Origin of the sequence: Flavobacterium tibetense, from assembly GCF_003293845.1 — a bacterium.
GTDB classification, from domain to species: Bacteria; Bacteroidota; Bacteroidia; order Flavobacteriales; family Flavobacteriaceae; genus Flavobacterium; species Flavobacterium tibetense.
This window is the reverse complement of the sequence record NZ_QLST01000002.1, coordinates 1-115,343: the sequence shown is the minus strand read 5'-3', so window position 1 is coordinate 115,343 and position 115,343 is coordinate 1. Positions and strand designations below refer to the sequence as shown.

Genomic DNA, 115,343 nt, shown 5'->3' with positions numbered 1-115,343 from the left:
TATTTGATTGCGTCCGACCGATAAGCGAATATAAATATTTGAACTTTCGCTTTTGCTTTGAATTAAAAATTTAATAGTTGCCATTTTGAGTAGTTATTTTGAACACTCAAATATAATTAAAAAAAACAACTTACTAAACATTTACTAAACATTTGGTGTATTTGTGTGAATTTTAGCGAATTTATGCAAATTGCATTTTTTATAATTCCTTTGATAACAATACATTTAAGAGATTTTTTGATTATATTGAAATACACGGGTTCAGTTCCCTTCGCGGTCACTATTTCTATTCAAAATATATTTCAGGATTCTTAGTTAATCCTAAATCAACTATCATTTTCTTAACGGCATCTTTCTTTGCTTTTGGCCAAGATTTTCGTTCGGGTTTGCTTAATTCTTTTAGTAAAATACGTTCTAAAACTTCTTTTTCTGTTCCGGCTTTGGTTCCTGTTTCTAAACCTTTTAAGTCGTTTAAATTTCTTATCCAATGCAAGAAAAATCCGTTTTCAATAGAATTCACAACATTTTTCAAAACAATATAACTTTTTTGGGTACTCAAATCTGCTTTTGGAAAAACGTCATATAAAGCATCTGCTACTTCTTTTTGTTTTTCAAAATCTTGGTAGGTTAGTAACAAATCGGCATAAGCATATAAAGTTTTGATGGTTCGGTCGCCTTTTTGGTATTTTTCTGCTAATGCAGCGTTTCTTAAATTGGGCTGTAAACTTACTCTTCCTATTTCCATAAGGGTATTCGCATCGGCTTTTACACTAGAATGATGGAGATAGTTTTTATTGGCATCGAAAAACAAAAAAACGGGAACACCGTCCAAATGCAAACCAGAAGTTTTCATGAAGTTTTCTTCTTCTTTAGTCATGCCGTTGTCAATATTTAAAGCATAATTTACAAAATTCTTATTGTAATAATCGGCTACTTTTGGATCTTTCATCACAACAGCTACTTTTTTACAAACGGGACAACTCGGACTGTAATATTCTATAAAAACCGATTTGTTTTGTTGTTTGGCTTTGGCAAAGGCTTGTTGCAAGGTTTTTTCAAATTGGATTTCTTGTCCAAAAGAAAACAAACTAAAAGTGAAGAATAAAAAGGGGAATAGATTTTTCATGAATTTTGGCTTTATTTTTTAAAAATACACAAAAACCAGTCCAAAAGCAAAAAAGTATATTTTTTTCGAGATAATTGACTTACAAATATGTATTTTCGTAACGTCTCAAAATCGGCTTACCATTGGAATATTTTTTAATTTTTTTCGGTCTCGTTTTTCTACTTTTCTTTATGTATCATGTAATTGTAGAACCGCTTTATGCCTTTGTGTTTCGAAAGCCTATTTACGTTCATTTTTATTTGTTTCCAAAACATTTGACTTTGCCTCAGTTGCAAATTTTACATACCGAATTTGATTTCTACCAAAAATTATCACTCAAAGAAAAAAAGTATTTCGAACATCGCGTGGCTACTTTCATTGAACGCTACGAATTTCACGGAAGAGAAGGTTTAGTAGTAACTGATCAAATGCGCGTTTTAATTGCCGCAACAGCTATTATGCTTACTTTTGGTATGCGAAATTATTTATTTACTTTGATAGATAAAGTAATTATTTTTCCAGATATTTATTACTCTAGTGCTAACGATAATTACCACAAAGGAGAATTTAATCCGAGAATGCGGGCTATAGCATTTTCTTGGAAACATTTTATGGAAGGTTACGCCATTAGCAATGATAATTTGAATTTAGGTTTACACGAATTCGCCCATGTCATTCATTTTGAAGGTTTACGAAAAACAGATACGTCATCCACCATTTTTGCAGCCGCTTATGATGATATTATGGAACAAATTAAACGTCCGGCTAACTATAAACGTTTGATTGATTCCGATTACTTTCGAATTTATGCTTATACCAATCAATATGAGTTTATTGCCGTTATTTTAGAACATTTCTTTGAAACCCCAAAACAATTCAAGTTAGAGTTTCCCGAATTATTTGAACAAGTTAAGATTATGATTAATTTTAACGAAGTCATATAAAATACAAAAAAATAACTTCATATCCTATGATTTAGCACATTTTTATTCTTTTTTTTATTGTTAACTTTGTGTATATCAATAAATTAAACAAAAAGAGTATGAAAAATAAAGTGACTGTTGCTACTATAATGACTAAAAATGTAGTGAAATTAAATTTATCTGATGATTTGACCAAGGCGGAGATGTTGTTCAAGAAACACAAAATCAGACACATTCCTGTGGTTAGTAGCAATAAAATTTTGGGCATGCTAAGTTATACCGATTTACTTCGTATTTCTTTTGCGGATGCCGTTGATGAAGACGAAGATATTGTAGATACAACGGTTTATAATATGTTTACTGTAGAACAAGTAATGGCAAAAAAACTAGTTTCTATTACGCCAGAGACCACAATAAAAGAAGCAGCCGAAATTTTATCTAAAAAGGAATTTCATGCTTTACCGGTTTGCGAAGGCGATTTGCTAGTTGGTATTGTAACTACAACCGATTTGATTAAATATTTGATTGAGCAGTATTAATAAATCTGACAGGTTTTTGAAGCCTGTCAGGATTTCTTTTTAATATTATTTCGTAATCGCTTTTAAATCAGCAATTGTGGCAATTGGATTTTCTGCTCCAAAAACATAACTTCCTGCTACCAAAACATCAGCGCCAGCATCAACCAATTGTTTTGCATTTTTATTCGTAACGCCACCATCAATTTCAATTAGAGTTGAAGCGTTTTTTCTGTTGATTAATGCTTTCAGTTTTTCAACTTTGGAATACGTATTTTCTATAAAAGATTGTCCACCAAAACCAGGATTCACACTCATAATACAAACCAAATCAATATCTTGAATCACATCTTCCAATAAATCAACATTGGTATGTGGATTCAAAGCAACTCCAGCTTTCATGCCTTCTGCTTTAATCGCTTGAAGTGTTCGGTGTAAATGCGTGCAAGCTTCATAATGAACGGTTAAAATATCAGCTCCTAATTTTTTGAATGTTGCGATATATCGGTCAGGATCAACAATCATTAAATGTACATCGATTGTTTTTTTAGCGTGTTTGTTAATGGCATCTAAAACAGGCATTCCAAAGGAAATATTTGGAACAAAAACGCCATCCATAATATCAATATGAAACCAATCGGCTTCACTAGTATTAATCATTTCAATTTCGCGTTGTAAATTGGCAAAATCTGCTGCTAAAACCGAAGGAGCAATTAAAGTATTTTTCATTGTGTTAAGTGTGTTGTTGGCACAAAGATAGTTTTTAGTTTAAAAGTTTAAAAATTTAACTCTCGAAACTTCGGGATAAAAGTTGGGCTGCTAGTGTAAAAACCAAAACCTCCAATATTATTGGAGGTTTTATTCTAAATATTCATCTAAATTAGTCTTTCTGCTTGTCTATTTCTTTTTGGATTAAGTTCCAATCATAATAATGAAAGGTCATTCCATTGCTCATAGCAACTAACATTCCTTTTGAAAAATCTTTATTAAGATTTATAGATGTAGCATCGGCTCCATCGCATTCAATTGTAGATACTGGTATTTCTGCAATTTTTATATGTTTGTTTTTTTGGTTTGAATTTTCTTCTCTAGTATATACAACAAACGTATTGGCTTGTTGGTTGGAAACTAAAATATATCCAGTAGATTCAGTTTTTTTATAAATAGCTATTCCCTCGTTGTCGGATTTGAAATCATTTTGTCCAAAAATTGCTATTTCATTATTGTCATTCTTTGAAGGGTCAGCAAAATACTTACGAATTCCTATTTGTTCGTCTGAATAATAAACAAATCCTAATTCATTATCTACAGCTATTGCTTCTATTTCTTTTTTACCACTATAATTTCCAAACTTCCTAATGATTTTTGCTTGTACCACTCCGTTTTTAGATTCCAATTGGTATTGCCATAAATAACTTCCAGATGGGCCATTTTTTCTTCCTACTATTGCAAATATTTCACCATCAGAAGGTCTAGTATAAAGGGCAATTCCCATAGGGTTTCTTTCTGTTTCTCCTTCAAATACTTCAATTCCACCATTGTCAATTGGTTCTAAGTTTGGTAAAGAAAATATCCTGATTTTATTTGTTTCTCTTTCCGTAGTTACAGCAATATCAAGAGTTGTGTTACCTACTTTTAATTTATAAGCGACATCTACATTGTTTGGTCTTTTTAATGGAATCGATTTCTTTATGATTTTACCGTTTAAATCATACAAATAAAGACCACCGTTAGAATCTTTGTCAGTTCCAATAATTAAACTATTTGAAGCATTAGTTGGATGAATCCAAATAGCGGGATCATCAGTATCGTGCGGTGTTTTTTCAGTAATTATTTTTGGTTGTATGGCATTTTTAGCTATTGGTGCTAATTTATCTTTACAGCTAACTAAAATAACTATTGAAAATAGAACTACTTTTAATTTATTCATTATTTTTTATTAATTTCATGTGCGTATAAAACAGTTCCTGATTCATTAATCAGATGAACTAACATTTTTTCTGTGTTTACAGAAAAAGTCATAAATCCTGGAATTGAAATGGCATAAATTGTACCTTCTCTGTTCCCTGTTGGTCTAACTTCACTTCCAGCTCCTGATAGAAATTGAGTAGTGTAACAATTTTTCGATTTAATGATTTGCAAATCGTGTTCATGTCCACACAAATAGGCGTCTACTTTAAATTCATTAAATATCGGTGTTAACAAGTTTTCTATGTCTTTAGTATCTTGACTTTTAAGTCTTTTTCCACCTGAATACATAGGATGATGTCCTACAACTATCTTCCATGTTATAGCTTCGTCTTTTTTACTTAAAGTTTCTATAAGCCATTTCTTTTGGGCTATAGTGTCTTGTTTTTTTACGTTTTGTCCTTTTTCGTCATTATTTTCATAATAACTCTTTATAAAAGGATTTGTATCAATAAAAATTAACTGTATTTTTTTCCCTCCTTTTAATTCAATTATTTGTTCAAAATATTGACTCGGCATGTGCCATCTTCTACTAACATTAGAATAGTCAATTTGCGCTTGTATATTTCCTGAATAATCGTGATTTCCTAATCCTAAATACCAATCACATTGCAAATCAAAATGATGATATACATTCTCAAATGATTTTTCAAAATGCGGATCTTGAGTGCTTTGGACTCCGTATGGATAAAAATTATCTCCAACTGAAACTACAAAATCTAAATCTATTTCAATAGCGGTTTTAGCCATTTGGTTTGCAACTTCTTTTTGGTTGTATTCTCCAAACCTTCCAAAATCACCTAAGACAATAAAGTTTTCACTGTCCTTTAGTGTTTTTTGAGAGTTTTTTTGTGCATTTGTAATTTGTATGTTTAGTAATAGTACAAATAGGTATATGAAATGTTTCATGATTGAAAATTATTTTTTATATAAATATAAATTCGACAAACTTTTAAGCTTGTCGAATTTATTAAAAATTAGTTATAAATTAAAAATCAAATTTTAATCCAAGATTAAAGCGAGCTTGATAATACTCCATTTGCATTGTTCTTGCCGCAACCCCTTGATAATAGCGTAAAGGTTGGTTTGTTAAATTATTTGCTTCGGCAAACACTCTTAATTTAGAGGTGAATTTATAGGATGCATTTGCGTCTATAAAAGTTTGTTTGTCATAAAATCTATCATCAAAAGAATCACCACCAAGTTCATCTAAATAGTCTGCAGCATAATTTAATGAAATACGAGCAGAGAATTTTTTATTTTCCCACGAAAGCGAACTGTTAAACATGTGAGGAGCTGTTCCTGGTAAAGTTACATCTTTTCTTTCTTCTCCATCTGCATTTGTAATTCCTTTTGCTTCAGAATCTGTAAAAGTATAATTTAAGTATACACCTAATCCTTTAAAGAATTTTCCAGGTATAAAATCTAGTTGTCTTTGCACCGCAACTTCAAATCCATATACACTAACATTTTCTCCATTTCGTTCTTGTGTTAAAGACCAGTTACCTGGATTCACTGCAGGTATTGGATTCACTAAGTTAGGGAAATCTTGACTAAACTTTGCATTTGTATATTGATTGTCACGGTAAGTGTAAATGAAGTCATTCAATTTTTTATAAAACACACCACCAGATAATAAACCAACTGATTTATAATATTTTTCTAACATTAAATCAAAATTGTATGCATAAGTAGCTTTTAAGTTTGGATTACCAGCATCAATTGCAGAATCATCATCAGGAATAACACTTAAGAATGGAGATAAGGCATAGTAATTTGGTCTTGCTATAGATGTAGTAAATGCAGCTCTATATACCCAATCTTTTTCACTATTGTATTTAAATGCAATACTAGGTAAAACATTAGTGTAAGAGTTCGTGTTATTTATTTCTCCTACCAAGTCTTCTTCATCTTCAATATAATTAGCTGTGTAATCAATAAAAGTATTTTCTAATCTTAAACCTGCAATCATAGAAAGTTTATCATTAAAATCCTGATCAAATCTTACATATCCAGCATAAATATTTTCTTTTGCTTTGTAATTTAATGCTAAATATTCAGATGGAATATCCTCTTTATTAAAAAGTGCTGCGTTATTAAGATCTAAGTTGCCTAAAAAAGAATTACTTGCGAAAGTTCCTGGTACATATTGAGAACCTGCTTGCCAATTTTCTCCACCATAAAATGAAGTTTGTAACGTATTAAGATTTCCAAAATCTACAATTGGCTCATATTCGAAAAATTTATTGTTTCTAAATTTATCTTTTATTCTTAATCTTGCCCCAAAACGAATTCTACCTTTTTGATTTTCAATAATTGAAAAAGGAACTCTAAAATTAATTTTAGCACCCAATTCACTTTCTTCAGTATAATCATTGTTTTCGGATAATGTTCTAAATTCAAAGTCTTCTGCTGAATTATCTCCTATTCCAGTTATTAATGGAAATCTTGTATTGTTTAAATTCATGTCAAAATCAAGACCTCTATTTTGAAACTCAATGTAACGCTCATTTGGTCGATCTTCACTAGCTTGTGCATAGTTTATTGACCAATCCATATCTAATTTTGAACTAAGTAAATGCTCACCTCCAATAGAATAGTTTTGAACTATTTGTCTTTCTAAACGTGTTTTTTTGTTTTTATTATTATCAATACCACCTTTAGTTTGTCTTCTTACGTCTCCTTCAAATCCAATAATCTCATCATTTGCATCATAAATAGGGTCTATACCTCTATATCTTGCACGATAACGATTCTCTCTATCATCTCTAAGATTATACATTGCATTTAAGTAAATGCTATTGTTATTATTAAATTTGTAATCTGTAGCAAAGGCAAATGAATTTCGAACTCTTTGTACATCATATTTTCTAATATCGTATTCTTCGATATAAACATTTTCAAAATCATCTTTAACCCAAACTGCTTCTACATTGTCGGATCCAAAAACATTATTAAAGTAAGAAGCACTAAAAACAACTCCTAACTTGTTGTCTAAATATCGATTTCCGTATACAAAACCAGCTGTGTAATTTCCTTTTTCTCTTATAGGTCCGTATCCACCAGCGAGTGTAGCGGAAATTCTTTCACCATTTGGCGTTGCTCTTGTTATTAAATTCACAGATCCTCCAATTGCATCTGCATCCATATCTGAAGTTAAAGTTTTATTTACTTCAATTGTTGAAATCATATCAGCTGGAATTAAATCCATTTGAACATTTCTATTATCTCCTTCGGCAGATGGAATTCTGTCTCCATTTAAAGTGACAGAGTTTAAGTTAGGAGCTAGACCTCTTATTATTATATTTCTTGCTTCACCTTGGTCATTCTGCATTGTGATACCTTGAACTCTCTTCAATGCATCTCCAATATTTGCATCAGGAAAACGTCCTGTTTGGTCTGATGAAATAACGTTAGTTATGTTTTGATTGCTTTTTTGTTTGTTGATTGCTTTTGCTTGCCCTCTTAAACGGTCTCCAATAACTACTACAGTTTCAAGTTCATTAGTGGTTGTCGTTAACGCAAATGTGATATTTGTGTTTTTTCCTGCTTCAACTTTTACTTCTTGAGTTTGTTTTTCATAACCAATGTAAGTAATTTCAACTTGGTAGTTGCCTTCAGGGATGTTTAAAAATTCAAATTCACCATTTTGATTAGAGTAAGTGTATTTGTTTCCACCTTCTAATCTAATTGTGGCTCCAGGAAGAGAAAAGTTTGTTTCGGAATCAGTAATTTTTCCTGATATAATACCCGTCGTCTTTTGAGCAGTAGCGAACAAGTTAAAAGTTAACATAACAATTAACAATAAAAAATTTTTCATTTACTTTTGGATTTAGTTTTTTACACCGCAATATTAAGTGATTAACTTTTTTTACCTGTTAGCTGTAAATTATTAAATTTTGTATTTTATGTTATTGAATTATAATTAGTATTAATGAAATGTTAATAAAAAAGCATAAAACCCATGATAATATCAGAGGTTTTATGCTTTTTAGTAATGTAATAAGTTCGTCAAATTAACAAACTCATGATGTTTTGGAAATTATCCCAAATATGTTTTTAAAATCTTACTTCTAGAAGTATGTTTCAATCTACGAATAGCTTTTTCTTTAATCTGACGCACACGCTCACGAGTTAAATCGAAAGTTTCTCCAATTTCTTCCAAAGTCATTGGATGTTGGTCACCTAAACCAAAATACAAACGAACCACATCAGCTTCTCTAGGAGTTAGCGTTTCTAGGGCTCTTTCAATTTCCGTTTGCAATGATTCGTGAATCAATTCTCTATCTGGATTTGGAGATTCCCCTGAACGTAAAACGTCGTATAAGTTAGAATCTTCACCTTCAACAAGTGGTGCATCCATTGATAAATGACGACCAGAGTTTTTCATTGACTCTTTTACATCATTCACAGTCATGTCTAGTTCTTTTGCAATTTCTTCAGCAGAAGGTGCGCGCTCGCTAGATTGCTCTAATAACGCATACATTTTGTTGATTTTGTTGATAGAACCAATTTTGTTCAATGGTAAACGTACAATACGAGATTGTTCAGCCAAAGCTTGTAAAATCGATTGACGAATCCACCAAACGGCATACGAAATGAATTTAAAACCACGAGTTTCATCAAAACGTTGAGCCGCTTTAATTAAACCTAAGTTTCCTTCGTTAATTAAATCCGGTAATGTTAATCCTTGGTTTTGGTATTGTTTAGCTACAGATACTACGAAACGTAAGTTAGCTTTTGTTAGTTTTTCTAAAGCACGTTGGTCACCAGCTTTGATTCGTTGTGCTAACTCTACTTCTTCATCAGCAGTAATTAGATCAACTTTTCCAATTTCTTGTAGGTATTTGTCTAAGGAAGCAGTTTCACGATTGGTTACCTGCTTGGTAATTTTAAGCTGTCTCATTGATTTTTTTCTCCTTACTCTTTTAAAAGTTTCTGATAGTTATACGTATGGGCTTTTGAAAAAGTTACAAAAGTTTAAAAAATATTTTTATAAAACTCAAAAACCCCAAATCAAATGAATGAAATGGGGTTTTTTGTGAATTAATTCTATTACAAATTAACCTTGTGGCTTATCGTTTTTCTCGATTTTTTTCTCTTCTCTAGGAGGTCTTGGTATAAGTGCTTTTTTAGACACTTTTTCTTTACGTGTTTTAGGATCAACACCTAAATGTTTTACCATAAATACATCTCCCATCTTAACTACGTCAGCTACGTTTTCAGTTCTTTCCCAAGCTAATTCTGAAACGTGTAATAAAACTTCATTTCCTGGCGCTTGTGTGTATTCAACAACAGCTCCAAAATCTAACATTTTGATTACTTTTACTTCGTAAGACTCACCCATTTGAGGTTTGAACATTAAAGAGTCAATTTTAGCTAAAACAGCTGCAATTCCATCTGGGTTTGTTCCTAAAATTTCAACAACACCTTGTTCGTCTACTTCGTTGATTACAATAGTTGTTCCAGTAGCTTTTTGTAATTCTTGAATTACTTTTCCACCAGGACCAATTAAAGCTCCAATGAATGCTCCAGGAATTGTTCTTGTAATGATTTTTGGCGCATGTTTTTTAACATCTGCTCTTGGCGTTGCAATCGTTTCAGTTAGTTTTCCTAAAATATGCAAACGACCGTCACGAGCTTGGTTTAAAGCTTGCTCCATAATATCATAACGTAAACCATCAATCTTGATGTCCATTTGACAAGCTGTAATACCGTCAGCAGTTCCTGTTACTTTAAAGTCCATATCTCCTAAATGATCTTCATCACCTAAAATATCAGACAATACAGCAAATTTTTGACCGTCTGTAATTAATCCCATAGCAATACCAGAAACTGGTTTTACCATTTGAACTCCAGCATCCATTAATGCCATTGTTCCAGCACAAACGGTTGCCATTGAAGAAGAACCATTTGATTCTAATACTTCAGAAACAATACGAATGGTATAGGGACATTCTTCTGGAATCATATTTTTTAAAGCACGTTGTGCTAAATTTCCGTGACCAACTTCTCTTCTTGAAGTTCCTCTTAGCGGTTTTGCTTCACCAGTTGAAAAAGGAGGGAAGTTATAGTGTAAGTAGAATTTCTCTTCACCTTGTTCTGATGGAGAGTCAATTTGGTTAGCTTCTCTTGAAGTTCCTAAAGTTACTGTAGCTAAAGCTTGTGTTTCTCCACGAGTAAATAAAGCAGAACCATGAACAGAAGGCAAATAATCAATTTCACACCAAATTGGTCTGATTTCTGTTGTTTTTCTTCCGTCTAAACGAATGCCTAATTCTAAAATTACATTACGAACAGCTTCTTTGTTTGTTTTGTAAAAATATTTAGAAACTAATCCAGATAAATCTGAATTTTCAGCGTATTCTTCTTCAGTAAATAAAGCTTTAACTTCTTCTTTAACTTCAGCAAATGCTGCACTTCTTTCGTGTTTTGCAGAACCAACTTTAGCAATTGCATAGATTTTATCGTAAGCAAAGGCTTTTACTTTTGCATAAACTGCTTCATCTTCAATTTCACCTTCGTAAGTACGAATTTCTTTTTTACCAAAAGCTTCTTGTAAACGCAATTGCGCTTGAATTTGAACTTTGATAGCTTCGTGAGCAAATTTGATAGCTTCTACCATTTCAGCTTCTGAAATTTCTTTCATTTCTCCTTCAACCATAGCTACAGAATCCATAGAAGCTCCAATCATCATATCAATGTCTGATTTTGCTAATTCTTCTCTACTTGGATTGATAACAAATTTTCCATCGATACGTGCAACACGAACTTCAGAAATTAAGTTATAAAAAGGAATGTCTGAAACAGCTAACGCAGCTGATGTAGCTAAACCAGCTAATGCATCTGGCATTACGTTTTCGTCATGACTCATTAATTGAATCATTACTTGTGTTTCAGCATGGTAATCGTCTGGGAAAAGCGGACGCAATACACGGTCAACTAATCGCATGGTTAATACTTCGCTGTCGCTTGGACGTGCTTCTCTTTTGAAGAAACCTCCAGGAAAACGACCTGCTGCTGCAAATTTTTCGCGATAATCTACTGTTAAAGGTAGAAAATCAACACCAGGATTTGATGTTCTTGCAGAAACTGCTGTTGCTAATAACATGGCATCGCCCATACGAACAACAACAGATCCATCTGCTTGTTTGGCTAATTTTCCAGTTTCGATTGTGATGCTTCTTCCGTCACCTAAATCGATAACTTCTTGGAATACTTTTGGAATCATAAATTTTTTAATTCTAAATTAAACAAAGGGTCGTTGTGTTGTTGTTGTGTAGTTGCTTGTAACCCAATGAAAAACCAAACTTTTTCTGTCAAAATATATAAAACAAAAAGGGGCACAAAGCCCCTTTAGTTGATTATTTTCTAATTCCTAATTCTTTAATAATCTCACGATATCTGTTGATATCTTTTTTCTTCAAATAGTCAAGAAGACTTCTTCTCTTTCCTACTAAAAGTACTAATGAACGCTCTGTGTTGTAATCGTGACGATTCTTTTTCAAGTGCTCAGTTAAGTGTGTAATTCTGTGTGTGAACAATGCAATTTGTCCTTCAGCAGATCCTGTGTTTTCTGCTTTTCCTCCGTGTTTAGCGAAGATTTCTGCTTTAACTTCTTTAGTTAAGTACATGCTAATATTGTTTAAATAATTATTATGCGCGAATTAAGCTTGTCCTAATTCGTGTGCAAAGATAGGATTATTTTTTAAAATTCCAATTTAATATTTCAAATTCAAGAGCAAGTTCAAAAATCAAATTAAAATTAAATTCCAATTAAGAAACTCCAAATTCCAAATCCCAAATTCCAACATCCGAAAATCAGAATATCCGAACATCAAATCTCTAAAACAATTTCGCCACTTCTTGATTCACAAATTCTAAAAAGCGCTCATCAACTTCTGTGAATGGATCTAATACATGGGAATCAATATCAATTTGACCAATGTTTACACCATTTACAAATAACGGAACTACAATTTCTGATTTTACAGTAAAACTACAAGCAATATAGTTGTCTTGTGCTTTTACATCAGGAACTACAAAATTTTGGTTAGACATTGCCACTTGGCCACAAATTCCTTTTCCAAATGGAATTACGGTATGATCCGTTTCTGCCCCTACATAAGGACCTAAATGCAAAGTTTTGGTCTCGTGATTAGCAAAATAATAGCCAACCCAATCGTAATAGGGAACTGAATCACTTAATAATTGGCAAATTTCTTTTAATTTTTCATCTCGTGTAACATTCGTTTTATTTACAATAGCTAAAACTTGTGTTTGTAGGCCTTCAAAACTCATCTTTATTTTTTTTACAAAAGTATTTAATCTAAAGTATCAAAAAATATATATTTTTGTTAAAAAAATCACAATTGAAAACTCTTTTTTTCCAATATAAACCTTTTTTTACTTTTCTACTTAAGTTTTTGTTGTTCTATGTAGTTTTTACTTTCATTTACAAAAGCTATTTGAATACATATAATCCTTCAATGAATGAGGTAGACGGGATTTCGAAATTGGTTGCTAATCAAACTAAAGATTTGCTTGTTTTCTTTGGTCATGATGCTGCTATTCAACCGCATCCAACGGAACCATCCATAAAAATATTTTACAAAGAAAAATACGTTTCAAGAATTGTAGAAGGTTGTAATGCCATTAGTGTGATGATTTTGTTTGCGGCATTTATTTTTGCTTTTTCTAATCGCTTTTTGAAAACTTTCCTATTTATTCTGATTGGTTTATTTCTGATTTATTTATTAAACATTGTTAGAATTGCTTTATTGAGTTATGCGTTATACTATTATCCAGCTTATGAAGAATTGCTGCACGGAACTATTTTTCCTCTATTTATTTACGGAATAGTTTTCTTGCTTTGGATTGTTTGGGTAACCCAATTTTCAGGTTATGATAAAAAAGCTAATTAAAAATAAATTCCGTGTTTTAATCGCTATTGGAACACTTCTAGCTTTGGTAGCTGTGAGAGCTTTTGAGCAAAAATTGTTCTATGATCCTTTTTTGCCTTTTTTTAAAACCGAATTTCAAGGAAAATCATTACCCGATTATGAAGGCTTCAAGTTGTTTTTGAATACATTTTTACGCTATTTTTTGAATACTATTTTTTCAATCCTTTTAATCTATCAAATTTTTAAAGAGAAAAAATTAGTGGTTTTTGTTTCTTGGCTTTATCTGTTTTTATTTGTTGTGCTTGCGGCAATGTATTTTGGAATGTTGTATTTTGAGACTTCTGATTATTTGGTTTTGTTTTATGTTCGTCGCTTTTTAATTCAGCCTTTATTTTTGGTATTGTTTATTCCTGCCTTTTATTACCAAAGAAAATCAAAATAATTTCGTATCTTTATGGGTGAAGTAAACGCCTATGAAAATCAAAAAATATTCAGGAGAAATTGTTGAGTTTGATAAAGAGAAACTTATCAAGTCTTTAATGAATGCTGGTTCCGAAAGAGGAATCGCTGAGCAGATTTTATTTGAAATCACGCCACAATTACATGAAGGAATTACTTCGAAAAAAATCGCTAGGTTAGCCTTTCAAAAATTAAAATCACGTTCTAAAGCAATAGCAGCTAGATATAATTTAAAGTCAGGTTTGATTGCTTTAGGGCCAGCCGGATTTTACTTCGAAAAGTTTATCGCTCGTTTATTTGAATTACAAGGATTTCAAACACGTAGTAATGTTTTTGTAGATGGGAATTGTGTTTCTCATGAGTTGGATATTGTAGTTAAAAAAGACAATCACCTAGCCATGGTTGAATGCAAGTTTCATAGCGGACAAGAAATTAAATCAGATGTCAAAGTTCCAATGTATATACTTTCTCGTTTTAATGATGTAAATCAGAATCAGTATCGTTTTTTTGAAACGGATGAGCAATTGAGTAAATGTTGGATTGTGACTAATAATAAATTCACTTCAGAAGCAATAAAATTTGCAGAATGTTCGGGAATTCATTTATTGAGTTGGGATTATCCACAAGAAAAAAATTTAAAGAATTTGACTCAGGAATTCCGATTGTACCCCATCACTTGCTTAACAACGTTAACCATTGCAGAAAAAGAACTTTTGCTTTTACAAGATATTTTAACGGTTTATGATTTAACCCATCATCCAAAGAAATTTAAAAAATTACGAATAAGTCAATCGCGAATGAAAAACATATTAACAGAATGCCAGCAATTATTGCATAAAAATATTGAATAAAATTTCTCATTATGAAAGTACATTTTTTTGGTGGAGCAGGAACGGTCACAGGATCAAAATATTTAGTAGAAACAGCATCAACTTCTGTTTTAATAGACTGTGGTATGTTTCAAGGATTGAAATTTCTTCGTGAATTGAATCGGGAACCACTTCCGTATTTACCTGAAAATATTGACTTTGTAATCATCACACACGGTCATTTAGATCATTGTGGTTGGTTGCCAGTTTTAGTTCGTGATGGTTTTAAAGGAAAAATTTTCTGTACTGAACCAACAAAGGAAATCATAAAAATTATTCTTCTCGATAGTGCAAAAATCCAAGAGGAAGAAGCAGAAAGAGCGAATAAAGAGCATTTTTCAAAACACGATCAAGCCACAGCTTTGTACACAGTTGCCGATGCTGAAGCGGTTTTTCCTCATTTGCGAGTAATTGAACCAAATTTAGACGTTAAAATTTCGGATGAAGTGTATTTCAATTTCTTTTATGCTTCTCACATTTTAGGCGCTTGTTCAGTGAATCTAGTTGCAGAAGGAAAAACTTTAGTGTTTTCGGGTGACATTGGTCAAGATGATGATGTATTGTTATTTCCTCCCAAAAAACCCAAACAAGCCGATTATGTTTTTTTAGAAAGTACGTATGGCAATCGTTTACATCCTTCAAATAATACTTTACTTGAAATAGAAACCATCATCAACAATTCTTTTAACAGAGGTGGAAATGTAGTGATTCCAAGTTTTGCCGTAGAGCGCGTACAAACCGTAATGTATTTATTATGGCAATTGCAAAAAGAAGAACGATTACCCAAAATGCCTTTTATTATTGATACACCAATGGGAATTGACGTGATTCAATTGTTTCTTGAATTCGGGAAATGGCATAAATTGTCTCTCGAAGAATGTCAGGAAATGTGCCAAATGTTTACACTAATTTCGGATTATAAAGACACCATTGCAGCTATTTATGACGAAAGACCCAAAGTAGTAATTGCCGCTAGTGGAATGATAACCGGAGGAAGAGTGCTGTCTTATTTGGAACGCTATATTGGTAAACCCGAAACCACAGTTCTTTTGGTTGGTTATCAAGCGGAAGGAACTCGCGGAAGAAAATTATTGGAAGGCGCTAAAGAAATTAAAATGTATGGCAAATATTATCCTGTAGAAGCGAATGTCATTTTAGTAGAAGGATTATCGGCTCACGGCGATCAAAAGGATTTGCTAAATTGGCTCTCTGAACTAGAAAATACACCACAAAAAGTATTCTTAGTACATGGTGAAAATGAAGCTGCTGATGAGTTGCGCCACCAAATAAAAGAACACTATAACTTTGAATGTATGGTTCCGTATTTAGGACAAGTAGTTGAAATTTAGATAGATTTAACAATTTTTGAAAAATTCTTTATTACCTTTGCTGCATGTCAATTAGAAAAACTATAGCACTATTTTTAGCGTTTTTCATCCTAATGCCCAATTTAGGATTGGCTTTGAACGTGCATTATTGTCATAATGAAGTTGCATCCATTTCTATTAAAAATGAACTGGTTGAGCTATTAAATCCAATTGATATTTCTTGTTGCTCTTCTACTGAAAATTGCGGAAAATGTTGTTCCAATGAAGTAGTGGAATTGGAAAAAAATAAGGAAATTTTTTCTCAAGATTTTACTTCATTCAAGTCGTTTCCTGCGGTTATGATGACTACTGTTTCTATGAATTTCAATTTGAATTTCATTGGAAATATTAAAAAGCAAGTCATTGAAAACCTTTGTGAAGCCAATGCGCCACCGCTTTATAAATTATATTCTCAGTACATTTTCTACGCTTAATTTTAATGAAATTCTAGAGTTTACCAACTTTATTAATCATTAAAATTAAAATATCATGTTACAAAAAATAGCGTTTTTGCTGTTCCTTTTGCCGTTGATTTCTTTTTCTCAAGAAACCGTAAAAGGAATAGTTGTAGACGAAAATAACGAACCTTTTTTAGGTGCCAATGTCTTCTGGTTCGGGACTTCAGTGGGAACAACTACTGATGTAAATGGCGCATTTTCATTAGAAAAATCTTCAGAAACTACTTTTTTGGTAGTAAGTTACATTGGTTATGCCACTCAAAAAGTAGAAATAACTTCCAATGAGGTTAAAATCGTTTTGAAAGAAGTAACCAATTTAAAAGAAGTTGAGGTAATCAAAACCAAAAAAAGTACAGAACATTCCCTTTTTGCCGTTACTAATGTCCAAACGATGGGACAAAAAGAACTTTTGAAAGCGGCTTGTTGTAATCTTTCGGAAAGTTTCAGCACCAATCCATCCATTGATGTGAATTTTTCGGATGCCGTAACGGGGAATCGTCAAATTAAAATGTTGGGCTTAACAAGTCCGTATATTTTGATGACTGAAGAAAATATTCCGGCGGTTCGTGGAGCTTCTCAAGCTTATGGATTGTCTTTTGTGCCTGGAACTTGGGTCGAAAGTATCCAAATTACAAAAGGAGCAGGAAGTGTAATTAACGGCTACGAAAGTATTTCGGGACAAATCAATTACGAAGTTTTAAAACCAGCCGATGATATTCCGTTTTTCTTAAATGTATATGGTTCTAACGATAGTCGCTATGAGTTAAATGCGCATTTCAACCAAAAATATTCGGATAAATTAAGCAGTACGTTGTTCATTCATGGAAATACCCGAATTGGGAAAAATGATATGAATAACGATGGTTTTTTGGATAATCCTATTGGAAAACAGGTCAATATTTTGAACCGTTGGCAATATACAGATGCAGAAAAAGGTTTAGTTAGTTTTTTAAACCTGCGCTACATGAATGACGAAAAGCAAGCGGGTGAAGTGAATTTCAATCCAGATTTAGATAAGTTTACCACTAATGCTTGGGGAAGCGAAGTGAACACAGAGAAAATTGAAATTTCTAATAAAACAGGTTATGTTTTTCTAGAAATGCCTTATCAAAGTTTTGGTTTCCAAAATTCGTTCCAATCGCACAAGCAAGAATCGTATTTTGGGTTGAATCAATACAACATTCATCAGAAAAGTTATTACTCTAATTTGTTGTTCAATTCGATTATTTCCAATACCAAAAACAAATTCACCACTGGTTTGAATTTTAATTACGATGTGTATGACGAGCAAGTGGCGTTGAATTTCACGCAAGATTTTTCCCGTATTGATAATTCTATTGGTGCTTTTTTCGAATACACGTATGACAATTTAGATAATTTCAGTTTGGTTGCTGGTGCTCGAGTAGACAATCACAATCGCTTAGGAACTTTTGTTACACCAAGATTACATTTGCGTTACAATCCATGGGAAGATGCTGTGATTCGTGCTTCTGCTGGAAGAGGAAAACGTGCGGCAAATATTTTTGCTGAAAACCAACAATTGTTTGCGTCTTCTCGTCAATTTTCGATTTTAAATTCGGATGGGAAATTATACGGATTGAATCCAGAAATTGCATGGAATTATGGATTGAGTTTTATTCAAAAATTCAAATTTTTAGGTAAAGAAACCGAGTTAGTTTTAGATTATTACCAAACGGATTTCCAAAATCAAGCGGTTGTAGATATCGATTTTAGTCCGCAAGAAGTATTGTTTTATAATTTGGATGGGAAAAGTTTTGCTAAATCTTTTCAAGCAGAATTAAATGTAGAATTAATGATGCATTTAAACTTGAAAACCGCTTACAAATATTACGATGTGCAAACGCAATTTCAAACAGGTCAATTGGAAAGAGCTTTACAAGCCAAACACAGAGTTTTTGCTAATTTAGCTTATGAAACTCACATTAAAGAAAAAGGCCAACAATGGAAGTTTGATTTTACGTACAGTTGGTTAGGAAAACAACGTTTGCCATTTACAGCAACCAATCCTGAAGCATATCGTTTATCGGAATATGCACCAGCTTTTGCTGTGATGAATGCGCAGGTTACTCGAACATTTTCAAGTAAGTTTGAAGTGTATGTAGGTGGAGAAAATATTGGAAATTACAGACAAGATAACGCAATCGTTCAAAGTGAAAATCCTTTTGGCGCATATTTTGATAGTAGTATGATATATGGTCCGGTTTTTGGACAAATGTATTATGCGGGATTGCGATATAACATTAAATAATAGATTTCGGATTTTCTGAATATTGATTTTCCGAACATAAATAATTAAATTTTTAAAATCATGAAAAAAATAGTTGTATTAGTTTTAGTAAGTCTTTTTTCTTTAACCGCTATGGCGCAAGAGAAAAAAAGTAAAAACAAAAAAGTAGAGTTTACCGTTGCGGGCAACTGCGGAATGTGTCAAAAGCGTATCGAAAAAGCTGCATTTTCAGTAAAAGGAGTAAAAAATGCACAATGGCACGTGGATCACAATATGATTCACTTGGTAATTGATGAAACCAAATGTTCTAAAGAAGATGTAGCAAAAGCCATTGCAGCAATAGGTCACGATACAGCATTAGTAAAAGCTGAAGATGCCGTTTACGAAAAATTGCACGGTTGTTGTTTGTACGAAAGACTAGAATAAAAAACTAAACCCCGATTTTAAATTTAAAATCGGGGTTTTTATTAATGTTATTCTTTTGTTTTTACAATTACATTTTCATAATAAAGATTTCCTTCGCTATCGATTCCTTGAATATTTAGTAGTATTTTGTCTTGCTCTAGAAATGCGGTTTTAAATTCAAAATTACCATCTTTATCTGTGTAGATATTTGGTATCCAGTTAATTGTTCCGTGTGTTTTGTAGGCCTCTGAATTAAAATTGCTATCATAAGGATTTAAAAATGGTTTTTCAGCTTGAAAGCCATTTGTAATTGTATTCACTTTTAATCCTTTGGGTTTGATTTTATCAAGGTTCAATTCTCGTCTAAGATAAATTCTTATTGTTCCGAGCTCTCCTTTTATAGTTTGGTTTGAGTTGTCAAATTTATTAAAATATATTTCATCTACATCTGAACTGTTGTACTCTCTTAAGAAAGTTAAATCATTTATTGGGAAGTCGTCTATAAATATTACTGGCTCAGATGCATCACCGTTAGCTCTTCTCATTCCAACATTTTGGACTCGAACTAAGTTTGGTGTATTAGTAATGTTATAACCGTTTTTTTGTAAAAATTGTAAAAGGGATAAGTGTTCTTTTTCAGGATCAATTTTTAATCCTCTTGCAATTTTGTTTTGAGGAATTTTATTGAATTTGAGCTCATCCCTTTTTTTGCTTACCTCAATATTTTTTAGCATTATGGTTTTATTATTTTGGGGAAAATCTAAGTTTTGATAATCTCTTTTGATATAAGTTGAAGGAACGCAATGATTAGTTTCAGGTATTTTTACTCTGGTAAAACTATTAATTACTCTAGCAACACTATTAACTTGTTTATTGAAATTTTCATCGTTTGCGTTTAAGGAGAATAAAACATCTGTTGAATCCTTTACTATTACATTTTTGAAGTTAAAGGTATTCATGCTTTCTAATTTTTCTTGTAGAATGGTCTTTTCTTCAAGGATTATAAGATTCCCAGTATAATTAGTATTGCTTTTCTTTGGCAAATCTTGGTTTAAAGTTACTTTTACATTTAGCCCTTTTTGAAATTCATATTTGTCAATTAAATTTGAATTTAAGAAATTTTGCCATCTGTACTTTGATTCCTTTTGTGATAAAAGAAATATATCTAATTCATAGGCCTTAATTCTGTCGAAATTTTTAAAATAATAAGAATAATTTTTTAAGTCGTTTAATAAATAATTGTTGACTTTGAGTTGAGAGGTAATAGCATTATTTTCAAACGAGTTTATAGTTTCACTTGGTAATACGCTTACACTTAAGCTAGCAATTTTGTTTTCAATCTTACCTCCAAGGATAATAGAGTCGTTTTCAATTTTAAGTTTATTTAATTTTAAAGCTGTTTCATTTTTAGGATGATTATAAATAACTCTTTCACAAACAAGTTGATTTTTTTCATCAAGTAATTTGATAAAATTAATACCATCTTGAAGTTTTTCTTTTGCTATGGTAATTTTTTTTATTTTTTCATTCAGAATGATATCAGATTGACTAATCAAATGGTTTTTTTGAAAAATTAATTGATATTTTTTATTTTTAATTTTACTTAAAGTGTTTTTATTGGTTTTGATCTCAATTAAAAGTTGGTCTGCATTTATAGAATTTGAAGTACTAATTGTTACTCCTTCAATTTGAACTGGAGGTAGATTTTTTTCAATTTTAGCGTATTTGTTTTCAACTAGGATTTTATATGCTTCATTTTTTGTATTAAGAATGTAAAACGCACCGTATCCTTCGCTGTTTGTAGCAAATTGATTAATAATATTATTTTTACTATCTACAACTTTTATGTTTTCCTGTTTGATTCCTTTGCCATTACAATCTTTAATCGTAACCCCAATTCTGTTGTCGCATTCAAAAATAAAATTACCACCTTCTGCTGCTATTTCTATTGTTGCATTTGTTAATATGTCTATGTTTTCAATAACTTCATTTTCTTTAGGATTTAAAATTTTAATCTTAAAAAGAGAGGATTCGTTTTCTTTAAAATTATTCATGAAGTTTGTAAAAGCATGAATGTAATAGTAACCTGAAGTTAAATCTTTATCTAAGTCCCAGTGGCCACTAAATGTTCCAAAATTACATAATACTAACTTTGTGCCAATCACTTTTTTTTCTTTATCTAAAAGACTAACATAAACATTAGTGGTTTCAATGTTTAAAATGCCACTAGCTTTGTCAATCACATAACCTTTAAACCAAATAGTTTCATTATTTATATAGGTTTCTTTGTTGAAGTGTAAGTGTATGTTTTCACGAGTCAAATTGAAATAATCTTTCACTTTTTCATCTAGTATCACATTCTTTTCTACCGTTTGAGAAAAGGTATTTTGGATAAAGAATATAAATAACAGTAATTTAATTTTCGATAGGGAAATAGTTAGCTGTGTTTGCATATAAGAGTAGTTAGTTTACTAGATAAGTGATTTTAATTTTGAATGAAGTCAAAAATATTTAAAAAGCATCAATTTTCATACCAAAAAAACCCCGATTTGAAATTTCAAATCGGGGTTTTTATTATTTTGTACTTTTTACTTCGTACTTTTCACTTTGAATTACATCATTCCAGGCATTCCTCCGCCCATTGGTATTGCTGGACTATCTTCTTTGATGTCAATTAAAGCACATTCAGTAGTTAAAATCATACCAGCTACAGAAGCGGCGTTTTCTAAAGCTACACGCGTTACTTTTTTAGGATCGATAATTCCAGCTGCTAACATTTGAACATATTCTCCTGTTTTTGCATTGAATCCGAAGTCGTTTGTGCCTTCAGTAACTTTTGCAATTACTACAGAACCTTCACCTCCAGCATTTTCAACGATAGTACGTAGAGGCGCTTCAACGGCTTTATTGATAATTTGAATTCCAGTAGCTTCGTCAGCATTGATTGGATTGATAGTTGCTAAAGCAGCTTTTGCTCTAACTAAAGCAACACCTCCACCAGCAACAATTCCTTCTTCAACAGCAGCGCGAGTAGCGTGTAACGCATCGTCTACACGGTCTTTTTTCTCTTTCATTTCAACTTCAGAAGCTGCGCCAACATACAATACTGCAACACCGCCAGCTAATTTAGCTAAACGCTCTTGTAGTTTTTCTCTGTCGTAATCAGAAGTTGTGGTTTCGATTTGTGCTTTGATTTGGTTAACTCTAGCTTTGATGTTTTCAGCATCTCCAGAACCATTTACAATTGTTGTATTGTCTTTATCAATTGTAATTGTTTCAGCAGTTCCAAGCATATCTAAAGTAGCGTTTTCTAATGCGTATCCGCTTTCTTCAGCAATTACAGTTCCTCCAGTTAAGATAGCGATGTCTTCTAACATGGCTTTTCTTCTGTCTCCAAAACCTGGTGCTTTTACAGCGGCAATTTTTAATCCACCACGTAATTTGTTTACAACTAAAGTTGCTAACGCTTGTCCGTCAACATCTTCCGCAATAATTAATAAGGGTCTTCCAGATTGTGCTACTGGTTCTAAAACAGGTAATAATTCCTGTAAGTTAGAGATTTTTTTGTCGTATAATAAAACGTATGGATTACTTAATTCAGCAATCATTTTGTCTGCATCGGTTACAAAGTAAGGCGATAAATAACCTCTGTCGAATTGCATTCCTTCTACTACATCAACATAAGTGTCCGTTCCTTTTGCTTCTTCTACAGTGATTACACCTTCTTTACCTACTTTACCAAAAGCTACAGCAATTAAATCGCCAATAGTTTCATCGTTATTAGCCGAAATAGAAGCTACTTGTTTGATTTTATCCGAAGAATCATCAACTGCTACAGCTTGTTTTCCTAATTCTGCAACAATAGCTTCAACCGCTTTGTCAATTCCTCTTTTTAAATCCATTGGATTTGCACCAGCAGCTACGTTTTTCAAACCTTCTTTTACGATAGCTTGAGCTAAAACTGTTGCAGTTGTTGTTCCATCACCTGCTAAATCATTGGTTTTAGAAGCCACTTCTTTTACCATTTGAGCTCCCATATTTTCTAATGGATCTTGTAATTCGATTTCTTTTGCAACAGAAACACCATCTTTAGTTACTGTTGGACCTCCGAAAGATTTTGAAATAATCACATTTCTTCCTTTTGGACCTAAAGTTACTTTTACTGCATTTGCTAATGCGTCAACACCGCGTTTTAAACCATCGCGAGCTTCAATGTCGAATTTTATATCTTTTGCCATTTTGTTTTGTTTAAATGTTTAACGTTTAAATGTTTAAAAGTTCTTGTTTAACTATTGTTAAAGAATAGCGTAAATTTCTTCTTCTCTCATAATTAGGTAATCTTTACCTTCATATTTGAACTCTGTTCCTGAATATTTACCATATAAAACAGTGTCTCCAACTTTCACCGTCATGGTGTAATCTTTTTTGCCATTTCCTACGGCTACTACAGTACCTTTTTGTGGTTTTTCTTTTGCAGTATCTGGAATAATAATTCCTGAAGCAGTTGTAGTTTCAGCTGCTAATGGAGCAATCACTACGCGATCTGAAATAGGTTTAATGTTTAATGACATAGTTTTTATATTTTAATAATATTAGTAATTTGTTGTTTGGGTATTTTCAGAAATTGTGCCAAAGCAATTTTCTGACAATTTTTCGGTAAAAAAAATGCCAGCACTGACAGGCTGGCATTTTTTATTTTATGCTATGCAATTATTGTGCAGTTTCTTCTGTTGCTTGTTGCTGTGCTTCTGGTGTAGCTGGAATTTCAGTTGTAGGCATTGTGCTACCTTCGTCGTTTCCTAAAACTTTTGAACCACCAGACGACCCACCGTCAAATGCTAATGCAGAGAACAAAATTAAAGCAATTAGAATAGTACCTAATGTCCAAGTACTTTTATCTAAAAAATCACCAGTTTTTTGTACACCACCAATTTGCGCAGAACCACCAAATGAAGAAGATAAACCTCCACCTTTAGGGTTTTGAACCATGATAGCTAAAATTAGTAAAAAACAAACAATTGTTATTGCAATTAAAAATCCTGTGAATCCCATAATTAATTATTATTTTGTTGTAAATCTTTTATATCTTTTATTCGGTTTGCAAAGAAACTACTTTTTTCTGGATATTTCAAAATTAAAATTTCATAAGCTTGTATCGCACGTTGGTATTTTTTTTGTTCCAAATACACTTTGGCTAAAGTTTCAGTCATTAAATGACTGTTTTCTTCTTGCTTTTTCTCAATAATAGCAGGTGTTTTCACTGTTTCTTTGACGGCTGGAATCTTTGGGTTGCTTTCTATGAATTTGTCAATTAAAGCTAGTTTTTTTTGTTTTTCATCATCAATTTCTGGTTCGTTTGACTCATTTTTGCGTTCAATTGGACTAAATTTTGTCAACTGCAACCATTCTTGGAACGAGTGTTTTTCTTGTTGATTGAAGTGTAATGGTTTTCCAATTTCCAATTTTTCTTCAAATGTTGGGGTTTCTGCTTCCGAAGCTATCGATTCTGGACTTTCAGTTGTTATTGGTTCCAAAATTTCTGAAGTCATTGAATTTTCCGAAACGATTTCGCTATCAATTACATTTACTTCTTTGATAATTTCTTCTTGTGCGTCAATATTGCTTTTTTGAAGTGTAGTAAAATCGTCAGAAGTTATAAAATCAAATAAAATAGAACGATCTGTTGTATGGGCAGCCGTTTTTTTGAGTTCGTAGTTGTATCGAAAACTATCCTGATTGTACAAACCTTTCAAATGCAACGCACGAGCCGATTGAAAATACGGAAATTGCAATAGTATTGCTTCCAAAGCCATGGTTTGCGTTTCGTTGATGGCATTGGGTTTGTTCAATAAATATGTCAATTCGTTTTTATTCAATTGTTTTGGTTTTAATTACCATTTGGCTAGTGATTCATTGAAAACATCTTGTGTAATTCGTTCAAAAATTTCATCTAAAGCTGTTGTTAATCTACTTCCAGCCATTTGTTCGTTAGCAGGATAATCGTGGAAAAAAGAAAAACGTTTTTCAAAATTATCTTCTTCCTTTTTGTTGTTAGTAAAACGCACCATAATAGTGATTGTCAAACGGTTTTGAGCCGCTCTTTGATCAGCCGTAGCGGTCATTGGCGTAATTCTATAATCTACAATTTCTCCTTCATATAATAAGTCGCCACCTTGCGAAACCAAATTTAAATTGGTTTGTCCTTGAATAATTTCTTGTAATTCTAAGGTAAATGTTCGCTCAATTCCTGGCTCTACCAATGGTGCATTGTTTTGGAAATAATTGACTTGATAGGTATTCGCATCAATTTTTCCAGTTCCAGTGAAATTGTAGTATTTGCAGCTATTCGCCAAAAAGCAAAAAGCAAATATTAATATGTAAATTGTTTTTTTCATTTTATTCGTGAACCAATCGGTTAGTTTTTTTTAAGGCTGCTATGAACTCTTTTTCTTTAATTGTGTCTAAAGGTTTGAATTTTTTTCCTGAACTAATATATGGAGAATAACCACTTTCATAGTTGCTTTTATGCGTAAAATGGATTATGTAGTTTTTTGAATAATAACCAGACATAAATCCTTTAATAAAATATCCAAACATTACTGGTTTTTCGTTAATGCAAACTGCAAACTGAATTCCAATTTTGTTTTCATAATATTTAAGATTATCAAATTTTTCAATTACAGATTTTTCAAAATTTATTATTGAACTTTTTGAGTTAAAATTAATTATTTCAGAATCTTCAATAAACGGCTTTTCTTCTAATTGTTCTTTTGTTGCTGTAAAATCGCCACAATATATAAACTCTTTGTTTATCGTGTCGATTCTAACGTTATTTCTGATTAAATTATTTATTTTATTAATTGAACTTTCATTATTGTCTTTTATGAAATCGTCAGTAAAAAAATCTCTTACATGTATTCCTTCTGTAAATTCAATAGGTTCTTGAGTTAAATAAATTTCAATCTTATCCTCATTTTTTTGGCAAGAAATGAAGATGAAAAAAAAAGGAAATAATAAGAAAAATGCTTTCTTCATTAACTATAAATCGTATTGTTTAATTTTTCTGTATAAGGTTCTTTCGGAAATTCCTAGTTCGTCGGCAGCGGCTTTTCGTTTTCCTTTATTGCGCTCTAATGATTTTTTGATTAACTCTATTTCTTTGGCTTCTAAACTTAGTGTTTCCTCTTCTTCAACGGTTTCAGCGAAAAGATAATTTTGGTTATCAAATTCATCATCTTCAAACTCTTCTTGTTCCATGTCGTTTATTACTGGAACAATGGCTTTCGCTGGCTCTTTTTCAAAAATAGCGTTTTCTTCGCTTTGACCGTAAATGCGTTGGATTAAATTTTTATTGGTTTCTTGCACTTTAGAACTTCCATTTTGCATCAATTCCAAGGTCAGTTTTTTCAAATCATTCAAATCGGCTTTCATATCGAAAAGCACTTTGTACAAAATTTCACGTTCGTTACTAAAGTCCGATTCCGCTTTTTTGTTTGTTACCAGTGTTGGTAATTGTGAACCTTCGCTAGGCAAATAGCCTTGTAAAACAGCTAATGTAATATCGCGATTGGTTTCCAAAACTGAAATTTGTTCGGCTACATTTCGCAATTGTCTGATGTTTCCATTCCAACGGTAGCGTAATAAATATTGAATTGCTTCATCGGAAAGCTTAATTGCAGGCATTTTGTATTTGTGCGCGAAATCCGAAGCAAATTTTCTAAACAACAAATGAATGTCGTCTTTTCGTTCGCGAAGTGGCGGCAACATGATGTCAACCGTACTCAAACGATAATATAAATCTTCACGAAATTTGCCTTTTTCAATTGCATCAAACATATTTACATTGGTAGCCGCTACAATACGAACATTCGTTTTTTGTACTTGTGATGAACCCACTTTAATGAATTCGCCATTTTCTAAAACACGTAATAAACGCACTTGAGTAGTTAAAGGTAATTCGCCAACTTCATCCAAAAATATAGTTCCTCCATCAGCTACTTCAAAATAACCTTCACGAGTGTTAGTTGCTCCAGTAAACGAACCTTTTTCATGTCCAAAAAGTTCACTATCAATAGTTCCTTCTGGAATAGCGCCACAGTTTACTGCAATGTATTTTCCATGTTTTCTGTGTGAAAGTGCGTGAATAATTTTTGGAATACTTTCTTTTCCAACACCACTTTCACCTGTTACCAATACCGAAATATCCGTTGGAGCTACCTGAATGGCTTTCTCCACGGCACGATTGAGTTTTGGGTCGTTTCCAATAATTTCAAATCGTTGTTTTATAGCTTGTACTGATTCCATATATTTTGTTTCAGGTTCCAAGTTTCAGGTTTAGAAAGTTAACTTGGAACTTTTAAACTTGAAACTTGAAACAAAAAAATTAATTCATTATTTCAGAATATCCAACTGCTTCTCCAATCAATGTTGCAGCGGTACAATCGGTGATTTTTACCATTACGAATTCGCCCACTTTGTAATTTTCTTTAGGGAAAACCACTACGGTATTTTGTGAATTTCTACCGCTCCAATGCGCATCAGAACGTTTGGATTCTTTTTCGATTAATACTTCCACTTCTTTGCCAATGAAACGTTGCGTTCTTTCTAAACCAATTCTTTGTTGTAAATCAATGATTTCGTTTAAACGTCTTTTCTTTACTTCTTCTGGAACATCATCTTCCATTTTTCTGGCGGCTAAAGTTCCTGGACGTTCAGAATACGCAAACATAAATCCGAAATCATATTTTACATATTCCATCAAACTCAATGTATCTTGATGATCTTCTTCAGTTTCTGTTGGAAAGCCAGCAATCATATCTTGCGATAATGAAATATCTGGAATAATTGAGTATATTTTATCAATCAACGCCATGTATTCTTCACGCGTGTGTTGACGATTCATTTCTTTTAGAACTCTTGTGCTTCCACTTTGAACAGGTAAGTGAATGTAATTACAAATATTATGGTGTTTCGCCATGGTTTGAATCACTTCCACATGCATATCTTGCGGATTTGAAGTCGAGAATCTGAAACGCATTTTTGGGAATAGGGTGGCACATTTGTCTAACAATTGCGCAAAATCAACCGCTGTAGCTTTTTGCATTTCGGTAGCTTTATCGTAGTCTTTTTTCAATCCGCCACCATACCAAAGGTAACTGTCTACGTTTTGACCTAACAACGTAACTTCTTTATATTCTCTATCGTATAAATCTTGAATTTCGTCAATAATACTTTGCGGTTCACGGCTTCGCTCACGTCCACGTGTAAAAGGAACAACGCAAAACGTACACATGTTATCGCAACCTCTTGTAATGGATACAAAAGCATTAACTCCGTTACTATTTAAACGAACAGGAGAAATATCGCCATAGGTTTCTTCTTTCGAAAGAATTACGTTGATAGCATCTCTTCCTTCTTCAACTTCGGCTAATAAATTAGGTAAATCTTTGTATGCATCTGGTCCAACGACCATGTCAACAATTTTTTCTTCTTCTAGAAACTGACTTTTTAAACGCTCAGCCATACAACCTAAAACTCCAACTTTCATGGTTGGATTAATTTTCTTAACCGCGTTGTATTTTTCTAAACGTTTACGAATGGTTTGTTCCGCCTTATCACGAATAGAGCAAGTATTTACCAAAACCAAATCAGCATCTTCTAGATTTTGAGTGGTATTATATCCGTTTTCATAAAGAATAGATGCTACAATTTCGCTGTCCGAAAAGTTCATTTGGCAACCATAACTCTCTATAAAAAGTTTTTTTGTATTTCCTTCTTTTTGGTCAAGTACTAAACTCTGACCTTGTTTGTTTTCATCAATTACCTTTTCCATATCAAAGATTTCCATTAAATCATTCCGAATAATCGGATTGCAAAGATAATACTAAAATCTAAAATCTGACAAGATGGCAGAAAAGGTTTAACACTATTTTATTTTGGAACGAATCGCTCGGGTGTTTTTGTAGTCCATTTTCCTGCTATCCGCTTTACACGGTGTCGCTTCTATCAGGGTTAGGCAATATACTAAAGGTGTTTTTGTATACTATATATATAGGTGTAAATCATCCAATAAAATGGTTATTTATGGGTAAAAAAAGGAAAGAGCCGTTGGAATTTAAAAAAAATAGATACTTTTGCGATTCAAAAAAAAGTGAAATGGCAAAGAATTTAGTAATCGTTGAGTCACCAGCAAAGGCAAAAACCATCGAAAAATTTCTAGGAAGTGAGTATCAAGTTGAATCAAGTTACGGACATATTGCAGATTTACCTTCGAGAGAGATTGGAGTAGATGTAGAAAACGGATTTAAACCCAAATATGAGGTTTCGCCTGATAAAAAAGCTTTGGTTACTAAATTAAAAGGATTAGCTAAAAATGCCGATATGGTTTGGTTGGCTTCCGATGAGGACCGTGAGGGAGAAGCAATTTCTTGGCACTTAGCGGAAGAGTTAAAATTAAAACCAGAAAAAACAAAACGTATTGTTTTTCATGAGATTACAAAATCAGCGATTCAAAAAGCAATCGAAAATCCGAGAGGAATTGATTACAACTTAGTAAACGCACAACAAGCTCGTAGAGTTTTAGATAGATTAGTAGGATACGAATTATCTCCCGTACTTTGGAAAAAAGTTAAAGGTGGATTATCAGCTGGTCGTGTGCAATCGGTTTCGGTTCGTTTGATTGTAGAACGCGAACGTGAAATTCAAAACTTCAATCCAGAAGCTTCTTACAGCATTACAGCTGAATTTACAAACGAAGCTGGAAAATCTTTCAAAGCAAAATTGCCCAAGAATTTTGCAACTAAAAAAGAAGCAGAAGATTTCTTAAATAAAAATATGGGCTCCTCTTACAAAGTAGGAGATTTAGAAACAAAACCCACAAAAAAATCACCAGCAGCACCTTTTACAACTTCAACGTTGCAACAAGAAGCAGCCAGAAAATTGTATTTGCCTGTTGGAATTACGATGCAAATTGCGCAACGTTTGTACGAAGCTGGACTTATAACTTATATGAGAACCGATAGTGTAAACTTATCGCAAGAAGCAATGGCAGCCGCTCAAGCTGAAATTACAAGTTACTACGGAAAAGAATTTTCGAAGCCAAGAAATTTCAATACCAAATCAAAAGGAGCGCAAGAAGCACATGAGGCCATTCGTCCAACGGATATGTCGCGTCACACAGTTGATATTGATAGAGATCAAGCACGTTTATATGATTTAATTTGGAAAAGAACATTAGCTTCTCAAATGAGCGATGCTGAATTAGAAAGAACCAATGTAAAAATCGAAGCGAGTAATCATTCAGAAGCGTTTACAGCAACTGGAGAAGTAATCAAATTTGAAGGTTTCTTAAAAGTGTATTTAGAAGGCAATGACGACGACGATGAAGAACAAGAAGGAATGTTACCTGCTTTAAAAATAAATGAAAAGCTTACAAATAATTATATCACGGCTACGGAACGTTTCTCGCGTCCGCCAAGTCGCTACACGGAAGCTTCTTTGGTTAAAAAATTGGAAGAATTAGGAATTGGTCGTCCGTCTACGTATGCGCCAACGATTTCTACGATTATTGCCAGAACGTATGTTGAAAAAGGAAGTTTTGAAGGGCAAGAAAGAAAATACACGCAGATAGTTTTAAAAAATAGCGAAGTAAAAGCGCAAATTTTAACTGAAAATGTTGGTTCCGACAAAGGGAAATTGGTTCCAACCGATATTGGAATTATCGTAAATGATTTCTTAGTGAAAAACTTTGCAACTATTTTAGATTACAATTTCACAGCAAAAGTAGAGCAAGATTTCGACGAAATTGCTGAAGGTAAAGTAGATTGGGCTAAAATGATGAATGATTTCTATAAGCATTTCCATCCAAATGTAGTAGATGTTGAGAAAAATGCAGATAGAGAAAGCGGAGAACGTATTTTAGGAGTGCATCCTGTATCAGGAAAACAAGTTTCTGTCCGTTTAGGGAAATATGGAGCGATGGCTCAAATTGGCGATATTGATGAAGAAAACAAGCAATTTGCAAGTTTACGACAAGATCAAAATATTGGGAATATCACGTTAGAAGAAGTATTGAACTTGTTTTTACTTCCAAAACAATTAGGTACATATAAAGGAGAAGAAATTGAAGTAAATAATGGTCGTTTCGGACCTTATGTGAAATTTGGAACCCAATTTATTTCGTTACCAAAAGGCATGGATCCAATGGATGTAACCATGGAAACCGCACAAGGCTTAATTGATGAGAAAATTCAAGCAGATGCACCAATCGGAACTTATGATGGATTGCCAATTCAAAAAGGAGTGGGGCGTTTTGGTCCTTTCATTAAATGGAATGGCATGTTCATCAATGTAAATAAGAAATACAACTTCGATAATTTATCTCAGTCAGATTTGAATGAGTTAATTGAAGAAAAGCAGCAGAAAGATATTGATAAAGTACTTCATGATTGGAAAGAAGAAGGTATTAAGGTGGAAAAAGCACGTTGGGGACGTTCGGTAATCACAAAAGGTAAAATTAAAATTGAGTTGAGTAAAGATGTTGATGCTTCAAAATTAACATTGGCACAAGTTCAAGAAATGATTGAGAAAAAGGCACCAGCTAAAAAAGCTGCAACTAAAAAAACGCCTGCGAAAAAATCAACAGCAAAAAAGAAATAGTAAATGGTATTCGATTTTCTACAGCCCGTTAGTGACGAATTGGTATCTTATGTTGCTTCACTTTCCACTCAAACATTAGGAAGGAAAGCAGTATTTAATACTACAACAGATTTTCCAAATCTGGAAAACATCGATGTAGCTATCCTAACGGTTAATGAATATAGAGGAAATTTAGAAACTAATACTACTGATGAAGATTTTTTAAATTTCAGAAAGAGTTTTTATGCCATGTTTCCTGGGAATTGGAATGTAGCTATTGCTGATTTAGGAACCATTCAAGCTGGTGAAAGTATTGAAGATACTTATTTTTTGGTAAAAAGTATTTCTGAAGATTTACTTAGAAAACAAATTATACCTATTATAATAGGAGGGTCTCAAGATTTAACCTATGCCATGTACCGTGCATATGATAATCTGGACCAATTAGTAAATTTAACAAGCATAGATAGTAGATTTGACTTTGCTAAAGAAAATAATTCACCAAGTCAATCTTTTTTGTCAAAGATTATTGTTGACGAGCCAAATAATCTATTTAATTTTTGTAATATTGGCTTTCAAACGTACTATAATTCTCAAGAGGAAATTGATTTAATTGAGAAATTGTATTTTGAAGCGTATAGATTAGGTGAAGTTTCAGTGAATTTAGCATTGGCAGAACCTGTTTTTAGAGATACTGATCTAGTTAGTGTGGATATGACAAGTGTGCAATCATCATATTCTGGTAATTTTTCTAATTTCATACCTAATGGTTTTTCTGGAAAAGAAATTTGTGCATTAGCAAGATATGCTGGAATAAGTGATAAGGTAAGTTCTTTTGGGGTTTTTAATTTTGCACCAACACCTAAAGAAGTTGTTTTAGTGTCACAAATGGTTTGGTATTTTATAGAAGGGATAGCATTTCGTTCAAATGAGTATCCTTTTGGAGTTAAAGACAATTATTTAAAGTATATTGTTCCAATAGAGGAAGAAGAATTGGTTTTTTATAAGAGTGATAAAACAGGAAGATGGTGGATTGAAATACCATTTATTTCAAATGTTAATAATAAATTAAAAAGAAATACGTTATTACCTTGCACACATGATGATTATTTAGCATCTTGCGAGCAAGAAATACCAGAAAGATGGTGGAAAGCACAAAGGCGTAATGTGTTTTAAGTATTTTTCTGTAGTTGATTTTGAAGTGTTTAAAATAAAAAATTAAGTTTTTTTTAAGGTTTTGAAAAAAAAAATTGTTTTTTTCAAAATTATTGAATAGGTTTACGCCCTTAAAAGTAAAAATACATTAACCCAAATTTATATGAAGAAGTTAGTTGCATTTACAGCAATCTTGTCATTATTTATCAGTTGTGGTAAAGGAGATAGAGGCGAATTAGTAGGTGTTAAAGGCAGAAAATGGCATCCTGAGAAGCCATATGGTATGACACTTGTGCCTGGAGGAGCCTTTATTATGGGTAAATCAGATGATGATTTGGCTAATATCCAAGATGCTCCAACCAAAACAGTTACTGTGCGTTCTTTTTATATGGACGAAACAGAAATTACTAATAGCGAATACCGTCAGTTTATTGAATGGGTAAAAGATTCTATTATTAGAACGAGATTGGCTATTCTTGCTGATGAGGTAGGTCAGAAGCCTGGTTCAGGTGGAATTGGAGAGTTTGCATTTAATGATGCGGATCCTGCAAACATGACGCCATATGACAAATATATGTATGAAAACTACTATAGTGTTGGTACTGATGATGATCAATATGCGGGTAGAAAACTGAATAAGAAAACTAAATTGATTAAAGAGCCTCAAAAGTATCCAGATGAATACTATGTTGAGGTGATGGATTCAATGTATTTGCCAGAATCTGAATCATACAACGGGTTGAAAACTATTGATGTGTCTAAATTACAATTTAGATATAGAGAAGTTGACTGGAATAAAGCAGTTAAGAAAAAAGGGAGAAAAGGATTGTATGATGATAATCCTCCTATAGAAATTTACCCTGATACGACTGTTTGGATCAAAGATTTTGCTTATTCTTATAATGAGCCAATGCATAACGATTACTTTTGGCACCAAGCTTATGGTGAATACCCTGTAGTTGGAGTTACTTGGAATCAAGCTAAAGCCTTTTGTGCTTGGAGAACACTTTATAAGAATTCATATATTAAAAAGAAAAAAGGAAGAGATCAAATCAATTCTTTCCGTTTACCAACAGAAGCTGAGTGGGAATATTCTGCTAGAGGTGGAATCGAATCTGCAACTTTCCCTTGGGGTGGTCCTTATGCTAAAAATGACAGAGGTTGTTTTATGGCTAACTTCAAGCCAAATAGAGGAGATTATGCTGCTGACGGAGCGTTATATACTGTAGAAGCTAAATCGTATGAGCCAAACGAGTACAATTTGTACAACATGGCTGGTAACGTAGCTGAGTGGACGCAATCCGCTTACAGTCCATCTGCATATGAATTTGTTTCAACAATGAATCCTAATGTTGCTGATGCAAAAAATCAAAGAAAAGTTGTAAGAGGTGGTTCTTGGAAAGATGTTGGATACTTCTTGCAAGTTTCAACTCGTGACTTTGAATATGCTGACTCTGCTAGAAGTTACATTGGTTTCAGAACTGTACAAGATTATATGGGTACAGCGGCAACTGGAACAGCGCCAAAATAGTATTTTTAACCAATTTTTTATATTTAACTTAACTAACTAAAATTATTTATTATGGGAATTTTACCAAAAAAAGTAGAAGTTTTTCTTTACGGAATGGGAGCGGCAGTAGTAATTGTTGGAGCGCTTTTTAAATTAATGCACTGGCCTGGTGCAGGACCAATGCTTATTGTAGGATTATTGACTGAGGCGGCAATCTTCGGTTTGGCAGCTTTTGATAAGCCTGCTGTAGATTTAGACTGGTCTCTTGTTTATCCTGAATTAGCAGGTGGAGAGGCAAAAGCTAAAGACAAAAAAGAAAACCCAGCTGAAGCTCAAGGATTATTGTCTCAAAAATTAGACAATATGTTAAAAGAAGCTAAAATTGATGGAGAATTAATGGCAAGCTTAGGAAATAGTATCAAAAATTTCGAAGGTGCTGCTAAAGGAATTGCTCCTACTGTAGATGCTATGGCTTCTCAAAAGAAATATGCAGAAGAAATGACATCAGCTGCTGCATCAATGGAAGCTTTAAATGGATTGTATAAAATGCAATTAGATAGCGCTTCTAAGAATGCTGAGGCTAATAAAGAAATTGCAGAAAACGCTGCTAAATTAAAAGAGCAAATGCAGTCAATGACTTCAAATATTGCGTCTTTAAATGCAGTTTATGGAGGAATGCTTTCAGCTATGAGCAATAGAGGATAATTAGTTTTATCTTAATTTTAAATTATTATTAATTAAAAAAAACTAATTAGGAAAAATGGCAGGAGGAAATTTAACCCCTAGACAGAAGATGATTAACCTAATGTACTTGGTTTTCATCGCGATGTTAGCTTTAAATATGTCAAAAGAGGTACTTACCGCTTTTGGTTTGATGAATGAAAAATTTGAGACAGCAAACACGAATCAATCACAATCTAATCAAGCTTTATTAGGTCAATTAGAGACTAAAGCTTCAGATGAACCAGATCGTTATGCTGAACCATTTAAAAAAGCTAACCAAGCAAAAAAAATATCCGATGAATTTTATAACTACATAGGTTCTTTGTCTAAAGGAATTGAAGGTGGTTTTGAGAAAGAAAACGGTAAATTACCTTTCGAAGCAATGGACAAGTCAACTATTGATGAGTTATGGTTTCAAGGTGACGGATATTCACCAAAAGGAAAAGAAATTATTGCTGCATTTGATAAATACAAAGCGGATTTAAAAGCTTTATTAGGACAAGGAGCAACTTTTCAACCTTTATTAAAAGAAGTAGAAACTAAGTTTTCTACTGCTGATATTAAAGATGGTGAAGGTGTAAATAAAAAATATTTAGACTACCACTTTAAAGGTTTTCCTGCAATTGCAACAATGGCTAAATTAACAGCTTTACAAAATGATGTAAAAAATGTTGAGTCAGGTGTTTACAATGTATTGTTAGGAAATACTTTAAAAGCAGCAGCTTCTTTTAAGAATTATAACGCAATCGTTATTCCAGAAAAATCAGCTTTCTTCGCTGGAGAGCAATTTAAAGGTAAAGTAGTTTTAGGTCGTTATGACAAGTCTACAGTTCCTACTAAAGTTGTTGTTAACGGTGTTGAACAAGATTTAGCTAAAAACTTAGTTGATGGTCAAGTAATGTTAAACTTCAATACAGGTAGTGTTGGTGAGCATGATATTACTGGTAAATTTACTTTCATGGAAGAAGGAAAACCTGTTGATATTGATATCAAAGGTAACTATGTAGTTGTTCCTAAGCCAAATTCAGCTAATATTTCTGCTGATAAAATGAATGTTGTTTATCGTGGTGTTGTTAACCCAATGACAATTTCATTTGCAGGTATCTCTGATGATAAAGTTACAGCTAATGCTCAAGGTTTGACTAAAGGTTCAAAAACTGGTCAGTATAACATGAGTCCAGGTCAAGGTCGTGAAGTTACAATTAATGTAACAGGTAAATTACCTGACGGACAAACAGTAGCTGATAAAAAGACTTTCCGTATCAAGGATATTCCAGCTCCTCAAGGAAAAATTAGAGGAGAAATGGCAGCTAAAGGTCAAAAAAATGGTTTAGAAATTGCTAGTGTAACTGCAGTTTTAGAAGACTTTGATTTTGAATTAGGTATTGATGTTACTGGTTTCAATATTAAAGTTCCTGGACAACCTACTATTGTGGTTTCTGGAAATAAAATGGACGGTAGAGCTAGAGCAGCTATTTCGAAAGCTACTAGAGGTGATATCATTATCATCAGTGAAATTAAAACTAAATTACGTGGAAGTGCAATTATGTTGAAAAAAACAGCTCCATGTACTTTTGAAATACAATAATTTTCAAAAAAATAAGTTTATTATTTATAAACTAATAGAATAAAAATCATGAATTGGAGAAATCTTATATTAGTAGTAGCATTAGGTTTAAGTTCAACTTATACTTTTGCACAATCTAACTTATTAAACGCAAAGACACCTGATTTAATCGGGAAAAAGACTGAAGCTGAATTGGTTGCAGATAATGATAAACCACTTCCTTACGGTTATGTACATGACAGAGATATTTTAATGGGTAAACGTATTTGGGAAATTATTGACCTTGATGAGAGAGTTAATTTTCCATTGTATTTTCCTGTTGAAGGTGATGTTATGTTGACTAAAGAAAGACAACCTTTATATAACATTTTAATTAATGGTATTAGAGATGGTAAAATTACTGAAGTTTATGATTCTAGTTATTTTACTGATAAAAAATCTTTAGCTGATATCGAGGCTTCTTTAGTTTGGGTTGACACTACTGACGTAGGTAGAGAATATTTCAATGCTGGTGAAACAATTCCAGAGGAATTTATTACCAAAACAGAAATTAAAGCGATTGATGTTTTCTCATATAGAGTAGTTGGGTATTGGTATTTTGACAAGCGTCAAGGTGAATTAAAATACCGTATGTTAGGAATTGCTCCTGTAGTTCCTGATGTATATACAATGAACAATGAAGAAAAGGATTATATTGATTTGTTTTGGGTCTATTTCCCTGCAGTAAGAGACGTTCTTCATGAAGCTAAAGCTTTTAATGATAGAAACTCTGCAATGCCATTTACTTTTGATCATCTATTGAATTCTAGAAGATTCACTGGTGTAATTTACTTAGAAGAGAACGTTTATGGGGATCGTCTAATTAAAAGTTACATGCAAGAAAATGCGCAAATGCAATTACTAGAATCTGAGCGCGTAAAAGAGAAGATTCGCGATTTCGAACAAGACATGTGGAATTATTAATATAGTTTTTCTCCAATTCATTAAAAACTCCTGCCAATTGGTGGGAGTTTTTTTATTTTTGCAGTATGATTGATTATTTAATTATTGGTAATGGAATTGCTGGTGTTTGTTTTGCTGAATTAGCATTGCAAAGCAATAGATCTATTCTTGTTTTTGATAATGGCTCGCAAACTTCTTCTCGAATTGCTGGGGGTTTATATAATCCCGTTGTCTTGAAGCGATTTAGTGAGATTTGGAAAGCTAAAGAACAAGTCGATTTAGTGGAATCATTTTATCCAGTGTTAGAAAAGAAACTCGGTGTTACATTTGATTACAAATTACCTATTTATAGAAAATTTGCTTCTATTGAAGAGCAAAATAATTGGTTTCAAGCTGCTGATAAACCTTCGCTTTCAGATTTTTTAAATACAAATTTATATAATCTAGGTTTTACTAATATAAATGCTTCTTTTGGATTTGGTGAAGTCTGCAAAACAGGTTATTTAGACATTAAAACAATGGTTGAGGCTTACTCAGACTATTTGAAAGCTCAAAATTTATTGATTGAACAAACATTTGATTATTCGAAAGTTGAGTTTTTGGATAATGGGTTGAAATATAATGCTATTGAAGCCAAGCATATTGTTTTTTGTGAAGGATTCGGGCTGCATACCAATCCTTATTTCAATGATTTACCTCTTGATGGAACTAAAGGCGAATTGCTAATCATCAAAGCACCTGAATTAAAACTTCAAGCTATTGTGAAATCAAATATTTTTATTCTTCCAATTGGAAATGATTTGTATAAAGTAGGTGCAACTTATAATTGGGAGGACAAAACCAATCTACCAACGGCAAACGGAAAAAAGGAGCTTTTGCAGAACTTAGAAGAATTGATAGCTTGTGATTATGAAGTAGTTGCGCATTTTGCAGGTGTTCGTCCAACAGTAAAAGACCGAAGACCATTGGTAGGAACGCATTATGTTTACAAACAATTACATATTCTAAATGGATTAGGAACTCGAGGTGTAATGCTTGGGCCATTTTTAGCCAAACAATTATTTGAGTATTTAGAAAATGAGAGTGTTTTAGATAAAGAAATCGACATTAATAGATTTTATAAAAAAAGAGGATTGCTTTAATCCTCTTTTTTAATGTTTTTCCAATTTTTGTCGTAATTCATAAAGAAGTTAATCCAAATATTTCTAGATAATCGCATGATTATTGGCATGAATAGTACCAATGTCCCAATGATAGCTATAAAAGCTACTTTCAAATTGGTTCCAATAAAAACGAATGAGATAATAAATGCAGCTACAGCAAATGCAATACCCAAACCGTAACTCACATACATAGCGCCATAAAAAAATGAAGGTTCAATTTTATAACGTGTTTTGCAATGACTACAAGTGTCATGCATTTCATAGATTTTAGTAATATTGTAAGGGTTTTTATCCACATACATACTTTCTTCGTGGCATTTCGGACAACTTCCTGTTAAAATGCTATATAATCTGGATCCTTTTTTTAACATTTGCAAAATAATTTATACAAAGATACTGCTTACACTTTTAATGTGTGTAACAATTGTAACAAAAATACTATGCTGAACATACATAATTTATCCGTTTCCTTTGGTGGAACTTATCTTTTTGAAGAAGTAACCTTTAGATTAGGAGCTGGAGACAGAGTGGGTCTGGTTGGAAAAAATGGAGCGGGAAAATCAACCATGTTGAAGATTCTTGCTGGAGATTTTAAACCTGATTCTGGAGTAATTGCCACCGAGAAAGAAGTGAAAATGGGTTTTCTTCGTCAAGATATTGATTTTGAACAAGGAAGAACGGTTTTGGAAGAAGCCTATCAGGCATTCGAAGAAATCAAAAGAGCGGAATTTAGAATAGAAGAAATTAATCATCAATTAGCCACAAGAACAGATTATGAAAGCGATACTTATTCTACTTTAATTGAAGAATTGAGTGATGTTTCGCATCATTATGAAGTTTTGGGTGGTTATAGTTATGTGGGCGATACCGAAAAAATCTTATTAGGTCTTGGTTTTAAGCGAGAAGATTTTGAGAATCAAACGGATACTTTTTCTGGTGGATGGCGTATGCGAATTGAGTTAGCCAAACTTTTATTACAATCCAATGATATTTTACTTTTAGATGAACCAACAAATCACTTGGATATTGAAAGTATCATTTGGTTAGAAAGTTTTTTGAAGAATTTCCCTGGAGTTGTTGTAATTGTGTCGCACGATAAGATGTTTTTGGATAATGTAACCAATCGTACTATCGAAATTTCTTTAGGAAAAGCGTATGATTTCAACAAACCGTATTCCCAATATTTATTACTTCGTGGAGAAATTCGCGAAAAGCAATTGGCAACCCAAAAAAACCAAGCCAAAAAAATTGAAGAAACCGAAAAATTGATTGAAAAGTTTCGTGCCAAAGCATCCAAAGCTTCCATGGCGCAATCGTTAATCAAAAAATTAGATAAAGTAGAACGTATTGAAGTAGATGAAGATGACAATGCGGTTATGAATATTTCGTTTCCCGTTTCTATAACGCCAGGTAGAGTGGTAATTGAAGCGGAACACGTGACCAAATCATACGGCGACAAAACGATTCTGAAAGACATTTCCCTTTTGGTAGAACGTGGAAGTAAAATAGCGTTCGTAGGACAAAACGGTCAAGGAAAATCTACGTTTATCAAAGCTATCGTTAATGAATTTGAATATGAAGGAAGTATCAAATTAGGACACAATGTGCAATTGGGCTATTTTGCTCAAAATCAAGCGGAATATTTGGATGGTGAAAAAACTTTACTTGATACCATGTTGGAAGCGGCTACAGATGGAAACAGAGCTAAAGTGCGCGATATGCTGGGTTCTTTCTTGTTCCGTGGCGATGATGTAGAAAAAAAGGTAAAAGTGCTTTCTGGAGGCGAAAGAAACCGTTTAGCGCTTTGTAAACTGTTGTTGCAACCCATTAATGTTTTGGTAATGGATGAGCCAACGAATCACTTGGATATCAAATCCAAAAACGTTTTGAAAGCAGCCTTGCAAAAATATGAAGGAACTTTGCTATTGGTTTCCCATGATAGAGATTTTCTTCAAGGCATGTCGAATTTGGTTTACGAATTCAAAGACCAAAAAATCAAAGAATATTTGGGCGATATCAATTTCTTCTTGGAACAAAGAAACGCAGTAAATATGCGTGAAATTGAAAAGAAAGACGTTGAAAAAAATGACAATACCAATAGACAACAAGCTAAAAACTTGAGTTACGAAGAACAAAAGAAAAATAAATCGTTACAAAATAAATTGAGCAAAGTAGAAACTCAAATCAAGCAATTAGAAATAGACATTCAAAAAGACGATAAAGAGTTGGCATCCAATTATGACAAACTAATTGAAAATGCGGCCTTTTTCACTGCTTACGAAAAAAAGAAAAAAGAACTAGACCTACTTCTAGAAGAATGGGAAAATGTTCAAATGGAAATAGAGATTTTGGGTTAAGCCATAAAAAAAATAAAATAAAAAGTGCTGTGAATTTTGTATTCACAGCACTTTTTTATTAGAATTTTGTTTAAACAATTTATTTTTGGTTGTAACCAAATCTACGCAATTGGTATTCGCTACTTCTCCAGTCTTTATTGACTTTTACGTAGGTTTCAATGTGAATTTTTTTACCAAAGAATTTCTCTAAATCTTCACGAGCTTGCGTACCCACTTTTTTCAACGCAGCTCCTTTATGACCAATAATAATCCCTTTTTGACTATCGCGTTCCACCATAATTACCGTACGAATACGAATGATGTGCTCTTCTTCCAAAAATTCTTCCGTTTCCACTTCAACCGCATATGGAATTTCTTTATCGTAGTTCAATAAGATTTTCTCTCTTATGGTTTCGTTCACGAAAAAACGTTCAGGTTTATCTGTCAAAGCGTCTTTTGGATAATACGGTGGTGAAACTGGTAACAAAGCAAGAATTCGCTCAAAAACAGTTTGTATGTTAAAGTTTTCTAATGCCGAAATAGGAAAGATTTCTGCATTGGGTACTTTTTCTTTCCAAAGTGCAATTTGTTCTTCCAATTCTACTTGGTTTGATTTGTCAATTTTATTCAACAATAACAAAACAGGGATTTTAGAATGAACAATTTTATTAAAAAAAGCTTCGTCTTTTAGTTCTTTTTCGCCAATTTCTACCATGTAAATTAGAATATCGGCATCTTCAAAAGCATTTTTTACAAAACCCATCATAGAACTTTGCAATTCGTAAGCAGGTTTTATAATTCCAGGCGTATCCGAAAGCACAATTTGAAAATCATCACCATTTACAATTCCCAAGATACGATGACGCGTAGTTTGCGCTTTGCTTGTAATAATCGACAAGCGTTCGCCAACTAATGCATTCATTAAAGTAGATTTTCCCACATTTGGGTTTCCGATGATATTTACAAATCCGGCTTTGTGTTCCATAGTATACAATTTATTTTGCAAAGGTAGTCATATCAACTGAATAGAAGAAATTTTAATTTTTTTTCAATTTTCCTTGCATTTAAAGATATTCGTTGTATATTTGCACTCACAAATCGCGGGATAGAGCAGTAGGTAGCTCGTCGGGCTCATAACCCGAAGGTCACTGGTTCGAGTCCAGTTCCCGCTACTAGAAACTCCAATTGAAAAATTGGAGTTTTTTTATGCAATTAACTCACCTAAAAAACGTTTTTAAAAGATAATCTTTATTTTTGAGGAATATGGTGAAGAAAGATTCATTATTACAAGAAATAAAAATATGAAACTAATTATTTTATTACTTACTTTTTCTTTCTCTTACTCGCAAAAGTTGTCAAAGAAAATTATACTTAAAGATTTTTATCAAATCGAATCTGTAGTTTTTATTTCAGATATTGATTTTTCATTTTCTGATAAGAATTTTTTAAAAAGTTTAGAACCTAGTTTAGAAGAATTAATTGATGGTGAAAAGTTTTTATTTAATAATTATTATGAATTTGAATCAAAAGTTAATAAGCATTTTAAACTAAAGGATGAAGTACCAAAAAAATATAAAAAGCCTAAAAGAGTTGTAAAAAAGTTTAAAAAACATAGAAGGCAATATTTTGGATATATTAATAAAAATGGAGATCATATTCTACGTATACATTTATTAAAACCTCATAAAAAACATGAATATGATGATGAAAGCTGGAAAGAGTATATGTTTTTTAGTTCTTCCACGCAGTTCTACCTAATTAATCTAACACAGAGAAAATTCATTTATAAGGTAGTTGGTTTAGATGAAAATGGTAATCCAGAAGAATTAAATACCTATTAATCCTAGATTTTTAAATTTAGAAACCTTTCTAATTTAGTTTCAAAACAAATCCTAATCAAATTTGTTATTAAAAACAATTAACTCTCTCAAAACCCGTTTTAAACAAGATAATCAGTACATTTGGTTACTAAAAATATGAACGTGTTACGCCTCATTTCTGTTTTGTTTTGCTGTTCCTGTTTGCTTAGCTCTCAGTATACAACTGCACAAGAAATTGAGCGAATTCCAACAGATTCTACCAATGTGTACAACAATATCTATGATTTTTCTAGAAAAAACGGCTTTTCTAAGTTTGTGTACAAATTGCTTTTTCGTTCGGTAAAAGACCAGCAAGCTAAAGCGGTTAATCCATTTGAGAAAAAGGCAGAAACGCTTTCTAATGTTGCTTTGGAAGGAAAAATCATTAGAAATATAAAAATAGAAACATTAGATCCGTTTGGTTATTCGGTAAGCGATACTACAAAAGTTCCTAAAAAAGGTTTTGAAAATTTTGGAAATGACATTCACGTCAAAACCAAAGATTTTACCATTAAAAATTTATTACTTTTCAAAAAAAACGACAGATTGGATTTGTTGTTAACGCAAGAATCGGAGCGTTTAATAAGAAGTCAACGCTATGTGCGACAAGTTAAAATTGAAGCTATTCCTATTGCCAATAATCCCGATTCGGTAGATGTTGTGGTTCGAGCATTAGATACTTGGAGTTTAATTCCCAACGGAAATTTATCCGAAAGTAAAATGGAAGTTAAACTAACCGAGCGTAATTTAATTGGTTTGGGTCATCAATTATCGGCAACTTATAAAAATCGATTTGATGACAAAGAAAAAGCAGTAGATGCGCAATATGTAGTGACCAATATCAAAAACAGTTTCATCCGTTTTAGTATGGATTATGCCAATGATTTTGATAACAATAGTGTGAGAAGTATTGGTTTAGTTAGAAATTTTTATTCACCAGTAGCTAAATGGGCTGGCGGCGCTTATTTTGAAAATCGTTTAACCAAAGAACGTTTTGTAAGTCAGGTAGATACGGTTTTTATTGCCGATGTAAAATCGGAGTTTCAAGAATATTGGTTAGGACGTTCTTTTCCAATAGCTTCAGGTAAAAGCTATAACAGTAGAACCCAACGTTTGATTCTATCCGCATTGGTAAGTAAAAGACGATTTTTGCAAACGCCTGATGCTAGTTTAGATCCAGTAAACTTTTTTGCAAACGAAAGAAATTGGTTAATTCAAACCGGAATTACCTCGCAAAAGTATTACAAAGACAAGTTTATTTTCAACTACAATATCGAAGAAGATATTCCTTATGGAGAAATATTCGCTCTTACTTTTGGTTTCCAAGAGCGACAAGAAAGAAATCGTTTCTATTTTGGTAGTAGAGTAGGTTATGGTAAGAAGTTTGCTTTTGGTTACTTAAGTAGTAGTGCCGAGTGGGGTAGTTTTTTTGATAACAATACCGCTGAACAAACCGCTTTTCGTTTGTATTTGGACTATTTTAGCCCGTTGATGTCAATGGGAAAATGGCGGGTTCGTCAATTCATAAAGCCTTCATACGTTTGGGGAAATAACCGTGAAAATACAGAAAAAGACCAATTGACCCTAAACGAAAACTTCGGAATTCAAGGGTTTAATAGTCCAATTTTTGGTGCGCAAAAATGGTTATTATCGCTACAAACACAAACGTATTCTCCAGGAAGTTGGTTCGGCTTTCGTTTTAGTCCGTATTTGAATATGACTTTTGGTGCGTTGAGTGATACCAATCGCAGTTTGTTCCAAAGTAAAGTGTATTCCAAATTAGGAATTGGCGTTCTGATTAACAACGATTATTTAGTGTTTAATAGTTTCCAAATATCGTTTTCGTATTATCCAACGATTCCGTTTGAAGGAGATAATTTGTTTAGAACTAATTCGTTTGAAAATACCGATTTAAACCTTTCTGATTTCCAATTGAGCAAGCCAGCTTATATCAATTACCAATAAATTACAGTTTATTTGTGGAATAAATTAGTTCGTATAATTTAATTGTACTACTTTTGCACGCAATTCAAAAAATTGAATTAAAACATTGATTATCAACAAGCTTTATAAGCATTTTACTTTTTTCCTATGAACATGAATAAAATTGTTGCGTACCGAAAGTTATTGAACGTAACCAAAGACGCTACTTTAAAAGAATTAAAAACCATCTACAGAAACAGCATGAAAGATTTTCATCCTGATAAATTCACAGATGCAACTGAAAAAACAGAAGCAGAAGAAAAAAGTACCGCTATAATTGAAGCATATCATTTTTTAGTGAGTATTGCTCCAGAAACTTTAGAAAAAGATAAAGCGATTTATACGCAAACAGTTGGTAGTGTGAACATCTTAGATTTTTACATGGAAAATAACGTATTGTACATTAATTTTCTAGATGGAAATAAATACGAATATTTTGGAGTTCCAAAAAACACCTACATTAAAATGATTAATGCAGAATCACCAAGTAGATTCGCAAGAAGACATATTTACAACAACTTTTTATACCGAAGCTCAAGCAAATTAGTTGCTGCAGAATAACACTGAAGACTTTCGAAAGAAGGTCTTTTTTTTGTGCTATTCCAAAAAGATAAGTTTGATTTCATGCTCAATTCTAACGAAATGAATCTTAATTTCTAAATATTTCATAATTAAAACCAGTTCATTTAACTAAACAAATGTTAAAAAATATATCTTATATTTGGGTAACTAATCACTAAAACTATTTTTTATGGAAATGAATTATTTAGCCATTTTAGTGGCAGCAGCATCCAGTTTCGTAGTCGGATTTATTTGGTACAATCCAAAAGTTTTTGGAACCATTTGGATGAATGAAATTGGCATGACTGAAGAAAAAGCGCGCCAAGCCAATATGGCAAAAGTTTTCGGTTTGAGTTTTGTGTTCGCATTCATGTTGGCATTTATGTTGCCTACGATTGTGATTCATCAAGTTGGAGCAGCACAATTAGCTGGTGGAAATGCCAATGATCCAGCATTAATCGCTTTTTTAGAAGTGCATGGCGACATGTTTAGAACATTCCAGCACGGTGCTTTACACGGATTTTTTGCAGCATTGTTTATCGTATTCCCAATTTTAGCTACTAACGGTTTGTATGAACAACGTTCATTTAAATATATTTTTGTAACCTCGGGTTATTGGATGGTTACTTTAACCATTATGGGAGCCATAATCTGCGGTTGGAAATAATTTGAAAATTGCATTTTTATTAACACTTTTATTAGCATATCGTCTTACATTTGTAGGACGATTTTTTTATTTTGACGCCAACATTTTCAATTTACAAATCTTCTGAATTACTTCCAAAAGAATGGGATTCAATTGCTGCATCTACTATTTTCTTGCAATCCAATTATTTGAAAGTGCTTGAAATTTCGGCGCCAAAAAACATGACATGTCATTTTATTGGCGTTTTTAAAAATCAAGAATTGGTGGGTGTGGCACTTTCACAATTTATCGATTTGAATAAAGTAAGTTCTTATGGTGAAAGAGATTCCAACATAAAAACTGCTGCTAGAAAATTTGTCTTCAAGAATTTTTGTTCGCATGTGTTGTTTATTGGCAATAACATGTTAACGGGACAAAATGCTTTTGCTCATTCCAATGCTATTTCGTCTACCGAAATGATGCAAGTGTTGTTACAAGCGGCGAAAGCTTTAGAAAATCAATTCAAAGGCGAAGGAACAAAAGTGCATTTGACCGTTTTTAAAGATTTTGAAGCAAACGAAGCTACTGTTTTATCCAAAGTTCTTCCTGATTATTACCAATTTTCAACCCAACCAAATATGGTTTTTGACATTCCAAAAGAATGGGAAACTGAAGACGATTACATAAAAGCACTTTCTAAAAAATACCGCGACCAATTCAAACGCGCCAGAAAAAAACAAGTGGAAATTCAGAAGCGAAAACTGCCACTAGAAGAAATCCAACAACGTAGAAAAGAAATCTACAGTTTGTATGAAACCGTAGCACAAAATGCACCATTCAACACGTTTATGCTCACCGAAAATCATTTTGAAACCTTAAAAGAAAATTTGAAAGACAACTTCTTGTTTTACGGTTATTTTTTGAACGAAAAATTAATTGGTTTTAATACGTTAATCAAGAATGGCTCTGCAATGGATACGTATTTTTTAGGCTACGATTTGTCGATTCAAAAAGAGAAGATGTTGTATTTGAACATGTTGTACGACATGGTAGCCTATTCCATTAAAAAGCAATTTGAAACCATAGTTTTTGCTAGAACCGCTTTAGAAATTAAAAGTTCAGTAGGAGCGAAACCAGTTGCGATGAAAGGATTTATCAAACATCACTTTTTTGCCGTAAACAAATGCATTGGAACTATTTTCAAATATTTAGAACCCAAAACCGAATGGCAAGAACGCAATCCATTCAAGGATTAATGAATAACCAAACGCATTAAATCTTCCAATTCATGCATTTGCGGAATTCCTTTTTTTCTATTTTCTCTTGCAATGAAATAGAGTACAAACCAAAAAACCACCATCAATCCCATCATAGTAAAATCAAATCTCATCGGTTGGTTGAGTGACCAATGTGTGTAAGCCATCATAGCAAACACAAGAAAAACTCCAGCAATTATAAAATGCAGAAACATAAAAAATGTCCATAACAATTGTTCCGGACCAAATAAGCCTTTTACCGTTGTGGTTTGGTCTTCGTTAGCTTCCAATTCAATTTGAAGAAACGGCGAATAATACGTTCTTTTATGTTTACTGAAATACAAATAAACATGGTCGTCGATAATTTTGATTTGGTAATCGGCAACCAATTCTTTTTTGAGCAACTTGGCTTTTTCTAAAATTTCTGTAACGCTCTTAGCGCTAGTTTCTTCGAATCTCGGACGAAGTGCGATGCTTTTTTCGGGTTCCATTTTGAAAGCTTTGTGCTAATATATAAATTTTTAACAAATGTTCCTTAAATTTTATTGCCCTAGCCCAGACAGGAATGAAAACCCCGCAAAGTTTTTAACTATTTTTTCTTTTATTGCTGGTGCGACCTCAGAAGCGGCAGCAATATACTAGAAAAAAAGGCGAAAATTTGTGGAGTTGTAATGAATGGCTGGAAATAGCTTCAAAAAAAAGTGTACCTTTGCAAATTCAAAAAATGAAGTATGAATAATATTGTAGCCATAGTAGGAAGACCAAATGTAGGGAAATCAACCCTTTTTAACCGCTTGATTCAGCGTAGAGATGCGATTGTGGATTCGGTTAGTGGTGTGACTCGTGATAGAAATTATGGAAAAAGTGAGTGGAACGGAAAAGCCTTTTCGGTAATTGATACGGGTGGTTATATTAAAGGATCGGATGATGTTTTTGAAGGAGAAATTCGTCGCCAAGTAGAATTGGCCATTGATGAAGCCGATGCCATTATTTTTATGGTGGATGTGGAAGAAGGCATTACCCCAATGGATGCTGAAGTAGCAAAATTACTTAGAAAAGTAACCAAGCCTATTTTGGTAGCCGTAAACAAAGTAGATAACGGTCAGCGTGAAAAAGATGCGGTTGAGTTTTACAATTTAGGTTTAGGCGAATATTTCACGATTGCAGGAATGAGTGGTAGTGGAACTGGAGAATTACTTGACAAATTAGTAGAAGTTTTACCTGAATTACCGGATGTTGTTGAAGAAGAAAATCCGTTACCAAGATTTACTGTTGTTGGGAGACCTAATGCAGGAAAATCATCGTTTATCAATGCATTAATTGGTGAAGATAGATTTGTGGTAACTGATATTGCTGGAACAACAAGAGATGCCATTGATACTACATACAATCGTTTTGGTTTTGAGTTTAAATTAGTTGATACTGCAGGAATTAGACGTAAAGCGAAAGTAAAAGAAGATTTAGAATTTTACTCGGTTATGCGTTCGGTAAGAGCGATTGAGCATAGTGATGTTTGTATTTTGATGATTGATGCTACTAGAGGTTTTGAAGGTCAAGACCAAAGTATTTTTTGGTTAGCAGAAAAGAATAGAAAAGGAATCGTAATCCTAGTTAATAAATGGGATTTGATTGAAAAAGATACGATGTCGACACGTGATTATGAAAGAAAAATACGTGAAGAATTACAACCTTTTACAGATGTGCCTATTTTATTTGTTTCGGCATTAACCAAACAACGTTTGTTGAAAGCATTAGAAACTGCGGTTGAAGTTTTCGAAAATAGAAAACAACGCATTGCCACTTCGAAATTCAATGAAACGATGTTGCCTATTATTGAGCACAATCCGCCACCAGCATTGAAAGGGAAATATGTAAAGATTAAATTTTGTATGCAATTACCAACACCAACGCCTCAGTTTGTGTTCTTTGCTAATTTACCACAATATGTGAAAGATCCCTACAAACGCTACCTAGAAAACAAACTAAGAGAGCATTATAATTTCTCTGGTGTTCCAATAGATATTTATTTCAGACAGAAATAAATGTTAAAATTCGTAAGATTTTTTTATTTACACAATAAAATAAGACTTTAGCTGTTAATTAGAAATTGAAACTAACTAACAGCTTTTTTTATGCTCAAGAAATTTTTATTGTACTTCGTTTTTATTCTTCCATTTTTTATTTCAGCCCAAAATACCATCACCATAAAAGGGAAAGTAGTTGATTCTACTACAAATTCAGGCTTAGAATCAGCAACTGTTTATGTAAAAACGGTTAAAGACTCTTCAGTTGTAGATTATACGATTTCTGCTAGTAATGGAAATTTTCAAATGAAATTGAAGAAAAGTGATTTGCCACATGTTTTGAAAATTTCGTACAATGGTTTTAAAGAGATTTCAAGAAGTCTTAAAAATTTAAATGAAGACCTTGATTTTGGAATTTTTGTAATGGAAGAAAATATTGGAAATTTAAATGAAGTTACTGTAGCAACTGAAATACCACCAATTACCATTAAAAGCGATACGTTAGAATTTAATGCGACTTCTTTTAAAGTACGCCCTGATGCCAATGTAGAAGCGCTTTTAAAACAATTACCTGGAGTTGAGATTGACGAGGAAGGAAAAATCACAGTCAATGGAAAAGAAGTGAAAAACATCTTAGTAAATGGCAAGCCTTTTTTTGGAAAAGACGGGAAAATTGCAACAAAAAATTTACCAGCTGATATAATTGATAAAGTTCAAGTAACTGATTCTAAGACTAAAGAAGAAGAATTATCAGGTCAAGATGCCACTTCAAATGATAAAACTATCAATCTTACCATTCAAGAAGATAAAAACAAAGGATTATTTGGTAAAGCCACTGCAGGATATGGAACTGACGATCGCTATGAATCCAGTTTGTTATTCAATTATTTTAAAGATACTCAAAAAATCAGTATTTTGAGTTCTTCCAATAATATTAACTCGGTAGGGTTTTCAATGGATGAAATATTTGACAATATGGGCGGCGGAAGAAATACTTCAATTTGGATTAATGATAACGGAAGTTTCGGGATAAATGGCAGGCAATTTGGAGGTAATGAAGGAATAACACAATCAAATTTAATTGGAATTAATTTTGCAGATGAGTGGGCTAATAAGAAAATCAACCCAAACGGAAGCTATTATTATTCTAGTGCTGAAACAAACAACAACAACAGAACCAACAGAATTAATTTATTACCCACAGGGAATACCAATACATTGGCGGAATCAAGAACTCGTTCGATAACAGACGGACATTCCATTTCTTCTGATTTTGAAATAAAATTAGATTCAACTACAACACTTTATCTTAGTCCAAACTTCTCGAAAAACGAGATGAGAAACAAGAATTCAGGATTTGAAAACACCTTTGATGAAAATCAAGTAGCTTTGAACGAGAATACTAGAAATAATAATTGGATAAGCCAAGAGAATAAGTTTAGTAACAGTCTCTATTTTTATAGAGGTTTGAAGAAAAAAGGTAGAGGAATAAGTTTTTCTTTCAACAACGAAAATAGTCAGAATGAATCAGAACTAAACACACAAACTGCAACTATTTTCTTTCAATCGGGAAATGCAAACGACGAGCGTGATCAATTTCGACTAGATCGTTCTAAAAATGACAGTTTCAGGTCTAGTATTCGCTATAACGAACCAATTTTAGATTCGCTAAACCTCTCTTTTGAGACAATTTATAGTTATAAAAAAAATGATGACGTTAGACAAACATTCGATTTTGACGCTATTTCAAATTCTTATTCTAATTTTAATAATTTGCTTTCCAATGAGATTTCATCAACAACTAATTCAATCACTCCAATGGTTGGATTAAGTTTAAGAAAAAAGAAAATTAGAGGAAGTCTTTCTGTTGGAACAGAGATCATACGCTTTGAAAATGAGTCTTTGTATTTATCTGATAAAACAATGGTCAATAAAAATTACATTTACCCTAAAATGAATGGGTATTTTAGCTTAACATTGGGGAAATCAAAATCGATTTATAGTTATTTTACATACAGTGTTAATTTACCTACTGCAAATCAATTGTTACCATTTGAAAACCTTGCTAATCCAATTAATACAATCATTGGAAATGCAAATTTGAAACCAACTGAAAATTACACTTTATACTCCAATTACAATAATTATGATTATGCTACTAGAAGTGGATTTTATGCTTATTTTGGCGGAGATTTTAATGTAAATCAAGTTGTAGCTTCGACAGTTTTTAATGAAGATTTTAAAGCAATTACAACTTATGAAAATATAGATAGAGCTTATAATTCATATGTTGGGTTTAATTATAATAAATCGTTGAAAAAAGAAAAAAGAACTTTTAAATATGGCTTTGGAATGCAATTTTCTCAAAATTACAATCAAGGTTTAACCAATAATACGTTATTTGAGTCACAAAGTTTTACATTAAACCCACGAGTAAATGTAACTTGGTCAATTGACGAAATCATTACCGTTAATCCATCTTACCGCTATACTTTCATTTCTAACGACTTTACAAATTATATTATTGATAATGCCCAAAATTTCTTGCACAGTGCTAAGCTAGAAATTACCAGTTATTGGCCAAAAAAATTCGTTTTTGGAAGTGATTTTGGATACAATTACAATTCTAATATTGCAGACGGCTTTCAAAAAGATTTTTATTTATGGAATTTAAGTTTGGGATACAATTTTTACAAAGACAAACTAACAGCAAAAGTTAAGGTTTACGATGTACTAAATCAAAACATAAGCGCAACAAGAACCATTACCCCAACAGCCATTACAGATATGGAAAATACAGTATTACAACGTTACGCTATGTTTTCATTAACGTATAAATTAGAAAAATTTGGAGGTAAAAAAGATGATGGAAACGGAATGATATTTATGGACTAAAACAAAAAACTCGTTAGGAAATACTAACGAGTTTTTTTATTATTTAATGTCAAATTCAATGTCGAGTTCAAGTTCAAAAATCAAGTTCAAACAAAAATTTCAATAATTTAAATTCCAATTATCTGAAATCTGAACATCCGAAAATCTTAGTGAACTTTGTGCCTTCTTTGTTTCCTTTGTGGTTAAAAGAAAGAATTCCAATATTTTAAATTCCAAATTCCAAAATCAGAAAATCTAATTTCTTACGTCTCTTTTTTTGGAACACAGATTTAAAAAATAGAAAAAAATAAAAAATCTTAGCGACTTCGTGTCTTCGTGTCAAAAATCCGAAAATCAATCTCAAAACTTTCCACTTTGTACTTTTTACTTTCCACTTTGATTCCTACCAACTTCCGCCAGCACCACCACCAGAGAATCCACCGCCGCCAAAACCACCACCGAATCCGCCACCACCAAAACCACCGCCTGATGAGCCACCGAATCCGCCACTTCTTCCTAAGCTACTTAGTATAATAATGTCGCCCAAACTTGGTCCAGCAAATCTTCCGCTGTTGCCACCTCGACCACCTTTGTTTTTGGAAGAAAGTATGATTATTACAATTACAATTCCTATAAAAATAAAAATAGGAATCGGAGAAGATTTTTTGTTTGATTTGCGTTGACCTTTGAATTCTCCGTTTAAAACATCAAAAATAGCATCAGCACCTTTGTCTAAGCCGTTGTAGTAACTTCCTGCTTTGAATTCTGGAGTAATTATATTTCGTATAATTTCTCCATTAACTCCAGCTGTTAAACGTATTTCTGCACCATAACCGGGAGCAATCCAAATTTTTCGGTCGTTTTTAGAGAGAAGAATTACAATTCCGTTGCCTAAGTCTTTTTGTCCAACACCCCATTCTTGACCCCATTGTGGCGCTAATGTACCAATGTATTCGCCTTTTAAATCTTCAATTGTAATAACTACAATTTGCGTAGAAGTAGAATCAGAATATCGAATCAATTTATTTTCTAATTGCGCTTTTTCATTCGGACTCAACAAATTCGCATAATCATAAACACTGGTTTGAAAACTTGGTTTTTTAGGAATATCAAACTGAGCAAATGAGTAATTTATTCCAAAAAGAAAAAGGAAAAGCAATCCAATCCAACTATTGGTATTTGAAATTTTTATATTGGAATTTCTCATAGTTTTCCTTTGGAGATTTCGTTTGATAGTTCATTGGTATCGTCATGTTGGAACGGGAAATACGTTTGTAAGCGTTCGCCAGCTCTTAAAATGCCTTCTACCAAACCTTTTTTGTATGCTTTGTTCTTGAAATTGGAAATCACAACATCTTTGGTGCATTCCCAAAAATCAGCTTCCACTACTTTATTAATGCCTTCGTCTCCAAGAATCACAAAGGAATGATCCGCCACGCCAACGTAAAATAAAACGCCATTACGCTGTTCTGTTTCATGCATATTTAAGGTAAAAAAAACCTCCTTGGCTCTTTCGAACGGAGGTTTTTCTGTATGTTCTTCTAAATGCACACGTATTTCACCCGAAGTGTTACTTTCAGCTTCAGTAATAGCACGAACAATTTCTTGTTCTTCTTCAGGAGTTAAGAAATCTTCTGCTTGCGACATTAGTTTCCAAAATCAAATTCTACATCCACTGGTTTTTCAGCGCCTTCTACTGCTTTAAACATCGATTTTTCTTTGTATTCAGATAAGATTAATTTTCTTGGTATTTTTAAAACGTAGTTGTTGTAACTTTCAACTTTTTCATTGAAACGCGTTCTTGCAGTTAAAATTTGGTTTTCAGTACTAGCCAATTCGTCCTGTAACTTCAAGAAATTTTGGTTTGCTTTTAATTCTGGATAACGTTCAACAGTAACCAATAATCTAGATAACGCAGAAGACACACCGCTTTGTGCTTGACTAAATTGTTCAAACTGTTCTGGAGTAATATTGGTTGGGTCAATAGTAATTGAGGTTGCTTTTGATCTGGCACTAATCACTGCTTCTAAAGTTGATTTTTCAAAATCGGCAGCACCTCTAACGGTTTTTACTAAGTTTCCAATTAAATCGTTTCTCCTTTGGTAGGCACTCTCAACATTTCCCCATTCTTTGTTAACCGCTTGTGAAACAGTAATTGCTCCATTTTTAACATTTACATACCAAAATCCGATAAGAAGCAGAGCTCCTCCAATAATAATCCAAGGCAAGAATTTTTTCATAATTTTTAATGTTTAAGTTTATTGATTTTTGTTTATAGTTCGTTTTTAAGTGCTGAAAGTTGGGCTTTAATGGTTTCCAATTTTCGTATGATTTCAAATTTATCTAGCGTTTTCTTTTGGTTTTCTTTCAAGTGAATTTTTGCTCCTTCCAAAGTAAAACCTCGTTCTTTAACCAAATGATAAATCAATTGTAAATTTTTCACGTCTTCTGGAGTGAATTTTCGGTTTCCTTTGGCGTTTTTCTTAGGTTTTAAAATGTCAAATTCTTTTTCCCAAAAACGAATCAAGGAAGCATTCACGTCAAATGCCTTGGCAATTTCTCCAATGCTGTAGTATAATTTATCTTGGGGTAAATTGATATGCATAATTTTTTAAAATTCCAATGTTTAAAATTCCAAATTCCAATGTTATTAGTGTTTAGTCGCAGTCTCAGTTTTCAGTCTCAGTAGGTCTATTCTCTTTCATCTAATCTCTAACATCTTCCTAGTCCAATGACTGATTTTCTTGGTTCGCTAATTTACTAATCGCTACATATTCTTCAGCAGAAATACTTCCGTAGTAGAAATTAATTGGGTTGATGCGTTCACCGTTTTTCAAAACCTCATAATGCAAATGCGGTGCTTCACTTCGTCCTGTACTTCCTACGTAGCCGATAATATCACCACGTTTTACGCGTTGTCCTGGTCGGCAGTTGTATTTGCTTAAATGCGCATACAAAGTGATGTAGCCAAAACCATGATTAATTTCAATATGATTCCCATAACCTGACAACGAATTATCTGCTTTTAAGACAACACCATCACCAGTGGCAAAAATGGGTGTTCCTGTTTTCGCTGTAAAATCCATACCATAATGAAATTTTCTAATTTTGGTAAAAGGATCATTACGATACCCATAACCTGATGCCATTCGCTTTAAATCTTCATTTTTTACCGGTTGGATTGCTGGAATAGCTGCCAATAATTTTTCTTTTTGTTTGCCCAATGTTACAATATCATCTAAAGATTTCGATTGAATGGCTAGTTCCTTCATCAAACCATCAATACGTTGTGAAGTGTTGATTATTAGTTCGGAATTATTGTAACCTTCTAAGTCTCGGTAACGATTTACACCACCAAAACCTGCTTTTCGTTCCTCTTCCGTAATTGGACTTGTATTAAAATAGATTCTGTAAATATTGTTGTCGCGTTCTGAAATGGCTTTTAGCGCTTCATCCATTAAATCGGCTTTTTTGTTCAAAAGCTTGTAATTTAATTTCATGCTTTCCAATTCGCTGGTTAGTAATTTGTCTTTTGGTGTTTCAAAATAAGGAGTATTAATCAATAAAATCAAACCCAAAAATCCAAACAAAGCAGACGCCACTAAAAACAACAAAATATAACCAAATTTCTTGCGTTTTTTTGTTTTTATGCGCTTGTATGCTAAATTTTCGGAATCGTAATAATATTTTACCTTAGACATGTTCTAAAATTACTATTTTTGCACCAAATTTATTGGTTACCATTGGTTATACGAACAAATTTAAGAAATGTTTCATTCCAAAGCTATTTTATTTTCATTGGAACTCAGATTTTTCTTTTTTTGGGAGAACCCGAAAACACATTTTAAAGCACAAGTATTGAACTAAATTATTGATAATGAAATCGCAAGACATTCGTAAAGCATACCTGAATTTTTTTGAATCGAAAGGACATTTAATTGTTTCTTCTGCGCCAATCGTTTTGAAAGACGACCCAACCTTGATGTTCAATAATTCGGGAATGGCCCAATTCAAAGAATATTTCTTAGGAAACGGAACGCCAAAAAGTCCAAGAATTGCCGATACGCAAAAATGTCTTCGTGTTTCGGGAAAACACAATGATTTGGAAGATGTAGGTTTTGATACTTATCATCATACGATGTTTGAAATGTTAGGGAACTGGTCGTTTGGTGATTATTTCAAGAAAGAAGCATTAGCTTGGGCTTGGGAATTTTTAACCGAAGTATTGAAGTTAGACAAAGATCGTTTGTATGTTTCGGTTTTTGAAGGAAATCCAGCAGAGAATGTTCCGTTTGACCAAGAAGCGTTTGATATTTGGAAACAATATGTTTCAGAAGATCGTATTATTCTTGGGAATAAAAAAGACAACTTTTGGGAAATGGGAGACCAAGGGCCGTGTGGACCATGTTCGGAAATTCATATCGATTTAAGAACCGATGCAGAGCGTGCTGCAGTTTCTGGAAGAGATTTAGTAAATGCCGATCATCCGCAAGTAGTGGAGATTTGGAACAACGTATTTATGGAATTCAACCGTAAAGCCGATGGTTCGTTAGAAAAATTACCAGCCCAACACGTAGATACCGGAATGGGATTTGAGCGTTTGTGTATGGCGATGCAAAACGTAACTTCAAACTACGATACGGATGTTTTTACTCCGCTTATCGCGAAAGTTATAGCAATTACAGGATTAAAATACACTTCAAACGAAGTTAAAAATATAAGTGAAGAGCAAAACAAAACCAATATTGCGATTCGTGTAATTGTGGATCACGTTCGTGCGGTAGCTTTCGCTATTGCTGACGGACAATTGCCTTCAAATACTGGTGCTGGTTATGTAATTCGTAGAATTTTGCGTCGTGCGATTCGTTACGGATTTACGTTTTTAGGAACGAAAGAACCTTTCATTAATAAATTGGTAGAAGTTTTAGCGAATCAAATGGGCGAATTTTTCCCAGAAATTAAATCGCAACAACAATTGGTTACCAATGTAATTCGCGAAGAAGAAGCGTCTTTCTTAAGAACTTTAGAGCAAGGATTACAATTGTTAGATAAAGTAGTTGCTGAAACATCTGGAAAAGAAGTTTCTGGAGAAAAAGTATTTGAATTGTACGATACTTTTGGTTTTCCGAAAGACTTAACCGCTTTAATTTTAAAAGAAAAAGGCTATTCATTTAACGAAACTGAATTCGAAACCGAATTACAAAAACAAAAAGCGCGTTCTCGTGCAGCTTCGGAAGTTACGACTGACGACTGGAAAGTTTTAATTGATGGAAATGTAGAAACGTTCGTTGGTTATGACCAAACGGAAAATAACGTTAAAATCACTAGAATTCGTAAAGTTGATTCTAAAAAAGATGGTGTTTTGTACCAAATTGTTTTAGATAATACGCCGTTCTATCCAGAAGGTGGTGGACAAGTGGGCGATAAAGGAACATTAGTTTCTGCAAACGAAACGATTGAAATTATCGATACGAAAAAAGAGAACAACTTAATATTACATTTCGCAAAACAACTTCCAGAAAATGTGGAAGCTGGATTTGTTGCCAAAGTAAATACCGATTTAAGAACTTCGACTTCTAAAAATCACTCGGCTACGCATTTGATGCATTTGGCTTTGCGAACGATTTTAGGAACTCATGTGGAGCAAAAAGGTTCATTGGTTAACCCAAATTACTTACGTTTCGACTTCTCACATTTTTCTAAAGTTTCGGATGAAGAATTGCGACAAGTAGAAGCTTTTGTAAATGCTAGAATTGAAGAACAATTGCAATTGGTAGAACATAGAAATATTCCAATCCAACAAGCAATGGAGCAAGGTGCAATGGCATTATTTGGAGAAAAGTATGGCGATAATGTTCGTATGATTGAATTTGGAGATAGTAAAGAATTATGTGGTGGCATTCATGTGAAAAACACGGCTGATATTTGGCATTTCAAAATTGTTTCGGAAGGCGCTGTAGCAGCTGGAATTCGTCGTGTTGAAGCGATAACGGGTGATGCTGTGAAAGATTTCTACAAAAACCAAGAAAATACGTTAGCAGAAATCAAAGAAGTATTGAAAAACCCACAAGATGTTTTAAAATCAGTGACTTCGTTACAAGATGATAATGCAAAGTTGAAAAAACAACTAGAGCAATTAGTAAAAGAAAAAATTGAAGGATTAAAAAATACCTTAGTTGCCGATTTCCAAGAAATCAACGGTATTCAATTTTTATCAAAACAAGTCGATTTATCCATGAGTTCGACAAAAGATTTGGCACAAGCTATTGGGATTTCAAAACCAAATGCGTTTGTATTTTTAGCTTCAATTGAAGACAATGCACCAAACATTCACTGCTACATTTCAAAAGAATTAGTTGCTGAAAAAGGATTAAATGCTGGAAACGTCATCAGAGAATTAGGAAAACTAATCGACGGAAATGGTGGCGGACAACCGTTTTTTGCTTCAGGAAAAGGTAAGAGTGTGGATGGAATTAAGGAAGCGATTGAGAAAGCGATTGAATTTTTAAAATAAAAAAATGAAATTTATTCTAACCGTGTTATTGATTTTACCTTTTTTAGGATTTTCTCAAAGATTTCCAACACCTCCATCTAGTAGACAAATTAACAATCAGTTAATGAGCCAACATAATCAAATGATGCAACAGCAACAGATGATGAGAATGTTGCAAAACAGAGTTATTACTGATGAAGAAAAATTAGTTAATGAAACAAACAAAAGGGAAAAACTAGAAGAAAAGCAAGATGAATTAGATATTAAACTTGCCCAATTAACAGATGAATTAGTTAAAGTTAATGATAACTTGAATCTTTCACCAGAAGAGAAAATTAAGAGAAAAGAGAAAATAAACAAAGAAATTGACAAAACTCTTCTGAAATTTGACAAAAACTCAAAAAAAATTGAGGCTTCTGAAAAAAAGATTGAAGAAATAGAGCAAAAAATTGAAAAATCAAAAAAAGAACTTGAAGAAGAAGAAAATAAAAAATAATTTCATATCCCGATAAGCTTCAAAACTTATCGGGATTTTTTTATTCTATTACTGCAATCGCCTCAATTTCAATCAACCATTCTTTTCTTCCTAAACTTTCTATACCCACTAAAGTACTGGCTGGATAATTTTCATTTCCTAGAAAGACTTTTCTAACTTTTCTGAAAATGGGTAAATCCACTTCAGGATTAAAATTTACAATGTACGTATTCATTTTTACTACATCTTTAAAAGTTGCACTACAATTCGTAAGTTGCTTTTCTAAATTTTGAAATGTAGTTATCGTTTGCGCTTCTAAATCATTTCCATCACCAATTTGTCCTGAAATGTAAAGCGTTTTATAATTTCCCGTTTTTACTATTACGGTTTGAGAAAAACCTTCATTGGGTTCGATGTATTCTTTTTCAATCATTTGAGTTACATTAAATCTTGAGTAAAAATACTCGTTTTTTGTAAAAAGTAGTTTAAATTTGAACTTTAAACCCAATTGATTTGCAATTCACTACCAAAATACCAATTCCAAAAAACCATTTTCCAATCGATTATAGTTCGAAAATCTTGCTATTGGGTTCTTGTTTTGCGGAAAACATTGGAGATAAATTCGACTATTTTAAATTCCAAAGTACAACTAATCCTTTTGGAATTATCTTTAATGCAGTTTCTTTAGAAAAATTGATTCGTCGTGCTGTTGAAAACAAAAAGTTTACCGAAAACGATATTTTCTTTCATAACGAGTTATGGCATTGCTATGAAGTACATTCCGAATTATCACATCCAGACAAAGAAGAATTTCTGAATAATTTGAATTTGATTTTGGAAACCACTAAAAACCAGATTAATTCATTATCGCATTGCATTATTACATTAGGAACATCTTGGGTGTATCGAAATATGGAATCCAACGAAATAGTGGCCAATTGTCATAAAGTGCCGCAAAAACACTTTACTAAAGAATTACTTTCGATAAGTCAAACGGAAGAAAGTCTGCAAAAGATTGTTTCATTAATTCATTCGGTGAATCCAAATTGTCATTTCATTTTTACGGTTTCGCCTGTTCGCCACATCAAAGACGGATTTGTTGAAAACACGCTGAGTAAAGCGCATTTGATTACTGCTTTACACAAAACAATCACCCATTACCCATCACCCATGACCTATTTCCCATCTTACGAAATCATGATGGATGAATTGCGCGATTATCGTTTTTACGCCGAAGATATGTTGCATCCGAATCAAACCGCTATCGATTATATTTGGGAGCAATTTGCTGCTTCAACAATTTCCGAAGAAAACCAATCACTAATGATTGAAATCGAAAGTGTTCAAAAGAGTTTGACGCATAAACCGTTTAATCCCAATTCGGAAAGCCATCAGAAATTCATAAATCATCTCGATTTGAAAATTAAAACAATTCAAAATCAGTATCCATTTATAAAATTTTGTTAAAATAAGGCAATTGCCGTATTTCCTACGTAGTCTCTTTTTGTGAATTTTGGATTATCAAATAACACTAAAATTCACAATTATGAAAAAATTAAATTTTACTTCGGTTTTCTATTTGTTTGCCTTTTTATTTGTAACCTCTTTTGGTTATTCACAACGAATGATAAATGCAAACGAAGTAACTTCTCAATTCTTAAAAGAAACTTTTGATAACGCTTTTATCGAAGTTACAGAAGTTAAAGATACTTACATCAAAGTTAAGGATGTGTTCAATATGTATTTGGATATTGATAAAAATCAACGCTATGTTGCAATTAGCTCAACTTACAACTTAGTAGACGGAACTTCTCCAGCAAAAGCACTTGCTTTAATGAATAAAATTAATGCTGAGGTGGCTCTAATTAAAGTGTACTACAATCAGAATTCCAATTCTATTACGTATTACTATTATTTCTGGACAGATGGCGGATTTACCCAAAAATCTTTAATTAGTGCTTTTAGATTGTATAAATCGGCATTAACATTAACCTTAGAGAAAGACACAGAGCGTTTAATAAAATAGTGTAAGCATGAGAAGAAAATTAGATATTCTTAAATGGGTAGCTGGTGTTTTAATTCTATTAAATTGCTACAATTGTTTAGCCCAAAATCCTGATTTTACATACAAATTGGGAGGAAAAATAACATTCATGAAATTAACCGATGCAGGTGTATTGGTAGTAGCTAATGGTGAAGGACTTGTAGGAATTAAACCAGGAGCGTCACAACCTCATTTTAATTTCACAAGTTATGGAAAAGTAAAACCAGAAGAAATGGACTTTATTCCAATGTCTCCATACTTAGTAGTTAGCCAAGGAGGCTTTATGACGGCTAAAAAATCCGTAATTGATTTTGTTTCTGGAAAGAAAATGTTTGGAACTGAAGACAACGGATGGAAATTCACCAATCGATGTGATGTGATGTTGCCTCAGAATAAACTAGTAGTTTTAGGTTCGCGAAAAAGCGGTGCAATGGCCATCGGTTTGTATGATTTAGCCACTGGAAAAGAAGAAAGTCTAATCGAATTAAATGATCCTAAAAAAGTGGGTTCTGTGGCTTCAATTCCTCAGTTTAGTGGTAGACCAACAATTATTGGAAATGGTTTGTTAGTGCCAACAACCAAAAATTTGATTCAAATTAACACACAAACAGGTAAAATTGATTGGACAACCAAAACCGATGATATTACTTGGGTGGTAGCTGATGAATCTGGAACTGAAATTTATTGTTTTGAAGAAAGACCAAATGGTGATACCAAAATTTTTAAAGTGAGTAACAAAGGTGAAATCTTATGGAAAGAAGGTCAAAAACTTAAAGGAAGAGTGGTGAATTTTCAAATTTTACCACAAGGATTAGCAGTAGTTAGTAACGTAGATAATTCAGGAAAATCAGGTATTGCAAAAATAGCTTCAAGTGCTTCAGAATCAAAAATTATGATGTTGAGCGCTAAAGATGGTGAAGATTTATGGGAAAAAGCACCAAAGACTAAAGGTTATGTGCAACATTTTTATGTGATGGAAGATGGTATTTTATTTGGTATTCAAGAAGGCGGAATTAATAAAATTTCATTTGGAGGAACACCATTGTTTAAAAAACCGCTGAAAACGGGTGAAAACATTCACACTATGGCCATGACTCCCAAAGGAATGATTTATATAACGGATTCAGATGCCAACATTATTGATTTAAAAACAGGAGAATCGATTTGGAACAAGCCAATTCAATACAAAAAAGCGAAAGCTGTTTCAAGTACGTATGACAAGAAAAATAAACGCTATTTGATTTCAACAGGAGAAGAGATGATTGCTATTGATGAAAATTCAGGCGATGTTTCAACATTGGCAAGTTATAAATTTAATGAAAAAGAAGTGCCAGGAAGTTTAACTTCAAGAGATGGTGGTTTATTGTTAACATCCAGTCAAAATATAATGATGTTAAATTTTGATGGTTCTCAAAAGTTTCACGAGTATTATAAATCACCTGGAAAATCAACAGCAGGTAAAATATTTGCTGGAGTAATGGGAGTTGCCTCGGTAGCTGTTGCCTCTTCAGCAGCTTTAACAGCTGGTGCTAATAAGAATTCATTGGGAGATTACAATTCGTATGGTGAACGTGCTAAAATTGTTCAAGACGGATTTTCAGATATAGCTTCTGCTTCTTTTACTGAAATGAGTAAACGATTTAAAGCAACATCTGCTACTGAAAACTACCAATATATTTTAACCATGTTAGATAGTGGTGTAGGTTTAGTAAAAATAAATAAAGACAACGGAAGCAAAGAAAAAGAAGTATTGCTTAAAGATAAAAAACCAGAATACGAAGTTGATGAAATTGGTGGGATGTTATACTATCAAAAAGATGGATCAACGATATATGCATTCGATTTACAAAAATAATATTTTTTTGAATTTGTGTTAAGAGTCTCTGCCTAGTCAATGGATTAGGTGGAGATTTTTTTTAAGGCAAATGCCGTATTGCATAATTTAGAAAAAAAGTCCAACTTTGGTAATATTTAGAAAATTATGGCTACTAAACTTTTAAAGTTGCATTTTGGTTTTGTTTTACTGTTTTCTTTTTTAGAGACAACTGCTCAAAATTATACTAAGAAGCAAATAGATTCTATTAATCAAGTTCCCTATCATTTAAAAATCGAAAATACGTTTAAAAGTGAAAAAACTTTTCTTAACGGACTTTCTGCTGCTAAGGCCTTAAATTATAAAACAGGAATAGCGGATTCTTATGCCAATCTAGCAACTATTTATTTTTATCAAGGAAAATATGAGTTGAGCCAACGATACAATAATTTGGCAATCAAAGAATATAGTGCCTTGAAAAGATTTGATCAGGTAGCTTCTTTGTATGCTGGCTACGGCTATCACATGAAACGAAGAGATTTTCCAGAAGCATTAAGATATATGCAAAAAGGAATTAAACTAGCCGAAAAAAATAATGTTTCAGAAGAAGTTTTAAGCCCTATTTATGACAATTATGGCGTTCTTAAAGAAATGAATAAAGAATTTGATAGCGCCTATTATTTCTACAGAAAATCACTAGAATTAAAAGAAAAAGTTTCAGATAGTATTGGAATTCCTTACAGTTTGAATAAAATTGGGATGCTGCAACTTTTGGAAGGAAAGTTTGCTGTTGCCAAAGAAAATCTAGATAGAGCATATAGTATTCGTTTGAAAATCAATGATAAAATTGGGATTGCTGAAAATTTGAACTACTACGGTAGCTACTATTATGAAATTAACGATTTTAAAAAATCTAAAGAGTATTTTATTAAAGCGTTAGAGTTTAGTAAAAGATACAATTATGGCTATTTGAAACAAGAAAATTTAAAACGAATGGCTGAAGTGTATGAAGTACAAAACAATTACAAAGAAGCTTTAGAATATTTCAAGAAACATATTGTTTGTCGTGACAGTATTTCAGATGAAGCGATTAGAATCAGACAAGCCGAAATGCATACCAAATTTGATACCGAAGAAAAAGAAAAGCAAATTTTACTTCAAAGAGCAGAATTGGCCGAAAAAAATACAACTTTAATTATCGCATTTGGGCTCTTTTTGATTTCTGTATTGATTGGTTTCTTTGTGTACAACAGACAAAAAATGCGCAATTTACAATTGGAAAAAGAAAACCAATTGAAAGATGCTTTACTGAAAATTGAAACCCAAAACCGATTACAAGAACAACGTTTGCAAATTTCTAGAGATTTACATGATAATATTGGATCCCAACTCACATTTATTATTTCGTCTATCGATAATCTAAAATATGCTATCGGACAAGACAATCCAAAAGTTGAAGAAAAATTAACCAAAATAAGTGCGTTTACAAGAGAAACTATTGCAGAACTTCGCGATACCATTTGGGCAATGAACAAAGATGCGATCACTATTGAAGATTTGGAAGCTAGAATTTCAAATTTCATCGAAAATGCAAAAACATCATTAAGTGGTATTCAGTTTGAATTCAAGTCGAATTGTAGCGACAAACAATTGCATCCATTTTCTTCTAAAGACGGCATGAATATGTATCGCATCATTCAAGAAGCAGTCAATAACGCCATCAAACACGCCGAAGCTAGCCGAATTCAAGTTGAAATTAATTGTTTGAAAGATGAAATTCAATTCCAAATTTTAGACAACGGAAAAGGAATGATAGATGATCAAAATTCCTTTGGAAACGGACTAACTACAATGCGAAAACGCGCAAACGAATTGCATTCTGAATTACAAATCCAAGAATTGGAAAAAGGAACTGCAATTTCTTTTCAAATTTCAAACAGGAAGAATTTTGATTAATCAGAATAATATCTTTAATTTGAAAATCAGTTAAATAAGTTGAATTTAAATTCAAAATAAGGCAATTGCCCTATTGTATTACTATTGGAAAAACTTCATTTTTGAACATAATTAAAAACAAAAAGATGAAAAACTTTTACTCATTTCTATTAGGTTTGTTTATAGTATCAACTGCTGCAGCTCAAAATGTAGTTTTCCATGATACTTTTGATGATGATAAAAACAATTGGACAACAACAAAAGACGATTATGCTTCCTATATCAAAAAAGGAGAATTAATTATTGAAAATAAAAGTACAAATGGCGCAAAATGGCACTTGTACAAACTAGGAATCAATTCAGATGAAGTTGATTTTGATATTGAAGCTTCCATTAAAGTATTGAGCGCCTCAAAAGACACAGATACTTATGGTTTAGTTTGGTCGGGTTATAATGATAATTCTTATTACAATGTTGTTCGATTAACACCAGATAAACAAGTTCAATTGTATCAATATCAAAAAGATAAATTTGATTATTATAGACCATGGTCAAAAGAAAAATACATCAACGGTTACAAGAAAACTAACCGAATTAAAGTTGTTAAAAGAGCTAATATTACAAGGATTTATATCAATGATAATCTTGTGCACCAAACAGGTCAAAATTTTTATTTTGGAAATAAAATTGGCTTCATCTTAGATGCAAAAATGACTATAGCTATAGAAGAAGTTAAAGTTACAGAGTTCCCTAAGAAAATAAGAGTAGTGGATTCATACAATCCAAACCTAAAAATCGAAAAACTACCTGAAATAATTTCTTCCAAAGAATACGAAGAGACAAATCCGGTAGTTTCAGCAGATGGAACAATCTTGTATGTGGACAGAAAATATTGCGATTTAAATATTGGTGGAGCTGAAAAAGATGACATTTGGTATTCCGTAAAAGATGTAAATGGCAATTGGACACCGTTAAAAAATATAGGGAGACCATTAAATAATGAAGGTCATAATTTTGTCATTTCTTCTTCGCCAGATAATAATACATTATTGATTGGAAATACATATAAGCCTGATGGAAGTTCAAAAGGCTCTGGAGTTTCTATATCTAACAGAACAATTGATGGTTGGGAGATTCCTAAAGAAATGGTAATAAAAAATTATGAGAATAAAAGCAAGTTTGTTGCTTATTTTTTAACTTCTGACAATAAACATTTGTTAATGTCTTTAGAACGTTCTGAAGGTTACGGATTAAAAGATTTATATGTTTCTTTTAGAGAGAATGATAATACATGGTCCACTCCAAAAAACTTAGGAAATGTTATCAATACTTTTGAAGAAGACGTTAACCCATTTTTAGCATCCGATGGTAAAACGTTGTATTTTGCTAGTAGAGGTCACGAAGGTTATGGGGGTTATGATTTATTCGTTTCTAAACGATTAGATGATACTTGGACAAATTGGTCAATACCTGAAAATCTTGGAAATGTTATTAATACACCTGGAACAGAATTGAGTATATTTTTAGCGGCAAAAGGAGATAAAGCTTACATCAGCCGTTCAAAGGATATTTGGGAAGTTACGAATACTGTAAAACAAGATCCAGTAGTTTTAGTAAAAGGAAAAGTATATGATGCCAAAACAAAACAAGTCTTAAGTGCTCCAATCGTATACAATAATTTAAAAACCAATAAAGAATTAGGAACCGCTATTTCAGATCCAAAGACAGGAAGTTATAGCATTGTTTTACCTTACGGAAATTTATACAGTTTTATGGCTGAAAAATCAGGATATTACGCCGTAACCGAAAATGTAGATGTTACAAATCTTACTGAATATAAAGAAATTAATGTAGATTTATATTTAAACCCAATCGAGAAAGGACAAACCATTCGTTTGAATAATATTTTCTTTGAATCAGGTAAATTTGATTTATTGTCAGAGTCTTTTGCTGAACTAGACAAATTATTCAACATATTAAAAGAAAACAAAAAGCTTCAAATTGAAATTGCTGGTCATACTGATGCGGTTGGTTCTGATTCGAGCAACATGACATTGTCGAATAACAGAGCTAATTCTGTTATGAATTATCTAATAGCAAAAGGAATTGATAAATCTCGTTTGTCAGCAAAAGGATATGGCGAAACCAAGTTCATAGCAACAAATGATACCGAAGAAGGTAAACAATTGAACCGAAGAGTAGAATTTTCTATTTTAGATTTGTAAAATAAATTGTAAATTTAGAAATGCAAAAAACAATTAAAATAGGAATCATTGACGATAATAGTTTTTTAATCAAAGCGATTAAAGAAAAGTTATCTTTCTTCGACGATTTACAAATAAAATTTACCGCTATTCATGGTGAAGATTTACTTCAAAAATTAGCCGAAAACCACAATGTAGATGTTTTGTTAATGGATATCGAAATGCCAGTTCTCAATGGAATTGAAGCTACTAAAGCAGTAAAAAATAAGTTTCCACAAATCAAAATTATCATGTTAACGGTTTTTGATAATGATGAAAATATTTTCAATGCTATTAAAGCCGGAGCTGATGGTTATTTGCTAAAAGAGGTAGATCCAAAAAGTTTGCATCAAGGCATTCACGAAACTTTAAATGGAGGAGCAGCAATGAATCCATCAATTGCATTAAAAACCCTAAAATTATTGAGAAATCCAATAGAATTTCAAAATACAACTGAAGTAGAAGAAATTACGCTTTCACCAAGAGAAGTTGAGGTTTTAGAACAATTAAGTAAAGGTTTGAGTTATACAATTATTGCAGAAAATCTATTTCTTTCGCCTTCAACAGTAAGAAAACACATAGAGAATATTTACACCAAATTGCAAGTGCATTCTAAATTAGAAGCCGTACAAAAAGCAAAACAAAATAATATTATATAAATGAAAATGCTCCAAAAACTGGAGCATTTTTTATAACTTACTTTCTAAACTTTGCCATCCACCACCATTAATGCAATCAATTCCGTGCTGTTTTAGAATAGAAGTCGCTTGTGCACTTCGCATTCCTGAACGACAACAAGCAATTACAGGTTTATTCCATTTTTTGATGGTTTCAATATTGCCATTCAAAACTTGTAATGCAATATTTTTTGAACCTTTAATATGTCCGTCTGCAAATTCTTCCTTCGTACGAACATCTAAAATGATAGCTCCTTTTGCAACATATTCCTGAATGTCATTTGCTTTGTTTCCTAATCCTAAAAAATCTAAAATTCCCATAGCTTTTTAATTAATTTTCAATTTTATAATGCAAATGTAAAGCTAACACAAAAGTATTTCAGTAACAAAAGTTACGTTTCTAAATAATTCCTTATTTTTGATACCAATGAGAATAATAGATAGAAAAACGGAAATTATCAATTGTGCAGCCCAGTTATTCAAAAATAAGGGTTATAGTGCCGTAACTATGCGCGATATTGCACAAGCGCTCGATATTAAAGCGGCTAGTTTATACAATCATATCAAATCCAAACAAGAGATTTTAGTTTTAATTATCATCGAAATTGCTGAAGAATTTACGAGAGTAATGAACGAAATTCTCGAATCCGATGCGCCTACAATAAATAAAGTGGAACGTGTAATCCAGTTGCATATTGCTATAACAATCAGAAATTCAGATGCTTTGGCTTGCCTGAATAATGATTGGATGCATTTAACCGATGACCAGCTAGCTTATTTCATAAGAATGAGAGAAGATTATGAAAATAACTTCCGAAAAATCATTAAAAATGGTGTTGAACAAGGTGAAATTAAAGCTAATAATCAAGAAGTTATGGTGTTTTCAATTCTTTCTACTTTACGAACGCTTTATCTTTGGTATGGAAAAACTAAAAAAATATCCGCTGAAGAATTACAGAAAAGTATGTCAGAATTATACTTAAAAGGCATTACCAATAAATAACAGTTGTTAATTTTTTAAAGACAGTATAAATATTTCAAAAATTTAAGTAAATTTGCATTGTAAACTAACAATTGTTAGTTTGATATAATTTAGTTTTATGGTAAAGTTTTATCCAATTCAAATAGCTGATATTCAAAAGGAAACCAAAGATTGTTCTGTGGTAACTTTTGATATTCCAAATGATTTAAAAGAAGAATTTAAATTCAATCAAGGCCAACATCTTACTTTAAAAACCATAATAAATGGAGAAGAAGTGAGACGTTCGTATTCCCTTTGTTCGAGTCCGCTTGAAGATAAATGGCAAGTAGTAGTTAAGAAAATTAACGGTGGTTTGTTTTCAACATTCATAAATACGGAACTAAAAAAAGGTGATACTTTGGAAATAATGCCACCAAGCGGTCATTTTTTCAAACCTGTTGATACTACTAAAGCCAAAAATTATATCGTTTTTGCAGCGGGAAGTGGTATCACACCAATTCTTTCAATCATCAAAACACATTTAGCAGCAGAGCCAAATGCAACTTTTAAGTTATTTTATTTGAATAGAACCGTAAAATCTATTATCTTTAAAGAGCAAATTGAACAGCTTAAAAATGTGTATTTCAATCGTTTAGAGATTTTTCACTTTCTAACCAAAGAGCACAGACCTGTAGAACTTTTCAACGGAAGATTTACCAAAGAAAAACTACAAGTAATGGCTGAAAAATTATTCGACCCAAAAGAGATAGATGAATGTTTCATTTGTGGTCCAGAAGATATGATTTTCTTATTACGTGATGAATTAGTTGCATTAGGTTTGGATAAAGAGAAAATCCACTACGAATTATTCGTAACGGGAATTTCAGAAGAAGATAAAAAACGTGCAGCAACAATCGCTGAAAAGAAAGTAGAAGGAACTGAAGTAACCATAATCGACGGTGGAAAAGAATTTCATTTCATTATGGAAGCCGATTACGATAATATTTTAGACGGAGCAATTGCTGCTGGTGCCGATTTACCTTTCGCTTGTAAAGGTGGCGTTTGTGGAACTTGCCGTTGTAAAATCGTAGAAGGAACAGCAGAAATGAAAATCAACTACGCATTGGATGAAAGTGAAGTTGAAAAACAATTGACATTAAGCTGTCAAGCAGTCCCAACATCTAAGAAATTAGTTGTTGATTTTGGAATTTAAAAATTTGTTTCAAGTTTCAAGTTTCAGGTTGTACAACTTCGAACTTTAAACTTTAAACTTTAAATAAAAAGTTATGTCTGAAAAAGAAATTAAAAGTTTAGAAGAAATTTTCGAAGCAAAAATTGCTAGAGACGAAAAAATTGAACCAAAAGATTGGATGCCAGAGAAATACCGTCAAACGCATATTAGACAAATTTCTCAACATGCCCATTCTGAAATTGTAGGAATGTTGCCAGAAGGAAACTGGATCACAAGAGCGCCTTCTTTAAAAAGAAAAGTAGCTTTATTAGCAAAAATTCAAGACGAAGCGGGTCACGGTTTGTACTTATACAGCGCTTGTGAAACTTTAGGAATCTCAAGAGACGAATTGTACGAACAATTGCATTCTGGAAAAGCAAAATATTCAAGTATCTTCAATTATCCAACATTAACTTGGGCTGATATGGGTGCAGTGGGTTGGTTAGTAGATGGTGCTGCCATTATCAATCAGGTGCCATTGTGTGCCACTTCTTACGGACCTTACGCAAGAGCAATGGTACGTGTTTGTAAAGAGGAAAGTTTTCACCAACGTCAAGGATTCCAAATCATGATGACGTTGGCTGAAGGAACTCCTGAGCAAAAAGAAATGGCTCAAGATGCTTTAAATCGTTGGTGGTTTCCAGCTTTAATGATGTTAGGGCCAACAGACGACGCTTCTGTTCATACCGCACAATCCATGAAATGGAAATTAAAAAGAAAAACCAATGACGAGTTACGCCAACAATTTGTAGACCAAACCGTTCCTCAAGCAGAAATGATTGGACTAACCATTCCAGATCCAAATTTAAAATGGAATCCAGAAACCAAACATTACGAATTCAGTGAATTGGATTGGGAAGAATTTTGGCAAGTAGTAAAAGGTCACGGCCCATGTAATAAAATGCGATTAGATGCCAGAAGAAATGCATGGAACAATGGCGAATGGGTAAGAAATGCAGCCATGGCTTACGCCGAAAAACAAGAAAACAGAGAAGTAAAACAAGCTATATAATAAGTTCTCAGTCACAGTTTTCAGTATTCAAACTGCTAACTGCGACTGCGACTGTAAACTATAAAGAAATGAAAAATTGGCCACTTTGGGAAGTATTTATCAGAAGTAAAAACGGACTAGAACACCGTCATTGCGGTTCGTTACATGCCAGCGATGCCACAATGGCATTAGAAAACGCTCGCGATGTGTATACACGAAGAATGGAAGGCGTTAGTATTTGGGTAGTACCATCAAGCCAAATTACAGCATCAAATCCAGAATTAAACGGAGAAACATTTGAACCAGCAATGGACAAAGCGTATCGTCATCCCACTTTTTATGAATTGCCTGACGAATTAAAACATATGTAATAGTTCTTCTTGAGTATTCCCATCCTTTGGAGGGGTGCCCGAAGGGCGGGGTGGTTTTAAGCTACCTCATTTATAAAAATAATTTGCAAATTCGATCTAAATAAAACAGTTTCGAGTTTGTAAAAAACTAATTAGAAATGAACAACAATTTAATTCAATATATCTACGGTATTGCTGATAACTCACTAATCTTGGGACAACGTCTAGGTGAATTATGCGGACACGGACCAAGCTTGGAAACCGATATTGCTTTGACTAACATCTCCTTAGATTTGTTTGGTCAAGTCAGAAGTTACTACCAATACGCCGCCAAAATTCAAGGAAACGACACTACCGAAGATACCATAGCTTTCTTACGAAAAGAAAGAGAATACAAAAACGTTCTTTTGGTAGAACAACCAAATGCAGATTTCGCTTATTCTATTACGAGACAATTTTTGTTTGATATGTTCCACATCGAATTATTAAACGAATTGCAAAACAGTAAAGACGAAACTTTAGCAGCTATTGCCAAAAAGAGCATCAAAGAAGTAAGCTATCACGTAAGATTCTCTTCAGATTGGATGCGTCGTTTAGGAGATGGAACTGAAGAAAGTAACCAAAGAGTGCAAACTGCAGTTAACGATTTATGGGTTTTTACAGATGAACTTTTCCACCAAACCGATGCAGATAAAGCAATGGTTTCAGAAGGAATAGGAGTAGATGTAACCCAACTAAAACAAAGCTATTACCATAAAGTAAGCGCAATTTTAGAAGAAGCAACAATTGAAGTTCCAAAAATTGAATACTTCCAAAAAGGAGGAAAACAAGGAATTCACAGCGAATACATGGGTTACATTTTAAACGAAATGCAATACATGCAACGCACCTATCCAAATATGAACTGGTAATATTCCCATCCTTTGGAGGGGTGCCCGAAAGGCGGGGTGGTTAAAATATTAGCTTTCCAAATTTAATTTATGACAGAACAACTAACACATATCGACCCAAAACTTTTCGAAATCCTCGAAACAGTTTCAGATCCAGAAATTCCGGTATTATCTATCGTGGAAATGGGTGTTGTACGTTCGGCACAAATGGTTGAAAATGTGGCTGAAATTGTCATAACACCAACATACAGCGGTTGTCCTGCAATGGATGTTATTGGTGAAGATATCAGATTAGCATTCAAGCAAAAAGGAATTGAAGCTAAAGTAGTATTAGTTTTATCACCAGCTTGGACTACGGATTGGATTACACCCAAAGGAAGAAAAGCACTAGAAAAATACGGAATAGCCGCTCCATTAGAAGCCGAAGCGGACAAAGAAGCATTATTAGGAAATAAAAAATTAGTCAAATGCCCGCAATGCCAATCAACAAATACGAAGTTGGTAAGCCAGTTTGGTTCAACAGCTTGTAAAGCTTTGTTCCAATGTGAAGATTGCCTAGAGCCGTTTGATTATTTTAAATGTTTGAAATAAAAATACAATTGACCTGCAAAGTTGCAAAACCTTGCAGGTCTTATAACTTAAAATAGGTATGAGCACAAATTCAATTGAACTAAAAATTGAAAATAATATTGCATTTATTGCATTGAACAGACCCGATGTTTTTAACAGTTTCAACAGAGAAATGGCTTTGTTGTTGCAAAATGTTTTAGACCAATGCCAAACGGATGCTAACGTAAGAGCTATTGTTTTAACTGGAAACGGAAAAGCATTTTGTGCCGGTCAAGATTTGAAAGAAGTGACTTCTCCAGAATTAAATCCGGGTTTTAGAAAAATTTTGGAAGAACATTACAACCCAATCATCCAAAGAATCAGAACCATCGAAAAACCAATCGTAGCAGCTGTAAATGGAGTTGCTGCTGGTGCTGGTGCTAATATTGCTTTAGCATGTGATATTGTAGTTGCCACTGAAAATGCATCGTTTATTCAAGCGTTTAGTAAAATTGGTTTAGTACCAGATAGTGCGGGAACTTTTTTCTTACCAAGATTAATTGGTTTCCAAAAAGCTAGCGCATTAATGCTTTTAGGCGATAAAGTTACAGCAACAGAAGCCGCACAAATGGGAATGATTTTTAAAGTTTTTACTGAAGAAAATTTCAAAGAGGAAGTAAATAAATTAGCAACAACATTAGCGCAAATGCCAACGAAGGCATTAGGTTTAACCAAAAGATTACTAAATCAATCCATGAATAATAATCTTGACCAACAACTAGCTATGGAAAGCGATTTGCAAATTGAAGCTAGTTCGTCAAATGATTATAATGAAGGCGTAACCGCTTTCGTAGAAAAAAGAAAACCAGAATTTAAAGGAAATTAATTTACTATATTCCGAATAAGCCCCATCGGGGCGACCTGTTGGTAATAAAAAGATATAATGTTTATAAAAGTCCCATCGGGACGACCTGTAAAAAATGAACGTAGCAGTAATAGGATCCGGAACAATGGGAAGTGGCATCGCACAAGTAGCCGCAACTTCTGGTTGTACTGTGAAAATATATGATACCAACGAACAAGCCTTGCAAAAAAGCAAACAAAGTTTAGAGGTAACCCTATCAAAATTAGTCGAAAAAGCCAAAATTGACGAAAACGAAAAAAATCGCATTCAAAACGCCATTTCTTACGTCAATACATTACAAGAATTAGCCGATTCCAATTTAGTAATCGAAGCAATTATTGAAAATTTAGACATCAAAAGAAAACTGTTTTCAGAACTAGAATCTTTGGTGGCACCAGAAACTATTTTAGCTTCCAATACGTCGTCGTTGTCAATTGCCTCAATTGCAGCTTCATGCCAAAAACCAGAACGCGTTATTGGAATTCACTTTTTCAATCCAGCGCCATTAATGCAATTGGTAGAAGTAGTTCCAGCAGTGCAAACCAGCGAAGAAGTCTTGAATAAAACCGTACAAATTATTTCAGATTGGAAAAAAGTAGTCGCCGTTGCCAAAGATACACCTGGATTTATCGTAAATCGGGTTGCTCGACCTTTCTACAGCGAAAGTTTACGTATTTATGAAGAAGGCGTTGCTGATTTTGCTACTATCGATTGGAGTTTAAAAACCATCGGAAATTTCAGAATGGGACCATTCGAACTCATGGATTTCATTGGTCACGATGTCAATTATGTAGTTACAGAAACTGTATTTACCGCTTTTTATTTCGATCCAAGATACAAACCATCTTTCACTCAAAAACGATTACTAGAAGCAGGCTATTTGGGAAGAAAATCAGGTAGAGGATTTTACGATTATAGCAAAGAATTACCAAAACCAACAGAAGATTTAACCTTAGCGAAACAAATTTTTGAACGCGTAATAGTCATGCTAATCAACGAAGCTGCGGATGCTTTGTTTTTAAATATCGCCTCAGCAAAAGACATTGACAACGCCATGACCAAAGGTGTTAATTATCCAAAAGGATTATTAGCTTGGACAGATGAATTAGGAATCGATTGGTGCGTAAACAAATTAGACGAATTATACAACGAATATCACGAAGACAGATACAGATGTAGTCCAATATTACGTCGAATGAATAAAGAGAATAAAACTTTTTTCTAAAAATAAACTTAGCGAACATTGCGTAAATCCTTGCGCACTTTGCGGTTAAAAACAACAAAATGGAAGGAACAAAAATACCATACAAAATGTTAAGTCAAGACGCTTACAGTCAATGGCTCGGAATCGAAATTCTCGAATGCGAAATCGGTCGATGCAAAGTAGCTATGACGGTTCGCAAAGAAATGCTTAACAGTATGTTCAAAGCCCATGGTGGAATTACTTATTCGCTTGCAGATACTGCTTTTGGGTTTGCTGCCAATACACACGGAAAATTTGCAGTTTCCATCGAAACTTCAATAAATCACATCGAAGCAGTAAACGAAGGTGATTATTTAACTGCTGAATCAGTAATAGAAAAAGTCAATAACAAACTAGGATTCAATATAATAGAAGTAAAAAGAGGCGACGAATTAGTGGCTCTTTTCAAAGGTGTAGTTTATCGTACTCAAAAAGATTGGGAAGAATAAAATTTTAGAAGCGAATGGCTCGGGCATTTATGTAATCCATTTTCCCGCTTTTCGTTTCAATCTTTTACAAACCTAACAGGTTTCTAAAACCTGTTAGGTTTGTAAAAGGATTTTCACTTCAATCGGGGCTAGATGGGAAGTGTAAGGTGAAAAACAAAATTAAAATTAAAAATAAGTTCAAAGTTGTGCAACTGAAAACTACCAACTGAAAACTGTCAACTGAAATATGGAAGCATACATTATAGACGGAGTTCGAACTCCAATAGGAAATTATCAAGGCGCATTAGCCGCTGTTCGTGCCGATGATTTGGCTGCAATTGTAATCAAAGCCATTGTAGAAAAAAATCCAAACATTCCACCATCAGCTTATGATGACGTAATCTTAGGTTGCGCTAATCAAGCAGGAGAAGACAATAGAAACGTAGCGAGAATGGCAGCATTATTAGCTGGATTACCGTATTCTGTTCCAGGGGAAACCATAAATCGTTTGTGTAGTTCGGGTTTATCAGCTGTAATTCATGCTAACAGAGCCATTAAAACTGGCGACGGACATCTATTCATCGCTGGTGGTGTGGAACACATGACACGCGGTCCATTGGTAGTATCAAAACCATCAACAGCTTACGGAACTGATAGTAAAATGTACGACAGTAGCTTCGGTTGGCGTTTTGTAAATCCAAAAATGCAGCAAATGTACGGAACTGACGCCATGGGTGAAACCGCAGAAAACTTGGTAGACAAATACCAAATTTCTCGCGAAGACCAAGACGCTTTCGCATACAACAGCCAAATGAAAGCCACAAAAGCGCAACAATCTGGACGCTTAGCAAAAGAAATTGTAGCGGTTGAAATTCCACAAAGAAAAGGAGAACCAGTTGTAGTAGCACAAGACCAATTTATCAAACCAAATACCACGCTGGAAGGATTAGGAAATTTACGTTCCGCTTTCAGAAAAGAAGGAACCGTAACAGCTGGAAACGCTTCTGGACTAAATGATGGAGCTGCAGCAACAATCATAGCCTCTGAAGAAGCAGTAAAAAAATACAACTTAAAACCATTAGCTAGAATTGTAAGTTCAGCAGTGGTTGGTGTAGAACCAAGAATCATGGGAATTGGTCCAGTTGAAGCTACAAACAAGGCATTAGAAAAAGCAGGATTAACACTGAACGATATCGATATCATTGAGTTAAACGAAGCTTTCGCTGCTCAAGCATTAGCTTGCACAAGAGCTTGGGGAATTGCCGACAACGACCCAAGATTAAATCCAAACGGAGGCTCAATTGCTATTGGTCACCCTCTTGGAGTTACTGGTGCTAGAATTGCTTATTCCGCAGCTTTAGAATTGCAATTAACAGGAAAAAGATATGCGTTAATCACCATGTGTATTGGCGTTGGTCAAGGTTACGCAGCGATTATTGAACGAGTTTAAAAACTTAGCGACTCTTGCCAACGAGCTTCGCGGTTAAAAATAAAAATATGAAAATACAAAATTACATCAACGGACATTGGATAGAAGGAAAAGGAGAAGGAACGCCTTTATTCGATTCAGTTACAGGTGAAATCATTGGTCACGCTTCCACTGAAGGAATCGATTTTGCTGAGGTTTTGCATTACGGTAGAACCAAAGGCGGAGAAAAACTTCGTAAAATGACCTTTCAAGAAAGAGGAAATATGTTGAAGAGTTTGGCTTTGTATTTAACCAAACGCAAAGACTATTTCTACGAAATCAGTTATAAAACCGGCGCAACAAAAGTAGATAGCTGGATTGATATCGAAGGTGGTTTTGGTAATTTATTTGCCAATGCTTCTTTACGTAAGTTATTCCCAAATCAATCGTATCACGTAGAAGGTGACGCAATCGATTTATCTCGTGGTGGAAGATTTATGGCGCATCATATTTTGGTTCCAAAACGAGGTGTAGCAGTTCATATTAATGCGTTCAATTTCCCAGTTTGGGGAATGCTAGAAAAATGTGCCGTTAACTGGATGGCGGGTGTGCCAGCTGTAGTAAAACCAGCAACTTCAACTTCATATTTAACGGAAGCTGTTGTTCGTGAGATCATCAATTCAAAAATATTACCAGAGGGTGCTTTACAATTAATTTGTGGTTCAGCGCATACCATTTTGGACACTATCGAAAGTCAAGATGTGGTAACATTTACAGGTTCTGCATCAACAGGAAGAAAATTAAAATCGCATACACAAGTTATCAACGAATCTGTGCCTTTCAACATGGAAGCGGATTCATTGAATGCCTCAATTTTAGGAGAAGATGCCGTTCCAGGAACACCAGAATTCGATTTGTTTATCAGTCAAGCAAGAAGTGAAATCACAGTAAAATGCGGACAAAAATGTACTGCCATTCGTAGATTAATTGTTCCAGAAAACTTGATTGATGATGTTCAGATTGCTCTTGGAAAAGCTTTAGACAAAGTAACCATAGGTGACCCAAGATTAAAAGAAGTTCGAATGGGTTCATTGGTAAGTAAAGACCAAGTAAAAGAAGTAAAAGATAGAGTTAGAGAAATCGCTCAAACAGCTTCAATTGTTTACGGTGATTTAGATAAATTGGAATTAATTGGTGCCAATGAAAACGGCGCATTTATTAGTCCAATGTTACTTCGTGAGGAAAATCCATTCGAAAATATTTCGGTTCATGAAACAGAAGCATTCGGACCAGTTTCCACTTTAATGCCGTATAAAAATATCGATGAAGCTATTGAATTGGCGCAAATGGGTAAAGGTTCATTAGTGTCTTCAATTGTTACCAATTCAGATGCAACGGCAAAAGAATACGTAATCGGAGCCGCTTCACACCACGGAAGAATTTTGGTATTGAACAGAGAAAACGCCAAACAAAGCACGGGTCACGGTTCGCCATTGCCATTATTGGTTCACGGTGGTCCAGGTCGAGCGGGTGGAGGAGAAGAAATGGGCGGTGTTCGCGGTATCAAACATTATATGCAACGTTGTGCTGTTCAAGGTTCGCCAACAACTTTGACCGAAATTACAGGAATTTACCAACCCAATTCAAAATATAAAGAAATTTCCCAACATCCATTCCAATACCATTGGGAAGATATTGAACCAGGAATGTCGCTTCGCACGCACAATAGAACCGTTACTGATTCAGATATTATCAGTTTTGCGAATCTAACTTGGGATCATTTTTACGCTCACACGGATATTACTTCTTTGGATGGAAGTATTTTCAAAAAGAGAACGGCTCACGGCTATTTCATTTTAGCTGCAGCAGCAGGTTTGTTCGTGTATCCAAATAAAGGACCAGTGGCCGCAAATTACGGTTTGGAAGAATGTCGTTTCTTACGTCCAATTTACCACAACGATACCGTTTATGTTCGATTAACGTGCAAACAAAAAATCGATAGAGATGTCGCTTCGGCAGAACACCCAAGCGGAATTGTAAAATGGTTTGTTGAAGTTTTTGACACTGAAAATGAATTGGTTGCTATTGCTACAATCTTAACTATGGTACAAAAGAAACAAGAAGTTTTTGTTGAAATGACTAATGAAAAAGTGGAAGCTTGTATCAATAAATTAACCCAAGATTCAAAACCAAAATGGGGAATTTTAACGCCCCAACATTTGCTAGAACATCTAGAACAAGGTTATAGAATTATGTCGGGGGAAATTCAAGATTTCGAAATTGCAACACCTGAGAAAATCTTGGAAAAAGTACATCATTCGTTATACAACTATGAGAAATTTCCGCAAGGAACCGCTTTTCCAACCATGAAGAAAGGAGAATTAGAAGATTTAATTCACCCTGATTTTGAAACAGCAAAAGCAAAATTTTTCGAAGCAAGAGCTGCTTATCAATCATTTTTCAAAGAAAATCCAGAAGCTGTTATGAAAAATATGGTTTTCGGTGAATTGAATCGCTATGAATCGTATTTATTGGAGAGAAAGCACCTCAATCACCACTTTGAACAATTTGGTTTAATTTAAATATAAAAAAACTTTGCGAACATTGCGTAAAACCTTGCGCACTTTGCGGTAAAATAATAATATGGAAGCATACGTAAAACACAACATACAAGAAGGAATTGCAACAATTGAGTTTTTTCATCCAGAACAAAATTCGTTGCCAGGAGCAATTTTAGCCCAATTAGCCAATACAATTACTGAAGTTGGTAACAATGAAGAAGTAAAAGTCATCATTTTACAAAGCGGAGGCGATCGTACGTTCTGTGCTGGAGCAAGTTTCAAAGAATTAATTGCCATTGATGATGCCGCAACTGGGAAAGTATTTTTCTCAGGATTTGCCAATGTAATCAATGCGATGCGCAAATGTCCAAAATTCATCATCGGAAGAATTCAAGGAAAAACCGTTGGTGGTGGCGTTGGAATTGCAGCAGCAACCGATTATTGTATGGCAACCCAATTCGCAGCCATCAAATTAAGCGAATTGAACGTTGGAATTGGACCGTTTGTTGTATCACCAGCCATTGAAAGAAAAATGGGAGTTTCAGCCACTTCCCAAATTGCCATTGATGCTAATTCGTTTTACGATGCCAAATGGGCAAAAGAAAAAGGATTATTTGCCAATGTGTACGAAAGCATCGAAGCATTAGACGAAGCGGTTTTAGCATTCGCCAAACATTTATGTACCTACAATCCAGAAGCCATGCTAGAAATGAAGAAAATTTTCTGGAGAGGAACCGAAGATTGGGACAATTTATTAGCCGAAAGAGCCGCAATCAGCGGAAGATTGGTGTTGTCAGAATTTACAAAAGAAACATTGAAAAAATTTAAATAATTAAAGAACATAGAATATAGAAATTGGAATTTAGACCGTTTATCAATCTATTTTCTAACTTCTAACCTCTAATTTCTAAAAATATGATTTACGAATTCAAAGGTTTTATCCCCGTTGTTCACGAAAGTAGTTTTGTGCATCCACAAGCTGCGGTTACTGGTAATGTGATTATTGGTAAAAATGTCTATGTGGGTCCAGGAGCCGCTATTCGTGGCGATTGGGGTGAAATTATCATCGAAGACGGATGTAATGTTCAGGAAAATTGCACCATTCATATGTTTCCCGGAAAATCAATGGTTTTGAAAGCGGGAGCGCATATTGGTCACGGAGCCATTATTCATGGAGCTAATATTGGCGCCAATTGTTTGGTAGGAATGAATGCCGTTATCATGGACGATGTGACAATTGGCGATGAATGTATCATTGGCGCATTGGCATTTGTAAAAGCGGGAACGCAAATTCCTAATCGAAAAATGGTGGTAGGAAATCCAGCGGTAATTATAAAAGATGTTTCTGATGAATTAATTGCATGGAAAACCAAAGGAACCGCATTGTACCAACAATTACCAAAAGAATGTTTCGAAACGCTAAAAGCAGTAGAGCCATTGCGAGAAATTCCTGAAAATAGACCCACGCAAGAAGCCTTTTATAAAACATTGGAAGAATTTAAAAATAAGTAGACAGTTTTAGTCTCAGTTTTCAGATACAATTGGAACTGCGACTGCGACTGCGACTGAAAACTAAAATATGATAACAGAATTCAAAATGCCCAAAATGGGCGAAAGTATTTCAGAAGCTACCATCATCAATTGGTTGAAAAACGTCGGCGATGTAGTGGAAGCCGAAGAAACGATTTTGGAAGTAGCAACCGATAAAGTAGATAGCGAAGTTCCATCGCCAGTAACGGGTATAATTACTGAAATTCGTTACCAAAAAGACGCTGTAGTAGCGGTTGGAGAAACATTGGCATTAATTGAAGCCGATGCAAATGCTGTGGCCGTAAAGAAAACGGAAGAAAAACCAGTTGCAAAAGAAAATTCAACAGTTTCAGTTACCAATACTTCATCATCACCTGCGCAACCGATTCAATTAAAATGCAATCCAGATGCATTTTTATCGCCGTTGATTGTTAGCATTGCCCAAAAAGAAAATCTTTCATTGGAAGAAGTACAGAGCATTCCTGGAACTGGAGCAGAAGGAAGAATTCGAAAAAGCGATGTTTTCAATTATCTAAAAAACAGAAAATATCCACTTCAGTCTAAACCGATAATAAACAATCAACAGCCAACTTCAACCTATCCAAAACCAGTAATTGCTTTCAACGAAGAGAAAGATTACATCATTGAAATGGATAGAATGCGTAAGATGATTGCGGATCATATGGTATATTCCAAACAAACTTCGCCACACGTGACTTCATATTTGGAAGTAGACGTAACGAATTTAGTAAACTGGAGAAATGCCGTCAAAGATAAATTTCAAGAGAAATATAACGAAAAACTTACCTTTACACCCGTTTTTATTGACGCTGTAGCCAGAGCAATTGCTGATTTTCCATTGATAAATGTTTCGGTTGATGATAAGAAAATCATCGTTCATAAAGATATTAATATTGGAATGGCAACTGCTTTACCAACAGGGAACTTAATTGTTTCCGTCGTAAGAAATGCCAATGAAAAAGATATTCCAACGATTGCTAAAACCGTAAATCATTTGGCAGTGAGCGCCAGAGAAAACAAGCTGAAACCAGAAGATGTAAAAGGAAGTACGTTCACCATTTCTAATGTGGGAACTTTCGGAAGTTTGATGGGAACACCAATTATCAACCAACCTGAAGTAGCGATTTTAGCTTTAGGAATCATCAAAAAGCGTCCAGAAGTTATTACTACCGAAAAAGGAGATGAAATTGCAATTCGTAGCATGATGTTCTTGTCGTTATCATTTGACCATCGCGTAGTAGATGGCTTCTTAGGAGGTTCATTCTTAAAACGAGTAGGCGATTACCTAGAAAAATTTGACCCAAATACACCAATATAAAACCCAATAGTCATGCAAAATGCTATAAAAATATCAAAAGTTACCGAATCAAAAGCTCATGAAGTGGATTTGAACAACATCACCATGGGAACTAGATTTACTGATTATATGTTCATTTGCGATTACCAAAATGGCGAATGGAACAACCCAAGAATTGAACCTTTAGCACTTATTCCAACGCATCCTGCAGCAATGGCCTTGCATTACGGACAAGCGATTTTCGAAGGAATGAAAGCCACTTTAGGAAAAGACGGAACACCATTATTGTTTCGTCCTGACCAAAATGCCAAACGAATGAATTTCAGCGCTGACAGAATGGGAATGCCTGCTTTTCCTGAAGATTTATTTGTGGAAGCTTTGAAACAATTGGTAGCAATTGAGAAAGATTGGGTACCAACACAAAAAGGAAGTGCTTTGTATTTGCGTCCGTTTATGTATGCAGATGAACCTTTTATTGGAATGCGTGCCGCGACAAGTTATAAATTTATCGTAATTGCATCTCCAGCAGGACCATTTTTTAGTCGTCCAATTAAATTATATGCAGAAAATCAATACGTTCGTGCGGTAAATGGTGGAACTGGAGAAGCAAAAGCTGCAGGAAATTATGCAGCAGCCATTCGTCCAACAGAGTATGCCAAAGCAAAAGGATATGACCAAGTACTTTGGTTAGATGCACAAAATTTTGAATACATTCAAGAAGTGGGAACCATGAATATTTTCATCAAAATTGGAGAAAAATTCATTACACCTGATTTGAGCGGTTCAATTTTGGCAGGAATTACTCGAATGAGCGTTATCGAATTATTAAAACACAAAGGTTTTCAAGTAGAAGAACGTCCAATTACACTTTCTGAAATCAAAGAAGCTCATGTGAATGGAACGCTAGAAGAAGCTTTCGGAGTGGGAACAGCAGTTGGAATTGCGATGATTGAAGAAGTTGGTAATGAAGATTTTAAAATTGCTTTCACCAAAGGAAATCCTGTTGGAAATGATGTTCAAGATACTCTAAATAAGATTAAAGTTCAAGAATTAGAAGATACATTCGGTTGGATTGTTGAAGCGAAATAGTTATACAAACCTAACAGGTTTTCGAAACCTGTTAGGTTTAATATTTACAATATGTTAGAAAAAAATATTTTAGAAAAAGCATTCACAACGATGGCAACAGCAAAAGCTATGGCAACGTTGTATGAAGATAATTTTAAAACCGTTTCCAAATACGTTCATGCCACTTCGCGCGGACATGAAGCGATTCAAATTGCTATGGCGATGCATTTATTGCCACAAGATTTTGCATTTCCTTACTATCGTGATGATGCGATGTTGTTGGGAATTGGGATGCAACCTTATGATTTGATGTTGCAATTATTAGCAAAGAAAGACGATCCATTTTCAGGTGGACGAACGTATTACAGTCATCCAAGTTTACGTGATGCTGATAAACCAAAAATCCCACATCAATCTTCTGCAACAGGAATGCAAGCAATTCCAGCAACTGGAGTAGCGATGGGTTTTTGGTATAAAGAAAACATTGGCATTCAAGATAAAAATCAGGAAAATCCTTTTGTGGTTTGTTCGTTAGGTGATGCTTCAGTTACCGAAGGAGAAATTGCAGAAGCTTTTCAGATGGCGGCTTTGAAGCAATTGCCAATATTATATTTGGTTCAAGATAACGGTTGGGATATTTCTGCCAATGCAGCTGAAACTCGTGCCCAAAATGCTTTTGAATATGCCAAAGGTTTCCACGGAATTGAAGCCATTTCTATAGATGGAGCTAATTTCATTGAAAGTTATGTAGCATTGGAAAAAGTGGTGAAAACCATTCGTGAAGAGCGCCGACCTTTCTTAGTTCATGCCAAAGTACCATTGTTGAATCATCATACTTCTGGCGTTCGAATGGAATGGTATCGAGATGATTTGGAAGAAGCTAAATCGCGTGATCCGTATCCAGTTTTGATCCAACAATTGAAAGATAATGGTTTTTCAGATACTGAAATTGCTGAAATCGAGTCAAAAGCCAAAGCCAAAGTACAAGCAGATTTTGATAAAGCACAGTTGGCTGAAGATCCAACTCCAGAAGATTTATTCACACATGATTTTGCACCAACACCAGTTACGGAAGAAGTAGGAGAGCGTAATCCACAACGTGAAGAAAAAGTGGTCATGGTAGACTGTGCACTTTTTGCGGTGGAAGAATTGATGAAAAAGCACCAAGAATGTTTGTTATACGGTCAAGATGTTGGCGGAAGATTAGGTGGTGTTTTCAGAGAAGCGGCAACTTTAGCACAAAAATTTGGTGATGAAAGAGTATTCAATACGCCAATACAAGAAGCTTTTATTGTTGGTTCTACTGTTGGTATGTCGGCGGTTGGTTTAAAACCAATTGTTGAGGTGCAATTTGCGGATTACATTTGGCCAGGATTGAATCAGTTGTTTACTGAGGTGAGTCGCTCGTGTTATTTGACTAATGGGAAATGGCCAGTAAGTATGATTTTGCGTGTACCAATTGGTGCTTATGGAAGTGGTGGTCCGTATCATTCGTCTTCAGTTGAAAGTGTTTTAACAAACATACGCGGTATTAAAATAGCTTATCCAAGCAATGGAGCTGATTTAAAAGGATTAATGAAAGCCGCTTATTACGATCCAAATCCAGTAGTGATTTTGGAACATAAAGGGTTGTATTGGAGTAAGGTAAAAGGAACAGATGCTGCTAGAGTCAACGAACCAAGTGAGGATTATCTATTGCCTTTCGGAAAAGCGAATATCGTTCAAGAGGTTTGGGAACAAGAAGATAAAGAAACTATCAGTATCATTACTTATGGAATGGGTGTTCATTGGGCACTAAATGCTTCGAGTGCAATGAAAGAAAATGTTGAAATTATTGATTTAAGAACTTTATATCCTTTGGATGAAGAAACCATTTTGAAATCAGTGAAGAAAACTAAGAAATGCTTGGTAGTAACTGAAGAACCTGTGAATAATTCTTTCGCGAGAAGTTTGGCAGGAATGATTCAAGAGAAATGCTTCAAATATTTAGATGCACCAGTTATGGTTATTGGTTCAGAAAATTTACCAGCGATTCCATTAAATAGCACTTTAGAACAAACGATGATTCCATCTGCTGAAAAAGTGAAATTGAAAATAGAAGAGTTATTGAATTATTAAAGTAAAAAACCTCCAAATGGAGGTTTTTTTATTTTTTTTGAGGTGGATACTGTGCTAATATCTTGGCAACAAACTCTCTAATTCTTTCATCTTTTTTATCAACGTTTCTAGTAAGATAACCAGAACCTTCACCTTGCCAAATTAATTCTTTCGTTTTAGCATCAATAAGATCTATAAATAAAGTACCTTCTGGTGTGGTTGAAACGGAGGTATAGTTCATTCCCCACCAAGGATTCCAACCCCAGCCCCAGCCCCAACCGAAACCAGCATTGTTGTATACATCTACGCGCTCTCTCTCTTTGGTAAAAATAGTAACCAAAATATCTGGATTCTCCGATTTTGTGAAGCCTTTTGTTGCCATAACTTCGTCAATTGCGTACAAAATTCTTTTTTTGTCTAAATCAGAAATTTCAGCTTTGTCTACACCACTTTTCAGATAAGCGTAGGATTTGTAATTTTCAAAATTTGCTTTTTTGTCGTAATCAGCATTTACTCGTACAGAACTACAAGAAGCCAAAGTAGCGACTAAAAATAATACCGAAAGAAATTTAAATGTCTTCATAATTTTATTTGTTTAAAGTTTCAGGTTTCAGGTTTAAAGTTTTTAAAACGTAAATTAACATGAAACTTTAAACATGAAACTACAACAAAGATTCGTCTACTATATTAGGGATGGTAACTTTTAATAAAGGTTGCGTCTCCATGGCTCTTTTTATTGCAAAAATGGCTCCTTCGTTTCTTGCCCAACTTCTTCTTGAAATTCCGTTGTTTACATCCCAGAAAAGCATTGACTCTAAGCGTCTTGATGCTTCTTTACTTCCATCAAGAACCATACCAAATCCACCATTTATTACTTCTCCCCAACCAACACCACCACCGTTGTGAATAGAAACCCAAGTGGCTCCTCGGAAACTATCACCAATTACGTTATGAATAGCCATGTCGGATGTGAATCTTGAACCATCGTAGATATTGGAAGTTTCACGATAAGGTGAATCGGTTCCTGAAACATCGTGGTGATCTCTCCCTAAAATCACATAGCCAATTTCTCCTTTAGCAATCGCTTGATTGAAAGCTTCAGCAATTTTGATTCTACCTTCTGCATCAGCGTATAAAATTCGAGCTTGAGAACCAACGACTAATTTGTTTTCTTGAGCGCCTTTAATCCATTGGATGTTATCGGCCATTTGCTGTTGGATTTCTTCTGGTGAGTTTTTCATCATTTCTTCCAAAACATCGCAGGCAATTTTATCGGTTTTAGCTAGATCTTCGGGATTTCCTGAAGCACAAACCCAACGGAAAGGTCCAAAACCATAATCGAAACACATTGGTCCCATAATATCCTGTACATAACTTGGATACTTGAATTCACGTCCTAAAGTTGGATTTTCGTTCATAACATCTGCTCCAGCTCTTGATGCTTCTAATAAAAAGGCATTTCCGTAATCAAAGAAATACGTTCCTTTAGCTGTATGTTTGTTGATCGCTGCCGCATGTTGACGTAAGGTTTTTTGAACTTCCTCTTTAAATTTTTCAGGGTTATTTGCCATCATTTCATTCGATTCTTCAAAAGAAAAACCAGTAGGGTAGTAGCCTCCAGCCCATGGATTATGTAAAGAAGTTTGATCAGAACCTAAATCAATATGAAGATTTTCTTGGTCAAAACGTTCCCAAACATCCACTACGTTTCCTAAATAAGCAATGGAAACTACTTCTTGATTTTCTAAGGCTTTTTTAACTCTTGGAACTAAATCGTCAATATTTTCTATTACTTCATTTATCCAACCTTGTGAATGACGAATATGTGTAATTTTTGGATTCACTTCGGCACAAACGGTAACACAACCTGCAATATTTCCTGCTTTTGGTTGAGCCCCACTCATTCCGCCTAATCCAGAAGTTACGAATAAACCGCCTTTTGGAGTTTTTTTAATTTTTCTAAAACCATTCAAAACAGTAATAGTTGTTCCGTGAACAATTCCTTGTGGACCAATGTACATGTAACTTCCAGCAGTCATTTGTCCGTATTGCGAAACTCCTAATGCGTTCATTTTTTCCCAATCGTCTGGTTTGGAATAATTTGGGATAACCATTCCATTCGTAACCACAACTCTTGGTGCTTCTTTGTGAGATGGAAATAATCCCATTGGATGACCTGAATACATAACTAAGGTTTGTTCGTCAGTCATTTCGGCCAAATATTTCATAGTTAGGCGATATTGTGCCCAATTTTGAAAGACAGCTCCGTTTCCACCATACGTAATTAATTCGTGTGGATGTTGCGCCACAGCATAATCCAAATTGTTTTGAATCATCAGCATGATGGCTTTCGCTTGTTCACTTTTTCCAGGGTATTCAGAAATTGGTCGCGCATACATTTTGTAATCAGGACGTAAGCGATACATATAAATTCTACCGTACAATTCTAATTCTGCTTTAAATTCAGGAATTAGAGTAGCGTGATGTTCAGGTTCAAAATAGCGTAAGGCGTTTTTTAAAGCTAATTTTTTTTCTTCTTCTGTAAGGATTTCTTTTCTCTTTGGTGCGTGATTGATTTCGGCTTCATAAGGTTTTGGATTGGGTAAAACCGATGGAATTCCTTCTACTATTTGTTCTTTGAATGTCATTTTTTGATGTATTGTTGTATATTGTTTGTTGTATTTTTTTTACTGTAAACTGCGACTGAACACCGATTACTTTTTCAAAGTTCCTGTTTTCTTGTCAAATCCATACGGACAATGGCGGCAGCCACTTTTACAGCAATAGCCTCTTTTTAAATGGTATTTTTCCGTAAAACACTTGTATCCTTCGGGTGTGTAATAGAAATCTTCACCTTCTTTTAAATTATTTGGATTTAATTCGTTATTCATAGCTACAAATTTACCAATTTTGTACTATATGATTGTAGTAGTTTTTAAATATTTAATTCCGAAAGGATTTCGAGGATTTACTTTTTTTCCGTTTGTGTTTTTATCAGATGGGAAAGATAAATTAAATGATAGTTTACTAAACCACGAAAGAATTCATATTAGACAGCAGTTAGAACTTTTAGTAATTCCCTTTTTCCTTTGGTACGGAATTGAATTTTTAGTTCGAATGATCCAATATAAAAATAGGAGAGAAGCCTATTATAATATTTCTTTTGAGCGTGAAGCTTATGTAAAAGAAAAAGACCTTAATTACTTAAAGAAAAGGTCCTTTTTGAGTTTTTTAAAATATGTTTAAATTTAGTGAATAACCTTTGCTAGATTGAGAATTAAGTCTAAAAACCTTCTTGTAACTACAAAAATCATTTTAACTTTTTGTTTCTTTGCATTATGATTATGCAAATTGAAGAACAATTTCCCAATGGTATTTCATTATTTATCAAACGAGATGATTTGTTACATCCTGTTATTTCAGGAAATAAATTCAGAAAGTTAAAATACAATTTGCAGGAAGCGAAGCAATTGGGGTATTCCAAATTGTTAACTTTTGGGGGTGCTTTTTCCAATCACATTGTGGCAGTAGCTGGTGCAGGAAATGAATTTGGTTTTGAAACTATTGGAATTATACGAGGGGAAGAATTAGCAACTAAAATTGATGAAAATCCTTCGCTGCAATTGGCACAATCGTTGGGGATGAAACTACATTTTGTTTCGCGTTCGGAATATCAAAACAAAGAATTGGTAGCGTTTCTAGCTCATTTGGAAACACAATTTGGGACTTTTTATTTGCTTCCCGAAGGAGGAACCAATGCGCTTGCTATTGAAGGTTGTAAAGAGATTATAGGTGAAGAAGAAAAAACGTTCACTCACATTTGTTGTGCCGTTGGAACAGGAGGAACTATTTCAGGGATAATTGAAGGCGCTTACGAACATCAAAAAATAATTGGCTTTTCTGCGTTAAAAGGTGATTTTTTATCTGATGTAATTCGTAAATTTGTAACCAAGACCAATTGGGAACTAGAAACAAAGTATCATTTTGGTGGTTATGGCAAGGTTTCTGATGCGTTAATTTCGTTCATGAATGATTTTTATGAACAAACGCAAATTCCATTGGATCCTATTTATACCGGAAAAATGGTTTTTGGAGTTTTGGAAAAAATTAAAAATAATGAATTTCCTTCCAATGCTAAAATCTTGTTGATTCATTCAGGTGGATTACAAGGGATTAAAGGAATGAACCAAAAATTGAAAAGAAAGAATAAGTCTATAATAACATATCATGATTAAGAAAATTCTATTAGTGTTGTTAGTTGTTTTTGCTGCCAGTTGTAGCGGAACCAAACACGTGCGAACAACTTCTAAAAAACCAACAACGAAGTCGCAACCCGTAGTGAGAAAAACCACAACAACTAAGCCAACTACAACCACCAAGCCAAAAACAGAAGAAAGCGAAGTAATTGAAGCTACTACGAAAGTAACTACTTCTTCAGATAATGTTAGGAATTACATCGATACTTTTAGTGAGACAGCAAAGAAAAACATGCGCGAACACGGAATTCCTGCTAGTATTACTTTAGCACAAGGAATTTTGGAATCAGGAGCTGGTAAAGGTAGATTGTGTGTGGAAGCAAATAATCATTTTGGTATTAAATGTCATACCGGTTGGACAGGTCCTTCAATTACCCATGATGATGATGCTTTACAAGAGTGTTTTAGAAAATACAGTGATCCTAAAGATTCGTATCGCGATCATTCCTTGTTTTTGACTTCAAGGCCTCGCTATTCGAGTTTATTCAAGTTAGATAAAGGCGATTACCAAGGTTGGGCTAAAGGTTTACGAGCGGCTGGATATGCAACCGATCCAAAATATCCCGATAAATTAATTAGTTTGATTGAGCGTTACCAATTATATATGTATGACAATGAAGTTTTGGAACGTGAAAATTTGAAACCTTTTCAAAATTCGAATACAGTTGTGAACAATGAAATGCTTTACACGGTGCAACAAGGAGATACTTTGTATTCTTTGTCGCGTAAATTCAATCTGTCTGTTGAAGAATTGAAACGATTGAATAATATGTCTGATAACAATTTAGCCATTGGGCAACAATTAAAAACAAAATAATGTTATATAAAAGAAGTAGCGAATTATTTGTTGAGGCAAACAAAGTAATTCCAGGTGGTGTAAATTCACCAGTAAGAGCTTTTAAAGGAGTAGGAGGAACACCTATTTTTGTGAAAGAAGCCAAAGGAGCCTATTTGTACGATGAAGATGGAAATCGTTTAATAGACTACATCAATTCTTGGGGACCAATGATTCTAGGTCATGCCTACGAACCAGTTGTAAATGCAGTTATCGAAAAAGCAAAAAAAGGAACATCTTTTGGTATGCCAACAGCGTTAGAAACGCAAATTGCACAATTGGCAGTTTCAATGGTTCCAAATATCGATAAAATTCGATTTGTAAATTCAGGAACTGAAGCTTGTATGAGTGCTATTCGATTGGCAAGAGGCTATACCAAAAGAGATAAAATTATTAAATTTTCCGGTTGCTATCACGGTCATTCGGATTCCTTTTTAATTGCAGCTGGGAGCGGATTGAGTACTTTTGGAGTGCCCAATTCACCAGGAGTAACTGAAGGAACAGCAAAAGATACTTTGCTAGCAGCTTACAACGATTTGGAAAATGTAAAAGCTCTTTTTGAAGCCAATAAAGGTGAAATTGCAGCAATTATTGTTGAGCCAGTAGCTGGAAATATGGGGTGCATTCCGCCAAAAGATGGGTTTTTACAAGGACTTCGTGAAGTTTGTTCTGCAAACGGTACTTTATTAATTTTTGATGAGGTAATGACTGGATTTCGTTTAGCGAAAGGTGGCGTACAAGAGTTATTTGGTATTCAAGCGGATATTGTTTGTTTTGGGAAAGTAATTGGTGGAGGCTTACCTGTTGGTGCCTTTGCAGCTAGAGAAGAAATCATGAACTTTTTAGCGCCATTAGGACCCGTTTATCAAGCAGGAACTTTATCTGGAAATCCATTAGCTATGGCAGCAGGATTAGAAATGTTAAAGGCATTGAATGCAGATGCAGGAATTTTTACTCGTTTAGAAGAAAAAACAGCTTATTTAGAAAACGGAATACGAAAAGTATTAACGGATTCTAATATTGTGTTCACAATAAATAGGGTAGGTTCGATGATTTCCGTTCATTTTGATGCTAATCCAGTATACGATTTTGCAACGGCAAAAAATGGAGATAACGATACGTTTAAAAAGTTCTTTCACGGTTTGTTGAAACGTGGTGTTTATATTGCACCATCAGCTTATGAAACGTGGTTTATTACCGATGCTTTGACTTACGAAGATTTGGATTTCACCATTAATGCAATAGCTGAAACAGCAACAGAGTTATAAAACAAAAAATCCCGATTCAATCGGGATTTTTTATTAAAAGTATTTATTTAAAATCTGTTCGTTATTTTGAAGTTTAAGAAGTTGTTCCTTATTCAACATTGATTTAAATTTATCTTTTAAAGATGTACTGATATTGCTTTTTCTTTGAGCATCAAAATCAGTAGTTTCTACTTTGTGTTTGTGTAATAACATGCTCTGAATGTCTTTAATTTGAGTCACTTCAGTGATGTTAAAATAAGCAGCAATCTCATAAGCTTGTTTTTTTGTTTTTTCTCTTACTTCATCAGAAAAATTTTCTTGTGCATTTGCAACAAAACTAAAGGCAAAGAATAAAACAAAGATTGAAAATATTTTTTTCATTGTAAATAAATTTTGATTTAAAAAGTCAAATATAATTGAAATTATATTTTTTACCAAGATTTAATTTGATTTTCTTTCTTTTACTTGTTTACGAACTTCTCTTTTAGTTTGTTTTTCTTGCATTTTTTCTTTTCTATTTTCTGCTTTTGATTCCCATTTTTCTAATTGAGCAGGGGTAAGAATTTTTTTCATTTTACTTTTCATTTCAATACGATTGTCTAATTGTTCATTTTTCATTTCGTATTTTTCGTCAGCAGTTAACTTTTCGCCTTTTTCCCTTTTTGCTTTTAGAGCTTCCGTTTTAGCTTCTCTTTTTTTGGTTTGCTCTAAAAGTAAGGTTTTAACTTCTTTTTGTTGTTTTTCGTTTAAATCCAAATCCAAAGTCATTTGTTTAACTTGTAACTCTGTTTTTTGTTCAGCAGTTAATTTTTCTCTTTGCTGATTTCTTTCTTGTGCAAATGTTAGTGTAGTCATTACTAAAGCAAATGCTAAAATTAATTTTCTCATAATTTCTATTTTTTTAATTGTTTGATGATAAGACTTTAGGAATTTGAAAAGGTTTAATTCGTAACAAAAAAGGGAATTAGATTTTAGACTAATTCCCTTTTTTATAATTACAAGAAAGTTTATTTTCCAGTGTAAACGGCTATTTTATTATTGCCATTAACTTCTATTTTAAGTAAACCATGTTTGCTAATGCCTTTACTAGCAGCATCCCATTTTTTTCCGCTTAAATCGGCTTTTATTTTTAAATCACCAATCGAAATTCCTTCGTTAGCTTTTAAAATTTCAATGATGTGTTTTTCGTCTTCGGTTAATTCTGGACCTTTTTTCTCTGGACGCATTTGAGGGAAGAACAACACTTCTTGAATCGATTGATTATTCGTTAAGAACATAATCAGTCTGTCCATTCCAATTCCTAAACCAGATGTTGGCGGCATTCCATATTCTAAAGCTCTTAAGAAATCTTCATCGATAATTCCGTTTGCTTCGTCATCACCTTTTGCTGCTAAAGCCATTTGCGCTTCAAAACGCTCACGTTGATCTATTGGGTCGTTTAATTCTGAATAGGCGTTTGCAATTTCTTTTCCACAAACCATCAATTCAAAACGCTCTGTTAACTCAGGATTATCTCGGTGCGATTTACACAATGGTGACATCTCTTTTGGATAATCGGTAATGAAAGTTGGTTGAATAAAGTTGCCTTCGCATTTCTCGCCAAAAATTTCATCAATTAATTTTCCTTTACCCATGGTGTCATTTACTTCGATTCCCATAGATTTTGCAGCTTCGCGCAATTCGTCTTCCGATTTTCCAGTAATGTCAAAACCTGTGAATTGCTTGATAGCATCGGTCATAGTTACTCTGGCATAAGGCGCTTTGAAGTTTACTTGATGTTCTCCAAAAGTAGCTTCAGTTGTTCCGTTTACTTGTAAAGCACAATATTCTAATAAATTTTCAGTCATTTCCATCATCCAGTTGTAGTCTTTGTAGGCTACATAGATTTCCATGGCAGTAAATTCTGGATTGTGGGTTCTGTCCATTCCTTCGTTACGGAAGTTTTTCGAAAATTCATAAACACCATCAAATCCACCCACGATTAATCTTTTTAGATATAATTCGTTAGCAATACGCATATATAATGGAATATCTAAACTGTTATGATGTGTAATAAACGGACGCGCTGCCGCTCCACCAGGAATGGCTTGTAAAACCGGAGTTTCAACTTCCATATAACCAGCTTCGTTGAAAAATGTTCGCATAGCAGTGAACAATTTGGTTCTCTTCATGAAAACTTCTTTCACATGCGGATTCACCACTAAATCAACGTAACGCATACGGTAACGCAATTCTGGGTCAGTAAATGCATCAAAAACATGACCTTCTTCGTCTGTTTTTGGTAACGGAAGTGGTTTTAAAGTTTTGCTCAACATTTTGAAATCATCCACACGAACGCACATTGCGCCAACTTTGGTCATGAATAATTCGCCTTCAATTCCAATAAAATCACCTAAATCAGTTAATTTTTTGAAAACTTGATTGTAAAGCGTTTTATCTTCGCCAGGGCAAAGCATATCACGATTAAAATACAACTGAATTCTTCCTTCGCTGTCTTGTAATTCAGCAAACGAAGCTTTTCCTTGATCACGAACACTCATCAAACGTCCAGCCAAAATAACCTTCTTACCTTCTTCAAAATTTTCCTTCACTTGCTTTGAAGTGTGATTCACCGGAAATAAATCCGCTGGATAAGGGTTAATTCCAAGTTCGCGTAAAGCGTTTAGTTTGTCTCTTCTAATGATTTCTTGTTCCGAAAGTTGCATATTATTGTATTTAAGCGTGCAAAGATAATTTATTTTGTTTCAAGTTTCAAGTTCAAAGTTTAATGTTTTTTGGAGCGAATGGTTCGGGATTTTTTGGTTTCCATGTTCCTGCCATCCGTTATATCTTTTTTTCAAAAAGGATGTCACTCCTGTCAGGGCTAATTAGCAAACTATTCGTATCTTTGCATCACTTTTCAAAACACAATTTCGGTTATTATGAAATCGCCACTAAACTCAAGTTTGCTTAAGTAAACACATATGAATAAAAGGTGATACCATTTGACCTTTAAAAAAACAATTAAAGCTACAAATGAATAAAAAAGTCCAACTTCAAGATTTAGGAAATAAAGATTACAAAGAAACTTGGGATTATCAAGAGGAATTATTCAAAGAAATTGTAGATATTAAAGTGCGAAATAGGAGAGAAGAAGCCAATTTAGAAACTCCAAATTACTTTTTATACGTAGAACATCCACATGTATATACGTTAGGGAAAAGCGGCGATATGTCTAACCTATTACTTTCTGAAAAACAATTAGAAGCAAAAGGAGCTACTTTTTATAAAATCAATAGAGGAGGAGATATTACATACCACGGACCAGGACAAATTGTAGGTTATCCCATTTTAGATTTAGAAAATTTCTTTACCGACATTCATAAATATTTACGACTTTTAGAAGAGTCTATTATTTTAACTCTAGCAGAATACGGCTTACATGGAACACGAAGTGATGGTGAAACCGGAGTTTGGTTTGATGTAGGAACTCCATTTGCGAGAAAAATTTGTGCTTTAGGAGTAAGAGCTTCACGTTGGGTAACCATGCATGGCTTCGCATTAAATGTAAATGCCGATTTAGGTTACTTTGATAATATTATTCCATGTGGTATAAAAGGAAAAGCAGTTACTTCAATGCATGTAGAACTTGGAAAAATAGTTAATGAGAAAGAAGTAAAAGAAAAAATTCTAAAACATTTTCAAAACTTGTTTGAAGCGGAGGTTATTTAAAATTCAAGAGCAAGTTCAATTAAAAATTCAAATAAGTGAAACGCTCTGTGTATCTTTGTTCATCACAATCAAAATCAAAAAAAATCTGCGACCCGAGCGACAGCGAACTGATGAAATAATCTCTGTGTAAATTCTACAACTCTAAAGTCAATTGTTCAGGTAATAATCGAAAACTCATTCGATGATATTTACACGGACCATATTTTTTTATAGCTTCTCTGTGGTCTTTTGTCGGATAGCCTTTGTTTTTCTTCCAATTATACATAGGAAACTCCTCATGAATTTTATCCATATACTCGTCTCGGTAAGTTTTGGCTAAAACTGAAGCTGCTGCAATGCTTAGATACTTTCCATCTCCTTTAATAATACTTTGATTGGGAATGGTTTTTAAATAGTCAATTTCTTCTTGAGTAAGTTGCTTGCCGTTTTTGTTTTTTAATCCCAATTTTGAAAAAATAGGACGATTACCATCAACGATTATAAATTCTGGTTTAGAATTTAGCTTCAATATAGATTCTTGCATAGCTTTCATGGAAGCGTTTAGAATGTTGATTTCATCAATTTCATTTTCAAAAATATGAGTTACGGCATAAGTACTTGCAATTTCTTCAATTAAAGGTTTTATTTTTTTTCTTGAAATTTCAGATAGTTTTTTGGAGTCGTTCAGTAATTCATCTTCAAAACTGGTTGGTAGAATAATGGCAGCTGCAGTAACGGGTCCAGCTAAGCAACCTCTTCCTGCTTCATCCGTTCCGCATTCTAATATTAAATTACTGTAACGTTTAATTAACATACTTTTTTTTGACAAAAATATAATTTTTGACGCAACCTTTTGCATATAATTACATCTTTTGGGAGTAGTTATTAAGTAAACAATAATTTTAGCGCTAAAAAAATTAACACAATTAATTACTATTATTCTTAACTTTTATTTGGTAAATTAAGAAATAATTAAGAAGTTTGCGGAATAACTAACTCAAATAAATTTAATATGAGATCGAAGTTCAAATGGATTTTTACGCTATTAGTGGCGTTTACAATGCAGTTTTCGTTCGCACAACAGAAAACTGTTACGGGAGTTGTGTCTGACAAGCAAGGGCCTTTGGCTGGTGCTAATGTTGTTGTTCAAGGAACAACAAACGGAACAACTACAGATTTTGATGGTAATTATTCCATTCAAGCAAAACAAGGTGATGTCCTTGAAATTACTTACACAGGTATGAGAAAGATGACTGTTAAAGTAGGTGCTTCTAATGTAGTTAATGCTATAATGGAAGAAGATATTTTGACAGGGTCTGAAGTTGTTGTTCAAGGTTTTAGAACAGTAACAAAACAAACTGCTGTTACTTCAATTGCTAAAGTTGATAGTAAAACAATTGAAAACAGACCAAATGCAAACGTGATGAATACGTTACAAGGTCAGTTAGCGGGTGTTAACATTACTACAGGTACTGGTCAACCAGGTGCTAAATCTAGTGTTATTATTAGAGGTATTGGTTCGTTTAATGCGAGTTCAGATCCTCTATATGTTATTGATGGTTTTCCATCTAACAGTGATAACTTTAGATCAATCAATCCGAATGATATTGAGTCTGTACAGGTGTTAAAGGATGCTGCTGCTACTTCTGAGTATGGTTCTAGAGGTACAAATGGTGTAATTATTATTAAAACTAAAACAGGTTCGTTTGGTGAAGATAAGACAACATTCAGATACTCTACACAACATGGTATTACAGAATTACAAACTCCTAAGTACAACTATGCGAGTTCTAAACAGTTGTTAAGAATTGAAAGAGAGTACGGTACTGGGATGGGTGTAGGTATGACTGATGCTGAAATCGATGCTTTTGGTGTAAATACGGATTGGGTTGATTATTTCTTTAGAACAGGTGTTTCTACAGCTCATAATTTAAGTGTAGAAAAGAATGCAAAAAACATGAATTCTTTTACTTCTGTGAGTTATTTTAATCAAGAAGGGGTATTGAATACTACTAACTTAAAAAGATTTACAGTTAGAAATAACTTAAATGGTAAATCTACAAATGGTAAGTTCAACTACAGCATGAACATTGGATTAGGTTTTTCTAAAAACAATGAAGCAACAAACGCTGGAGAAGGCGCAGTTAACCGTAACTATCTTCTAGGTGCTTATATTTCAGCTCCTTATTTAGATCCTAATCGTTATGAAGGTTCTGTGTGGACATTAGATGAGTTTTTTAATACGCCAGGTCTATTGTCAACGCCTTATATGTTGATTGATAAATTGAATACGTATGTAAACGAAACTCAAGAGACTCGTTTCAATGTTGCAACTGAGGCTTCATATAAAATTACTAAAGAATTAACAGGTAGAATTAGAACATCAGCTGAGTTTTTAACTAATCGCTTTAATCAAGCTGAGTTTCCAGATTCATTTAATGCATTATTGTTTTCTAACACACCAGGTGTTCCTAGTTTTGATGGTGGTGCTTTTAACGGTTTTGAAGATATCAACCAAAGAAGAGAGTTTTTGTTAAACAACTTATATCAGTTAGATTACAAAAAAACTATTGGTAAGCATACTTTTGGTTTAGCTGCTAACACAGAGTACAACTTTAGTACGTTTACACAACAGAATATGAGACAAAGAGGTTTAAATCCTCAAACTTTTGTACCTAATACAGGTGTTGGTTACTTAGTTGATACAGGTGCTAATGACTGGTATGTACCTCAAATTTCTGCAAATAGAAGACGTGTAGATTATATTTCTTATTTTGGTTCATTTGACTATGATTTTGATGAGAAGTATGGATTTGTTGCTTCTTTAAGAAGAGATAAAGTAAGTTACTTTGCTGATGACAAACAAGCTGAAAGTTTCTGGTCTGTGGGTGGTCGTTGGAATTTAGATAAAGAATCATTTATGGATAATGCAACTTTTATTGATGTATTAAAACTTAGAGGGTCATACGGTACTGTTGGTAATGCTCGTATTGTAGGTGGTACTATTTATGCACCAATTTCTCCAAATGCATTGTATTTAGATAACTATAATGTAGCTAATAACGTTTATAACGGACAATTAGGTTACGGAATTGGTTTTGGTTTCCCTTCATTGAAGTGGGAATTAACTAAGCAATGGAATGCTGGTCTTGATTTTGAAATGTTTAAAGGACGTTTAAGAGGTACTTATGACTATTATAACAGAGAAACTGTGGACATGTTCTTAGGTCAGCCAGTTTCTAACTCGTCAGGTACAAGTCAGTTGAATATCAATTCAGATGCTAGTTTGACTAACTTTGGTCATGAAATTCAATTGGCATATGATTTAATTAGAAATCCAGAAAAAGGGGTGTTGTTAACTGTTCGTGCTAATGGTGCGCACAATACAAACCGTGTTGATGGTATTATTTCAAATAATGGAAGAATCCAACATGGTACTGTTAACGTTTCTGATAATGGTGGTATGTATTTTGAATATTATACAATTCCTTATGTTGGTGTTAACGAGACTAATGGTGAATTGTTATTCCTTGATATTAACGGTAACGTTACTGAAAATGTTACTTCAGCTGACCAAAGAAAAACAGGTAAAAACTTTTTACCAACTTGGCAAGGTGGTTTCGGATTTGATTTTGAATACAAAGGTTTCTTTACTTCGTCAACTTTTACTTTCGTAACAGATGTTTGGAGATTTGATACTGACTTAGATGTATTGAATGATCCAACTAACTTAGGTCAGTTTACAGTAACTTCTGATTTATTGAACGCTTGGACTCCAACAAATACAAATACAAATGTTCCATCTTTAACGGCTTCAAATTTAGGTTCACAAGTATTGTCAGATAGATTCTTAAAAGATGCTTCGTATGTTCGTTTAAGAAATTTACAAATCGGTTATAGAATTCCTAAGAAGTTCTTAGCAAATACATTTATCTCTGATTTATCTTTAACTTTACAAGGAGAAAACTTATGGACTTGGACTAAATGGCAAGGTTTTGATGCTGAAAGTAATAGAATTGAAGATGTTTATCAATATCCATCTCCAAGGCAATATACTTTTGGTTTAGACATTAAATTCTAAAAAATAAAACTATGAAAAAATTATTAAGTTTATTATTCGTAGCAACAGGCTTTATGTTTGTTTCTTGTGACGAAGATCTTACAGAGACTTTCGTTCCTGGACAGCTTACAGATCAGGTTGCTGTTACAAACTCAAATGAGTTACAGAGATTATTGAATTCAGGATATAATATCCTAACAAACAGAGAAGCAGCAGTTTTTACTTCTGTTTTTACTGATGAGGCTACTAAAGGTTTTAATAATGGTGGACAAGGTGTAAATACTGAAATTGTATTCAATATTTTCCCAGCTTCTGCTGCTCCTACTACTATTTGGCAATCTAATTATTTTGCTTTGGCTAGAATCAATCGTGTAATTGATTTTTCTAGTAGAATTGTTGCTGTTGATGCTGCTGATCAAGCATTAATCAATAGAATAAAAGCTGAGGCTTTGGTTTTACGTGCTTATGCGCATTTGAATATTTTGGCTTATTTTTCACCAAATACTAAAGATGATGCTGCTTTAGCGGGTATTTTAGCAAATAGAATTATTGGTACAGATGAGAGACCATCTCGTGTAACTAATGCAGTTTTCTACACGCAAATTCACCAAGATTTAGATGATGCTTTAGCAATTTTTGCTGTTGATGGTGCTTCTACTAGTGAGAGATATGCTAGACCTGTTTTTGCTAAAGGTTTAAAAGCCCGTGCTTATGCTTACAAAGGTGATTACCCTAATGCAGAAATTTGGGCAGATGATGTTATAACAACTTCAGGTATTCAATTAGCTACAACTGCACAGTATACGGATATGTTTTGGAGAGATACTTACGCTGCAAACAGAGAAATTATCTTTACTTTACACAGAACACAGCAACAGAATACGCAAGGGGGTAACTTACATAATGGGTGGTGTTCAGTTCGTCCAAATGCTGGTGGTTCTCCGTTTTATGAAGTAGGTAGAGCATTGTTTAATATCTTAAACGCTAACCCATCTGATATTAGAAGAAATACTATTATTGCTCCATCTTCAGTTATTGATCCAAGTTATCAAACTTCTGCAGATTACTTATCAACCGATCGTTTAATTTTACATAAGCACGGTGGTGTTGCTACAGGTACTAACACTTGGGCTACTACTGCTACAAATGCAAACAATAATGGTCATAAAGTAATGAGACTTTCTGAAATGTATTTGATCAAAGCGGAATGTAGAGCTGCTGCTTCTGATTTGATTGGTACTGCTACAGCTATTGATGCTATTAGAGATGCTCGTTACGGGTCTGATCAAGCACTTCCTGTTTATGCTAATGTTACTGCTGCTTGGAAAGCTGTTTTAGACGAAAGACGTTTAGAATTAGCTTTCGAAGGTCACCGTTATATTGATATCAAACGTTTAGGAGTTCAAGCTGGTATTTCTGGTTTAGATAGAGATCCGATGGATTATAATACTGATGGTTTAAATATTCCTGGTGGAGATCCTGCTAACTTACCATTAACTAGTCACAAGTGGGCTTTACCAATCCCACAAGCTGAAATTAATGGTAATGGAGGAATTCAACAAAATGCTGGTTACTAATAATATTTAGTTTATTATAAATTTTAAAGGGCTACAGTTTTGTAGCCCTTTTTTTATTACTATTTTCTCATTACATTTGTTCTATTATTTTATCAAATGAAACATTTTTTTTTACTTATTTTGTTTTCATCTATTTGTTTTGCTCAAGAAAGCAAAGAGGATAGTATTTCATCTCAACAAAAACCTGAAAAACCCCCAATCAACCTATACAAAATCTATACCCTACAAAAAGATACCACTTTTGTAGATACCACTTTAACCATTCAAAAGGAATACAAATACAACTTACTTCGCAAAGATATTTTTGGATTAATTGCTTTTGCTAACGAAGGGCATACTTATAATACCTTAGATTTCAATTATTCCAATAAAAGTATTTTCCCGAATATGGGTTTTACAGCCAAACATTTCAATTATTTGGAGGTTAATGATATCAAATATTACAATGTACCAACACCATTATCAGATTTGTATTTCAAAACTGTAATGACACAAGGACAATCATTAGATGCTTTCTTGACTGTAAATACAAAGCCTAATCTTAATTTTTCTATAGCCTACAAAGGATTGCGTTCCATTGGAAAATATATAAACAATATTTCCAGTTCAGGAAATTTCCGATTTACGACCAGTTATTTTACCAAAGATAAACGCTATTTCTTAAACGCGCATTTCACAGGACAAGATATTTCCAACCAAGAAAATGGAGGAATTACCGATATTTCACTTTTCGAAATTAGCGAACCTCCATTCGATAACAGGGAACGTTTAGACGTATATTTTCGTGATGCAACTTCCTTTTTAAAGGGACATCGTTTTTTTATCGACCATTATTACAAACTGAATAAAAATAATCCAAATAATTTGGTGATTTTCCATCAGTTCAATCACGAATACAAGTTTTTTGAATTTACACAACCTACTTTAAGCGAGCGTTTTGGAGATTCTTTCTCTACTAGAATCAACAATAAAACACGTTATAATCACTTGTACAACAAAGTAGGAACTGCTTTTACAACCAAAAAATACGGTGATGTTAGCGTTTTCCTTGAAGATAATGCGTTTAATTATTACTATAGCAATATCATTTACGACGAATTTGGAAATATCCAAGTTCCCAATGCATTAAATGACCGAATTACATCTTTGGGAGGGAATTATTCGTACAACATTAATAAGTTAAAAATCAACGCTTCAGTAACGAATAGTATTACTGACCAAAATGTTTCAGCGATTGAAGCTAATTTACAATACAAAATCAACGAAGATTATCAATTTGGGTTCAAGTACAGTAAGTTAAATACTATTCCAAATTTGAACTTCTCATTGTACCAAAGTAGTTATGTAGAATACAATTGGGCAAACAATTTCAAAACCGAAAAAAGAAACCAATTTCAAGCCGAAGCCAAAACTAAGTGGTTGAATTTGGAAGTTAATTATACAGTATTAAACGATTATTTGTTTTTTGCTAATGAAACTAATGATATAGCGGACTTGCAAGTCAAACCGTTTCAGTATGCAAATACCATAAATTATCTTTCGGTAAAAGCAAATAAAGAATTTCGTGTTGGAAAATTTGCTCTAGATAATACCATTTTATACCAAGCTGTTGATCAGGCCGACAATGTGCTTAACGTGCCACAAATTGTAACTAGAAATACCTTGTATTTTACCGATTACGTTTTCAAAAATGCTATGGAAATTCAAACAGGAATCATATTCAATTATTTTACCGAATATTACGCTAATGATTACAATCCTTTGTTGGGCGAATTTTACGTGCAAAACGAAACAAAAATCGGAAATTTCCCTATGTTCGATTTTTTCATCAACGCAAAAGTCAAACAAACTCGAATTTTCCTAAAAGCCGAACACTTCAATTCGTCATTTACAGGATATAATTTCTATTCCGCACCTAATTATCCGTATCGCGATTTTCTAGTGCGTTTCGGATTGGTATGGAATTTCTTTAAATAATTTTAGAAACGAATCGATTGGGTATTCTGATTATTCTGTTTTGTTTCAAGTTTCAGGTTTCAAGTTGATTTTCAGGTATAGTTTTACTTTTTGAGCTTAATTTTTTTGGAACACAGATTAGAAAAATTGAAATAATTTTTGAAATCTTATATGGACTTATCAACGAAAAAAAATAAACTTAATAACAATTTATATGACTTATATGTTTAAAAATTGGAACTTGAATTTGTTTTTTGAATTTGCACTTGATTTGTCATTCCGAGCTTGCGAGGAACCTCCTAACCATAGGCAACAGCTAAACGAAGTTTAGTAAACTTCCATCACCCATCATCCATCATCCATCAAATAATTCAAAAAATCCTACTATCTTTGCACAAAATATCTATTACCCATAACCAATTACCCATTACCTTAAAAATGAAATACGCAAAAAACATATTAGAAACCATTGGCAACACGCCATTAGTAAAACTAAACAAAGTAACTGCCGAAATTGATGCTTTGGTACTAGCTAAAGTAGAAACCTTTAATCCAGGAAATTCTGTAAAAGACAGAATGGCCGTAAAAATGATTGAAGATGCCGAAGCCGACGGACGTTTAAAACCAGGTGGAACCATCATCGAAGGAACTTCAGGGAATACTGGAATGGGCTTAGCATTGGCTGCCATTGTGAAAGGGTACAAATGTATTTTTGTGATTTCTGACAAACAGTCTAAAGAAAAATCAGATATTTTACGTGCTGTTGGAGCAAAAGTAATTGTTTGTCCAACGGATGTGGAGCCAACCGATCCACGTTCGTACTATTCCGTTTCAAAAAAATTAGGAGAAGAAATTCCAAATTCTTGGTACGTAAATCAATACGATAATCCAAGTAATGCCATTGCGCACTACGAACAAACAGGACCAGAAATTTGGGAACAAACCGAAGGTAAAATCACGCATTTTGTGGTTGGAGTGGGAACTGGTGGAACTATTTCTGGTGTGGCTAAATATTTGAAAGAAAAAAATCCAAATATCAAAATTTGGGGAATTGATACTTATGGTTCCGTATTCAAAAAATACCATGAAACCGGAATTTTCGATGAAAACGAAATTTATTCGTACATCACGGAAGGAATTGGAGAAGATATTTTACCTCAAAACGTAGATTTTTCATTAATCGACGGTTTTACAAAAGTTACTGATAAAGATGCAGCGGTTTACACCAGAAAAATTGCTTTGGAAGAAGGGATTTTCGTTGGAAATTCAGCTGGAGCTGCTGTAAAGGGTTTATTACAATTAAAAGAACACTTCAAGCCAGACGATGTAGTGGTTGTTTTATTCCATGATTCTGGAAGTCGTTATGTTGGAAAAATGTTCAACGACGATTGGATGCGCGAAAGAGGCTTTTTGGAAGAAGAAATCACAAAAGCAGAAGATTTAATCAAAGAACATATTGACAAACCATTAGTTGTGGTTCGTACGGAAGAGTTAGTTTCGCACGCTATTGAGCGCATGAGAAAATATAAAATTTCACAAATTCCAGTAATTGACGTAAACGGATTTGTAGGTTCAGTTGATGAATCGGATTTATTCCAAAGTTATATTTCAGATAAAAACACGGCTGAAAGACCTATTCGTGAAGTGATGGGAGCGCCATTCCCAATGGTTAGCAAAAATGCGAGTATTGAAGAAGTTTCCAAATTAATCACCAAAGAAAACCAAGCCGTTTTAGTAGATTTAGGAAACGGAAAACATCATATTATTACTAAACACGATATTATCAATTCGATAAAGTAAATCGCAATTTATAAAGCTGAGCTTGTTTACTTCATAAGTTCGCAAGCTCTTTTTTTTTTAATAAATAGATAAAAACAATTAGAAAGAATGATGTCATTTATAGCTTTTGTTTTACTTATAGTTTTCCTGAATTGTATTCCGTTTTTTATAAAATTCAGTTCTCCTAAATCGGAAAAACTAATTGGTAAATTGTTAGTTATTAACTCAATATTGTTTTTGACATTTTTTCTTTTTTCTTATAACGGATTTAGACTAAAAGGGCAATTTACTTTTAATATAATTGCGATTTTATTTATTTCTATTACAATATTTTATTTTGTGATTTTTAAAAACACAATATTTAAAGTATTAATAACCACTTTCGTTTTAACTCCTTTATTAGTTGTGAGCATTTTTACACTTTTATTTGGACAAAAATTAAAAGAATTTGATTTTGATAATAATAAAAAAATTATCGTTACAAATGGTGGTTTTTTGTCATGTGGCGAAATAGTTCATATCACAGAAACTCAATTTTTGATTTTTGACAAAGAAATTTACTATGAAAGTAGTCTGTGTTTACAAGGTATTGAAAAAATTGAAGTTGAAAAAAAGTATAATAGTCAGATTGAATTTTTAATCTATCATGATGGAAAGATGGATTCGGAAAATCCTTATAAATATGAATTTGATATTAAAAAAGAGTAGCAAAATTAATTTTTATTATGTCTATTTAGTATAAATTCGAATTTAATTACCAAAAATATTATAAGTAACAAATGAATAAAAAGAACTTTAAAGTCTTTAGGATTTACATAGTTAGTGTATTATGTATTGTCTGTTTCTTTTTATTAGAGAATACTACAATAATTCCTGAACTCGTTCAAATATCTGAAAAAGGTCGTTATAGTGGATTTCCAACATTTTTTCTCACGGGATTATTAAAATACGGATTATTAGCATTGGGAATTTTCAATATAATAATTATGACTTTTATAATATTCAGAGAAAAAAGAAGAAACCGATTAAATAAATAAGTTTTAGTTTCGAATGTGAAGTTTTATTAACCGCAAAGAGCGCCTAGAAATCGCAAGGAACGTAATTAAAATTTTCGCGAACTTTGCTTAAACCTTGCGAACTTTGCGGTTAAATTTTTTAAACTAGGCCATTACTCCCCAATCAAAACCCCAGAAACATTCCAAGAACTAAAACTGCTACCTTCGTTTGCTCCTTGTGGAATTTTTACTTGAATGGTGTGCGTCCCAACATCCAAATCACCCAATTCAATAAAAACAGGATTCGTAGCCGTTCCTGGACACCAATTGGCGCGACTCAAATCTGATGAAGACAAGCCATCATTAAAATTTCCAGAAGCAGGATTGAATAAACGATAACCGCCGCAATCTTGTCGCCAAGGTAAAAACGAGAATACTTCTTTTCCGTTTAAAAGAATCGTATTGCGTTTTAAAAGAAATTCATCGCCATTTTGCCAGCCACCGTGACCGGTTGTAATGTAACGCAATTGTGCATTTTTTACTTTTTTATCCAAAGTAAAGGTTACTTCCAAACCTTTTTCATGATTGAACATTGTGGCATATTCTTGACCCGCCATTTCCATTACATTGGTTGTATTAAATAAGGGAATCGAAACGGTATTGTTGTCCAAAATACTTTCACTGGGATGAACCGTGATATTCATGGAAATTTTATGTCCGCCTTTGTCGTAGTTGCCAATGAATGTACCAACATAAAGCGTTTTTCCTGATAAATTCGGTTTTAATTCCGAAATATCCATGCGATACGGCACAATTTCATGCCAATTTTTATCTTTCAACTGAATGTAATTGTACTGTTTGATACCAAATGGTGTGAAAAAACGCATCAGTTCAATAATTGGTGAATAATTTTCAGTCGCTACAACGCCTTGGTATTTTTTACCGTTTCCATTTTCGTAAATGGGTAAAACATTCGCACCATTTTGTAAACCATCAAAAAAGGATTGCTTTTTATCTTCTGGAATTACAAAAACCGAACCCGTTCTATCATAAGCATCACCATTCGATTGTTCCAATAAATCTAAAAACACTAATTCTCCTTTTTTCAATTCAGGGAAAGTTACTTTTTTTACGATAATTGTTCCATTAGCAAAACGAAAAATGCTATCATTCGATTTTGATTCCGACGAAAAATTCACCGTTTCATCTTTAAAAACAGGAATCGTAGTAAAACGACTTTTCCAAACCAAATCTTTATAGGAAAGTCCGTCAATAATAGTACTTGGAGTAGTAGTTTTTGCCAATAAATTCGATGGCGATTCATTTTTCAATTTTTCAATTTTGGTAGCGCTAATTACAAAATTCCCATTGCGAACCATTTCCAAAACCAAACCTAAATTTTGTCCTAAAACGGTTGGTGCTCCATGAATGTTCAATTCATTGGTATACCAAAGTTCAATCGTGTTCGAATTGATAATTGTTTTTGCTTTTTTACAGTTGTATCCCAAAATTTTCTTGGTTTCATCACTAAATTCAAAGCTTTGTTTTCCCAATGAAATGCTATCTAAAGTAGAAGTTGAAGCGTTTTTATTCAATTGTGTTGTTTGAAGAAGTGCATTTTTATCCCGTTTTACTAGGGTTTGTTCGTAAGGAAAATTACTTTTCTGCAAAATAGTGTATTCTGAAGTAATCAGCGTTTCATTGGAATTAGAAAAAATCCAAATGTTATCTTGGTTTTCTTGGAGTTTCCCGTTGTAACTTTTGGAATAACTTACTTTTATGGTGTTGTTGTTAGTTTTGGTTTTCTGTGCTTGAACAAGTATAAAAGTACTGATTAATAGGAAAGTGAAAATGTTTTTCATTGGAATAAATTTGGTTTACAAATATAATTTTTTTTATCTTCGTAATACTATTTTATACGCCATACAGATGAAAGAAGATTTTTTGCACCACCTTTGGTTATACAAACGCTTGGATATAACCCAACTCCAAACCACTACTGGAGAACACATTCAGATTTTACATTTCGGACATTATTTGCAATCGGCTGGACCGGATTTTTTCAATGCCCAATTGATTATTGGTGACCAAAAATGGGCTGGAAATATTGAAATGCATCTGAAATCTTCGGATTGGTATTTGCATAATCATCAAACGGATGTCAATTATGATAACGTGATTTTACATGTGGTTTGGGAACACGATATCGATGTTTTTCGGAAAAATAATGAAGCTATTCCTGTTTTGGAACTAAAAAACTATGTTTCGAACGAACAAATCAAGCAATACCAAAATTTATTTCGACCCAAATCATGGATTAATTGTGAAAATGAATTGGCTTCGGTAGATGAATTTCTTGTTCAAAATTGGCAAGAACGTTTGTTTTTTGAACGTTTGGAGCAGAAAAGTCAAGTGGTGAAAGATTGGCTGGTTGAAACGCAATACGATTGGGAACAAGTTACTTTTGGTTTATTATTTAAAAATTTTGGTTTGAATTCCAATGGTGCTCCATTTTTAGCAATTGTCAAAGAATTGCCTTTTTCAGTAGTAAGAAAAGAACGCGAGAATTTACAATGTTTAGAAGCGTTGTTTTTTGGAATTTCAGGATTACTAGAAAGTGATTTTGAAGATAATTATCCCAAAGAATTGCAGCGAAATTGGTGGTTTTTGAAACAGAAATACCAATTGAAAACAGTGAGTCAAGAAGTGCAATTTTATAAATTACGACCTGATAATTTCCCAACAATTCGATTGGCACAATTGGCCGCTTTATTTCATAAACAGCATTCGATTTTTCAATTGTTGATAGCAACTGCTAGTTTAAATGAATTACGAGAAATGTTTAAGGTTAGCGCATCAAAATATTGGGAAAAGCATTACCAATTTGACAAAGAAAGTCCAAAAAAAAGAAAACAGTTATCTTCTGAATTTATTGATTTGTTATTGGTTAATACTATTTTACCATTGCAATTTTCTTATGCTGATTATCAAGGAACAGACAAATCAGAAGATTTATTGGAATTAATAAAACAAGTTAAAGCAGAATCCAATGCAGTAATTTCAAAGTTCGCAACTATTGGAGTTTCATCAGAAAATGCTTTTCAAACACAAGCTTTATTGCAATTAAAGAAAATGTATTGCGAAATGAATCGGTGTTTGCAGTGTCAAATTGGAATTCATTTATTAAAAAATTAGTAGTAAATTTGTATTCTACAATATTGGTATGGTTAGAAGTTTATATCTTTTTTTTGAACGTCACGGATTTTATGTAGCTAGCCGACTTGCGGATAGATTAGGTATGCGCGCTTCTAATGTGCGTTTGTTCTTTGTCTATATATCTTTTATAACAGTGGGTTTGGGCTTTGGTTTTTACTTGACTTTAGCTTTTTTGCTTAAGCTAAAAGATATGATTTATACAAAAAGGAGTTCGGTTTTTGATTTATAATGCAACGAAAGTCCATATTTTTTTACTTTTCTTTTTTTTTTAGATACTTTTAGTATCTTTGAGCGATTAACAACCAATAAAATATTTTATGTCTGTAAAATCTGATGGGTGGGGATCTCGTGTTGGTCTAATTTTAGCAATGGCGGGTAACGCTGTAGGATTAGGTAACTTTTTGAGATTTCCCGTACAAGCTGTTCAAAACGGTGGTGGTGCATTTATTATTCCTTATTTAGTTTGTTTTGTTGTAATGGGTATTCCATTATTGTTTATAGAATGGTCTTCGGGTCGTTTTGGTGGACGTCATGGCAATCACAGTACACCATACATTTTAGATTCTATGGTGAAAGGAAGGATTCTGAAATACATTGGTGTTTTTGGAATTTTTACCAATATCGCTGTTGCAGCTTATTATTGTTATATTGAGTCTTGGACGATGTCCTATGTATATCATTCGATTGTTGGTACTTTCAACGGAATGAGTCAGGCTGAAGTAGCTGGGTTTTTTAACTCTTATGTTGATATTGGTCAATCTACTACAGGAATTCCGTATGAAGCGGTTGTATTTTATATCGTTTGTTTGGTTTTAAATACCTATATCTTATCTAAAGGATTAAAAGGAATTGAGAAAGTAGCCAAAATTGGTATGCCATTATTGATTTTCTTTGGAGTGCTTTTAGCCATTAGAGGATTAACATTAGGAACAAGCGGCGCTTCGGAAATTTTCCCTAATGCAAATGCTTGGGATGGTTTGAACTTTTTATGGACACCACAATATGAATCCTTATTAGATTTAAAAGTTTGGATGGCTGCTGCTGGACAGATTTTCTTCACGTTATCTGTGGGTATGGGAACTATTCATTGTTACGCTGCTTATTTAGAGGCCAAGGATGATATTGCTTTAAATGCTGTTTCAGCAGGTTTTATGAACGAATTTGTAGAAGTAGTTTTAGGAAGTTTAATTGTTATTCCAATTGCTGCTGGTTATTTAGGTTTGGATTGGGTTTTAGAAAATGCAGGATTTGGAATGGCATTTCAAACCATGCCTTATTTATTCCAACAATGGGGCGATGTGCTTTCAATTTTAGCTGGAGTTTTCTGGTTTGGATTGTTGTTCTTCGCTGGAATTACATCGTCATTAGCAATGGGAACACCTTGGATTGGTTTCATGAGAGACGAATTCAATTGGAATCAAACAAAAGGCGCTTGGTCATTTGGTGCTATGATTTTAATTTTAGGTATGCCAACTGTGATTTTCTTCCAAGAAGGTGTTTTTGATGAATATGATTATTGGGCAGGAACTGTAAGTTTAGTAGTTTTTGCAATGATGGAAACTATACTTTTCTCATGGGTTTTTGGAATGAAAAAAGGATGGAGAGAAATTACAAGTGGAGCAGATATCAAAGTGCCTAATGTTTATAAATACATCATTAAATATGTAACGCCAATTATGTTGATTGTTATATTTTTAGGTTCACTTTTCAAGCCATTAGATAATGATTGGTCGGGTAACTTTAGTAGCTTGTTCTCAGGTAACGGATGGTCGTTAGATAACGGTTCTATTATTAAAACAGTTACACATGCAGGAATTAAGCAACAGTTAGCAGCGGCAACAGATGTAGCAACTCAAACCGCTTTAAATGATAAAATGTTTTATATTAATATCGCAAGATTCTTGCTTTTAGGATTGTTTATCTTTATTAGTGTTTTAGTTTATGTAGCATTTCAGAAAAGAAGAAGAGAAGGAAGAGCGACAGAATAATAATTTAAAAAAAAGAAACATCATGAATACAGAAGCTTTATTAACAATGCTGATTACTCAAGGAATTGTAATTTCTTTTGCGGGTTATTTTTTCTATAGAGTTTTAACAACTCCGCCAAAACAAGAACCAGATTCTTTTAGCGAAAACGATAACGAAACAATAAGAAAAGAAGACTAATTTCTTATGATTCCAAATAAATTAAAATCCTACTTTTTGTTTTCTAGAGAACACAGAAGTGGGATTTTTTTGTTGATTGCGATTCTAGTAATTTTTCAAATTTTGATTTTTACTGTAAATTTTACGAATCTTTTTCAAAATGAAAGTGCGGATGATTTTACTTCCTCCCAATGGTTAGCTATTCAACATGAAATTGATAGTTTGAAAAAAGTAACGGAAGAAAAGAAATATGAAATAAAACCGTTTAATCCCAACTTCATAACAGACTATAAAGGCTATGTTCTAGGAATTTCTGTAGAAGAATTAAATCGATTACAAGCATTTAGAAACCAAGGGAAATATGTTAATTCAGCTAAAGAATTTCAACAAGTAACCCAAGTTTCAGATGAAGTTTTAAACAAGATTTCGCCGTATTTTAAATTTCCAGATTGGGTAAAAAATAAAAACAACTCAAAAGAAGGCAAACATTCGTTTTTTGAAAATAAAAAAGCGAAAGTTATTGTAAAGAAAGACATCAATTTAGCTTCAAAAGAAGATTTAATGGCGGTTTACGGAATTGGGGATAAAATTTCGGATATTATTTTAAAAGAGAAAGATAAATTTGGCATGTTTGCTTCATTAGAACAATTGCAGTTTGTTTGGGGAGTTTCGCCAGAAGCCTATGAAGACTTGCAAAAAAGATTTTTTATTGGTGAAAATTTAGAGTTGAAGAAAATCAATATCAATTCGAGTAATACAAAAACTTTAGCTGCTTTTCCTTATTTTAATTATGCCTTTGCGAAAGAAATTGTAACTTACAGAAGCATGCATGGAGAAATTAAAAAAATTGAGGATTTAACAAAAATTAATAATTGTCCACAAGAAAAATTAAAATTAATAGCCTTATATTTGGAGTTTAATTAAGAATAGACAATTTTACATTTAAAGCATTTTATTTCAAACTTATGAATTCAACATATTTTACAGAAGAACATCAATTATTTAGAGAGAGTTTTAGAGATTTTTTACAAAAAGAAGTCGTTCCACATATTGAAAAATGGGAAAAAACAGGAACAATCGAGCGCTTTATTTGGAAGAAATTTGGTGACATGGGCTTTTTTGGGTTAAATTATCCTGAAGCTTATGGTGGAATGAACTTAGATTTGTTTTATACTGTTGTTTTCTTAGAGGAATTACAAAAAATCAAATCATCTGGTTTTGCTGCAGCTATGTGGGCTCACGCTTATTTGGCTATGACACACTTAAACGCAGAAGGTGATGAAAGAATCAAACAAGAGTATTTAGCACCAAGTATTTCAGGAGATAAAATAGGTGGTTTGTGTATTACAGAGCCTTTTGGAGGTAGTGATGTAGCTGGAATGCGAACAACAGCAGTAAAAAAAGGCGATAAATACATTATTAACGGTTCAAAAACTTTTATTACCAATGGAGTTTATGCGGATTATTATGTGGTAGCTGCAAAAACGAATCCAGAACTTGGACATAAAGGGATTAGTATTTTTTTAATGGATACCAAAACCCCAGGAATTTCTGCTACAAAGCTAGATAAATTAGGATGGAGAGCTTCTGATACAGCCGAAATCGCTTTTGATAACGTTGAAATTCCAGTTGCCAATTTGATGGGTGAAGAAGGTAAAGGGTTTCCTTATATTATGCAGCATTTTGCTTTGGAACGCTTAATTATGGGGGTGAATGCACACGCAAGAGCTGAGTATGCCATTGAGTATACTATCGAGTATATGGGACAACGTGAAGCTTTTGGTAAAAAGATTAACCAGTTCCAGGCGTTACGTCATAAATTAGTAGAACATGCAACCGATATAGAACACTGTAAAGTTTTTAATTATGCCGCTGTTGCTCGTTTAAATAAAGGAGAATATGTAGTAAAAGAAGCTACAATGTCAAAATTAAAATCTACACAAGTGGCTGATGAAACCATTTACAGTTGTTTGCAAATGCTTGGTGGTTATGGTTATATGGAAGAATATCCTTTGGCACGATTGTTAAGAGATAGTCGCTTAGGGCCAATTGGTGGTGGAACTTCTGAAATTTTAAAAGAAATTCTTTCTAAAATGATTATTGATAATCAGGATTATAAGCCGGCGGTTAAATAGTAGTTTCTTATATGGAATATATTAAAGCATTTGAAAACCAAGATAGTAATTGTCTTGGTTTTTTATTTAAAAAATATTCTAAATTCCTGTTTGGTTTTAAAAATTATTTATACTTTTGCAACCTAAATGAAAGGGGGTGCCTAAATTATGTTAATTATACCAATTAAAGACGGAGAAAATATCGATAAAGCGTTAAAGCGTTACAAAAGAAAATTCGATAAAACAGGAACAGTACGTCAATTAAGAGCTCGTCAAGCTTTTATTAAGCCATCTGTTACTAATAGAATGAAAGTTCAAAAAGCAGCTTATATTCAAAGATTAAGAGATTCGATAGAAATCTAATATTTTTGAATTCAATTTATTAAACCGTTTTGTAATAAAGTTTATCTTTGTTACAAGCGGTTTTTTGTTTTTAAAACTATGGATAATAATGTAAAGGCGTATCAGGAGTATTTAATTAAGGAGAAAAATTATTCTGCTTTAACTGTAAATGCTTATTTGAATGATATTTTGGCATTTGAAATGTATCTAGTAAGTTATCATGATGCTATTGGTTTGAAAGATATCACATATGGTGTTATAAGAAGTTGGATTGTTTTTTTGGTAGAAAATAAAAACGCCAACAAAACAATTAATCGAAAAATTTCTTCTTTAAAGTCGTTTTATAAGTTTTTGTTAAAAATCAAGGAGATTGATGCGAATCCTTTATTGAAGCATAAATCTTTAAAAGTGCCCAAAAAAGTTCAAATCCCTTTTTCGGTTGTGGAAACCGTTGCGGTTTTTGAAGAGAATGATTTTCCAGATGATTTTGAAGGAATTCGAAACCGATTGATTATCGAATTGTTTTATACTACAGGAATGCGTCGTGCGGAGTTGATTTCTCTTACTATAAATAATATTGATTTTGCTAACAAAGCAATAAAAGTTATTGGTAAAAGAAATAAAGAACGAATTCTCCCACTTTTACCTTGTACGATTTCTTTATTGATGAAATACCAACAACTCATCAAAGCTACTTTTGAAAATTCAAATTCCGAGGTGTTAATATTGTCAAAAAAGGGAAATAAAATTAGTGAATCATTTGTTTATCGATTAATAAATGATTACTTTAGTAGTGTGTCTCAAAAAGTAAAAAAAAGTCCACATGTTCTTCGTCATACCTTTGCAACGCATCTATTAAATAATGGTGCTGATTTAAATTCGGTTAAAGAGTTGCTTGGTCACGCAAGTTTGTCATCAACCCAAATTTATACACACAGCAGTTTGGCGGAATTGAAGAAAATTTACGAAGGAGCACATCCAAGAAGTCAAAAATAATTTGTTTAACTAAACACTATAAGTATGAAAGTAAATGTGCATGCAGTGAATTTTACAATCGACAAAAAACTGGTTGATTTTGTTCAAGAACGATTAGCTAAATTGGAAAAATATTATGATCGAGTAATTTCTTCTGATGTTTTTTTGAAGTTAGAAAATACAAGTGATAAAGAAAATAAAACGGTGGAGATAAAAATTCTTGTTCCTGGAGACGAATTTATCGTAAAAAAAACAAATAAAACCTTTGAGGAAGCAGCTGATTTAGCTTCAGATGCATTGGAAAGAGTATTAGTAAAAAGGAAGGAAAAATTAAGTTCTCATTAAGAACTGAAAAAAAACACAAAAAAAGTTTTGATTAAAAAATAAATTATATACATTTGCAGTCCGTTAGAAATAGCGGACTTTTTTTATTGAAAGTAATTAAAAGCCGCCGGTGTAGCTCAGCTGGCTAGAGCAGCTGATTTGTAATCAGCAGGTCGTGGGTTCGAGTCC

The 115,343-nt window shown here is 33.4% G+C and carries 104 protein-coding genes and 1 tRNA gene (1 of these 105 running past the window's edge); 68 read left to right on the top strand and 37 right to left on the bottom strand.

What is annotated here, in order from left to right; all coding sequences use genetic code 11:
• Window positions 1-84 carry the 5' end (the start) of a phage integrase SAM-like domain-containing protein gene (locus DPN68_RS02220; protein ID WP_113987964.1) on the bottom strand. Its footprint begins 1,290 nt before the window's first position, so 84 of the gene's 1,374 nt are visible here — the first part of the coding sequence; the start codon lies at window positions 82-84; the stop codon falls past the left edge of the window.
• A 202-nt stretch (window positions 85-286) separates the two neighbouring features.
• On the bottom strand, window positions 287-1,126 hold the full coding sequence (locus tag DPN68_RS02215; protein ID WP_113987963.1) for a thioredoxin family protein: 840 nt from the start codon (window positions 1,124-1,126) through the stop codon (window positions 287-289).
• A 170-nt stretch (window positions 1,127-1,296) separates the two neighbouring features.
• Here DPN68_RS02215 and DPN68_RS02210 point away from each other — a divergent pair, with 170 nt between their 5' ends.
• Window positions 1,297-2,049 carry a zinc-dependent peptidase gene (locus DPN68_RS02210; protein ID WP_113987962.1) on the top strand — a complete coding sequence of 251 codons (753 nt, stop codon included), beginning with the start codon at window positions 1,297-1,299 and terminating at the stop codon, window positions 2,047-2,049.
• Between the two features lie 98 nt (window positions 2,050-2,147).
• The gene (locus DPN68_RS02205) at window positions 2,148-2,567 is read left to right on the top strand and encodes a CBS domain-containing protein (protein WP_113987961.1); all 420 of its coding nucleotides are present in this window, start codon (window positions 2,148-2,150) and stop codon (window positions 2,565-2,567) included.
• A 45-nt stretch (window positions 2,568-2,612) separates the two neighbouring features.
• On the opposite strand, the gene rpe is transcribed toward DPN68_RS02205, so the two are convergent.
• From rpe to DPN68_RS02165, 8 genes are all read right to left on the bottom strand, one after another.
• Complete coding sequence (gene rpe, locus DPN68_RS02200; RefSeq protein ID WP_113987960.1) at window positions 2,613-3,272, bottom strand: ribulose-phosphate 3-epimerase; 660 nt, start codon at window positions 3,270-3,272, stop codon at window positions 2,613-2,615.
• Window positions 3,273-3,423: 151 nt separating this feature from the next.
• Window positions 3,424-4,473 carry a phytase gene (locus DPN68_RS02195; RefSeq protein ID WP_113987959.1) on the bottom strand — a complete coding sequence of 350 codons (1,050 nt, stop codon included), beginning with the start codon at window positions 4,471-4,473 and terminating at the stop codon, window positions 3,424-3,426.
• Window positions 4,473-5,420, bottom strand: a complete 948-nt coding sequence (locus DPN68_RS02190; protein ID WP_113987958.1) for a metallophosphoesterase — start codon at window positions 5,418-5,420, stop codon at window positions 4,473-4,475. The genes DPN68_RS02195 and DPN68_RS02190 overlap by 1 nt, the downstream gene beginning before the upstream one ends.
• Before the next feature lie 79 nt (window positions 5,421-5,499).
• Window positions 5,500-8,331 carry a TonB-dependent receptor gene (locus tag DPN68_RS02185; RefSeq protein ID WP_113987957.1) on the bottom strand — a complete coding sequence of 944 codons (2,832 nt, stop codon included), beginning with the start codon at window positions 8,329-8,331 and terminating at the stop codon, window positions 5,500-5,502.
• 222 nt (window positions 8,332-8,553) lie between these two features.
• On the bottom strand, window positions 8,554-9,417 hold the full coding sequence (locus DPN68_RS02180; RefSeq protein WP_045967558.1) for a sigma-70 family RNA polymerase sigma factor: 864 nt from the start codon (window positions 9,415-9,417) through the stop codon (window positions 8,554-8,556).
• 156 nt (window positions 9,418-9,573) lie between these two features.
• On the bottom strand, window positions 9,574-11,742 hold the full coding sequence (locus DPN68_RS02175) for a polyribonucleotide nucleotidyltransferase (RefSeq protein ID WP_113987956.1): 2,169 nt from the start codon (window positions 11,740-11,742) through the stop codon (window positions 9,574-9,576).
• A gap of 133 nt (window positions 11,743-11,875) precedes the next feature.
• Complete coding sequence (rpsO, locus tag DPN68_RS02170; RefSeq protein WP_113987955.1) at window positions 11,876-12,145, bottom strand: 30S ribosomal protein S15; 270 nt, start codon at window positions 12,143-12,145, stop codon at window positions 11,876-11,878.
• Window positions 12,146-12,356: 211 nt separating this feature from the next.
• Window positions 12,357-12,812, bottom strand: a complete 456-nt coding sequence (locus DPN68_RS02165; RefSeq protein WP_113987954.1) for a GAF domain-containing protein — start codon at window positions 12,810-12,812, stop codon at window positions 12,357-12,359.
• A gap of 53 nt (window positions 12,813-12,865) precedes the next feature.
• Here DPN68_RS02165 and xrtF point away from each other — a divergent pair, with 53 nt between their 5' ends.
• Genes xrtF through DPN68_RS02130 form a run of 7 tightly spaced genes read left to right on the top strand, consistent with a single transcriptional unit; the run spans window position 12,866 to window position 19,241 of the window.
• Window positions 12,866-13,435, top strand: a complete 570-nt coding sequence (xrtF, locus tag DPN68_RS02160) for an exosortase family protein XrtF (RefSeq protein WP_113987953.1) — start codon at window positions 12,866-12,868, stop codon at window positions 13,433-13,435.
• Complete coding sequence (locus tag DPN68_RS02155) at window positions 13,416-13,856, top strand: exosortase F system-associated membrane protein (protein ID WP_113987952.1); 441 nt, start codon at window positions 13,416-13,418, stop codon at window positions 13,854-13,856. Before xrtF ends, DPN68_RS02155 begins: the two co-directional genes overlap by 20 nt.
• 31 nt (window positions 13,857-13,887) lie before the next feature.
• On the top strand, window positions 13,888-14,724 hold the full coding sequence (locus DPN68_RS02150; RefSeq protein WP_113987951.1) for a restriction endonuclease: 837 nt from the start codon (window positions 13,888-13,890) through the stop codon (window positions 14,722-14,724).
• An 11-nt stretch (window positions 14,725-14,735) separates the two neighbouring features.
• On the top strand, window positions 14,736-16,091 hold the full coding sequence (locus DPN68_RS02145) for an MBL fold metallo-hydrolase RNA specificity domain-containing protein (protein WP_113987950.1): 1,356 nt from the start codon (window positions 14,736-14,738) through the stop codon (window positions 16,089-16,091).
• A 44-nt stretch (window positions 16,092-16,135) separates the two neighbouring features.
• Window positions 16,136-16,543 carry an HYC_CC_PP family protein gene (locus DPN68_RS02140; RefSeq protein WP_113987949.1) on the top strand — a complete coding sequence of 136 codons (408 nt, stop codon included), beginning with the start codon at window positions 16,136-16,138 and terminating at the stop codon, window positions 16,541-16,543.
• Window positions 16,544-16,598: 55 nt separating this feature from the next.
• Window positions 16,599-18,836, top strand: a complete 2,238-nt coding sequence (locus DPN68_RS02135; protein WP_113987948.1) for a TonB-dependent receptor — start codon at window positions 16,599-16,601, stop codon at window positions 18,834-18,836.
• 57 nt (window positions 18,837-18,893) lie between these two features.
• On the top strand, window positions 18,894-19,241 hold the full coding sequence (locus DPN68_RS02130) for a heavy-metal-associated domain-containing protein (protein ID WP_113987947.1): 348 nt from the start codon (window positions 18,894-18,896) through the stop codon (window positions 19,239-19,241).
• A gap of 47 nt (window positions 19,242-19,288) precedes the next feature.
• Here DPN68_RS02130 and DPN68_RS02125 read toward each other — a convergent pair whose 3' ends face one another.
• From DPN68_RS02125 to miaB, 9 genes are all read right to left on the bottom strand, one after another.
• Window positions 19,289-21,559 (bottom strand): hypothetical protein, encoded by a 2,271-nt coding sequence (locus DPN68_RS02125; protein ID WP_133256554.1) that lies wholly within the window; start codon window positions 21,557-21,559, stop codon window positions 19,289-19,291.
• Window positions 21,560-21,832: 273 nt separating this feature from the next.
• A complete protein-coding gene (gene groL, locus DPN68_RS02120) occupies window positions 21,833-23,458 on the bottom strand; it encodes a chaperonin GroEL (RefSeq protein WP_113987945.1) in 1,626 nt (541 codons plus the stop codon).
• Window positions 23,459-23,515: 57 nt separating this feature from the next.
• Window positions 23,516-23,791: a co-chaperone GroES gene (locus DPN68_RS02115; protein ID WP_113987944.1), complete on the bottom strand. Its 276-nt coding sequence runs from the start codon at window positions 23,789-23,791 to the stop codon at window positions 23,516-23,518.
• A 139-nt stretch (window positions 23,792-23,930) separates the two neighbouring features.
• The gene (gene secG / locus DPN68_RS02110) at window positions 23,931-24,272 is read right to left on the bottom strand and encodes a preprotein translocase subunit SecG (protein WP_394336414.1); all 342 of its coding nucleotides are present in this window, start codon (window positions 24,270-24,272) and stop codon (window positions 23,931-23,933) included.
• A gap of 2 nt (window positions 24,273-24,274) precedes the next feature.
• Window positions 24,275-25,096: a tetratricopeptide repeat protein gene (locus tag DPN68_RS02105; protein ID WP_113987942.1), complete on the bottom strand. Its 822-nt coding sequence runs from the start codon at window positions 25,094-25,096 to the stop codon at window positions 24,275-24,277.
• 15 nt (window positions 25,097-25,111) lie between these two features.
• Window positions 25,112-25,615, bottom strand: coding sequence for an LPS assembly lipoprotein LptE (gene lptE, locus DPN68_RS02100; RefSeq protein ID WP_113987941.1), 504 nt, complete (start codon window positions 25,613-25,615; stop codon window positions 25,112-25,114).
• 1 nt (window position 25,616) lies between these two features.
• Window positions 25,617-26,255: a hypothetical protein gene (locus DPN68_RS02095; RefSeq protein ID WP_113987940.1), complete on the bottom strand. Its 639-nt coding sequence runs from the start codon at window positions 26,253-26,255 to the stop codon at window positions 25,617-25,619.
• A gap of 3 nt (window positions 26,256-26,258) precedes the next feature.
• On the bottom strand, window positions 26,259-27,524 hold the full coding sequence (locus DPN68_RS02090; protein ID WP_113987939.1) for a sigma-54 interaction domain-containing protein: 1,266 nt from the start codon (window positions 27,522-27,524) through the stop codon (window positions 26,259-26,261).
• A 79-nt stretch (window positions 27,525-27,603) separates the two neighbouring features.
• Window positions 27,604-29,052, bottom strand: coding sequence for a tRNA (N6-isopentenyl adenosine(37)-C2)-methylthiotransferase MiaB (gene miaB, locus DPN68_RS02085; RefSeq protein WP_113988085.1), 1,449 nt, complete (start codon window positions 29,050-29,052; stop codon window positions 27,604-27,606).
• A 323-nt stretch (window positions 29,053-29,375) separates the two neighbouring features.
• Here miaB and topA point away from each other — a divergent pair, with 323 nt between their 5' ends.
• The 7 genes from topA to DPN68_RS02050 all read left to right on the top strand — a co-directional run bounded on the left by topA (window position 29,376) and on the right by DPN68_RS02050 (window position 38,895).
• Entirely contained in the window at window positions 29,376-31,877 is a 2,502-nt protein-coding gene (topA, locus tag DPN68_RS02080; protein WP_113987938.1) for a type I DNA topoisomerase, read from the top strand.
• 3 nt (window positions 31,878-31,880) lie between these two features.
• Window positions 31,881-33,032: a formimidoylglutamase gene (locus tag DPN68_RS02075; protein WP_113987937.1), complete on the top strand. Its 1,152-nt coding sequence runs from the start codon at window positions 31,881-31,883 to the stop codon at window positions 33,030-33,032.
• 142 nt (window positions 33,033-33,174) lie between these two features.
• A complete protein-coding gene (porK, locus tag DPN68_RS02070) occupies window positions 33,175-34,542 on the top strand; it encodes a T9SS ring complex lipoprotein PorK/GldK (protein WP_113987936.1) in 1,368 nt (455 codons plus the stop codon).
• A gap of 51 nt (window positions 34,543-34,593) precedes the next feature.
• Entirely contained in the window at window positions 34,594-35,226 is a 633-nt protein-coding gene (gene porL / locus DPN68_RS02065; RefSeq protein ID WP_113987935.1) for a type IX secretion system motor protein PorL/GldL, read from the top strand.
• A gap of 55 nt (window positions 35,227-35,281) precedes the next feature.
• Complete coding sequence (gene porM / locus DPN68_RS02060) at window positions 35,282-36,832, top strand: type IX secretion system motor protein PorM/GldM (RefSeq protein ID WP_113987934.1); 1,551 nt, start codon at window positions 35,282-35,284, stop codon at window positions 36,830-36,832.
• Window positions 36,833-36,880: 48 nt separating this feature from the next.
• The gene (porN, locus tag DPN68_RS02055; protein WP_113987933.1) at window positions 36,881-37,774 is read left to right on the top strand and encodes a type IX secretion system ring subunit PorN/GldN; all 894 of its coding nucleotides are present in this window, start codon (window positions 36,881-36,883) and stop codon (window positions 37,772-37,774) included.
• 65 nt (window positions 37,775-37,839) lie between these two features.
• On the top strand, window positions 37,840-38,895 hold the full coding sequence (locus DPN68_RS02050; protein WP_113987932.1) for an NAD(P)/FAD-dependent oxidoreductase: 1,056 nt from the start codon (window positions 37,840-37,842) through the stop codon (window positions 38,893-38,895).
• Here the strand turns inward: DPN68_RS02050 and DPN68_RS02045 are convergent.
• Window positions 38,892-39,287 (bottom strand): DUF983 domain-containing protein, encoded by a 396-nt coding sequence (locus DPN68_RS02045; protein WP_113987931.1) that lies wholly within the window; start codon window positions 39,285-39,287, stop codon window positions 38,892-38,894. The two genes, DPN68_RS02050 and DPN68_RS02045, sit on opposite strands and share 4 nt — an antisense overlap.
• Window positions 39,288-39,356: 69 nt before the next feature.
• Between DPN68_RS02045 and DPN68_RS02040 the strand changes: the two genes are divergently transcribed.
• Window positions 39,357-41,273: an ABC-F family ATP-binding cassette domain-containing protein gene (locus DPN68_RS02040; RefSeq protein ID WP_113988084.1), complete on the top strand. Its 1,917-nt coding sequence runs from the start codon at window positions 39,357-39,359 to the stop codon at window positions 41,271-41,273.
• A 79-nt stretch (window positions 41,274-41,352) separates the two neighbouring features.
• Here DPN68_RS02040 and era read toward each other — a convergent pair whose 3' ends face one another.
• Window positions 41,353-42,237, bottom strand: a complete 885-nt coding sequence (era, locus tag DPN68_RS02035) for a GTPase Era (RefSeq protein WP_113987930.1) — start codon at window positions 42,235-42,237, stop codon at window positions 41,353-41,355.
• A 114-nt stretch (window positions 42,238-42,351) separates the two neighbouring features.
• Between era and DPN68_RS02030 the strand changes: the two genes are divergently transcribed.
• From DPN68_RS02030 to DPN68_RS02005, 6 genes are all read left to right on the top strand, one after another.
• Window positions 42,352-42,424: transfer RNA gene (locus tag DPN68_RS02030), tRNA-Met, on the top strand.
• Window positions 42,425-42,553: 129 nt separating this feature from the next.
• Window positions 42,554-43,093 (top strand): hypothetical protein, encoded by a 540-nt coding sequence (locus DPN68_RS02025; RefSeq protein ID WP_133256553.1) that lies wholly within the window; start codon window positions 42,554-42,556, stop codon window positions 43,091-43,093.
• Between the two features lie 135 nt (window positions 43,094-43,228).
• Window positions 43,229-45,076: a BamA/TamA family outer membrane protein gene (locus DPN68_RS02020; RefSeq protein WP_133256552.1), complete on the top strand. Its 1,848-nt coding sequence runs from the start codon at window positions 43,229-43,231 to the stop codon at window positions 45,074-45,076.
• A 132-nt stretch (window positions 45,077-45,208) separates the two neighbouring features.
• Window positions 45,209-45,655 carry a KTSC domain-containing protein gene (locus DPN68_RS02015; RefSeq protein WP_113988083.1) on the top strand — a complete coding sequence of 149 codons (447 nt, stop codon included), beginning with the start codon at window positions 45,209-45,211 and terminating at the stop codon, window positions 45,653-45,655.
• Between the two features lie 190 nt (window positions 45,656-45,845).
• Window positions 45,846-46,322 carry a DUF1761 domain-containing protein gene (locus DPN68_RS02010; RefSeq protein ID WP_113987927.1) on the top strand — a complete coding sequence of 159 codons (477 nt, stop codon included), beginning with the start codon at window positions 45,846-45,848 and terminating at the stop codon, window positions 46,320-46,322.
• 71 nt (window positions 46,323-46,393) lie between these two features.
• Entirely contained in the window at window positions 46,394-47,536 is a 1,143-nt protein-coding gene (locus DPN68_RS02005; protein WP_317047759.1) for a peptidogalycan biosysnthesis protein, read from the top strand.
• On the opposite strand, the gene DPN68_RS02000 is transcribed toward DPN68_RS02005, so the two are convergent.
• Window positions 47,533-48,027 (bottom strand): hypothetical protein, encoded by a 495-nt coding sequence (locus DPN68_RS02000; RefSeq protein ID WP_113987925.1) that lies wholly within the window; start codon window positions 48,025-48,027, stop codon window positions 47,533-47,535. The genes DPN68_RS02005 and DPN68_RS02000 overlap by 4 nt on opposite strands.
• Before the next feature lie 240 nt (window positions 48,028-48,267).
• Between DPN68_RS02000 and der the strand changes: the two genes are divergently transcribed.
• Together der and DPN68_RS01990 are read left to right on the top strand one after the other, a co-directional pair.
• On the top strand, window positions 48,268-49,578 hold the full coding sequence (gene der / locus DPN68_RS01995) for a ribosome biogenesis GTPase Der (protein WP_113987924.1): 1,311 nt from the start codon (window positions 48,268-48,270) through the stop codon (window positions 49,576-49,578).
• 90 nt (window positions 49,579-49,668) lie between these two features.
• Window positions 49,669-52,455 carry an outer membrane beta-barrel protein gene (locus DPN68_RS01990; protein ID WP_113987923.1) on the top strand — a complete coding sequence of 929 codons (2,787 nt, stop codon included), beginning with the start codon at window positions 49,669-49,671 and terminating at the stop codon, window positions 52,453-52,455.
• Window positions 52,456-52,837: 382 nt separating this feature from the next.
• Here the strand turns inward: DPN68_RS01990 and DPN68_RS01985 are convergent, their stop codons facing one another.
• The 5 genes from DPN68_RS01985 to DPN68_RS01965 all read right to left on the bottom strand — a co-directional run bounded on the left by DPN68_RS01985 (window position 52,838) and on the right by DPN68_RS01965 (window position 56,135).
• Window positions 52,838-53,641: a TPM domain-containing protein gene (locus DPN68_RS01985; protein WP_113987922.1), complete on the bottom strand. Its 804-nt coding sequence runs from the start codon at window positions 53,639-53,641 to the stop codon at window positions 52,838-52,840.
• Window positions 53,638-54,081, bottom strand: coding sequence for a TPM domain-containing protein (locus tag DPN68_RS01980; protein ID WP_113987921.1), 444 nt, complete (start codon window positions 54,079-54,081; stop codon window positions 53,638-53,640). Before DPN68_RS01980 ends, DPN68_RS01985 begins: the two co-directional genes overlap by 4 nt.
• Window positions 54,081-54,674, bottom strand: coding sequence for a LemA family protein (locus tag DPN68_RS01975; protein WP_113987920.1), 594 nt, complete (start codon window positions 54,672-54,674; stop codon window positions 54,081-54,083). The genes DPN68_RS01980 and DPN68_RS01975 overlap by 1 nt, the downstream gene beginning before the upstream one ends.
• A 32-nt stretch (window positions 54,675-54,706) precedes the next feature.
• Window positions 54,707-55,039, bottom strand: a complete 333-nt coding sequence (locus DPN68_RS01970) for a MerR family transcriptional regulator (RefSeq protein WP_113987919.1) — start codon at window positions 55,037-55,039, stop codon at window positions 54,707-54,709.
• A 118-nt stretch (window positions 55,040-55,157) separates the two neighbouring features.
• Entirely contained in the window at window positions 55,158-56,135 is a 978-nt protein-coding gene (locus DPN68_RS01965) for a M23 family metallopeptidase (RefSeq protein ID WP_113987918.1), read from the bottom strand.
• A 176-nt stretch (window positions 56,136-56,311) separates the two neighbouring features.
• Here DPN68_RS01965 and alaS point away from each other — a divergent pair, with 176 nt between their 5' ends.
• Both alaS and DPN68_RS01955 read left to right on the top strand, forming a co-directional pair.
• On the top strand, window positions 56,312-58,948 hold the full coding sequence (gene alaS / locus DPN68_RS01960; protein WP_113987917.1) for an alanine--tRNA ligase: 2,637 nt from the start codon (window positions 56,312-56,314) through the stop codon (window positions 58,946-58,948).
• Window positions 58,949-58,952: 4 nt separating this feature from the next.
• Window positions 58,953-59,423, top strand: a complete 471-nt coding sequence (locus DPN68_RS01955; RefSeq protein ID WP_113987916.1) for a hypothetical protein — start codon at window positions 58,953-58,955, stop codon at window positions 59,421-59,423.
• Between the two features lie 40 nt (window positions 59,424-59,463).
• On the opposite strand, the gene DPN68_RS01950 is transcribed toward DPN68_RS01955, so the two are convergent.
• The gene (locus tag DPN68_RS01950; protein WP_133256551.1) at window positions 59,464-59,835 is read right to left on the bottom strand and encodes a RidA family protein; all 372 of its coding nucleotides are present in this window, start codon (window positions 59,833-59,835) and stop codon (window positions 59,464-59,466) included.
• A gap of 80 nt (window positions 59,836-59,915) precedes the next feature.
• On the opposite strand from DPN68_RS01950, the gene DPN68_RS01945 reads away from it, so the two are divergent.
• From DPN68_RS01945 to DPN68_RS01920, 6 genes are all read left to right on the top strand, one after another.
• The gene (locus tag DPN68_RS01945; RefSeq protein ID WP_113987914.1) at window positions 59,916-60,869 is read left to right on the top strand and encodes a GSCFA domain-containing protein; all 954 of its coding nucleotides are present in this window, start codon (window positions 59,916-59,918) and stop codon (window positions 60,867-60,869) included.
• Window positions 60,870-60,948: 79 nt separating this feature from the next.
• Window positions 60,949-61,428 carry a YbjN domain-containing protein gene (locus tag DPN68_RS01940; RefSeq protein WP_113987913.1) on the top strand — a complete coding sequence of 160 codons (480 nt, stop codon included), beginning with the start codon at window positions 60,949-60,951 and terminating at the stop codon, window positions 61,426-61,428.
• Between the two features lie 7 nt (window positions 61,429-61,435).
• Window positions 61,436-63,301 (top strand): outer membrane protein assembly factor BamB family protein, encoded by a 1,866-nt coding sequence (locus DPN68_RS01935; protein WP_113987912.1) that lies wholly within the window; start codon window positions 61,436-61,438, stop codon window positions 63,299-63,301.
• A 126-nt stretch (window positions 63,302-63,427) separates the two neighbouring features.
• Window positions 63,428-65,215 (top strand): tetratricopeptide repeat-containing sensor histidine kinase, encoded by a 1,788-nt coding sequence (locus DPN68_RS01930; RefSeq protein WP_113987911.1) that lies wholly within the window; start codon window positions 63,428-63,430, stop codon window positions 65,213-65,215.
• 125 nt (window positions 65,216-65,340) lie between these two features.
• Complete coding sequence (locus tag DPN68_RS01925) at window positions 65,341-67,419, top strand: OmpA family protein (RefSeq protein ID WP_113987910.1); 2,079 nt, start codon at window positions 65,341-65,343, stop codon at window positions 67,417-67,419.
• 20 nt (window positions 67,420-67,439) lie between these two features.
• Window positions 67,440-68,096, top strand: coding sequence for a response regulator (locus DPN68_RS01920; protein WP_113987909.1), 657 nt, complete (start codon window positions 67,440-67,442; stop codon window positions 68,094-68,096).
• Between the two features lie 30 nt (window positions 68,097-68,126).
• Here the strand turns inward: DPN68_RS01920 and DPN68_RS01915 are convergent, their stop codons facing one another.
• Entirely contained in the window at window positions 68,127-68,435 is a 309-nt protein-coding gene (locus tag DPN68_RS01915) for a rhodanese-like domain-containing protein (RefSeq protein ID WP_113987908.1), read from the bottom strand.
• A gap of 106 nt (window positions 68,436-68,541) precedes the next feature.
• Between DPN68_RS01915 and DPN68_RS01910 the strand changes: the two genes are divergently transcribed.
• The 16 genes from DPN68_RS01910 (at window position 68,542) to DPN68_RS01835 (ending at window position 85,664) form a co-directional block, all read left to right on the top strand.
• Window positions 68,542-69,117, top strand: coding sequence for a TetR/AcrR family transcriptional regulator (locus tag DPN68_RS01910; RefSeq protein WP_193477823.1), 576 nt, complete (start codon window positions 68,542-68,544; stop codon window positions 69,115-69,117).
• A gap of 97 nt (window positions 69,118-69,214) precedes the next feature.
• Window positions 69,215-70,288, top strand: coding sequence for a 2Fe-2S iron-sulfur cluster-binding protein (locus tag DPN68_RS01905; RefSeq protein ID WP_113987907.1), 1,074 nt, complete (start codon window positions 69,215-69,217; stop codon window positions 70,286-70,288).
• Window positions 70,289-70,361: 73 nt separating this feature from the next.
• Entirely contained in the window at window positions 70,362-71,318 is a 957-nt protein-coding gene (gene paaA / locus DPN68_RS01900) for a 1,2-phenylacetyl-CoA epoxidase subunit PaaA (RefSeq protein ID WP_113987906.1), read from the top strand.
• A gap of 68 nt (window positions 71,319-71,386) precedes the next feature.
• Window positions 71,387-71,668, top strand: a complete 282-nt coding sequence (paaB, locus tag DPN68_RS01895) for a 1,2-phenylacetyl-CoA epoxidase subunit PaaB (RefSeq protein ID WP_113987905.1) — start codon at window positions 71,387-71,389, stop codon at window positions 71,666-71,668.
• Between the two features lie 137 nt (window positions 71,669-71,805).
• A complete protein-coding gene (gene paaC / locus DPN68_RS01890) occupies window positions 71,806-72,558 on the top strand; it encodes a 1,2-phenylacetyl-CoA epoxidase subunit PaaC (protein WP_113987904.1) in 753 nt (250 codons plus the stop codon).
• Window positions 72,559-72,627: 69 nt separating this feature from the next.
• On the top strand, window positions 72,628-73,128 hold the full coding sequence (gene paaD / locus DPN68_RS01885; protein WP_113987903.1) for a 1,2-phenylacetyl-CoA epoxidase subunit PaaD: 501 nt from the start codon (window positions 72,628-72,630) through the stop codon (window positions 73,126-73,128).
• A 58-nt stretch (window positions 73,129-73,186) separates the two neighbouring features.
• Complete coding sequence (locus DPN68_RS01880) at window positions 73,187-73,972, top strand: enoyl-CoA hydratase-related protein (protein ID WP_113987902.1); 786 nt, start codon at window positions 73,187-73,189, stop codon at window positions 73,970-73,972.
• A gap of 94 nt (window positions 73,973-74,066) precedes the next feature.
• Entirely contained in the window at window positions 74,067-75,215 is a 1,149-nt protein-coding gene (locus DPN68_RS01875; protein WP_113987901.1) for a 3-hydroxyacyl-CoA dehydrogenase NAD-binding domain-containing protein, read from the top strand.
• Between the two features lie 59 nt (window positions 75,216-75,274).
• Entirely contained in the window at window positions 75,275-75,682 is a 408-nt protein-coding gene (locus DPN68_RS01870) for a PaaI family thioesterase (protein ID WP_113987900.1), read from the top strand.
• A 226-nt stretch (window positions 75,683-75,908) separates the two neighbouring features.
• Complete coding sequence (gene pcaF, locus DPN68_RS01865) at window positions 75,909-77,111, top strand: 3-oxoadipyl-CoA thiolase (protein ID WP_113987899.1); 1,203 nt, start codon at window positions 75,909-75,911, stop codon at window positions 77,109-77,111.
• A 47-nt stretch (window positions 77,112-77,158) separates the two neighbouring features.
• A complete protein-coding gene (gene paaZ / locus DPN68_RS01860) occupies window positions 77,159-79,651 on the top strand; it encodes a phenylacetic acid degradation bifunctional protein PaaZ (protein ID WP_113987898.1) in 2,493 nt (830 codons plus the stop codon).
• A gap of 61 nt (window positions 79,652-79,712) precedes the next feature.
• Window positions 79,713-80,462, top strand: a complete 750-nt coding sequence (locus tag DPN68_RS01855; RefSeq protein ID WP_113987897.1) for an enoyl-CoA hydratase/isomerase family protein — start codon at window positions 79,713-79,715, stop codon at window positions 80,460-80,462.
• Between the two features lie 83 nt (window positions 80,463-80,545).
• Window positions 80,546-81,142: an acyltransferase gene (locus tag DPN68_RS01850; RefSeq protein WP_113987896.1), complete on the top strand. Its 597-nt coding sequence runs from the start codon at window positions 80,546-80,548 to the stop codon at window positions 81,140-81,142.
• Window positions 81,143-81,209: 67 nt separating this feature from the next.
• Window positions 81,210-82,499: a dihydrolipoamide acetyltransferase family protein gene (locus DPN68_RS01845; RefSeq protein ID WP_239986985.1), complete on the top strand. Its 1,290-nt coding sequence runs from the start codon at window positions 81,210-81,212 to the stop codon at window positions 82,497-82,499.
• A gap of 12 nt (window positions 82,500-82,511) precedes the next feature.
• Window positions 82,512-83,567: a branched-chain amino acid aminotransferase gene (locus DPN68_RS01840; RefSeq protein WP_113987895.1), complete on the top strand. Its 1,056-nt coding sequence runs from the start codon at window positions 82,512-82,514 to the stop codon at window positions 83,565-83,567.
• A gap of 51 nt (window positions 83,568-83,618) precedes the next feature.
• Window positions 83,619-85,664 carry an alpha-ketoacid dehydrogenase subunit alpha/beta gene (locus tag DPN68_RS01835; RefSeq protein ID WP_113987894.1) on the top strand — a complete coding sequence of 682 codons (2,046 nt, stop codon included), beginning with the start codon at window positions 83,619-83,621 and terminating at the stop codon, window positions 85,662-85,664.
• A 28-nt stretch (window positions 85,665-85,692) separates the two neighbouring features.
• Here the strand turns inward: DPN68_RS01835 and DPN68_RS01830 are convergent, their stop codons facing one another.
• The 3 genes from DPN68_RS01830 to DPN68_RS13120 form a co-directional block, all read right to left on the bottom strand.
• Window positions 85,693-86,226: a DUF4136 domain-containing protein gene (locus DPN68_RS01830; RefSeq protein ID WP_113987893.1), complete on the bottom strand. Its 534-nt coding sequence runs from the start codon at window positions 86,224-86,226 to the stop codon at window positions 85,693-85,695.
• A 79-nt stretch (window positions 86,227-86,305) separates the two neighbouring features.
• Window positions 86,306-88,291 carry a urocanate hydratase gene (locus DPN68_RS01825; protein ID WP_113987892.1) on the bottom strand — a complete coding sequence of 662 codons (1,986 nt, stop codon included), beginning with the start codon at window positions 88,289-88,291 and terminating at the stop codon, window positions 86,306-86,308.
• Window positions 88,292-88,357: 66 nt separating this feature from the next.
• Window positions 88,358-88,534 carry a DUF5522 domain-containing protein gene (locus tag DPN68_RS13120; RefSeq protein WP_157958489.1) on the bottom strand — a complete coding sequence of 59 codons (177 nt, stop codon included), beginning with the start codon at window positions 88,532-88,534 and terminating at the stop codon, window positions 88,358-88,360.
• A gap of 28 nt (window positions 88,535-88,562) precedes the next feature.
• On the opposite strand from DPN68_RS13120, the gene DPN68_RS01820 reads away from it, so the two are divergent.
• The 4 genes from DPN68_RS01820 (at window position 88,563) to hemL (ending at window position 92,002) form a co-directional block, all read left to right on the top strand.
• Window positions 88,563-88,889, top strand: a complete 327-nt coding sequence (locus DPN68_RS01820) for a hypothetical protein (RefSeq protein WP_113987891.1) — start codon at window positions 88,563-88,565, stop codon at window positions 88,887-88,889.
• A gap of 92 nt (window positions 88,890-88,981) precedes the next feature.
• Entirely contained in the window at window positions 88,982-89,878 is an 897-nt protein-coding gene (locus tag DPN68_RS01815) for a 1-aminocyclopropane-1-carboxylate deaminase/D-cysteine desulfhydrase (RefSeq protein ID WP_113987890.1), read from the top strand.
• Window positions 89,871-90,716, top strand: a complete 846-nt coding sequence (locus DPN68_RS01810; RefSeq protein WP_113987889.1) for a glucosaminidase domain-containing protein — start codon at window positions 89,871-89,873, stop codon at window positions 90,714-90,716. The genes DPN68_RS01815 and DPN68_RS01810 overlap by 8 nt, the downstream gene beginning before the upstream one ends.
• On the top strand, window positions 90,716-92,002 hold the full coding sequence (hemL, locus tag DPN68_RS01805) for a glutamate-1-semialdehyde 2,1-aminomutase (protein WP_113987888.1): 1,287 nt from the start codon (window positions 90,716-90,718) through the stop codon (window positions 92,000-92,002). Before DPN68_RS01810 ends, hemL begins: the two co-directional genes overlap by 1 nt.
• 33 nt (window positions 92,003-92,035) lie before the next feature.
• Here the strand turns inward: hemL and DPN68_RS01800 are convergent, their stop codons facing one another.
• The 3 genes from DPN68_RS01800 to lysS all read right to left on the bottom strand — a co-directional run bounded on the left by DPN68_RS01800 (window position 92,036) and on the right by lysS (window position 94,686).
• Window positions 92,036-92,362, bottom strand: coding sequence for a hypothetical protein (locus DPN68_RS01800; protein ID WP_113987887.1), 327 nt, complete (start codon window positions 92,360-92,362; stop codon window positions 92,036-92,038).
• Window positions 92,363-92,422: 60 nt separating this feature from the next.
• A complete protein-coding gene (locus DPN68_RS01795) occupies window positions 92,423-92,869 on the bottom strand; it encodes a hypothetical protein (protein WP_113987886.1) in 447 nt (148 codons plus the stop codon).
• A gap of 119 nt (window positions 92,870-92,988) precedes the next feature.
• On the bottom strand, window positions 92,989-94,686 hold the full coding sequence (gene lysS, locus DPN68_RS01790) for a lysine--tRNA ligase (protein ID WP_113987885.1): 1,698 nt from the start codon (window positions 94,684-94,686) through the stop codon (window positions 92,989-92,991).
• A gap of 310 nt (window positions 94,687-94,996) precedes the next feature.
• Between lysS and lipB the strand changes: the two genes are divergently transcribed.
• Entirely contained in the window at window positions 94,997-95,692 is a 696-nt protein-coding gene (gene lipB / locus DPN68_RS01785; protein ID WP_113987884.1) for a lipoyl(octanoyl) transferase LipB, read from the top strand.
• A gap of 133 nt (window positions 95,693-95,825) precedes the next feature.
• Here lipB and DPN68_RS01780 read toward each other — a convergent pair whose 3' ends face one another.
• Complete coding sequence (locus DPN68_RS01780) at window positions 95,826-96,485, bottom strand: ribonuclease HII (RefSeq protein ID WP_113987883.1); 660 nt, start codon at window positions 96,483-96,485, stop codon at window positions 95,826-95,828.
• Window positions 96,486-96,683: 198 nt separating this feature from the next.
• On the opposite strand from DPN68_RS01780, the gene DPN68_RS01775 reads away from it, so the two are divergent.
• The 5 genes from DPN68_RS01775 to DPN68_RS01755 all read left to right on the top strand — a co-directional run bounded on the left by DPN68_RS01775 (window position 96,684) and on the right by DPN68_RS01755 (window position 105,751).
• Window positions 96,684-99,752 (top strand): SusC/RagA family TonB-linked outer membrane protein, encoded by a 3,069-nt coding sequence (locus tag DPN68_RS01775; protein WP_113987882.1) that lies wholly within the window; start codon window positions 96,684-96,686, stop codon window positions 99,750-99,752.
• An 11-nt stretch (window positions 99,753-99,763) separates the two neighbouring features.
• Complete coding sequence (locus DPN68_RS01770; RefSeq protein ID WP_113987881.1) at window positions 99,764-101,308, top strand: RagB/SusD family nutrient uptake outer membrane protein; 1,545 nt, start codon at window positions 99,764-99,766, stop codon at window positions 101,306-101,308.
• A 96-nt stretch (window positions 101,309-101,404) separates the two neighbouring features.
• Window positions 101,405-103,285 carry a putative porin gene (locus DPN68_RS01765; protein WP_113987880.1) on the top strand — a complete coding sequence of 627 codons (1,881 nt, stop codon included), beginning with the start codon at window positions 101,405-101,407 and terminating at the stop codon, window positions 103,283-103,285.
• A gap of 417 nt (window positions 103,286-103,702) precedes the next feature.
• Window positions 103,703-105,064 carry a pyridoxal-phosphate dependent enzyme gene (locus DPN68_RS01760; protein ID WP_113987879.1) on the top strand — a complete coding sequence of 454 codons (1,362 nt, stop codon included), beginning with the start codon at window positions 103,703-103,705 and terminating at the stop codon, window positions 105,062-105,064.
• Between the two features lie 216 nt (window positions 105,065-105,280).
• Window positions 105,281-105,751 (top strand): hypothetical protein, encoded by a 471-nt coding sequence (locus tag DPN68_RS01755; protein WP_133256550.1) that lies wholly within the window; start codon window positions 105,281-105,283, stop codon window positions 105,749-105,751.
• Between the two features lie 460 nt (window positions 105,752-106,211).
• On the opposite strand, the gene DPN68_RS01745 is transcribed toward DPN68_RS01755, so the two are convergent.
• A complete protein-coding gene (locus tag DPN68_RS01745; RefSeq protein ID WP_113987876.1) occupies window positions 106,212-107,900 on the bottom strand; it encodes a GLPGLI family protein in 1,689 nt (562 codons plus the stop codon).
• A gap of 67 nt (window positions 107,901-107,967) precedes the next feature.
• On the opposite strand from DPN68_RS01745, the gene DPN68_RS01740 reads away from it, so the two are divergent.
• The 9 genes from DPN68_RS01740 (at window position 107,968) to hpf (ending at window position 115,175) form a co-directional block, all read left to right on the top strand.
• Window positions 107,968-109,233: a DUF2851 family protein gene (locus DPN68_RS01740; protein WP_113988080.1), complete on the top strand. Its 1,266-nt coding sequence runs from the start codon at window positions 107,968-107,970 to the stop codon at window positions 109,231-109,233.
• A gap of 28 nt (window positions 109,234-109,261) precedes the next feature.
• Window positions 109,262-109,483, top strand: a complete 222-nt coding sequence (locus DPN68_RS01735) for a PspC domain-containing protein (RefSeq protein ID WP_113987875.1) — start codon at window positions 109,262-109,264, stop codon at window positions 109,481-109,483.
• 88 nt (window positions 109,484-109,571) lie between these two features.
• A complete protein-coding gene (locus tag DPN68_RS01730; protein WP_113987874.1) occupies window positions 109,572-111,242 on the top strand; it encodes a sodium-dependent transporter in 1,671 nt (556 codons plus the stop codon).
• A gap of 22 nt (window positions 111,243-111,264) precedes the next feature.
• Window positions 111,265-111,420 (top strand): hypothetical protein, encoded by a 156-nt coding sequence (locus DPN68_RS13225; RefSeq protein WP_164496734.1) that lies wholly within the window; start codon window positions 111,265-111,267, stop codon window positions 111,418-111,420.
• A gap of 6 nt (window positions 111,421-111,426) precedes the next feature.
• Window positions 111,427-112,323, top strand: coding sequence for a ComEA family DNA-binding protein (locus DPN68_RS01725; protein WP_113987873.1), 897 nt, complete (start codon window positions 111,427-111,429; stop codon window positions 112,321-112,323).
• A gap of 41 nt (window positions 112,324-112,364) precedes the next feature.
• Window positions 112,365-113,534, top strand: a complete 1,170-nt coding sequence (locus DPN68_RS01720; protein ID WP_113987872.1) for an acyl-CoA dehydrogenase family protein — start codon at window positions 112,365-112,367, stop codon at window positions 113,532-113,534.
• Between the two features lie 147 nt (window positions 113,535-113,681).
• Window positions 113,682-113,876, top strand: a complete 195-nt coding sequence (gene rpsU, locus DPN68_RS01715; protein ID WP_113987871.1) for a 30S ribosomal protein S21 — start codon at window positions 113,682-113,684, stop codon at window positions 113,874-113,876.
• Window positions 113,877-113,954: 78 nt separating this feature from the next.
• A complete protein-coding gene (locus tag DPN68_RS01710) occupies window positions 113,955-114,851 on the top strand; it encodes a tyrosine-type recombinase/integrase (protein WP_113987870.1) in 897 nt (298 codons plus the stop codon).
• Between the two features lie 24 nt (window positions 114,852-114,875).
• The gene (hpf, locus tag DPN68_RS01705) at window positions 114,876-115,175 is read left to right on the top strand and encodes a ribosome hibernation-promoting factor, HPF/YfiA family (RefSeq protein WP_113987869.1); all 300 of its coding nucleotides are present in this window, start codon (window positions 114,876-114,878) and stop codon (window positions 115,173-115,175) included.
• The last annotated feature ends 168 nt before the right edge of the window (window positions 115,176-115,343 follow it).

What these genes read in the sequence shown, in the direction of transcription:
- DPN68_RS01940 (WP_113987913.1), top strand. Translation starts at nt 60,949, where the DNA reads ATGAAAAAATTAAATTTTACTTCGGTTTTCTATTTGTTTGCCTTTTTA.
- DPN68_RS01770 (WP_113987881.1), top strand. Translation starts at nt 99,764, where the DNA reads ATGAAAAAATTATTAAGTTTATTATTCGTAGCAACAGGCTTTATGTTT.
- DPN68_RS02075 (WP_113987937.1), top strand. Translation starts at nt 31,881, where the DNA reads ATGGTATTCGATTTTCTACAGCCCGTTAGTGACGAATTGGTATCTTAT.
- hemL (WP_113987888.1), top strand. Translation starts at nt 90,716, where the DNA reads ATGTTATATAAAAGAAGTAGCGAATTATTTGTTGAGGCAAACAAAGTA.
- paaC (WP_113987904.1), top strand. Translation starts at nt 71,806, where the DNA reads ATGAACAACAATTTAATTCAATATATCTACGGTATTGCTGATAACTCA.
- DPN68_RS02050 (WP_113987932.1), top strand. Translation starts at nt 37,840, where the DNA reads ATGATTGATTATTTAATTATTGGTAATGGAATTGCTGGTGTTTGTTTT.
- DPN68_RS01955 (WP_113987916.1), top strand. Translation starts at nt 58,953, where the DNA reads ATGAAATTTATTCTAACCGTGTTATTGATTTTACCTTTTTTAGGATTT.
- lptE (WP_113987941.1), bottom strand. Translation starts at nt 25,615, where the DNA reads ATGAAAAAAACAATTTACATATTAATATTTGCTTTTTGCTTTTTGGCG.
- DPN68_RS01775 (WP_113987882.1), top strand. Translation starts at nt 96,684, where the DNA reads ATGAGATCGAAGTTCAAATGGATTTTTACGCTATTAGTGGCGTTTACA.
- DPN68_RS01905 (WP_113987907.1), top strand. Translation starts at nt 69,215, where the DNA reads ATGGTAAAGTTTTATCCAATTCAAATAGCTGATATTCAAAAGGAAACC.
- DPN68_RS01980 (WP_113987921.1), bottom strand. Translation starts at nt 54,081, where the DNA reads ATGTCGCAAGCAGAAGATTTCTTAACTCCTGAAGAAGAACAAGAAATT.
- DPN68_RS02140 (WP_113987949.1), top strand. Translation starts at nt 16,136, where the DNA reads ATGTCAATTAGAAAAACTATAGCACTATTTTTAGCGTTTTTCATCCTA.
- DPN68_RS02155 (WP_113987952.1), top strand. Translation starts at nt 13,416, where the DNA reads ATGATAAAAAAGCTAATTAAAAATAAATTCCGTGTTTTAATCGCTATT.
- pcaF (WP_113987899.1), top strand. Translation starts at nt 75,909, where the DNA reads ATGGAAGCATACATTATAGACGGAGTTCGAACTCCAATAGGAAATTAT.
- DPN68_RS01870 (WP_113987900.1), top strand. Translation starts at nt 75,275, where the DNA reads ATGGAAGGAACAAAAATACCATACAAAATGTTAAGTCAAGACGCTTAC.
- DPN68_RS01735 (WP_113987875.1), top strand. Translation starts at nt 109,262, where the DNA reads ATGGTTAGAAGTTTATATCTTTTTTTTGAACGTCACGGATTTTATGTA.
- DPN68_RS02145 (WP_113987950.1), top strand. Translation starts at nt 14,736, where the DNA reads ATGAAAGTACATTTTTTTGGTGGAGCAGGAACGGTCACAGGATCAAAA.
- DPN68_RS01950 (WP_133256551.1), bottom strand. Translation starts at nt 59,835, where the DNA reads ATGATTGAAAAAGAATACATCGAACCCAATGAAGGTTTTTCTCAAACC.
- DPN68_RS01935 (WP_113987912.1), top strand. Translation starts at nt 61,436, where the DNA reads ATGAGAAGAAAATTAGATATTCTTAAATGGGTAGCTGGTGTTTTAATT.
- DPN68_RS01820 (WP_113987891.1), top strand. Translation starts at nt 88,563, where the DNA reads ATGATTGTAGTAGTTTTTAAATATTTAATTCCGAAAGGATTTCGAGGA.
- groL (WP_113987945.1), bottom strand. Translation starts at nt 23,458, where the DNA reads ATGGCAAAAGATATAAAATTCGACATTGAAGCTCGCGATGGTTTAAAA.
- DPN68_RS02180 (WP_045967558.1), bottom strand. Translation starts at nt 9,417, where the DNA reads ATGAGACAGCTTAAAATTACCAAGCAGGTAACCAATCGTGAAACTGCT.
- DPN68_RS01915 (WP_113987908.1), bottom strand. Translation starts at nt 68,435, where the DNA reads ATGGGAATTTTAGATTTTTTAGGATTAGGAAACAAAGCAAATGACATT.
- der (WP_113987924.1), top strand. Translation starts at nt 48,268, where the DNA reads ATGAATAATATTGTAGCCATAGTAGGAAGACCAAATGTAGGGAAATCA.
- DPN68_RS01745 (WP_113987876.1), bottom strand. Translation starts at nt 107,900, where the DNA reads ATGAAAAACATTTTCACTTTCCTATTAATCAGTACTTTTATACTTGTT.
- DPN68_RS01740 (WP_113988080.1), top strand. Translation starts at nt 107,968, where the DNA reads ATGAAAGAAGATTTTTTGCACCACCTTTGGTTATACAAACGCTTGGAT.
- DPN68_RS01800 (WP_113987887.1), bottom strand. Translation starts at nt 92,362, where the DNA reads ATGAAAAAAATATTTTCAATCTTTGTTTTATTCTTTGCCTTTAGTTTT.
- DPN68_RS02015 (WP_113988083.1), top strand. Translation starts at nt 45,209, where the DNA reads ATGAATAAAATTGTTGCGTACCGAAAGTTATTGAACGTAACCAAAGAC.
- DPN68_RS01850 (WP_113987896.1), top strand. Translation starts at nt 80,546, where the DNA reads ATGATTTACGAATTCAAAGGTTTTATCCCCGTTGTTCACGAAAGTAGT.
- DPN68_RS02095 (WP_113987940.1), bottom strand. Translation starts at nt 26,255, where the DNA reads ATGAAGAAAGCATTTTTCTTATTATTTCCTTTTTTTTTCATCTTCATT.
- paaB (WP_113987905.1), top strand. Translation starts at nt 71,387, where the DNA reads ATGAAAAATTGGCCACTTTGGGAAGTATTTATCAGAAGTAAAAACGGA.
- DPN68_RS01925 (WP_113987910.1), top strand. Translation starts at nt 65,341, where the DNA reads ATGAAAAACTTTTACTCATTTCTATTAGGTTTGTTTATAGTATCAACT.
- DPN68_RS02040 (WP_113988084.1), top strand. Translation starts at nt 39,357, where the DNA reads ATGCTGAACATACATAATTTATCCGTTTCCTTTGGTGGAACTTATCTT.
- porN (WP_113987933.1), top strand. Translation starts at nt 36,881, where the DNA reads ATGAATTGGAGAAATCTTATATTAGTAGTAGCATTAGGTTTAAGTTCA.
- DPN68_RS01840 (WP_113987895.1), top strand. Translation starts at nt 82,512, where the DNA reads ATGCAAAATGCTATAAAAATATCAAAAGTTACCGAATCAAAAGCTCAT.
- DPN68_RS01875 (WP_113987901.1), top strand. Translation starts at nt 74,067, where the DNA reads ATGAACGTAGCAGTAATAGGATCCGGAACAATGGGAAGTGGCATCGCA.
- DPN68_RS13120 (WP_157958489.1), bottom strand. Translation starts at nt 88,534, where the DNA reads ATGAATAACGAATTAAATCCAAATAATTTAAAAGAAGGTGAAGATTTC.
- DPN68_RS01975 (WP_113987920.1), bottom strand. Translation starts at nt 54,674, where the DNA reads ATGAAAAAATTCTTGCCTTGGATTATTATTGGAGGAGCTCTGCTTCTT.
- paaA (WP_113987906.1), top strand. Translation starts at nt 70,362, where the DNA reads ATGTCTGAAAAAGAAATTAAAAGTTTAGAAGAAATTTTCGAAGCAAAA.
- DPN68_RS02045 (WP_113987931.1), bottom strand. Translation starts at nt 39,287, where the DNA reads ATGTTAAAAAAAGGATCCAGATTATATAGCATTTTAACAGGAAGTTGT.
- porM (WP_113987934.1), top strand. Translation starts at nt 35,282, where the DNA reads ATGGCAGGAGGAAATTTAACCCCTAGACAGAAGATGATTAACCTAATG.
- DPN68_RS01725 (WP_113987873.1), top strand. Translation starts at nt 111,427, where the DNA reads ATGATTCCAAATAAATTAAAATCCTACTTTTTGTTTTCTAGAGAACAC.
- DPN68_RS02135 (WP_113987948.1), top strand. Translation starts at nt 16,599, where the DNA reads ATGTTACAAAAAATAGCGTTTTTGCTGTTCCTTTTGCCGTTGATTTCT.
- alaS (WP_113987917.1), top strand. Translation starts at nt 56,312, where the DNA reads ATGAAATCGCAAGACATTCGTAAAGCATACCTGAATTTTTTTGAATCG.
- DPN68_RS01760 (WP_113987879.1), top strand. Translation starts at nt 103,703, where the DNA reads ATGAAATACGCAAAAAACATATTAGAAACCATTGGCAACACGCCATTA.
- rpsO (WP_113987955.1), bottom strand. Translation starts at nt 12,145, where the DNA reads ATGTACTTAACTAAAGAAGTTAAAGCAGAAATCTTCGCTAAACACGGA.
- DPN68_RS01720 (WP_113987872.1), top strand. Translation starts at nt 112,365, where the DNA reads ATGAATTCAACATATTTTACAGAAGAACATCAATTATTTAGAGAGAGT.
- DPN68_RS13225 (WP_164496734.1), top strand. Translation starts at nt 111,265, where the DNA reads ATGAATACAGAAGCTTTATTAACAATGCTGATTACTCAAGGAATTGTA.
- DPN68_RS02090 (WP_113987939.1), bottom strand. Translation starts at nt 27,524, where the DNA reads ATGGAATCAGTACAAGCTATAAAACAACGATTTGAAATTATTGGAAAC.
- DPN68_RS01815 (WP_113987890.1), top strand. Translation starts at nt 88,982, where the DNA reads ATGATTATGCAAATTGAAGAACAATTTCCCAATGGTATTTCATTATTT.
- DPN68_RS02195 (WP_113987959.1), bottom strand. Translation starts at nt 4,473, where the DNA reads ATGAATAAATTAAAAGTAGTTCTATTTTCAATAGTTATTTTAGTTAGC.
- porK (WP_113987936.1), top strand. Translation starts at nt 33,175, where the DNA reads ATGAAGAAGTTAGTTGCATTTACAGCAATCTTGTCATTATTTATCAGT.
- DPN68_RS02185 (WP_113987957.1), bottom strand. Translation starts at nt 8,331, where the DNA reads ATGAAAAATTTTTTATTGTTAATTGTTATGTTAACTTTTAACTTGTTC.
- topA (WP_113987938.1), top strand. Translation starts at nt 29,376, where the DNA reads ATGGCAAAGAATTTAGTAATCGTTGAGTCACCAGCAAAGGCAAAAACC.
- miaB (WP_113988085.1), bottom strand. Translation starts at nt 29,052, where the DNA reads ATGGAAAAGGTAATTGATGAAAACAAACAAGGTCAGAGTTTAGTACTT.
- DPN68_RS01825 (WP_113987892.1), bottom strand. Translation starts at nt 88,291, where the DNA reads ATGACATTCAAAGAACAAATAGTAGAAGGAATTCCATCGGTTTTACCC.
- DPN68_RS01910 (WP_193477823.1), top strand. Translation starts at nt 68,542, where the DNA reads ATGAGAATAATAGATAGAAAAACGGAAATTATCAATTGTGCAGCCCAG.
- lipB (WP_113987884.1), top strand. Translation starts at nt 94,997, where the DNA reads ATGAATAAAAAAGTCCAACTTCAAGATTTAGGAAATAAAGATTACAAA.
- lysS (WP_113987885.1), bottom strand. Translation starts at nt 94,686, where the DNA reads ATGCAACTTTCGGAACAAGAAATCATTAGAAGAGACAAACTAAACGCT.
- porL (WP_113987935.1), top strand. Translation starts at nt 34,594, where the DNA reads ATGGGAATTTTACCAAAAAAAGTAGAAGTTTTTCTTTACGGAATGGGA.
- DPN68_RS01965 (WP_113987918.1), bottom strand. Translation starts at nt 56,135, where the DNA reads ATGTCTAAGGTAAAATATTATTACGATTCCGAAAATTTAGCATACAAG.
- secG (WP_394336414.1), bottom strand. Translation starts at nt 24,272, where the DNA reads ATGGGATTCACAGGATTTTTAATTGCAATAACAATTGTTTGTTTTTTA.
- DPN68_RS01810 (WP_113987889.1), top strand. Translation starts at nt 89,871, where the DNA reads ATGATTAAGAAAATTCTATTAGTGTTGTTAGTTGTTTTTGCTGCCAGT.
- DPN68_RS01985 (WP_113987922.1), bottom strand. Translation starts at nt 53,641, where the DNA reads ATGAGAAATTCCAATATAAAAATTTCAAATACCAATAGTTGGATTGGA.
- DPN68_RS01855 (WP_113987897.1), top strand. Translation starts at nt 79,713, where the DNA reads ATGGAAGCATACGTAAAACACAACATACAAGAAGGAATTGCAACAATT.
- paaZ (WP_113987898.1), top strand. Translation starts at nt 77,159, where the DNA reads ATGAAAATACAAAATTACATCAACGGACATTGGATAGAAGGAAAAGGA.
- DPN68_RS01835 (WP_113987894.1), top strand. Translation starts at nt 83,619, where the DNA reads ATGTTAGAAAAAAATATTTTAGAAAAAGCATTCACAACGATGGCAACA.
- DPN68_RS01780 (WP_113987883.1), bottom strand. Translation starts at nt 96,485, where the DNA reads ATGTTAATTAAACGTTACAGTAATTTAATATTAGAATGCGGAACGGAT.
- DPN68_RS01830 (WP_113987893.1), bottom strand. Translation starts at nt 86,226, where the DNA reads ATGAAGACATTTAAATTTCTTTCGGTATTATTTTTAGTCGCTACTTTG.
- DPN68_RS02190 (WP_113987958.1), bottom strand. Translation starts at nt 5,420, where the DNA reads ATGAAACATTTCATATACCTATTTGTACTATTACTAAACATACAAATT.
- era (WP_113987930.1), bottom strand. Translation starts at nt 42,237, where the DNA reads ATGGAACACAAAGCCGGATTTGTAAATATCATCGGAAACCCAAATGTG.
- DPN68_RS02115 (WP_113987944.1), bottom strand. Translation starts at nt 23,791, where the DNA reads ATGTCATTAAACATTAAACCTATTTCAGATCGCGTAGTGATTGCTCCA.
- DPN68_RS02150 (WP_113987951.1), top strand. Translation starts at nt 13,888, where the DNA reads ATGAAAATCAAAAAATATTCAGGAGAAATTGTTGAGTTTGATAAAGAG.
- paaD (WP_113987903.1), top strand. Translation starts at nt 72,628, where the DNA reads ATGACAGAACAACTAACACATATCGACCCAAAACTTTTCGAAATCCTC.
- DPN68_RS02020 (WP_133256552.1), top strand. Translation starts at nt 43,229, where the DNA reads ATGAACGTGTTACGCCTCATTTCTGTTTTGTTTTGCTGTTCCTGTTTG.
- DPN68_RS02165 (WP_113987954.1), bottom strand. Translation starts at nt 12,812, where the DNA reads ATGAGTTTTGAAGGCCTACAAACACAAGTTTTAGCTATTGTAAATAAA.
- DPN68_RS02000 (WP_113987925.1), bottom strand. Translation starts at nt 48,027, where the DNA reads ATGGAACCCGAAAAAAGCATCGCACTTCGTCCGAGATTCGAAGAAACT.
- DPN68_RS01920 (WP_113987909.1), top strand. Translation starts at nt 67,440, where the DNA reads ATGCAAAAAACAATTAAAATAGGAATCATTGACGATAATAGTTTTTTA.
- DPN68_RS01990 (WP_113987923.1), top strand. Translation starts at nt 49,669, where the DNA reads ATGCTCAAGAAATTTTTATTGTACTTCGTTTTTATTCTTCCATTTTTT.
- rpsU (WP_113987871.1), top strand. Translation starts at nt 113,682, where the DNA reads ATGTTAATTATACCAATTAAAGACGGAGAAAATATCGATAAAGCGTTA.
- DPN68_RS01765 (WP_113987880.1), top strand. Translation starts at nt 101,405, where the DNA reads ATGAAACATTTTTTTTTACTTATTTTGTTTTCATCTATTTGTTTTGCT.
- DPN68_RS01845 (WP_239986985.1), top strand. Translation starts at nt 81,210, where the DNA reads ATGATAACAGAATTCAAAATGCCCAAAATGGGCGAAAGTATTTCAGAA.
- hpf (WP_113987869.1), top strand. Translation starts at nt 114,876, where the DNA reads ATGAAAGTAAATGTGCATGCAGTGAATTTTACAATCGACAAAAAACTG.
- DPN68_RS02025 (WP_133256553.1), top strand. Translation starts at nt 42,554, where the DNA reads ATGAAACTAATTATTTTATTACTTACTTTTTCTTTCTCTTACTCGCAA.
- DPN68_RS02175 (WP_113987956.1), bottom strand. Translation starts at nt 11,742, where the DNA reads ATGATTCCAAAAGTATTCCAAGAAGTTATCGATTTAGGTGACGGAAGA.
- DPN68_RS02215 (WP_113987963.1), bottom strand. Translation starts at nt 1,126, where the DNA reads ATGAAAAATCTATTCCCCTTTTTATTCTTCACTTTTAGTTTGTTTTCT.
- DPN68_RS02205 (WP_113987961.1), top strand. Translation starts at nt 2,148, where the DNA reads ATGAAAAATAAAGTGACTGTTGCTACTATAATGACTAAAAATGTAGTG.
- DPN68_RS01930 (WP_113987911.1), top strand. Translation starts at nt 63,428, where the DNA reads ATGGCTACTAAACTTTTAAAGTTGCATTTTGGTTTTGTTTTACTGTTT.
- DPN68_RS01970 (WP_113987919.1), bottom strand. Translation starts at nt 55,039, where the DNA reads ATGCATATCAATTTACCCCAAGATAAATTATACTACAGCATTGGAGAA.
- rpe (WP_113987960.1), bottom strand. Translation starts at nt 3,272, where the DNA reads ATGAAAAATACTTTAATTGCTCCTTCGGTTTTAGCAGCAGATTTTGCC.
- DPN68_RS01880 (WP_113987902.1), top strand. Translation starts at nt 73,187, where the DNA reads ATGAGCACAAATTCAATTGAACTAAAAATTGAAAATAATATTGCATTT.
- DPN68_RS01730 (WP_113987874.1), top strand. Translation starts at nt 109,572, where the DNA reads ATGTCTGTAAAATCTGATGGGTGGGGATCTCGTGTTGGTCTAATTTTA.
- DPN68_RS02210 (WP_113987962.1), top strand. Translation starts at nt 1,297, where the DNA reads ATGTATCATGTAATTGTAGAACCGCTTTATGCCTTTGTGTTTCGAAAG.
- DPN68_RS01710 (WP_113987870.1), top strand. Translation starts at nt 113,955, where the DNA reads ATGGATAATAATGTAAAGGCGTATCAGGAGTATTTAATTAAGGAGAAA.
- DPN68_RS01795 (WP_113987886.1), bottom strand. Translation starts at nt 92,869, where the DNA reads ATGAGAAAATTAATTTTAGCATTTGCTTTAGTAATGACTACACTAACA.
- DPN68_RS02010 (WP_113987927.1), top strand. Translation starts at nt 45,846, where the DNA reads ATGGAAATGAATTATTTAGCCATTTTAGTGGCAGCAGCATCCAGTTTC.